The sequence below is a fragment of the Natronoarchaeum rubrum genome (assembly GCF_024494695.1).
This window is the reverse complement of sequence record NZ_JANHDP010000005.1, coordinates 57,672-173,014: the sequence shown is the minus strand read 5'-3', so window position 1 is coordinate 173,014 and position 115,343 is coordinate 57,672. Positions and strand designations below refer to the sequence as shown.

102 protein-coding genes and 5 pseudogenes (2 of these 107 cut by a window edge) are annotated in these 115,343 nt (G+C 62.3%); 56 read left to right on the top strand and 51 right to left on the bottom strand.

What is annotated here, in order from left to right:
- The 3 genes from NO931_RS14390 to NO931_RS14380 all read left to right on the top strand — a co-directional run.
- On the top strand, positions 1-128 hold the end of the coding sequence (locus NO931_RS14390) for a DUF4330 family protein (RefSeq protein ID WP_256393047.1). 1,006 nt of this gene lie to the left of the window's left edge; the window shows 128 of its 1,134 coding nt (coding positions 1,007-1,134); its start codon lies beyond the left edge, outside the window; it ends in the stop codon at positions 126-128.
- 6 nt (positions 129-134) lie between these two features.
- Positions 135-785: a hypothetical protein gene (locus NO931_RS14385; RefSeq protein WP_256393046.1), complete on the top strand. Its 651-nt coding sequence runs from the start codon at positions 135-137 to the stop codon at positions 783-785.
- 102 nt (positions 786-887) lie between these two features.
- A complete protein-coding gene (locus NO931_RS14380) occupies positions 888-1,874 on the top strand; it encodes an SDR family oxidoreductase (RefSeq protein WP_256393045.1) in 987 nt (328 codons plus the stop codon).
- 70 nt (positions 1,875-1,944) lie between these two features.
- Here the strand turns inward: NO931_RS14380 and NO931_RS14375 are convergent, their stop codons facing one another.
- Positions 1,945-2,769 carry an undecaprenyl-diphosphate phosphatase gene (locus NO931_RS14375; protein WP_256393044.1) on the bottom strand — a complete coding sequence of 275 codons (825 nt, stop codon included), beginning with the start codon at positions 2,767-2,769 and terminating at the stop codon, positions 1,945-1,947.
- Positions 2,770-2,878: 109 nt separating this feature from the next.
- Between NO931_RS14375 and NO931_RS14370 the strand changes: the two genes are divergently transcribed.
- Positions 2,879-4,075: a sugar phosphate nucleotidyltransferase gene (locus NO931_RS14370; RefSeq protein ID WP_256393043.1), complete on the top strand. Its 1,197-nt coding sequence runs from the start codon at positions 2,879-2,881 to the stop codon at positions 4,073-4,075.
- Positions 4,075-5,871: a glutamine--fructose-6-phosphate transaminase (isomerizing) gene (glmS, locus tag NO931_RS14365; RefSeq protein ID WP_256393042.1), complete on the top strand. Its 1,797-nt coding sequence runs from the start codon at positions 4,075-4,077 to the stop codon at positions 5,869-5,871. The genes NO931_RS14370 and glmS (NO931_RS14365) overlap by 1 nt, the downstream gene beginning before the upstream one ends.
- Before the next feature lie 14 nt (positions 5,872-5,885).
- On the opposite strand, the gene NO931_RS14360 is transcribed toward glmS (NO931_RS14365), so the two are convergent.
- The 7 genes from NO931_RS14360 to NO931_RS14330 all read right to left on the bottom strand — a co-directional run bounded on the left by NO931_RS14360 (position 5,886) and on the right by NO931_RS14330 (position 14,854).
- On the bottom strand, positions 5,886-7,319 hold the full coding sequence (locus NO931_RS14360) for a DASH family cryptochrome (RefSeq protein ID WP_256393040.1): 1,434 nt from the start codon (positions 7,317-7,319) through the stop codon (positions 5,886-5,888).
- 154 nt (positions 7,320-7,473) lie between these two features.
- The gene (locus NO931_RS14355; protein ID WP_256393039.1) at positions 7,474-8,337 is read right to left on the bottom strand and encodes a coiled-coil domain-containing protein; all 864 of its coding nucleotides are present in this window, start codon (positions 8,335-8,337) and stop codon (positions 7,474-7,476) included.
- Between the two features lie 183 nt (positions 8,338-8,520).
- Positions 8,521-10,515: a VirB4 family type IV secretion system protein gene (locus NO931_RS14350; protein WP_256393038.1), complete on the bottom strand. Its 1,995-nt coding sequence runs from the start codon at positions 10,513-10,515 to the stop codon at positions 8,521-8,523.
- Positions 10,512-11,528, bottom strand: a complete 1,017-nt coding sequence (locus NO931_RS14345) for a TraC-like domain-containing protein (protein ID WP_256393037.1) — start codon at positions 11,526-11,528, stop codon at positions 10,512-10,514. Before NO931_RS14345 ends, NO931_RS14350 begins: the two co-directional genes overlap by 4 nt.
- Position 11,529: 1 nt before the next feature.
- Entirely contained in the window at positions 11,530-12,843 is a 1,314-nt protein-coding gene (locus NO931_RS14340; protein WP_256393036.1) for a TrbL/VirB6 family protein, read from the bottom strand.
- A 3-nt stretch (positions 12,844-12,846) separates the two neighbouring features.
- Entirely contained in the window at positions 12,847-14,538 is a 1,692-nt protein-coding gene (locus tag NO931_RS14335) for a DUF8186 domain-containing protein (RefSeq protein WP_256393035.1), read from the bottom strand.
- A 4-nt stretch (positions 14,539-14,542) separates the two neighbouring features.
- Positions 14,543-14,854: a hypothetical protein gene (locus tag NO931_RS14330; RefSeq protein ID WP_256393034.1), complete on the bottom strand. Its 312-nt coding sequence runs from the start codon at positions 14,852-14,854 to the stop codon at positions 14,543-14,545.
- Between the two features lie 801 nt (positions 14,855-15,655).
- Here NO931_RS14330 and NO931_RS14325 point away from each other — a divergent pair.
- From NO931_RS14325 to NO931_RS14305, 5 genes are all read left to right on the top strand, one after another.
- Positions 15,656-16,324, top strand: a complete 669-nt coding sequence (locus NO931_RS14325; protein WP_256393033.1) for a DUF4129 domain-containing protein — start codon at positions 15,656-15,658, stop codon at positions 16,322-16,324.
- The gene (locus NO931_RS14320; RefSeq protein WP_256393032.1) at positions 16,317-16,934 is read left to right on the top strand and encodes a DUF7269 family protein; all 618 of its coding nucleotides are present in this window, start codon (positions 16,317-16,319) and stop codon (positions 16,932-16,934) included. The genes NO931_RS14325 and NO931_RS14320 overlap by 8 nt, the downstream gene beginning before the upstream one ends.
- Complete coding sequence (locus tag NO931_RS14315) at positions 16,931-18,214, top strand: DUF58 domain-containing protein (RefSeq protein WP_256393031.1); 1,284 nt, start codon at positions 16,931-16,933, stop codon at positions 18,212-18,214. The genes NO931_RS14320 and NO931_RS14315 overlap by 4 nt, the downstream gene beginning before the upstream one ends.
- A gap of 187 nt (positions 18,215-18,401) precedes the next feature.
- Positions 18,402-18,926, top strand: coding sequence for a DUF7519 family protein (locus NO931_RS14310; RefSeq protein WP_256393030.1), 525 nt, complete (start codon positions 18,402-18,404; stop codon positions 18,924-18,926).
- Between the two features lie 174 nt (positions 18,927-19,100).
- Entirely contained in the window at positions 19,101-20,279 is a 1,179-nt protein-coding gene (locus tag NO931_RS14305; protein ID WP_256393029.1) for a sensor histidine kinase, read from the top strand.
- Between the two features lie 89 nt (positions 20,280-20,368).
- Here NO931_RS14305 and NO931_RS14300 read toward each other — a convergent pair whose 3' ends face one another.
- The 4 genes from NO931_RS14300 to NO931_RS14285 all read right to left on the bottom strand — a co-directional run bounded on the left by NO931_RS14300 (position 20,369) and on the right by NO931_RS14285 (position 23,888).
- Positions 20,369-21,304 (bottom strand): transcription initiation factor IIB, encoded by a 936-nt coding sequence (locus NO931_RS14300; protein ID WP_256393028.1) that lies wholly within the window; start codon positions 21,302-21,304, stop codon positions 20,369-20,371.
- Between the two features lie 116 nt (positions 21,305-21,420).
- Positions 21,421-21,924, bottom strand: a complete 504-nt coding sequence (locus tag NO931_RS14295; RefSeq protein ID WP_256393027.1) for a DUF8154 family protein — start codon at positions 21,922-21,924, stop codon at positions 21,421-21,423.
- Entirely contained in the window at positions 21,917-22,609 is a 693-nt protein-coding gene (locus NO931_RS14290; protein ID WP_256393026.1) for a nucleotidyltransferase domain-containing protein, read from the bottom strand. The genes NO931_RS14295 and NO931_RS14290 overlap by 8 nt, the downstream gene beginning before the upstream one ends.
- A gap of 250 nt (positions 22,610-22,859) precedes the next feature.
- Positions 22,860-23,888 carry an alpha/beta hydrolase family protein gene (locus NO931_RS14285; protein ID WP_256393025.1) on the bottom strand — a complete coding sequence of 343 codons (1,029 nt, stop codon included), beginning with the start codon at positions 23,886-23,888 and terminating at the stop codon, positions 22,860-22,862.
- A gap of 570 nt (positions 23,889-24,458) precedes the next feature.
- On the opposite strand from NO931_RS14285, the gene NO931_RS14280 reads away from it, so the two are divergent.
- Entirely contained in the window at positions 24,459-25,454 is a 996-nt protein-coding gene (locus tag NO931_RS14280) for a DUF7351 domain-containing protein (RefSeq protein WP_256393024.1), read from the top strand.
- Between the two features lie 404 nt (positions 25,455-25,858).
- A pseudogene (locus tag NO931_RS20880) lies at positions 25,859-27,135 on the top strand (ATP-binding protein).
- Between the two features lie 31 nt (positions 27,136-27,166).
- On the opposite strand, the gene NO931_RS14260 reads toward NO931_RS20880, so the two are convergent.
- A complete protein-coding gene (locus NO931_RS14260; RefSeq protein ID WP_256393020.1) occupies positions 27,167-27,649 on the bottom strand; it encodes an SWIM zinc finger family protein in 483 nt (160 codons plus the stop codon).
- 796 nt (positions 27,650-28,445) lie between these two features.
- Here NO931_RS14260 and NO931_RS14255 point away from each other — a divergent pair.
- Positions 28,446-29,048, top strand: coding sequence for a nucleotidyltransferase domain-containing protein (locus NO931_RS14255; protein WP_256393019.1), 603 nt, complete (start codon positions 28,446-28,448; stop codon positions 29,046-29,048).
- The gene (locus NO931_RS14250) at positions 29,045-29,524 is read left to right on the top strand and encodes a DUF8154 family protein (protein ID WP_256393018.1); all 480 of its coding nucleotides are present in this window, start codon (positions 29,045-29,047) and stop codon (positions 29,522-29,524) included. Before NO931_RS14255 ends, NO931_RS14250 begins: the two co-directional genes overlap by 4 nt.
- Here the strand turns inward: NO931_RS14250 and NO931_RS14245 are convergent.
- From NO931_RS14245 to NO931_RS20990, 7 genes and pseudogenes are all read right to left on the bottom strand, one after another.
- On the bottom strand, positions 29,521-30,411 hold the full coding sequence (locus NO931_RS14245) for a M48 family metalloprotease (protein WP_256393017.1): 891 nt from the start codon (positions 30,409-30,411) through the stop codon (positions 29,521-29,523). The genes NO931_RS14250 and NO931_RS14245 overlap by 4 nt on opposite strands.
- 4 nt (positions 30,412-30,415) lie before the next feature.
- The gene (locus NO931_RS14240; protein WP_256393016.1) at positions 30,416-31,021 is read right to left on the bottom strand and encodes a hypothetical protein; all 606 of its coding nucleotides are present in this window, start codon (positions 31,019-31,021) and stop codon (positions 30,416-30,418) included.
- On the bottom strand, positions 31,018-31,389 hold the full coding sequence (locus NO931_RS14235) for a hypothetical protein (RefSeq protein ID WP_256393015.1): 372 nt from the start codon (positions 31,387-31,389) through the stop codon (positions 31,018-31,020). The genes NO931_RS14240 and NO931_RS14235 overlap by 4 nt, the downstream gene beginning before the upstream one ends.
- Before the next feature lie 139 nt (positions 31,390-31,528).
- The gene (locus tag NO931_RS14230; protein WP_256393014.1) at positions 31,529-32,422 is read right to left on the bottom strand and encodes a DNA-binding protein; all 894 of its coding nucleotides are present in this window, start codon (positions 32,420-32,422) and stop codon (positions 31,529-31,531) included.
- A gap of 860 nt (positions 32,423-33,282) precedes the next feature.
- Entirely contained in the window at positions 33,283-33,747 is a 465-nt protein-coding gene (locus NO931_RS14225) for a DUF8154 family protein (protein WP_256393013.1), read from the bottom strand.
- Between the two features lie 15 nt (positions 33,748-33,762).
- The gene (locus NO931_RS14220) at positions 33,763-34,350 is read right to left on the bottom strand and encodes a nucleotidyltransferase domain-containing protein (protein ID WP_256393012.1); all 588 of its coding nucleotides are present in this window, start codon (positions 34,348-34,350) and stop codon (positions 33,763-33,765) included.
- Between the two features lie 107 nt (positions 34,351-34,457).
- Positions 34,458-34,574: pseudogene (locus tag NO931_RS20990) on the bottom strand (PIN domain-containing protein); the annotation flags it as partial.
- Between the two features lie 121 nt (positions 34,575-34,695).
- Here NO931_RS20990 and NO931_RS14215 point away from each other — a divergent pair.
- Together NO931_RS14215 and NO931_RS14210 are read left to right on the top strand one after the other, a co-directional pair.
- Positions 34,696-34,995, top strand: a complete 300-nt coding sequence (locus NO931_RS14215; RefSeq protein ID WP_256393011.1) for a PadR family transcriptional regulator — start codon at positions 34,696-34,698, stop codon at positions 34,993-34,995.
- Positions 34,996-35,117: 122 nt separating this feature from the next.
- Positions 35,118-35,987: a universal stress protein gene (locus NO931_RS14210; protein ID WP_256393010.1), complete on the top strand. Its 870-nt coding sequence runs from the start codon at positions 35,118-35,120 to the stop codon at positions 35,985-35,987.
- Between the two features lie 18 nt (positions 35,988-36,005).
- Here the strand turns inward: NO931_RS14210 and NO931_RS14205 are convergent, their stop codons facing one another.
- A complete protein-coding gene (locus tag NO931_RS14205) occupies positions 36,006-37,355 on the bottom strand; it encodes an FAD-dependent oxidoreductase (RefSeq protein WP_256393009.1) in 1,350 nt (449 codons plus the stop codon).
- A 265-nt stretch (positions 37,356-37,620) separates the two neighbouring features.
- Here NO931_RS14205 and NO931_RS14200 point away from each other — a divergent pair.
- A pseudogene (locus NO931_RS14200) lies at positions 37,621-37,860 on the top strand (ribonuclease HI family protein); the annotation flags it as partial.
- Positions 37,861-37,937: 77 nt separating this feature from the next.
- On the opposite strand, the gene NO931_RS14195 reads toward NO931_RS14200, so the two are convergent.
- Together NO931_RS14195 and NO931_RS14190 are read right to left on the bottom strand one after the other, a co-directional pair.
- On the bottom strand, positions 37,938-38,606 hold the full coding sequence (locus NO931_RS14195; RefSeq protein WP_256393007.1) for a DUF998 domain-containing protein: 669 nt from the start codon (positions 38,604-38,606) through the stop codon (positions 37,938-37,940).
- A 185-nt stretch (positions 38,607-38,791) separates the two neighbouring features.
- Positions 38,792-39,676 (bottom strand): type II CAAX endopeptidase family protein, encoded by an 885-nt coding sequence (locus NO931_RS14190; protein ID WP_256393006.1) that lies wholly within the window; start codon positions 39,674-39,676, stop codon positions 38,792-38,794.
- A gap of 252 nt (positions 39,677-39,928) precedes the next feature.
- Here NO931_RS14190 and NO931_RS14185 point away from each other — a divergent pair, with 252 nt between their 5' ends.
- Positions 39,929-41,689 (top strand): hypothetical protein, encoded by a 1,761-nt coding sequence (locus NO931_RS14185; protein WP_256393005.1) that lies wholly within the window; start codon positions 39,929-39,931, stop codon positions 41,687-41,689.
- A 90-nt stretch (positions 41,690-41,779) separates the two neighbouring features.
- Here NO931_RS14185 and NO931_RS14180 read toward each other — a convergent pair whose 3' ends face one another.
- The 6 genes from NO931_RS14180 to NO931_RS14155 all read right to left on the bottom strand — a co-directional run bounded on the left by NO931_RS14180 (position 41,780) and on the right by NO931_RS14155 (position 47,158).
- A complete protein-coding gene (locus NO931_RS14180) occupies positions 41,780-42,652 on the bottom strand; it encodes an ABC transporter permease (RefSeq protein WP_256393004.1) in 873 nt (290 codons plus the stop codon).
- Complete coding sequence (locus NO931_RS14175; protein WP_256393003.1) at positions 42,649-43,569, bottom strand: ABC transporter ATP-binding protein; 921 nt, start codon at positions 43,567-43,569, stop codon at positions 42,649-42,651. The genes NO931_RS14180 and NO931_RS14175 overlap by 4 nt, the downstream gene beginning before the upstream one ends.
- Positions 43,570-43,766: 197 nt before the next feature.
- Positions 43,767-44,678, bottom strand: a complete 912-nt coding sequence (locus tag NO931_RS14170) for a winged helix-turn-helix domain-containing protein (protein WP_256393002.1) — start codon at positions 44,676-44,678, stop codon at positions 43,767-43,769.
- 266 nt (positions 44,679-44,944) lie between these two features.
- The gene (locus NO931_RS14165) at positions 44,945-45,199 is read right to left on the bottom strand and encodes a HalOD1 output domain-containing protein (protein ID WP_256393001.1); all 255 of its coding nucleotides are present in this window, start codon (positions 45,197-45,199) and stop codon (positions 44,945-44,947) included.
- A 666-nt stretch (positions 45,200-45,865) separates the two neighbouring features.
- Positions 45,866-46,657, bottom strand: coding sequence for a 2-oxo acid dehydrogenase subunit E2 (locus NO931_RS14160; RefSeq protein ID WP_256393000.1), 792 nt, complete (start codon positions 46,655-46,657; stop codon positions 45,866-45,868).
- Positions 46,658-46,903: 246 nt separating this feature from the next.
- On the bottom strand, positions 46,904-47,158 hold the full coding sequence (locus tag NO931_RS14155) for a hypothetical protein (RefSeq protein ID WP_256392999.1): 255 nt from the start codon (positions 47,156-47,158) through the stop codon (positions 46,904-46,906).
- Positions 47,159-47,906: 748 nt separating this feature from the next.
- On the opposite strand from NO931_RS14155, the gene NO931_RS14150 reads away from it, so the two are divergent.
- Positions 47,907-51,245, top strand: coding sequence for a hypothetical protein (locus tag NO931_RS14150; RefSeq protein WP_256392998.1), 3,339 nt, complete (start codon positions 47,907-47,909; stop codon positions 51,243-51,245).
- Between the two features lie 197 nt (positions 51,246-51,442).
- A complete protein-coding gene (locus NO931_RS14145) occupies positions 51,443-51,832 on the top strand; it encodes a hypothetical protein (RefSeq protein ID WP_256392997.1) in 390 nt (129 codons plus the stop codon).
- Between the two features lie 119 nt (positions 51,833-51,951).
- On the opposite strand, the gene NO931_RS14140 is transcribed toward NO931_RS14145, so the two are convergent.
- The 3 genes from NO931_RS14140 to NO931_RS14130 all read right to left on the bottom strand — a co-directional run bounded on the left by NO931_RS14140 (position 51,952) and on the right by NO931_RS14130 (position 57,087).
- Positions 51,952-53,235 (bottom strand): phage NrS-1 polymerase family protein, encoded by a 1,284-nt coding sequence (locus NO931_RS14140; protein WP_256392996.1) that lies wholly within the window; start codon positions 53,233-53,235, stop codon positions 51,952-51,954.
- Between the two features lie 922 nt (positions 53,236-54,157).
- The gene (locus NO931_RS14135) at positions 54,158-55,411 is read right to left on the bottom strand and encodes an RNA-guided endonuclease InsQ/TnpB family protein (protein ID WP_256392995.1); all 1,254 of its coding nucleotides are present in this window, start codon (positions 55,409-55,411) and stop codon (positions 54,158-54,160) included.
- A 287-nt stretch (positions 55,412-55,698) separates the two neighbouring features.
- Positions 55,699-57,087: a hypothetical protein gene (locus tag NO931_RS14130; protein ID WP_256392994.1), complete on the bottom strand. Its 1,389-nt coding sequence runs from the start codon at positions 57,085-57,087 to the stop codon at positions 55,699-55,701.
- 196 nt (positions 57,088-57,283) lie between these two features.
- Between NO931_RS14130 and NO931_RS14125 the strand changes: the two genes are divergently transcribed.
- The 10 genes and pseudogenes from NO931_RS14125 to NO931_RS14080 all read left to right on the top strand — a co-directional run bounded on the left by NO931_RS14125 (position 57,284) and on the right by NO931_RS14080 (position 66,905).
- Entirely contained in the window at positions 57,284-58,159 is an 876-nt protein-coding gene (locus NO931_RS14125; protein ID WP_256392993.1) for an ABC transporter ATP-binding protein, read from the top strand.
- 1 nt (position 58,160) lies between these two features.
- A complete protein-coding gene (locus NO931_RS14120; RefSeq protein WP_256392992.1) occupies positions 58,161-59,813 on the top strand; it encodes a hypothetical protein in 1,653 nt (550 codons plus the stop codon).
- Positions 59,814-59,951: 138 nt separating this feature from the next.
- A pseudogene (locus tag NO931_RS14115) lies at positions 59,952-60,432 on the top strand (transposase); the annotation flags it as partial.
- Positions 60,433-60,636: 204 nt separating this feature from the next.
- Positions 60,637-61,074, top strand: a complete 438-nt coding sequence (locus tag NO931_RS14110) for a hypothetical protein (RefSeq protein ID WP_256392990.1) — start codon at positions 60,637-60,639, stop codon at positions 61,072-61,074.
- Positions 61,075-61,278, top strand: coding sequence for a helix-turn-helix transcriptional regulator (locus tag NO931_RS14105; protein ID WP_256392989.1), 204 nt, complete (start codon positions 61,075-61,077; stop codon positions 61,276-61,278).
- 337 nt (positions 61,279-61,615) lie between these two features.
- Positions 61,616-62,656: a lysylphosphatidylglycerol synthase transmembrane domain-containing protein gene (locus NO931_RS14100; RefSeq protein ID WP_256392988.1), complete on the top strand. Its 1,041-nt coding sequence runs from the start codon at positions 61,616-61,618 to the stop codon at positions 62,654-62,656.
- A gap of 174 nt (positions 62,657-62,830) precedes the next feature.
- Positions 62,831-64,099 carry a glycosyltransferase family 2 protein gene (locus NO931_RS14095; RefSeq protein WP_256392987.1) on the top strand — a complete coding sequence of 423 codons (1,269 nt, stop codon included), beginning with the start codon at positions 62,831-62,833 and terminating at the stop codon, positions 64,097-64,099.
- Between the two features lie 160 nt (positions 64,100-64,259).
- Positions 64,260-64,925, top strand: coding sequence for an AIM24 family protein (locus NO931_RS14090; protein WP_256392986.1), 666 nt, complete (start codon positions 64,260-64,262; stop codon positions 64,923-64,925).
- Positions 64,926-65,249: 324 nt separating this feature from the next.
- Positions 65,250-65,465, top strand: a complete 216-nt coding sequence (locus NO931_RS14085) for a hypothetical protein (protein WP_256392985.1) — start codon at positions 65,250-65,252, stop codon at positions 65,463-65,465.
- Positions 65,466-65,654: 189 nt separating this feature from the next.
- On the top strand, positions 65,655-66,905 hold the full coding sequence (locus NO931_RS14080) for a hypothetical protein (RefSeq protein ID WP_256392984.1): 1,251 nt from the start codon (positions 65,655-65,657) through the stop codon (positions 66,903-66,905).
- A 102-nt stretch (positions 66,906-67,007) separates the two neighbouring features.
- Here the strand turns inward: NO931_RS14080 and NO931_RS14075 are convergent.
- Both NO931_RS14075 and NO931_RS14070 read right to left on the bottom strand, forming a co-directional pair.
- Positions 67,008-68,338 (bottom strand): annotated as a pseudogene (locus NO931_RS14075) (RNA-guided endonuclease InsQ/TnpB family protein).
- Positions 68,335-68,490, bottom strand: a complete 156-nt coding sequence (locus NO931_RS14070; RefSeq protein WP_007540613.1) for a DUF2080 family transposase-associated protein — start codon at positions 68,488-68,490, stop codon at positions 68,335-68,337. Before NO931_RS14070 ends, NO931_RS14075 begins: the two are co-directional and overlap by 4 nt.
- A gap of 53 nt (positions 68,491-68,543) precedes the next feature.
- Here NO931_RS14070 and tnpA point away from each other — a divergent pair, with 53 nt between their 5' ends.
- Positions 68,544-68,942: an IS200/IS605 family transposase gene (gene tnpA / locus NO931_RS14065; RefSeq protein ID WP_256392983.1), complete on the top strand. Its 399-nt coding sequence runs from the start codon at positions 68,544-68,546 to the stop codon at positions 68,940-68,942.
- A gap of 110 nt (positions 68,943-69,052) precedes the next feature.
- The gene (locus NO931_RS14060) at positions 69,053-69,412 is read left to right on the top strand and encodes a hypothetical protein (RefSeq protein WP_256392982.1); all 360 of its coding nucleotides are present in this window, start codon (positions 69,053-69,055) and stop codon (positions 69,410-69,412) included.
- A 490-nt stretch (positions 69,413-69,902) separates the two neighbouring features.
- On the opposite strand, the gene NO931_RS14055 is transcribed toward NO931_RS14060, so the two are convergent.
- On the bottom strand, positions 69,903-70,442 hold the full coding sequence (locus tag NO931_RS14055) for a hypothetical protein (RefSeq protein ID WP_256392981.1): 540 nt from the start codon (positions 70,440-70,442) through the stop codon (positions 69,903-69,905).
- Between the two features lie 218 nt (positions 70,443-70,660).
- Positions 70,661-71,359 (bottom strand): hypothetical protein, encoded by a 699-nt coding sequence (locus tag NO931_RS14050; RefSeq protein ID WP_256392980.1) that lies wholly within the window; start codon positions 71,357-71,359, stop codon positions 70,661-70,663.
- A 135-nt stretch (positions 71,360-71,494) separates the two neighbouring features.
- Between NO931_RS14050 and NO931_RS14045 the strand changes: the two genes are divergently transcribed.
- The 3 genes from NO931_RS14045 (at position 71,495) to NO931_RS14035 (ending at position 73,403) form a co-directional block, all read left to right on the top strand.
- Positions 71,495-72,049 (top strand): helix-turn-helix transcriptional regulator, encoded by a 555-nt coding sequence (locus tag NO931_RS14045; protein WP_256392979.1) that lies wholly within the window; start codon positions 71,495-71,497, stop codon positions 72,047-72,049.
- 182 nt (positions 72,050-72,231) lie between these two features.
- Positions 72,232-72,819, top strand: a complete 588-nt coding sequence (locus NO931_RS14040) for a hypothetical protein (RefSeq protein WP_256392978.1) — start codon at positions 72,232-72,234, stop codon at positions 72,817-72,819.
- Between the two features lie 158 nt (positions 72,820-72,977).
- Entirely contained in the window at positions 72,978-73,403 is a 426-nt protein-coding gene (locus NO931_RS14035) for a TRAM domain-containing protein (RefSeq protein ID WP_256392977.1), read from the top strand.
- 52 nt (positions 73,404-73,455) lie between these two features.
- Here the strand turns inward: NO931_RS14035 and NO931_RS14030 are convergent, their stop codons facing one another.
- The gene (locus NO931_RS14030; RefSeq protein WP_256392976.1) at positions 73,456-74,208 is read right to left on the bottom strand and encodes a pirin family protein; all 753 of its coding nucleotides are present in this window, start codon (positions 74,206-74,208) and stop codon (positions 73,456-73,458) included.
- Positions 74,209-74,440: 232 nt separating this feature from the next.
- On the opposite strand from NO931_RS14030, the gene NO931_RS14025 reads away from it, so the two are divergent.
- The 5 genes from NO931_RS14025 (at position 74,441) to NO931_RS14005 (ending at position 81,089) form a co-directional block, all read left to right on the top strand.
- Entirely contained in the window at positions 74,441-75,064 is a 624-nt protein-coding gene (locus NO931_RS14025) for a hypothetical protein (protein WP_256392975.1), read from the top strand.
- Positions 75,065-75,274: 210 nt separating this feature from the next.
- The gene (locus NO931_RS14020; protein ID WP_256392974.1) at positions 75,275-78,157 is read left to right on the top strand and encodes a bacterio-opsin activator domain-containing protein; all 2,883 of its coding nucleotides are present in this window, start codon (positions 75,275-75,277) and stop codon (positions 78,155-78,157) included.
- A 111-nt stretch (positions 78,158-78,268) separates the two neighbouring features.
- Complete coding sequence (locus tag NO931_RS14015; RefSeq protein WP_256392973.1) at positions 78,269-78,412, top strand: rubrerythrin-like domain-containing protein; 144 nt, start codon at positions 78,269-78,271, stop codon at positions 78,410-78,412.
- 2 nt (positions 78,413-78,414) lie between these two features.
- Positions 78,415-79,725, top strand: coding sequence for a glutamate dehydrogenase GdhB (gene gdhB, locus NO931_RS14010; RefSeq protein WP_256392972.1), 1,311 nt, complete (start codon positions 78,415-78,417; stop codon positions 79,723-79,725).
- Positions 79,726-79,949: 224 nt separating this feature from the next.
- Positions 79,950-81,089: an ABC transporter substrate-binding protein gene (locus tag NO931_RS14005; RefSeq protein ID WP_256392971.1), complete on the top strand. Its 1,140-nt coding sequence runs from the start codon at positions 79,950-79,952 to the stop codon at positions 81,087-81,089.
- 108 nt (positions 81,090-81,197) lie between these two features.
- Here the strand turns inward: NO931_RS14005 and NO931_RS14000 are convergent, their stop codons facing one another.
- The 4 genes from NO931_RS14000 to NO931_RS13985 form a co-directional block, all read right to left on the bottom strand.
- The gene (locus tag NO931_RS14000; RefSeq protein WP_256392970.1) at positions 81,198-81,647 is read right to left on the bottom strand and encodes a DUF5518 domain-containing protein; all 450 of its coding nucleotides are present in this window, start codon (positions 81,645-81,647) and stop codon (positions 81,198-81,200) included.
- Between the two features lie 124 nt (positions 81,648-81,771).
- The gene (locus tag NO931_RS13995) at positions 81,772-82,926 is read right to left on the bottom strand and encodes a hypothetical protein (RefSeq protein ID WP_256392969.1); all 1,155 of its coding nucleotides are present in this window, start codon (positions 82,924-82,926) and stop codon (positions 81,772-81,774) included.
- Between the two features lie 76 nt (positions 82,927-83,002).
- On the bottom strand, positions 83,003-83,269 hold the full coding sequence (locus tag NO931_RS13990; RefSeq protein WP_256392968.1) for a hypothetical protein: 267 nt from the start codon (positions 83,267-83,269) through the stop codon (positions 83,003-83,005).
- Between the two features lie 11 nt (positions 83,270-83,280).
- Complete coding sequence (locus NO931_RS13985) at positions 83,281-83,802, bottom strand: hypothetical protein (RefSeq protein WP_256392967.1); 522 nt, start codon at positions 83,800-83,802, stop codon at positions 83,281-83,283.
- Between the two features lie 291 nt (positions 83,803-84,093).
- Between NO931_RS13985 and NO931_RS13980 the strand changes: the two genes are divergently transcribed.
- Positions 84,094-84,354, top strand: a complete 261-nt coding sequence (locus NO931_RS13980) for a hypothetical protein (protein WP_256392966.1) — start codon at positions 84,094-84,096, stop codon at positions 84,352-84,354.
- Between the two features lie 94 nt (positions 84,355-84,448).
- Here the strand turns inward: NO931_RS13980 and NO931_RS13975 are convergent, their stop codons facing one another.
- The 4 genes from NO931_RS13975 to NO931_RS13960 form a co-directional block, all read right to left on the bottom strand.
- The gene (locus tag NO931_RS13975; protein WP_256392965.1) at positions 84,449-86,206 is read right to left on the bottom strand and encodes a sensor histidine kinase; all 1,758 of its coding nucleotides are present in this window, start codon (positions 86,204-86,206) and stop codon (positions 84,449-84,451) included.
- Positions 86,207-86,329: 123 nt separating this feature from the next.
- Complete coding sequence (locus NO931_RS13970; RefSeq protein WP_256392964.1) at positions 86,330-87,142, bottom strand: ABC transporter permease; 813 nt, start codon at positions 87,140-87,142, stop codon at positions 86,330-86,332.
- Entirely contained in the window at positions 87,139-87,948 is an 810-nt protein-coding gene (locus NO931_RS13965; protein WP_256392963.1) for an ABC transporter permease subunit, read from the bottom strand. The genes NO931_RS13970 and NO931_RS13965 overlap by 4 nt, the downstream gene beginning before the upstream one ends.
- The gene (locus tag NO931_RS13960) at positions 87,945-88,859 is read right to left on the bottom strand and encodes an ABC transporter ATP-binding protein (RefSeq protein WP_256392962.1); all 915 of its coding nucleotides are present in this window, start codon (positions 88,857-88,859) and stop codon (positions 87,945-87,947) included. Before NO931_RS13960 ends, NO931_RS13965 begins: the two co-directional genes overlap by 4 nt.
- 322 nt (positions 88,860-89,181) lie before the next feature.
- Between NO931_RS13960 and NO931_RS20760 the strand changes: the two genes are divergently transcribed.
- The gene (locus tag NO931_RS20760; protein WP_310737325.1) at positions 89,182-90,306 is read left to right on the top strand and encodes a sensor histidine kinase; all 1,125 of its coding nucleotides are present in this window, start codon (positions 89,182-89,184) and stop codon (positions 90,304-90,306) included.
- Complete coding sequence (locus NO931_RS13950; protein WP_256392961.1) at positions 90,299-91,957, top strand: bacterio-opsin activator domain-containing protein; 1,659 nt, start codon at positions 90,299-90,301, stop codon at positions 91,955-91,957. Before NO931_RS20760 ends, NO931_RS13950 begins: the two co-directional genes overlap by 8 nt.
- A gap of 8 nt (positions 91,958-91,965) precedes the next feature.
- On the opposite strand, the gene NO931_RS13945 is transcribed toward NO931_RS13950, so the two are convergent.
- A complete protein-coding gene (locus NO931_RS13945) occupies positions 91,966-92,550 on the bottom strand; it encodes a response regulator transcription factor (protein ID WP_375142069.1) in 585 nt (194 codons plus the stop codon).
- Between the two features lie 158 nt (positions 92,551-92,708).
- Between NO931_RS13945 and NO931_RS13940 the strand changes: the two genes are divergently transcribed.
- From NO931_RS13940 to NO931_RS13920, 5 genes are all read left to right on the top strand, one after another.
- A complete protein-coding gene (locus NO931_RS13940) occupies positions 92,709-93,074 on the top strand; it encodes an ArsR/SmtB family transcription factor (protein WP_256392959.1) in 366 nt (121 codons plus the stop codon).
- A gap of 132 nt (positions 93,075-93,206) precedes the next feature.
- A complete protein-coding gene (locus NO931_RS13935; protein ID WP_256392958.1) occupies positions 93,207-93,638 on the top strand; it encodes an ArsR/SmtB family transcription factor in 432 nt (143 codons plus the stop codon).
- A gap of 244 nt (positions 93,639-93,882) precedes the next feature.
- Positions 93,883-95,079, top strand: coding sequence for a sugar phosphate nucleotidyltransferase (locus tag NO931_RS13930; RefSeq protein WP_256392957.1), 1,197 nt, complete (start codon positions 93,883-93,885; stop codon positions 95,077-95,079).
- Positions 95,079-96,878, top strand: coding sequence for a glutamine--fructose-6-phosphate transaminase (isomerizing) (glmS, locus tag NO931_RS13925; protein WP_256392956.1), 1,800 nt, complete (start codon positions 95,079-95,081; stop codon positions 96,876-96,878). The genes NO931_RS13930 and glmS (NO931_RS13925) overlap by 1 nt, the downstream gene beginning before the upstream one ends.
- 97 nt (positions 96,879-96,975) lie before the next feature.
- Positions 96,976-97,713 carry a sporulation protein gene (locus NO931_RS13920; RefSeq protein WP_256392955.1) on the top strand — a complete coding sequence of 246 codons (738 nt, stop codon included), beginning with the start codon at positions 96,976-96,978 and terminating at the stop codon, positions 97,711-97,713.
- Positions 97,714-97,746: 33 nt separating this feature from the next.
- On the opposite strand, the gene NO931_RS13915 is transcribed toward NO931_RS13920, so the two are convergent.
- The gene (locus NO931_RS13915; protein WP_256392954.1) at positions 97,747-98,169 is read right to left on the bottom strand and encodes a VanZ family protein; all 423 of its coding nucleotides are present in this window, start codon (positions 98,167-98,169) and stop codon (positions 97,747-97,749) included.
- Positions 98,170-98,392: 223 nt separating this feature from the next.
- The gene (locus tag NO931_RS13910) at positions 98,393-99,247 is read right to left on the bottom strand and encodes a sulfurtransferase (RefSeq protein WP_256392952.1); all 855 of its coding nucleotides are present in this window, start codon (positions 99,245-99,247) and stop codon (positions 98,393-98,395) included.
- 259 nt (positions 99,248-99,506) lie between these two features.
- Here NO931_RS13910 and NO931_RS13905 point away from each other — a divergent pair, with 259 nt between their 5' ends.
- From NO931_RS13905 to NO931_RS13875, 7 genes are all read left to right on the top strand, one after another.
- Positions 99,507-100,286, top strand: coding sequence for a sulfurtransferase (locus NO931_RS13905; protein ID WP_256392951.1), 780 nt, complete (start codon positions 99,507-99,509; stop codon positions 100,284-100,286).
- Positions 100,287-100,378: 92 nt separating this feature from the next.
- Entirely contained in the window at positions 100,379-100,630 is a 252-nt protein-coding gene (locus NO931_RS13900; RefSeq protein ID WP_256392950.1) for a hypothetical protein, read from the top strand.
- A gap of 127 nt (positions 100,631-100,757) precedes the next feature.
- The gene (locus NO931_RS13895) at positions 100,758-101,828 is read left to right on the top strand and encodes a thiamine ABC transporter substrate-binding protein (protein WP_256392949.1); all 1,071 of its coding nucleotides are present in this window, start codon (positions 100,758-100,760) and stop codon (positions 101,826-101,828) included.
- Between the two features lies 1 nt (position 101,829).
- Positions 101,830-103,686 (top strand): ABC transporter permease, encoded by a 1,857-nt coding sequence (locus tag NO931_RS13890; protein WP_256392948.1) that lies wholly within the window; start codon positions 101,830-101,832, stop codon positions 103,684-103,686.
- Positions 103,683-104,777 (top strand): ABC transporter ATP-binding protein, encoded by a 1,095-nt coding sequence (locus NO931_RS13885; RefSeq protein WP_256392947.1) that lies wholly within the window; start codon positions 103,683-103,685, stop codon positions 104,775-104,777. Before NO931_RS13890 ends, NO931_RS13885 begins: the two co-directional genes overlap by 4 nt.
- Positions 104,778-105,958: 1,181 nt before the next feature.
- Positions 105,959-108,526: a methyl-accepting chemotaxis protein gene (locus NO931_RS13880; RefSeq protein ID WP_256392946.1), complete on the top strand. Its 2,568-nt coding sequence runs from the start codon at positions 105,959-105,961 to the stop codon at positions 108,524-108,526.
- A gap of 282 nt (positions 108,527-108,808) precedes the next feature.
- A complete protein-coding gene (locus NO931_RS13875) occupies positions 108,809-109,981 on the top strand; it encodes a TrmB family transcriptional regulator (RefSeq protein ID WP_256392945.1) in 1,173 nt (390 codons plus the stop codon).
- Between the two features lie 63 nt (positions 109,982-110,044).
- Here NO931_RS13875 and NO931_RS13870 read toward each other — a convergent pair whose 3' ends face one another.
- Positions 110,045-112,402 (bottom strand): glycosyl hydrolase, encoded by a 2,358-nt coding sequence (locus NO931_RS13870; protein WP_256392944.1) that lies wholly within the window; start codon positions 112,400-112,402, stop codon positions 110,045-110,047.
- A 440-nt stretch (positions 112,403-112,842) separates the two neighbouring features.
- Between NO931_RS13870 and NO931_RS13865 the strand changes: the two genes are divergently transcribed.
- Positions 112,843-113,082 (top strand): hypothetical protein, encoded by a 240-nt coding sequence (locus NO931_RS13865; protein WP_256392943.1) that lies wholly within the window; start codon positions 112,843-112,845, stop codon positions 113,080-113,082.
- Between the two features lie 141 nt (positions 113,083-113,223).
- Here NO931_RS13865 and NO931_RS13860 read toward each other — a convergent pair whose 3' ends face one another.
- Positions 113,224-114,309: an oligopeptide/dipeptide ABC transporter ATP-binding protein gene (locus tag NO931_RS13860; RefSeq protein ID WP_256392942.1), complete on the bottom strand. Its 1,086-nt coding sequence runs from the start codon at positions 114,307-114,309 to the stop codon at positions 113,224-113,226.
- Positions 114,306-115,343: the 3' portion of an ABC transporter ATP-binding protein gene (locus tag NO931_RS13855; protein WP_256392941.1), read on the bottom strand. 21 nt of this gene lie beyond the right edge of the window; the window shows 1,038 of its 1,059 coding nt (coding positions 22-1,059); its start codon lies beyond the right edge, outside the window — the gene reads right to left on this strand; the stop codon is at positions 114,306-114,308. The genes NO931_RS13860 and NO931_RS13855 overlap by 4 nt, the downstream gene beginning before the upstream one ends.

Genomic DNA, 115,343 nt, shown 5'->3' with positions numbered 1-115,343 from the left:
TTGACCTGGCGACGCGCCAGACCGACTCCACGCTACGTTTCCACGGCCGCCCGATCCAAGAGGGAGACACCGTCACGCTCGATCTTCCCGACCGAACGTTCGATTCGGAAATCACCGACCTCGAGTAATCAGCCATGACGGACACCGAGCGCACTGAAGAGACCGAACCGTCGAAGCCCGCGACAGGGATAGCGGATCGGGTGACGGAATTCGTGCCCGACGCCGTTGTCGAACGAGCGACGAACGCGCGACGGCGCGTAACCACGACGGTCGAGAACTCCCGACTCACAGCGGTCGCTGCGAAGTGCCGTCGGTACGTCGTATCGTCCTACCTCTATCGCTGGCTCACCAAAGAGCCAGATCCGGACGTGATTGTCATCGACCTGCGCGAGACCAGAACGGTTGGGCCGTTCATCCGACTGCTCGACGCCGTCATCGAATGGCTAATCCCGATTTGGCGGGAATCGCGGGCAAAGGCGCTAATAGAAGACATCAACGTAGCAATCCGGGATGCCCCGCTCCGCGTCGGCGGCGCCGCACTGGCCGCTGCCATACTCACTCATCTTCTGTTCACGCTCGTCGCCCAGTCGTTCTCGATCGCCAGCGCGGTCGTCCACGTTGGGCTACTGGGTGTCGCCGCCATCAGCATCCGATCGTCGGTGACGTTGGAAGAACTACTCGATACTAAAACGGCACAGTTCCTGCTCTCAACATTCGAACCGCCCGATCCGCCGAAAAGAGTCGATCTACCGGACGAAGATCAAAGGGGTGAAAATAATCATTGAGAGGAATCTGAAGAGATCGACGACTCCACCAACGAAAGAATGCGTCAGCCCTGAGTAAGCTCTTCCAACACACTTTTCTCGCCTAAGAGACACTATTCCCCAATGCAAATCCTCGTCACTGGCGGCGCGGGCTTCATCGGCGGCCACCTCGCCGAGGGCTTTGCCGGCACAGGCCACGATGTCACCGTCCTCGACAATCTCGACCCCTACTACGATACTGGGATCAAACAGCACAACGTCGAAGCGGCTCAAGAAGCCGCCGGAAATGCGAACGCAACGTACGAGTTCGTCAATGGCAGCGTCACCGATCAGGACACAGTCACAAATCTCGTCTCCGACGCCGACGTGGTCTACCACCAAGCCGCACAGGCCGGAGTCCGGACGAGCGTCGACAACCCCCGCAAGCCCCACGAGGTCAACGTCGACGGGACGCTCAACGTTCTAGACGCCGCTCGCGACGGAGACGTTGAACGCGTGGTTCTCGCGAGTTCCTCGTCGGTCTACGGCAAGCCGGAGTATCTCCCCTACGACGAGGATCACCCCACGAACCCGGTCAGCCCCTACGGCGTCTCGAAGCTCGCGGCCGAGCAGTATGCCCGAGTCTACAGCGAACTCTACGACCTCGCGACCGTCTCGCTGCGGTACTTCACGGTCTATGGCCCCCGAATGCGCCCAAACATGGCGATGACGAACTTCGTCTCACGATGTCTCAATGGAAAGCCGCCGGTGATCTACGGCGATGGCGAGCAGACGCGGGACTTCACGTACATCGACGACATCGTCCGGGTGAACCAGCAGCTTCTGACTGACAACAGTGCTGACGGGGAGATCATGAACGTCGGCAGCACGGACAACATCGACATCCAGACGCTCGCCGAGGTTGTACGTGACGAACTCGCACCTGATCTGGATCTGGAGTACGACGAGGCCCGCACGGGCGATGCCGAGCACACCCACGCAAACGTCTCGAAAGCCAACGAGCTGCTTGGCTATGAGCCAACCGTCGACATCCGCGAGGGTGTTGCGCAGTTCATCGACTGGTACCAGGACAACCGCGAGTGGTACGAGCCGCTCGTGCTGAATTCCTAAGTGAACTCCACTCTTCCCGTTTCTTTACAGCGCTGACGCAGTTGCCGCCTCAGCGAAGTTAACTGCCGACCTATGCCACGGTTACGAGCCCACCGCCGACGATTGCCAGCCCGCCAATCCCATAACAGATTGCCCAGAAGGGAACCCGTTCGACGATCCGTAACAGCGTGTCAATCGCAAGATACCCGACGACCACACTGGCCAGCAACGCGACCGCAGCAGCATCGGGACTCACACCGGGGAGGCCACCAGCGTCGGCCATCGTCAACGTGGCTGCGCCGAGCCCCGCAGGAATCGACATGAGAAAGGAGAGCCGAAACGCCGAGGGCCCGTCGTGGCCGCGAACCAACAGCCCGCTGGCAGTCGTTCCCGAGCGCGAGACGCCAGGGAGTACCGACAGCCCCTGCAGCGCACCCACCAAGACGGCGTCGATCCAATCCGGCAACTCCCGATCACCGAGCCCGACGGACTCACTGGTCTGCTGGAGGAGGCCGGTGAGCACGAGTAAGAGACCGATCAGTGCGACGAACGCACCGCCAGCGAGTTCGCTCGCGGCATCGAGTAGCGTGACGTACAGCGGGATGCCAACGACGCCGGTCATCGCCGTCGCGAGGACGACGAACGACACCTCGGCGTTCGACGAGGAAAACGCCGTCCGCGGGCGCCAGTTAGGGGCGTCAACGGCCGCCGACGCGATATCGTCACGATAGTAGATCGCCGCAGAGAGCGTCGTTCCGACCTGAAGGAACAGCGAGAGCTGGACCGCAATCTCTGGCGACGTACCCACAGCCGTGAGAAACACGGAGAGATTCCCCTGACTCGAGACAGGTAACCACTCCAAGATGCCCTGGAGCACGCCAGCGAGTAGCGCAACGAGCAATTCGAATAGATCCATCAAACCTCCGTTGGGAAAGGGCATCCAAAACAGATGTGATCCAAGCCGACGCGAAATTTGTTAGGGTAACGCAACGTTAAGGTACCCGTACTCGTAAGAAGCGTTCAATATGACGTCTCCAACGGCCGTCGTTCTGGCCGCGGGCGAGGGGGAGCGCCTGCGCCCACTTACTCGTAATCGGCCGAAACCGCTACTCCCTGCCGGACCAACCCCGATTCTCGAACACGTTCTCGACACGCTAACGGCGGTCGGCATCAAGGAAATTGTCGTCGTCGTCGGCTACAACGGCTCACGCGTACAGAACTACGTCGGGTCGACGCACGACGATGCCGATGTCACGTACGTCTCTCAGGACACCCAGCTCGGGAGCGGCCACGCGCTCTTGCAGGCCGAAGACGCCGTCGACGGTCCGTTCGTCGTCGTCAACGGCGACCAGATCGTTGCCCCGCGAATCGTTCAAGAGGTTCTGGACGCTCACCGCGACGCCAGCGACGCGACGGCGACGCTCGGCGCGCTCGATCGTGACGACGTTCACCGATACGGCGGGGTGGCAATCGAGGACGGCGAAGCGACTGATCTCGCAGAACGCCCCGGTAACGGGAGCGACTATCGCCTCAACGCCGGCATCTACGCCTTCGATCAGTCGATCTTCGGCGCGTTGCACGCCACTGAGTTCGAACAGGGCGATCTCCCGCTGACGAGCGGGCTTCAGACGATGATCGACCGTAGCGAAACAGTCCGTGCCGTCCGTACCGAAGGACTCTGGGCCGACGCGAATTACCCCTGGGACATCCTCACGCTCGCACGAGAGCTGTTCGAGCACGGATTCCTGTCGGGGAGTGACGATCCGGCGACCGGCATCGCTGAGTCAGCGCACGTCCACGAGAGCGCGGTGCTCCAGTCGCCGGTTGTCGTCGCTGACGACGCAGTCGTCGAGGCCGGCGCGGTGCTCGGGCCGAACGTCTGCGTCGGGCAGAACACGACTGTAGGCGCGAACGCGGTGCTCGAGAACGCTGTTCTCGACGCGGACGTGCGCGTCGGTCCGAACGCCACGCTCGAAGACTGCGTGATCAGTCAGGGCGGGTACGTCGGCGCTGGAACGACCGCGACCGGTGGGCCCGCCGATGTTCGCATCGGTGAGCGCGTCCTCACGGAGCAACGACTCGGCGCCGTCGTGGCCGACCGTGCTCGCCTCGAAGGTGACGTCACTATCGAGCCGGGGACACTGATCGGACCCGAAGCGCAGATCCGGGCGGGCGTGACACTCTACGAGAACGTGCCTGCGGGTACGGAGGTGCGTCGCTGATGTGTGGCATCGTCGGGTATATCGGACGCGAGGGCCAGGAGGATGCGCGTGACGTGCTTGTCGGCGGCCTCGAGAACCTGGAGTATCGTGGCTACGACTCCGCCGGCCTTGCGCTCTCGAACGGAGACCTCACTGTCGTCAAGCGCGAGGGGGAAGTCACTGAACTGGTCAGTGCCCTAGAGGAGAACAACCCGGGCGCCGCACCCGTCGGCATCGGCCACACGCGCTGGTCGACCCACGGCGAGCCCTCCGACGCCAACGCGCATCCCCACACCGACTGCTCGGACGACGTCGCCGTCGTCCACAACGGCATCATCGAGAACTACGAGCAACTCAAGGCCGAACTACGCGCCGACGGGCACCAGTTCGAGAGCGAAACCGACACAGAGGTCGTCCCGCACCTGATCGAAGCGGCCCTGAAGCGGGGCGCGGACCGAGAGAGTGCATTTCGTTCCGCGGTCGACCGGCTAGAGGGAAGCTACGCCATCGCAGCGGTATTCGAGGATGCCGACGACGTGTTCGCCGCCCGGCAGGACTCCCCGCTCGTGATCGGCGTCGACGAGGGAGGCTACTACCTCGCCAGCGACGTGCCGGCCTTCATCGATCACACCGATCAGGTGCTCTACCTGGAAGATGGCGAGTTCGCGCGGCTTACACCAGAGACGGTCGGCATCTCGGATGCCGACGGCCGACCGATCGAGAAATCCCTCGCAACTGTGGAGTGGGACGCCGAAGACGCCGGCAAGAGCGGCTACGACCACTACATGCTCAAGGAGATCCACGAGCAACCGCGCGCGCTCCGGAAGTGTCTCCGCGGGCGAGTCGATGGCATCGAGCGCACGGTCGATCTCGATCTTGAACTCGACGACGTCGGCGGCGTCCATCTCGTTGCATGTGGCACCAGCTATCACGCCGCGCTGTACGGCGCACAGACGTTACGGTCGCAGGGAATTCCGGCCCAGACGTTCGTCGCGAGCGAGTACACGCGGAGTTCGCTTGCAGGCCAGAGCCCCCTCGTGATCGGCGTCACCCAGAGCGGCGAGACCGCCGATACTCTGGGGGCGCTCCGGACGGCCCGCGCCGCCGGCGCCCGGACGCTCGCAGTGACGAACACGGTCGGCAGCACGGCCGCTCGTGAGTGCGACCAGGCGCTGTACGTCCGGGCGGGCCCGGAGATCGGCGTCGCCGCCACCAAGACGTTCGCCAGCCAGCAGATCGCGCTCCACGCGTTCGCGCTGTGGCTCGGCGAGGGCATGGTCGACAGCGATCAGATCGACGCCCTTCGCACGCTCCCCGATCACGTCCAGTCCGTGCTCGACGACTCAAACGCCCGTAACGTCGCGCGGGAGTACGTCGACGCCTCGGCCTTTTTCTTCATCGGACGGGGTTACAACCATCCCGTAGCGCTGGAAGGCGCGCTGAAGCTCAAGGAAATCTCCTACGAGCACGCTGAAGGCTTCGCTGCGGGTGAACTGAAACACGGGCCGCTCGCGCTGATGGAAGACGACGCACCCGTGATCGCGGTCGTCACGGGCGACGACGAGCGCGCACGGAAGACGGTCAGTAACGTCAAGGAAGTTCAGGCTCGCGGAGCACCGGTAATCGCCGTTACCGACGGGCGCTCGGACGTCGAGCAGTACGCGAACCACGTCCTGACGGTGCCCGAGACTGAGCCAGTGCTCGCAGCCGTGCTGGCGAACATCCAATTACAGCTCTTTGCCTACTGGATCGCCGCGGAACTCGGTCGTCCGATTGACAAGCCCCGGCATCTCGCCAAAAGCGTCACCGTGGAGTGAGCGAGAGGGAGCGACTAGCGGTTGTCGCGCAGCTCGCCGTAACGCGCCTCGATGTCGAGCATCGGTTGGGGATAGTCGACGCCGAGTTCGACGCCGTAGGTGGCCTGTTCGTCCTCGCTCAGGCGCCAGGGCCTGTGGGCGTACTCCGGCGGAAGCCCCTCCAGTTCCGGCAGCCACGTCCGCACGTACTCTGCCTCCTCGTCGTAGTACTCGGCCTGCGAGAGGACGTCGAAGAACCCGTCCCGGGAGTCGTTGCCGACGCCAGCCTGATACGCCCAGTTCCCCCAGTTGGAGGCAACGTCGTAATCGACGAGTTGGGCCTCGAAGTGGGCAGCGCCCCAGCGCCAGTCGATCCCCAGCGCGTCGGCGAGAAACGACGCTACGTTCTGGCGTCCCCGGTTGGACATGTAGCCCGTCCGTTCGAGTTCGCGCATGTTCGCGTCGACGAAGGGGACGCCCGTCTCGCCAGACACCCACCGCTCGAACGCCGCCCGGTCGTGACGCCACGACTTCTCGACGTCCCGGATGCCGTTCGGCCCGAAGAACGCGGCGCCGTGTTTGCGAAACTGGAACTGGAAGAAATCACGCCACAGCAGTTCGAAGATCAGCCAGTACGTGTCCTCGTTCGCAACGCGCTCTTGCTCGTAGCGGTTCACCTCGGCGTGGACCCGGCGTGGCGAGAGACAGCCGGCGGCCAGCCACGGCGAGAACTTCGAGGAATAGTCGGCTCCCAACAACCCGTTGCGAGTCGACTTGTACTCGCGGAGGCAATCCCGTTCCCAGAGGTACGCATCCAGTCGACGCTTCCCCGCTGACTCGCCGCCCGCGAAGGGCAGAACTGCGCGGTCGTCTCGCGGCGGGGCTTCGATGCCGAGATCCGACAGCGTCGGGATGGTGCCAGGTTCGAGGTCCGGCGTCGGGACTCGTTCCGGCGGATCGAGCGGCTCGCGGACCGTCGCGTCGCTCGCTTCGACGTCCTTTCGCCACGGGGTGAAGGTGTCCTGCATCCGGTCGGGTGGCGTTGGAAGGTCGTCGGGATGGTACAGCGTGTGGGTGACGCGAGTGTGGAACTCAGTGCTGTTCGGAAGCACCTCACGAACTTGCGCTTCGTCGTCCAGTTCCTCGGTCCCGGGCGTGGTCTGGGCGTACACCGCGTCGGCGTCGACATCATTCACGACAGTCGGGACGACCTCGTCGGCACGGCCCGTCCTGACGTGCAGGTCGCCGCCGCGGGTTCGCAACGAGGCCCGCAGGTCGGCCACGCTCTCACGGCGAAATCTGGCCCGGTGACCGCCGAGCTTTTCGGTACCGTACCGCGTCTCTCCCCAGCCACGCGGGTCATAGACGTACAGCGGGACGACCTCGTCGGCGTCGCTGAGAGCATCTACGAGCGTCGGATTGTCGTCGACCCGCAGGTCGTCCCGAAACCAGACGACGGCCGTGTCCATACCGTCGATAAGGGCTACCTTGACAAGTACGTCTGGACAGTCGGTGGTGTTCCAACAGTTCACCAGAACACTAACGTGAATGTCCCGTCCTCAACGAGCGAGCGGGTCTGTAGAGCCCGGGCGAAGTAGGGTAGGGAAGGCTAGGGTAGGTAGTTCACTCGTTCGAAGAACTGCCAAGGGCCTGTGCGAGTTTTCGGTGAGTCTGTTGAATGGATTCGAGTTTCTCTTGCAGTTTTGCTTGCCGGTGTCCGAGGGTTGTGAGCGCCGAGGTCACATCATCTTCGAGCGTATCAACGCGTTCCGTCGTCGCGTCGACGGTCTCGTCAGTAGCCGTGAGGTGTGATTCGAGCGTCTCGATGCGACGCCGAGCATCTGTGAGATCGTCCGATAGCCTGGTGTGCGTTTCGAGCCCCTCCTCGACCGTTGCGATACGGTCGTGCAGTTGGTCGTGGTCGGCGTTGTGCGCGCGCTCGAGATCGTCGAGTCGTGCGTCGATCGACTCGAGTTCGCTCTCGACCGATTCGAGCACCTGTGTGGCCGACCCGCGATCGTCGAGGAATGCTTCGAGCGCGTCGATGTAGGCGGTGAGGTCGCTCACCTGCGTTTGCAGATGCCGAAGGCGAATCTGGACGTTCTGTGGTGAGGTCACTCCCAACTCCTCGCGGAGATTTCCGACCGCCTGGTCGGACGCATCGCCCTCCGCTATTTCGGCGACTAACTGCTCGGTGAGCGAGCCACCGCTGTCGTCCGAACTGGCTTCCGACGACTCACGCCGCTCCGGTCGCTCATGCTCGTCTCCGTCCGAGGTGTCGTCCTCGTGGCTGGTGGTCGTTGCTGACGGACTCTCGTCGAAGAGCTCGTCGAACGCGATGGTATCTTCGGGAAACGCCAACTCGACTTCCTCACTGAACTCTTCGAATTCCACTTCCGCGTGTCGTTCCTCAACCTCTTCGAAGTCGGCTGCGACTGGTTCCCTGTCGTGGGTCCCCTCTTCCTTCCCCATGAGTGTGACTACCATATAAATGTAGTTAAAACCACCTATTCAAATGAAATTTTCTTATAACTTAGTGGTTTGGCCATTGCCAGTAGTATTTTGTAGGATCCAAAAGATCCACGCCACGAGGTGACGACCACAGACATGCCGACGCCGCAGAGACGCTGGGTAGTGTGATTCTTTCGAGCGAACGACCATCCCCAATAATCAACTACCAATCACGTTCGCTTCATGATCACTCGCACGTACCCGTAGTGGAAACCAGCCTTCCTCGTCAAGCCCCAGTAACGCCTCGGAGTACCCATCCTCATCGTTGCCCGCTTTGGACGTCCGAACCCAGTTCACTTCGCGCTCGCTCAGGCCGAACCACTCGGCTAGCTTCTCGGCCTCTTCGTCGACGCGATGCAACAGCGTCATCGAGCAAAGGCTCGCGATCGTCCGCGCTTCCGGCGTCAAGGAGAACTCGCCACCAGTCTGGGTGATGAAGTGCAAGGAGAGGTCGTAGTGGCGTGAGTGACGAACTGCTGTCTCCAGAAACGACAGCGACGTCGCGTCAGCCATCAGATAGTGTGCCTCGTCGATGACGAAGATCACGTTCTTCTCAGTCCCTTTCGCTCGTTCGTAGACGGCGTTGAACAGCACCTGCATCATCAAACTCGTCTCCGATCGCCCACGCGTCCCCTCGTCTTGATGCAGATCGAGGTAGATCACCGGCGAGTCGAGATCGAACGAGGTCTCCTGAGCGAGATTCGAGAGGTCGCCGTTCTCGGAGAACGACGGCCGGAGATCCTTCAACAGGGATTTGGCGTCGTGCTTGACGCTCTCGCGTTCGGCGTCGGTCGCGTAGCCGAACGCCGCGGGATTCTCGAGGAACGTTTCGAGGACGCCGATGACGTCTCGGATCGTCGGCGAGACCTTGCCGTGCGTTGCGGGATCACGCGTGATTCCCTGACGCTCGTAGGAGACCTGCACCGCCCGACGAAGTGTCTGCTTTCGCTCGTCGAGCGGATTCGTCGCGACGTGCGTAAAGAACGTCTCGAAGAACGTGAGCACCCACGAGATCTGTTCGGCCCACGGATCGAGGTCGGACACAGACTGGAGGACGTGCTTGGGCGTCGCCTGTATATCGAGCGGATTGAACCCTCGCGTCCCGCCGACGGTCACGCGTTCACCGCCCAGCGCATCATTCACACCCGCAAAGCCTGCAAGCGGGTCGAGCATGACGATCACGGTATCCGGATCGTACATTGCACGCCTGACGAGCTGGAGCTTCGTCGAGAACGATTTCCCAGCGCCGAGTTTTCCGATAACCATCGTACAGTATCCCGTTTCGCGATTAAATCGATCGAGGATCAGCGGGCTTTCGTTGAGCGCGTAGGTGCCGTACTCGATGCCAGGTTCTGCGAACGTCCCTGCGACGAAGGGGAACATGGCGCCGACAGCGCCGCTCAGCATCGGCGTCTTGGCGTCCAGCGAATGGTTCAATCGGTCGACGCCAACGGGACTCGCAGAGACGAGCGTATCGAGTTGCGTCCAACGGGGTGTCACAGGCGTGAGATTTGCCGGCGAGCTTCGCGCGAGCTGTTCGACCGAGCGCGTATCGACCTCGTCCGGGGAGTCTCCGCGCACCGTGAGATACATCGAGGCGTCGAACGCCCGCGTCGAGGTGTTCCGAAGGACGTCGTAGAGCTCGCGATAATCGTCGAGGTCTTTCCTGACGCCGCGGGCGCCCGCCCGGCGTTTCTCGCTCAGGTAGTCGTAGTCCGCTTCGAGGTCCTCGATTTGGTTCTCCAGAGAGTCGAGCGTGGAATGTGTCTCGCGCGGATCGAGGTGGATCGAGATGTCCGTCGTTCTGGTCTCAGGTGAAGAGTACAGCGTCTCGTAGAGGCCGTCCGTGGGGGCGTCCGGAAACTCCGAGATCCAGAGCGACTTCGTCCAGGTGTCGCCGGTTCGGACAGCGTTTGCACGTTCTTCGATACACGAAGGGGCGACGACCGACTGGTGGGTCGACGAGACGTCCGCGAGCGGGCGCTGGCTGGCTTCGTGCTCGACAGTGGCGTCGACATGCGATGGAGATGGTTCGGTGTGTTCACTCGACGCTCCCGGACCCTCCCCGTCTGTCAGGTCATCCTCTTCGACGACTTCGTCCGGATCATCCGTCGTGCCACTGGATCGAATCGACGATAGCAGCGAGCGGATCATTTGCCGGCACCTCCAACGAGGGGGCGCGTCCGTAGCGCCGACTGAAGATCGGCGTATTCAGTTGACTCACCGGCCCAGAATTCGCTGAGTAGCTGCGTCGCATCCTCGGCATCGATTCGGTGGGCGCCACAGCCGTCCATCTCACGGATACCCGACTCGACGCGCTGGAGCCGACCAGTCAGTGCGGTGAGCATCGCCTCGTGGCGTTCCTCGGCTCGCGGTGCGAACCAGGCTCTGACGAGCAATCCGAGGGCCGGAATGCGGGCCACCTTCTGGGTGAGACTCTCGCGTTCGAACTGCACCTCCTCGGGCGCGACGGAGACGATGATGTAGTGATCGCGGATCGTCATGCGACGCTCTTCGAGGTCTGTCCGATACCACTCGACGTACTCGTCAATCAGCGACTCCAGTTGTGGATTCGCCTGAACGTCCGGATCCGATCGCCGCTCCTCGTAGTGTGTGAGGTACTCCTCGACTGGGAACTCCCGTGTTGTCGAGTAGATCTGGATCGGGAACTCGACGACGGTGTCGAGAAAGTCCGAAAACGCGGCTGCCTGGGCGTGCCACTGCTCGCTCGTCGCAAGGGCCATCGACGGAGGGTCGACCTGAATCAGCCCAAAGAGCGTTCCATCCGTCCGTTCGAGAACGTCGTCGTCGGGGTAGACCCGTTCGAGATAGGAGTACCCCTTCGCTTCCTCGTGGGCATGGCGTTTCTCGCCTCGCTGGAAGCCGATGAACGTCGCGATCCAGTCCATGCTCGTCGTGTAGGTTGGCGTGAGATAGACGAACAGCGCGCCGACACTGATCGCGACGCCGGCGACCGGTAGCGTTAGCGTCTGGATAGAAATCCCCGCGAGGCTAGCTTCGGGCGGCAAGACGACTTGCGTGAAGAGGATCACCACGACGCCGGGGAACAGCCCGACCGCGAGATCGCTCAGCGTGTACTTGCCGAATAGTTTCGTGTCTGTGCCGATGGAGGACGGAATTCGTTTCGTTGGGTCGTTCGTACTCATTTCAATTCTCGTTGCGCTCGCTCGGAGAGCGGTCGGGGTCGTCTCGGTGTGAGGGCGAGTCGTTCAGGCGCTGCTCCCTGTTTCGCAGCGTGTCGAACTGTTCCGAAGAGGGTTCGATGGTGATCGGGGACTGCCCATCGGTTCTAGTGGAAGCGGTGCCCGCCAATGGTGAACCGGGACCCTGCCCCCCAGATCCCTGCCCAGCCTGTTCGGCGGGCGACTCGGCAGCAGTGCTGCCACCACCAACGCCGTCGCTATACGCGTCGTGGAGGTGCGTCCCAGTGGCGTTCAGTCGCGACCCTGCGGCGTGCGCTCGTGACTGGCCGGAGCCGAACGTGGTCTGCCCGTCTGGCGTCTGTGCGGGCTCGTCCCGGAGGCCGCGGGCAAAGTTCTGTCCACCATGAGCTGCCGTTTGGCCGTGGGATTGGGCAGTCTGGACACGCGATGCCGCTGTACTCCGGGATGTCCGGTGGGAGATGCGATCGCCGACGAAAAACAGCGCCCCCGCCTGCCAGAACAGGATGATCGGCGAGAGCAGCGCCGCGAAGGGAATCACGAGTGCGGTCACCCATGCGCCCAGTCCGCCCATCGAGAGGCCGAAGCTCTCCCCGAAGATCGCGCCAAGTCGGAACAACAGTGCGACCGGGACGGTCATGAACAGGAAGGGGACGTAGAACCCCGCGAGTCGCTTCATGAATCCGGACATGAGCGAGAACGGTCCGACGCCGGGAATCCAAAACACGATGAGCAGCGGCGTCAGCAGCACGAAGAGGTACAACACGACGTGGCGCGTGAAGTAGATCAGTGCCAACAGGAGAAACAGCGTCAGATCGACCAGTAGCGTCAGCGATAAGCCAAGAACGCCGAGCGCGCCGAACGACAGCGTCTCGAACAGCGTGATGTTGCTCAGGTCCGGCACCAGGAATCCGGCGAGGCCGCTCATGAACTGCAAGGAGAGCGCGGCAATCCACCACCACGAAAGGATACCCAACAAGCCGGTGACGGCTCGTTTCTTGAGTTTCGAGCGGTGGTAGTTGCTAAAGAGGTAGCTCATCGACTCCAGCAGGATGACGAGCCCGATCATCAGCCCCCACAGGAGCAACGACAGGGGGACGATTGCATCCCAGTAGTACTCGTAGATCCCCGGCCAGACGCCGTTGGTCGGTTCGCCGAACACGGCGTTAGGATGGGGCGTCTCGACGACCACCCGGACGAGGTCGTTCGCGTAGCGTTCGATGAGGCCGGTGATCGGTCCGAAGAGAACACGAAGGAACTCTTCGAGGGCGTTGACGATCGCTTCCGAAAGGGCACCCATCGGTCAGGGCCTCCGGGAGCGCAGGATACGCCAACCGGTCGTTCGTTCGAGCAGGTACACCGCAAAGAGGATCGATACGATCGGGATCGCCATCCGATAGAGCGTCTGCAGCACTGCGAGCGTCCCGCCTTCGACGTAGACGGTGTCCGTATCGCCAATATATGCTTGCGAGGTCCGCCACCACGACCCCGGCTCGTATCGCGCCGTGATTCCACCCGCTGTGCGGGGCAGTGTGAGCGTTGCAGTACCGGTCTCGTCAGTGTCGACCTGCTGGCCGTTGACGACGACAGTATCCACCTCGTCGGTGGTGTTGATCGGGGTACCCGTCGCGGCATCTTCGAGCGAGATGCTGACCGTGACGTGTTCGTCGGTCGTGTTCTCGATTGCGAGCGTGAGCGTGCTTTCGTTGGTCGAGACTTCGTAGAACGACTCGATCTGATAGTCGCCCTCGACGCCGCTGACTAGTCCAGTACTCGTCAGGGTTTCGGGCGTGCGATCAGCAGCGTCGATCCGCGCAACGATACCGTACGTCGCCGTGTAGGGATCGGTGACGACATCGAGTTCCACGTCTTCCGGAAGCCCGGGCGGATCGCGTTCGATGCCGTAGGTATCCAGCAGCGTACTCGTTGCGCGGGGCGTCGCGCTCGGCCCCGTCGCACTCGGGAACGCGCTGACCTGAAGCGGATGGATCGACGAATGACTGCGTTCATCGTCGCCGTCGGTACTGTGTACGAGGGTGTCCCAGGACGGATCACGAGCAGAGTAAAACTGCCAGACGCCCGTGACCGTCGTTGCTCCAACGTCGAAGCCACGCCACGGATCGCTCGTGAAGACGGCGACGCCAAGATCGCCGTTGGGATAGCGCGTCCGGGTGCCTGCAACAGTCGGCTCGTGGACCGCGACTTCAAAATCGGTGCTGACGGTCCGACGGTCGGTCGGGAACGTGACTGCTGTGCGTTCCAGCTCGCAGACGTTCGCATTGTCCCCGTCAGTACACGTTTCGATAGCCCGTCTGAGCGTCACCGAGATATCCGTCTCGACGGTCAGCGTGTGAGTCTGGCCTGGGAGTTCCGAAAGCCCGTCATAGGAAAGCGACGGCGTATGCGTTCCTGACTGTGTCGCTTCGAGCGTTCCGTCGACGTACAGGCGCGTTTCGTCGATCGCATGATCGCTGACCGACCACGTCGTTCGCGTCTCGTTGTCGAGACGCGTCGCCGGCGTCTCGACTCGGTAGTCGGTCGTTCCGAGTACCTGCCCTTCCGGAGCGACGTACAGCGGCATCTCATCAGGCGAGAGTCTCGCACGAGTCGAGGGCGAAACTGCGAAGACCTCGACGTAGGCGTCTTTCACGAATACGCCGTTCTCTAGGTTAGCATGTTCGGGATGGATGGAGGTCTCGCGTGACGTCTCGGGGAACGCCGCGTGTTCACCGCGATTCCACCGGTCGATGGCTTCGGGCGGGTCGGCGAATGGGATGTCCGTGTACGTCGCCAGTTCACCGTACGCGGAGGTACTTGTGCCACCACTGGTCGGTGTGCCAGTAGCGTTATCGACATCACCTGACCAGAGCAACGGGAAGGTGGTCTCGTTGATGCCGTGGCCGGGGTCGACGGGTGGGTGGGCGCTAGCGAGCGGAAACCCTCCGAGAGCCGCGAGCGTCCAGACGACGACACAGGCCGTGACGGCGCGTGCCATCCGCTCAGAACCCACAGCTCGTCGCGCCGACGACGACGTTGTTGAGCATGAACTGAACGATCGCCGTGCCCAGCGGGGCGACGATGATACCCCAGATGACGGCCTGGTTGCGCGCTTCTTTCATTTCCTTTTTCAGATCGGCGCGACGGACGGTCGTCATCGCGACCGTCGTCCCGAGCGCGACGACGCCGCCGATCAGCGGGCCGCCGAACTGGATGATCGAGAAGACGTTCTTGATCGTCAGCGCCATGTCCGTCTCGCAGAACGCTTCGCCGCTGGTCTGGGCGAGCACGGGATCGACAGCAAGGATACTCAAGAGGATTCCTGCACCGAGGAGCGAGCGCGTATTGAGGATGCCCCGAGAGTGAGGACAGTCTCGATCGTTGCTGTCGGAACTGGATCGGTTCAACTGCGGTTGTGGTGAGGTCGGAGCAGACATGTGAGTGAGAGAGCAGCCGCAAAATCTCGATAGGCGTCACAAAGACAACCGTGATCGGAGTGTACGACAGCGCTCGTACGAAACTTTGAGCAGCATCAAATAAGCGTTAATATTCTAATATCTATCCATAAATAGTAGTATACAGCATGGTTTCTAAAACTAGGTAGAAATTCAGGTTGACTATGGTAATTGCCAATGAGAGAACGCCGTGTATCACTTTGACCGCGTCATCGGGGTCATTTTAGCTGGAAATAGGCGCTAAGCCCCCTTCCTCAGCGAGCGGCGAAGCCGCGAGCAGTGAAGAGACAGCGTTCACAAGAGCGGAGTTCTTGTGCGCGAACGAGACTATCCGGTCTTGCTGGTATCGGGGGAACGGATCACTGAGTGACGGCGCGTATCCACGGCTTGAAGACCGAGGTTTTGCGCCTCTTCATCGCATAAAACTCTTGGTTCCAGTAAGGCCGAACCATTCAAATGTAACCGTGTTGATGATGCTACTAACTCACGACAACAATACGACATAGCCCTCTCACCCCTGCCCTCCACTCGCCAGTCGTCAGCCGATTCAGGGGTCGTCGCCACAACCGGTCCCATCCCATCTCGCCGCGCTCACGAATGAGACAAAGACTCGCCGGCGTTCATGGCCGTTTGCTGTCAGCGTTCGCTATCGGCCTCTGTATGCTACTGATCGCTGTCGTCGCAGCCACGCTCGAACCCTCTATTTCGGCAACCGCTACGCCGGACCCGCCGACATCCACGCCGACCACAGGCGTTTCGTTGATTGCGCTCTTCTACGGGCTCATCAACGCGGTTCTCGCCATTTTCGGTCTCTCTATTGACCCACCGTCTGGACAGATCTCCGGCGGCTCCGCTCTTGGGGTCATATTCCGGCTTCTCCAATCCATCTACCAGTACCGCCTCGCGATTATCGCGAGTGTTGTCCTCCTTACGGTCTGTGGGCTGCTCTACCAGTATCGCCACCGGCTTGCCGTCCCTCGCGTCCTCCAATCGTCAAGTGAGACGACTAACGCGAGCACTACACTCTCAACAACAGAACCCGCAGGCGCTGGCTGGCAGCCCACTCCAGACCCAGACTCAGTTCAGGAAGCCTGGGTTGCGATGATTCGTCGCATCGACGGCGAGGTCAGGACGCCGTCGTCACGAACACCAGCCGAGTGGCAAGAAATCGCAATTGCGAGTGGCCTCCCCGCTGACGCTGTCAAGACAATCACTTCGACATTCTGTGCCATCCAGTACGGAACGGCCACCGAAACAGCTGCACACCGTGAACGCGTCCGAACTGCGCTCGATGCGCTTGATGCTCACCAGGAGGCCGTCGATGAATAAGCACTCTCGGACACAAATCCGTCGCTGGGCCACGCTGATTGCACTCCTCCTCATCGCCACGGCAATCCTCATCACTGGGCTCGCTACCATCGAACCAGCACTTCTTGATGGACTCTCCCATCCCCGTGATGACGTCTTCGTCATTACTGGTTTTCTCATCGTCACTGTACTCGGCAGTACACTCTTCGCCCCGACGTACCTCGAGCCGAAAGACGACGACACGAACGACTACGAGCCCGAGGAGACACCCGACATCCCGTATGCAGGAACAGACATCGAGCCTCTCGCCAAGCACCCGTTCGTCGGGTATCACACGTCGACTAGCGAGCAAGATGCAATTCGTGATCGGCTTCGGAACACCACAATCACCATGATTCACCGGCAGACAGGGATCAGTACTGACGAGGCCAGCGACCGCGTCCGGCATGGTGACTGGACGGAGAACGCGACTGCTGCGTGGTTCCTCGGTGAAACACCACCGTCACGGTCAGTCCAGTTGTACGCACGTCTCTCCGAGAGACTCGCTTTCCGGCACGGCGCTCGCGAGGCGATCGCCGCAATCGTCGCCTACGAACAGCGCCACAACGACACGGAGGCCGACGCGCCATGACGTCGGTCGAACAGACACACCGTTGGCGTGTCGCCATCGCGTTCGTTCTGTTCACAACGACGGCCGGCCTGTACTTCGAGGCACCCGCAGTCTTCCTCGCATCAGTGCTTGGCATCGCGTACGCAGGCTATCCACTCCTCGTCAGCCCTCCTCCCCTCGAAGTCGAGTTATCGCGGACGGTGACGGATGCGACGCCCGACCACGGTGACCCAGTCACGGTCACGGTGACGGTCACGAACACCGGGCCGCGAACGCTTCCTGACCTCCGGATCATCGACGGCGTCCCAGCGCTTTTGACGGTCATCGAAAAAACGCCCCGGCAGACGGCCACGCTGCGACCGGGAGCGTCGACAACGTTCCAATATACTGTCACAGCGAAACACGGCAGTCACCAATTTACTCCAGCTACCGTCATTGCTCACGATATCAGCGGGGGGACACGAATCGAGACGGAAGTCGCAGCGGGCGAGCAGACGACCGTTTGTGAAGAACTGGACTGTACGGTCGACCTTCGGGAGTTCCAGTTGCGCCAGGAGGCCCGGCAGTACCCTGGGCAGACACCCGCGGATGCAAGTGGGGCGGGACTGGAGTTCCAGCAGACGCGTGCCTACCAATGGAGTGATCCGAGGAATCGGATTAACTGGAAGCGGTACGCTCGGACGGGTGACCTCACGACAGTCGAGTTCCGTGAGGAACACCGGACAGCGGTCGTACTCTGTCTCGACGTCCGACCGGCTGCAGTTCGTGCTGCCTCGTCGACAGACCCGCACGCGGTCGCATACTGCATTGCTGCCGCCCAAGAAGTCCTCGGGGCGCTCGAACAGCAGCACGAGCAAGTTGGTGTCGCCATCTTTGGAACCGACTTCGACTGGCGCGCACCACGCGCAAGCCAGCAGCAATACACCGAGATCGACCAACTTCTACGCGCCCACGAGTATGACCAGCCGACTCCCATCGACGAGACGACGACGTCCCCAACAGTGGATGTCCAGCAGTTGGTCGCACAGACGCAGGGAACGCTCGAGGTAGTGGTATTCTCACCGCTCATCGACGAATTCGGTGAGACGGCAGCACAGCAGTTAGACGCACGCGGACACGCCGTCACGGTTGTCAGCCCAGATGTAACGACGGGCCGAAGCGTCGGTGGGGAATTCGTCCGGGTCGAACGTGCGAACCGCGTCCAGATGCTACGGGAACGGGATATCTTGGTTGCAGATTGGTCACCGGAGGACCCGCTGGTCTGGCCGGTACGCACGCACGGGGGCGGTTCTGATGGATAAGTTGGCGGTTGTGCAGCAGCCAGCGTACGCTGGAAGTGCGCTTGCCGTCGTCGCAGCGGCGTGCGTCACGGGTGTGCTAGCGAGTCAGCCAGTCCAGCTGTCGATTGCTGGTGTCGAAGCAGTCGGCGCGCTCTTATTGCTGGGGAGTGGGTTAGTTCGCCGCCGTGGGCATCCGTGGGTCGGTGGTGTGCTCGTCGTCATCGGCTGTGGAGGAGTCTGTCTCGCACTCGTGATGGGACTTCTCGCGCCGAGTGGGTTATTCGAGCGGATTGCGTTTCTCGGTGGAACCCTCGCGACAGCGTTCGTGACACTTGGCGTATTTCCGCTTCGACAGTCGTGGGCGCGTGGATTCAACGGGTTCGCGGCCGTACTATTCAGTTGTAGTCTCGCCCTCCTGGCGTGGGTTTCGAATCCAAGTGATCTTCAGGTGCTGCTGGGGGTCGGGTTCACGATTATGGCGTGGGATATGGCCGAGTACGCGATTACGCTGGGGGAAGACGTCGGGCGGAGCGCGCGAACGTATCCAGTGACGGGTGTGCATTTTGCTGGGAGTCTCGGGGTTGGCCTTGCGGCCAGCATCGTCGCTCTGGTGGGGGGCAACATAGCGTTGCCAGCAATTCCGATTGCGACGCTGACGCTACTGTTAAGTGCTATCGTGGTCTTGTTGCTGGTTCTCTTTCTCGGGGACAGTGAGTGGTTGTCCAAGTCGTAGTAGGAGACTGGGGTCCCAGGCAGTTGCATCCCTCACGGGGAGTTGGCAAGTGTACTACTAGCGCCCAAATCCAGACACACGACCACCGAACGAGCTTCCTCGTAGTGATCGGTCACCACAAGAAGGCGGATCTCCGCACGAACAGACTCCGGTTTGTACAGATGTTCAAGTGCGGTGAATCCGAGACTGGAGGCCGTCCCGACAGTCAGCAGTCACACAGTGCCGACGCAGAGGAGCGACATAATACCGTCCCGCAAACACCCTAACTACTTTGGGGCTATAATTAACCAAATTCAGCACAACAATTGGGGCGTGATCAGTACCCGTGAGTCAGTGCTCCCGCCGATGTTCGAGGATCTGGATATCGGAATCGCCGTTCACGATCCCGAAACGGGTGCGATCGTCGACGTCAACGACTCGTTAGAGCAGTTGTACGGGTACTCGGCTGCCGAACTCCGGGAAATGGAGGTAGGCGAGTATACTGCCCCTTCACGCGACTTTTCCCACAAAGAGGCAGTTCGACGGATCCAGGCTGTTGCCGATGGAACTCCCCAGGAGTTCGACTGGCAGATCGAGCGTGCGAACGGCGATCTCCAGTGGGTCAGCGTGACGCTCAAGGCGACAACCATCCACGGACAGAACTACGTAATCGCCGAGGTCGACGAGGGCGCGGGGTATCAGGATCGACAACAGCGCATCCAGTTACTGCATCGAATCGTCCGCCACAATCTCCGGAACAAAATCAACGTCATCCAGGGCCATGCCGAACTGCTCGAAGCAGTCGTCGAGGACGACGCTTCGGTGGAAAGTGTCGAGGCGATTCTAGAGGCCGCCATGGACGTTCAAGGCATCAGCGATTCCGTCACGACGCTGGAAGAAATCGGTCGCACCGGTCCGACCCAACACACGATCATGGATCTCCCTCGGATCACCAGGTCGGTCCTCGACGAGATACGAGGGGGATATCCGGATGCCGACATCGACGTCGTCGTCGAGTCGGACGTTCGGGTCATTGCCGATTCCAGCGTCCGCTACGCGCTCGCTCACGCCGTCGAAAATGCGATCGAACACGACAACGAGGACCAGCCCTCTGTGACCGTTACCGTCACGACCGATCACGAGACCGATCAGGGCGTCGTCCGAGTCGTTGACGAGGGGCCGCCGATTCCGGATATCGAAATCGATGTCCTCAATGAGGACTTCGAACCGAGCAGCACGCGACACGGTAGCGGCGTCGGCCTCCCGCTCATGCAAGCGTGCGTGTCAACTCTCGGAGGGGAGCTCAGCTTCGCCGAAAACGACCCTCGCGGCAACGTCGTTTCGATCGCGCTCCCGCGGCCCGAACCCGTTTAAACCATCCGCCACCTAGCTCTCGTATGAGCGGGCGCGATACACACAGAGTGTCTGAGGGCACCTATAAAATCTCCATTATGGCTCAAAGACTAGTCGTCAAGTTCGTCCTGTAACGCCGTGTATCGCTTCCGGAGGGTCACCGGACTCGTCCCCGCAACCGACGCGATATCAGCTTGTGGGATAGAACGTTCGGCTTCGCTGCTCGCAAGGTATAGACACGCAGCAGCGACGCCGGAGGGCTGACAGCCGTTCGCGATACCGGACTCCGTAGCAATCTCTGCAAGTTCGGTTGCTCGATACTGCACGTCATTCGGGACATCGAACTCGGCGATGAGTCGGGGGAGAAGCGTCTTCGGCGTCGGCACGAGCGCTTTCAGGCTGAGTTCTTTGTTCAGTACGCGATATCCGTTTTTCATCGCTTCCTCTCCGCAGTTTGCCACGCCTGCGATTTCTTCGATCGTTCGCGTGTAGCCGCCACAGCGACACGACGCGTACACGCACCCGGCGACGATCGCTTCGATCGAACGTCCCTGAATCAGGTCTTCTGAGCTCGCGTCTCTGTAGAGTTGGCTCGCGCGTTCTCGGACCGAGTACGGCAACTCAAGCGCGCTCGTGAGTCGTGCGATCTCGAGACAGGCGGTCGCGAGGTTTCGCTTCTTCTTGCTCGACCAGCGTGCCCTGCCGTGTTCTCTCCGAAAACGGCTCATCTGCCGGCGCTTCTTCGAGGACAGCGCGTTCCCGTTCGCATCTCTGTATCGACCGATCTCGCTCGAAAGGCCGCGATCGTGTCTCGCCGGAGTGATCGGCGCACCCGTCTGCTCGCGTTTGGATTCCTCGCCTTCGAACGTCCGCGGCGTCGCTCCGTGATCGATACGACAGTCCGCTACAATCAATCCGCACTCGGTACACGCCGTTTCACCGCCTTCGGTTCTGAGGGAACCACCGCATTCGAGACAGTGCGTCTGGTTGATCGTCTTTCCATCGTCGTCGTCGAAACCACTTTCGTAGATATCTCTCAGCGACATGTGAGTCACTCCTCGCAGGACATTCTTCAGAACGCCCCGCACCCGTCAGGGGGCGATAAAAATTGGTATGCGAGTAATGAATTACACCGGAAATCGATGCCCCGCTCACCCGGCAACTAGTCGCAGTTACAGATGCCGCCTTCGCGAACCTGGTCGGTGACGTGTCGGTGGATTTCGCGGGCCAACCGATGTATCGTTTCGGCCTGCCGTTTCGTCGGATGACGTCCGCCGTAGTAGCTGTCCGTCCGATTGTCGCTATACAGATCTTTGAGTTCGTGCGTCAGCTCCCGCGTGAAAAGACCGAATCGCACTGCTCGATCGTAGCACCGTTCGTGGGAATCCGTCTGGAAGTCGCGCAACGAATCACCCCCTTCAGCGATAGCGAACGCCTCCAGCGAGCGCTCGATGATGCCGAAGCACAGTTCGACGACAGCAGTATAGTAGCTACTTCCCTCGATCTCATCGACGATGGCGAGAAGCCGACACCCTTTGGTGAGTTGTGTCTTCCAGTCAGTGTCCGTGTCGATATCCGGTTCTCGCGTCGGGATGCCGTGACCCTCCTGGTTGAACGCGTCGGCGGCTGCGTCAAGTGCCTCCCTGATGATGGTTGGGTCACTCATCGACATCACCGTGCAGAACCATATTGCAGACGGTATCGAACTCGTGCGTTTGGTGGACGGCGATGCTATCGCGAAGTATTTCTCGCAGTTCGTCCACGTAGTTTGGAACGGCTTGCAGGCCCTCGACGTCGATCTCAAAGGCGTAGCGATTACCATCGAACGTGTCCTCTTCGAGAGACTGTCTGACACGGTTTGCCCGCCGCTGGTTGCCCACTCTATCCTCTCGTACCAACACCCACAGGTCGATGTCGCTACGGCGGTCGGCCTCGCCACGGGCGACGCTCCCGTAGAGAACGACGGCAAGAACACCGTCAAGTTCGTCCAGGATCTCCTCTGTCGCACCTTTTACTGGAGCGTAGAACTCTGATTGCGGAATTTCGAGGAAGGGATCATCTGGTCGAATTAATCGGTCCCGGTTGATCTGCACGAGCCGGCGCGACCCGTCGCGTTCCTCGACGACGAGGTCGTTGTTGGAGAGAATATCGACCGTCTTGGTAATTGTGGGTCGCGTATAGTCGACTGCCTGGGCGAGATCCGTCATCGAAAACGCCTCATCGTAGTGGCGGGTTAAAAAGAGAAGTACACCATCTGTGGCTTCCCTCTTGAATAAGCGGCTGTCTCCGAGTGGTATATCGACTGATATCCGCGTTCCATCACTAGAATTACCGTTCGAGTTCGTTTCCATTGTAAAGTAATCGTTTGCATTTCTACTTAAAACTTATTTTAGTAGTGGAGACCGACTTATATGAGTAGTGCAGTAGAATTTTCTATCACGCCCCGCACCCGTCAGGGGGCGATAAAATTGGCGTGCGGGTAGCAAGGGTGATCACCGGGAAGTATCGCGGCTCACCCCGTTGGAGGGGGTCCAAAGAAGGGAACTCATTCCAGACTGAGCAAATACTATCAATGATCCTGGATTGAGGTTGATAGACCAACTACACGTTGCGGCCGAGATCCTCGCGTATCGACTCGATATCGTCTCCGGCAAGCGACCGCTCGTGGAACTCCACAATATCGTCAAGAGCCGGTTCGGGTGTGTGGCCGACATCGTCGTAGACCCGAAAGACGGCATTCACGTCAGCCTCCTCGTAGACGTCCTTGCAGTGAGGAAACCGCTCCTCGTGGATGTCCTCGCCGTAGGTGAGCACCGCGATCCCCCGGAGTTCCGGATCGGTCCACGCGTCCGGATACAGGAGCGCGTCCTTATCGTCCTCGCTGCCCATGTAAATAAACTGGTCGAGGTCGCGGAACGCTTCCCGGTCGAACGGTTCGCCGGTCAGCGCTTCGATGTTTGCGACGCCGACCGGGTAGTTCATGGGTCGTTCGCCGAACGCGCGTACGTCCGCTGTCTCCCGCGGCAGGATAGCCAGCCCGTTGATACCGCCAGCTGACACCGAACAGACCCGGTCGGGGTGTAGGGCGGCGAACCGGTTGACGAACGCCGCCTGTGAGGAGAACCCGTTGAGGATGACCTCCTCGGGAACCGAAATACCGTGTTCGGCGAGGCGTTCCTGGGCGTCCTCGATCATCGCCAGTAGTTGCTGGTCGACTCGTTCGAGCGGGCCCTCGTCGATCCGCATCGTCCGGGCACAGAGCATGTGGATCATGTGCGTCCAGTCGACCGGCTCCTCAAGGGGGCGCGGGAACACCGGAATCAGAATCGGGGCGCCGAGTTCGTCGGCGACGTATCGACCGGACTTCGTTTGGATACGCTTTCTTGCCAGTTCGAGGTGGCGGTCGAACTCTTCGACGGACTCGCCGACGTTGTGCGGTTCGACCAGTATCGGTCGTCTGTCGACGTCGCTCGACGCCGCATGCTCGTCGTCGAGTCCATCGGAAACCGCGAGATAGTACGGGTAGTTGAACCCGCGCTCGGGGTCGGCCTCGACCAGCGTCGGCCCGTCCGACGTGAGTGGCTGATCGCTCGCGTTGGCGCTCGTCACTGCATCTCTGTTGTCGGGCATCGCCATGTGATCCGAGGAGCGACAGCCGCATAAGTGTAATTTGAAATATATTTCTGTAAGACGAGAGATTGAAACGCGGTTCAATAGGTTGTCTGATAATTTTGGCCTCAATCGTCCGGTCCAGCATATTGACATCCTCCTCCGTGTAAACGCGGAGGAATCCCGAGCGGTGGGAGTTTCAGGTTCGCAGTCCAACCGGCAGACTACCAGCCCTTTTGGGCACGGGTAGTCCCACACCATCGGACTGGTGGACTGCTGGCGGTGCCAAGCCGCCGTTACCCCTATCCTCAACCGTGGGGGCGTCCCGGTGTTGTTGTTGTTGCCACAGGGACGCCGGCAAGCGTCAGCGGACTCGGGGGTATCGTCTGGGTCGCTTTGAGCAGTCGGCACGTCGGCACACCCTTCAAGGATGTGGCGTTAACCGACTGCCCTTTCGGATACTGCCTCGTTACGTGGGCGGCCAGGCCGCCTCCGCAGGACGGTTCGGAATCCGCTCCGTTCCGACCGATTCCTACCCCACGGTAGAGCGGCCTGTCACTTAAACATCAACGTGGGAAACTCGGAGAGGCGGTGGAACGGTGGTCTGTTGCCAGAAGTGACGGTGCGTATCCACGGTGTGAACGCCGTGGTATTGCGCCTGTTCAGCGTATAATAAAAGGTCGTGTCACCGAAAGAGAGTATATGATAGACGATGATTCGGCGGACGGCCTCGAAGCGACGTTCAGCCTCGTCGCGAACGACATCAGGTTAGACATTCTGCGGGCCCTCTGGGACATCTACACGGACGACCCGACCCCGGAGCCCGACCCCGTTCCATTCTCGACGCTCAAAGACCGGGTAGGGATCAGAGACTCGGGACGGTTTCACTACCACCTGGACGAGCTGGTTCCGCAGTTCGTCACCCACCACGAAGACGGGTACACGCTGACCTACGCCGGCGCACAAATTATCGGGGCCGGCTTCTCGGGGGAGTACACGAACACGGACGCGACGCTCGATGCGCAGCCGATCGACGCGTGCTCGAACTGCGATGGTACACTCGAAGTACGATACGAACGGGGCCACGCAATCGTCGACTGCGATAGCTGTGACGCGACACGTATCATGTCCGTACCGCCGATTCTCGTCGAAGCACACGACGCGGAGGCGAACCCGGGACTGCTCGGGACGTTCACGATGTCACAGCTCCAGCAGACGATCCGTGGCTTTTGTTATCTCTGTAGCGGCCCGGTCGAAGGAACGGTCGCTGATACATCGCTCGACAGCGAGACGGACACCGGCGAGGACGTCACGGTGGCCTACGAGTGTACGGAGTGCGGGGCACCGTTCTACACTACCGCCACGACGGCGGTGTTGGACCATCCGGCCGTCGTGTCGCTGTTACACGACGCCGGTATCGACTATCGCGAGATTCCGTCGTGGGGGATATCTCGGACACTCAATTCCGAGGAGCGCGTCCGCGACGTCGATCCCCTTCGCGTAGAGGTGACTGTGGCCGACGACGACGAGGAGCTGACGCTCGTACTCGACGAGAACCTCGACATAATCAAGTACAGTAGCGAGTAGTCCGCTGGCTGGGATCGACCGTAGATTTCACCGTTCAGGATCATGTCGTAGACAGTATCGAGCACGCCCGTTCGATGGACGGCGATGCTGTCACGAAGATTTTCTCGGTTCGTCCGCGTCGTTCGGAATGGCTTACACCCCTCGAGGTCGAAGAGATAGCGTCGCCGTCGAAGGTGTCTTTTTTGATGGATTGCCTGACTCGGTTCGCGTGGCGCTGGTTGCCAACCCTGTCCTCCCGCACCAACACCGAAGGTCGATCTCACTAGGGGTTGTCCTCGTCCCGGGCGATGCGCCCGTTGGGAACGGACGGCAAAACAGGGGTTGCCAAAGAAGATACTCTAGAGTATCATACTTTGAAGTACGATTATCGGGAGTATTGTTTCATGACCGACGGTATAGCAGATATGCCCGAGTTCGTGAACCGAGCGGAGGACTCACTCATCTCCACGACCTCTACGACTGAGCAGACGCCAAACTCGCGGTAATATTTGGCTGCCGTCACCTCGGAAAACTGTGCTGTCCGGGAATCGCTCAAAGAATATGACGACGCCGTCGTGTACCAGGCAAAGCAAAAAACGAGCGCTCTTCAGCTTCAGCAGTTCATCGATGCGGCCGCAGAGTCCTACCCCGGAGTGATGCGGATCCGGGAAACCTGGGATGAGGTTCTCGGGTATCTCGCAGAACAAGACGCAATCATCGTTCTCGACGAGTTCCCGTATCTCGTCGAACAAGACGAGAGTCTCCCGTCCGTGTTGCAGGCGATGTTCGACCACGAACTCGACGATTCAGCCGCGACCGTCGTGCTCGTGTATCAGTACGCCTACACCGCAGATGAGCAAGTGCTCACGTGGGGTATCTTCGGCGGCGTTCCGTACTACCTCAAAGAGGTCTCTTCCGATGCAACCCTCGCAGAGAACGTTCAGCGGACGATTCTCTGCCGACACGGCACGCTCCACGACGAACCCGACTACGTGCTTCGGATGGAACTTACGGAACCAACCCGGTATTTCTCGATTCTGGAAGCCATCGCCGGAGGGAACACGAGCCGCAACGAAATCGCCGGGGCGACCGGGATCGACTACAACCAGCTCTCGAAATACCTCAACCGACTGTCCCGACCGCGACTTGTGGACCAGCACGTGCCAATCACCGAGCAGAAAGAGCGGAGCAAGCGTAGCCGGTATCGCATCCGGGACCTCTTTGTCCGGTTCTGGTTCCACTTCGTCTACGGGACACGGGCGAACAGTACGACGAAGTTGGTGAGGACTCCTACGATGCGCTGATAGAACCAGATTTGGCCGACTTCGTGAGCCGGGCATTCGAGGAGCTTTGCTGTTCCGCACTCCGAACGCTCTACCCAACGTATACAATCACAGAAACCGGTCAATGGTGGTACGGCGAACACGAGATCGACGTCGTTGGTCTCACATCTGGACAGACGCTACTCGGTGGCGAGTGCAAATTCTAGCAGTCCTCTCTCGGGTACGACGCGCTCTCGAACCTCGAGAAACACGTCGACGAACTTCGGTGGTCTCCCCCGACCGGGAGCGATCGAATGGAGGAGTACGCACTCTTTTCGCGGAACGGCTTCAACTCATCCGTAGAAGAGGCCGCAGAAGAGAGGGAGGATCTGCATCTGTTCACGGTCGGTGACGCTGTGGAAGCACTCACGCGTGAGTGAGAGTGCTCTGGCCGATCATCGACCCATTGTCTCAAAACGTTTGACGACCAGTCCTGACACACTCCCAGCAGGGAAACCCCTCTGGGAGTCCAGCGCACTCACAGGAGTCCGCGTTGGTCTCAGTATCTTCGGGATTATCAGATGATGCTCCTGCTCCTGAGGAGCCTCTTGATGACGGATCGTCGAGAGTATCCGAGTCCTCTTCGTCTGTCGAAACAGGGGTTCCACCATCGGCGACAATCTGTCGATCGATAGCTGCATCGAGGATTGGCTTCCTGATCGCAACGGCAACGCGGTGTTTGCATGCGCCGTCGTAGTTCGCGTCGGCCGGACATTCGCACGCCGATGGAAGCCCATTCGTGATGGTCACCACGTACTCGTGGTCTTCTGGGTTCGCGTGACTGGCATTTCTGACGCGAACGCCGGTCGCTTCGATCGTGAACTCGAAGGCCTCGTACTGAGCGCGCTTGATGACTCTATTCGTCGTCTGTAACTGTGTTAATGGGGTACTCATGATTGGGTGGTGGAAACTGCATTGGGTTGGTTATCCGCCGGCAGAAAACGGGAAAGAGAACAGGAGATCAGGCAGGGACGTCAGGAGACCTCGTAGACAAGGATCTCTGTCTGATCGCAGTAAGGACACGTCGAGTGTTCATCGAGAACTGTCGTTCCACACTTCCGACACTCATAGACGTACGAATGGTGGCGATGCAGCCTCGAAGCGGGTCGTTGCAGAAACGAACTCGTCATTGTTCTCGCTCTCGTCTGCGGAATTGCTCGCCCTGATCGTCCGGGCCCCACGAACGCGGCACGTAGCCGATATGCTCGATCGTATCCGCGTACGTTCGAAGCACCTCCATGAGGGCGAGCTCTGGAACGCCCGCTTCGGCGTGGCTGCAGAGCCACCACTCGAGGGCTTGCTGTGCATCTCGTAGCTGACCGTTGGAAGTCGTCTTCACTGAATTCTCACGCAGGTACTCTGATGAGCGCCTGCACCCGTGCAGGCGCCAAGAAAATCTAACGGAAACTAAGCATGATTGATAGAAATAAGACAGCACTCTGATGAGTGCTACTACGTCTGTCAGGGCAACTGCACGGCTACTCTCGGACGGATCACGGCGCACGGATGCTCAAAAACAATCACACCCCTCGGTACGGAAACGCAAGCGACTCTGGTCGTTCGCTGTAGACCTCAACCGCGGATCAGCATAACGGTTATATCTGGTGTAAACCATTATATGTAGTGTAACAAAATGCGCGTCGAGATGCGATTACCCCTTCCGGACGATCAAATTTTCCGGTACGAGGCGATGGACGACATCCTCGAGATAGCCGCGCAGAACCCAACAGAAGAGTTCTCGAACCGCGATCTCCAGGATCTTACCGGCTTCGGGGGCCCGAGCGTCTCGAAGGCGCTTTCGTTGCTCGAAGCGCTCGGTCTGGTCGTTCGTCGTGATGTCGGCCGGAAGACGCTGTACCGGATCGACGAAACGCGGCTCACCGACGCCGACGATCCGCTTCTCGAGATACCCCAAGAAGAGTTCCGGATGCCACTTGGAGCGTTCGTCGAACGGGTCACTAACGAGGTACCCGGCGTCGCTGGGATACTCTGTTTCGGAAGCGTAGCGCGAGGCGAGGCCGACCGCGCAAGCGATATCGACGTGTTCGTACTCGTCGACGAGGACGACAAGTTGGTGAGCGCTCGTCGCACGATATCGGACATCAAGCGAGACCTCGAAGAGCAAACATTCGACGGACATCGGTACGAGTTCGAACCGTTCGTCGAGTCACCCGAGAGCGCACGGAGGCGCGGTGAGGATCTACAGCCCATCTTTCGCGAAGGAATTGTCCTGCACGCCACAGAAGCGTTCGACGAGACGAAACGCGAGGTGTTCAGAGGGAAGACGGAATGACATCGAAGAACTTCGAGGCGGCGCTTGGCGACGCAGAAGACGCGTTCCAGCGTACGCCCGATAACCCGGAGGTCGGGTTGGAACACATCGAAGACGCAGCGATCCTCCAGCTACGGAAAGCGTGTCGCCTTCTGGATGCCGCAGAGTTTCTGCTGGAGCGCAACGGTCACTTCACGGTGATTATAGAGGCATCGTTCGTGGCGATCGAGCGCTCGATCCAGTTCTATGTCGAGGAGAAGAACTACCACGTTCCCGGCCAACGGCACACCGAAGTCTACGAGTTGGGCGTCCGATCGGGGCTTTTCTCGCAGGATATCGCCGACCGACTCGAGGAACTCTGGCTCGAGAATCGATCAAAGTCGTACTACCGGACGGGAATCGCTGGGGAGTACCGCACCAGTACGGTGCACCGACTCGCCACCACGCTCCACAAGGAGATCGTAGAGGAGACCAGAACAAGAGACTGCATCTGCTAAACCAGAGGATCGTGTTCGTTTCGATCATACTCGATTGCGTCGACGATTTCCGTCGCCGTTCGCGAAATCCGACCGAGACGCTCTAGAAGCGCGTCCGTCTCATCATCCTGCCACGCCGCAAGGTAGAACGCGGAGCCAGTCGTATCAAGCCCGAACTGACGTCCGACGAGATATGCGACCGCTTCAGCTTCGACTTCACGTTTCGTCCGCTCGATCTGGTCATCGACGCCGGCGTGGAGCAACGCGTGTGCGTACTCGTGAACGAGCACGCCAGCAAGTGCAGCCGGATCATCCTGATCGAGAAGTTCGATCGTCGGCTGATCGTCGACCGGACGCTGTCGACAGATCCCATTTGCATCGCCGTAGGACCACCCAGTGGGATCGACGACGCTGACCGAGACATTGAGTTCCGACGCCGCCTCACGGAGTGCAGGAAAGAGAAACGCTGCATCCCCCTCCGCAGCGGTGTTGAGTTCCGGTAGTTCCTCGCCCTCAGTCTGAGAGACGTCGAAGACGGGCGCTGGACGGAAGCCGACGAGTCCCTTCGACCACTCCGCTGGTGGCGTCTCATCATACTCGCAGTCGCTCTGCTCGTGATACGACGACGAATTTTCGCATTCCGGACACTGCTTCGCGATGATCGGCGCCCAGATCCAGATCGTCTGCTCACCATCTGTAACGTGGCGATCGAACTCGGTCTGCCACGTTCGATACCCTGCGACACGCGTTGCCTCCGGACATTGGCGTTTGATCAGGAGCGTATTCCGATGAGAGTAGTCGTGGAACCGACTCTGGACGTCGAGCCACTCCTGGAACTTCTGGCTGACCGCCGCCTCGTCGACGAGGTTCTGGAGCTCCTCGAGCCACGCTTCGATCGTGCTGTGCATCTCCTCACGTCGGGTCTCGTTCTCGTCGAACGACAACAACTGATTCGTCGAGGCGCTGGAGCAATTGCGTGACGTAGGGACTATTCTCCCAACTACGATGTGGGCTGATCGTCGTGATCAGCCTTCGAGCCGCCTCGTGGCTCATATGTTCATTCCGAACGTAATCCACGATGAGCCGCGGCGTTGGGACGATACGCGGCCCCTGCAGCACGGCGTGAATCAGCGGGAAGTTCGTTCCACCGAACTCGTCGGTGAGAAAGCCGTCGACAGCGAGCGCGTTCGCAAGGACGATGCCATCGGTTTCGCCGTCGTCGAGGCCGAACGTCGGCCGCGAGTCTGGAGTGTCATCACGCTCGTAGGGGTCCTCGACTGTGTAGTGCCTGCGGGCCGCGAGAACGTTGCTCGCAGCTGCGGCATGAATATCTTGATACTGCGTGATGTCGCGGAGTTCTGCGACTACCTCCGGTGGTACGAACACGTCACACGAGGTGAGTAGGTACTCCAGCGGATCTGGAACGTCAGTCCCGATCGCTGCATCCGCACGGGGCACCGCGAGACTGACGAGGGCGCTCGTATCAGCGACGACTGTTTCCAGTCGTGGCCCGCTCATCGATCGCCGTCCTCGGCCGCAGTATCGACCGTCGTCACATCCCCATCATAGATGTCGACGTCGTCAGGGGCAGCGAGATCGAGTGGTTCGTCTTCGAGGTCGGCTTTGAGGAGGCGGAGTCGCTGGGCCGTTTCGGCGCCGACCAGTTGCTTCACCGTCTCGAACTCGAGTTGGTCCTCGTAGTACTTCGTCGCGACGAGTTCTTGGAACGTTTCGCTGTCGGCGGTGTCTTCGATGTACTTGCGGATGGCCTCGACGAGGAGATCGGTTCGATCCTTGTCGAAGAGGTCGGCGATCGCATCGAGCCGATCGACGAGGTACTCCGGCGACTGGAAGTGAACCCGTCGCGGATCGTCGCTTGCACCCATTCTATGTGCACGTTTTGCACATAGAGACATAACGGTTTCGGCGCATGCACAAAGCTTGCACATCAACGCCTGTGGGACAGGAGCCACTCACGCCGATCTCAGCGTGATCAACTTTATTACGGCAAAAAGACGTTCTTGGCTACTCCGACGCCTCGTCCTGTCTTATCCGTTCCACGCATGACCACCCAGTCAGTGCGACCGACACACGTCCTTGGTACCAGTTCTTCGCGACCGACCGGAATCGAACCGTTTCGCCCTCACGAACCATTTTCACGTTACTCGCCGCCCAAATCGTAAACTTCGTTTTCCCGCTCTCGTCCTCGATCAGCCCCACCTGTTGTATCTTGGAACTGTTGGGTTCCCACAACTGGGTTATCGTCCCCTCGATGCACACCTCACCTCTATCGACTTCTTCGACAGCCGCAATCGGAATCACCGTCCCAGCCGCCTGCTCTAGCTCCTCGAACACGCCCACGACAGCACCCAGAACTCCACAGCCATCGACGACGCGCTCGGCCAACCGCCGACTGATCGCCGCTCTCGACCAGCCCTCGAGTTTCGCCTCCAACCGCTTCGCCTGTTCGTTTACCATCGCCAACTCCTCCCTGTTCAACTGTGCTCTGGGATCGGGTGCATCCGGATCACACCGCGGATCCACGCTCGCCGCACGCCGCTCGAACCCCCGGCGTCGGTTCTCGCTCCCTGCACCCACCATGATTCGCGTCTGTTCTTCCCGCATCGAATACCGGCCCCGATCCCGCCGTTCGTGCGTCCGCTCGACTTCCCACTCTCTCGCTTCCAGTCGTTCCTGGGCTGCCAGTGTCTGCCCGAACAGCCGCCCCTCGATCTCCCGATCATCCGCGTAATCGACTTTTGCCTGTGCGTCCTGCTTGACGCTCGCCCGCAGCTCCACTTCTTCCTCAACCGCCCACTCATCCGCTGTTTCGCTTGCCCACTCGTCAACCGTCGTCTGGTACTCGCCCGTCTGTTCATCAACCGAAGCTTCATCTACCGTAGTGTAGTTAATACTCATTGGAGTTGACCTACTCCGAAGGCGCCCACACAGCGTCTTTTTCCAACACTACAACTCACCAGTCGTAGCTCTCATCGTCGACGACACATCCGCGCGCGCTGCTCGCGCCTTCGCGAGCGCCCCTGGGCGCGAGCAGCGCGCGCTATCGAGACCACCCACCCAGCACCGCGCGCCGTCTCGCCCGACGCGAGCGTCCAGCTTTAAGCCGGTTTCCGGACCGAGCCCGCGAGGACCGAAAGCGCGCTTAATGCTGGCGTCGAAGCCATACGCCCGGTACGCCGAGCGTGCTCGGCGCACCCGGAATGGTCAGCCGCGAGCGACGCGAGGCGTGACCGGAGGGAACGCCTCGATGCGAACGGGGAGTACGCGACCCGTGAGCAAGCGTCGGGCGAACGCGGCGAGCGGGGCGGGCCGCACTACAACAGCTCACACAACCGCCGCGGGTGGGACTAGAAGGGGCTGGCGTCTGTGTGAGCGAAGCGAGCACAGGATCGAAAGAGTGTGCTCTTTCGATGGATCGGCCCTCCAGGGCGACGTAAGCACCGACGCGAAGCGAGGCGCATGGTTCGAAAGACGCCTTTGGCGTCTTTCGTCATCCCGAAATCAGAGATTTTCGGAGACAGCGAGCCTCGGAGCGGTCGATCGCGCCAGGGGCTTTTGGAGTGGTCGACCTCGGATTCAAGCGCCAAGCAACTCCCGTAACTTGACGAAAGAATTGACGACATACCCACCGTTTCCGCTGCCCCACCAACACGAGAACGCTGCAAAGGCCAGCCCGAAGTGCCATCCTCTCCAGACTGTGGGATGTGAACTCCTCTGGCCGAGAGGTAGTCCCTACGTATTCGTCGAGGAGTTTCCAGTCATTCCCAACAGAGACACTCGTGTGACATCCGGCTCATCTCGACGAGGTGCCGATGGATGTCGTCGGCGAGCCGGTACATCGCCTCGGCCTGTTCCTTCGTCGCGATGCCGAGCCGGTAATAGGTCTTTGTTCGGTTTCGATTCCACAGCTCGGCGAGGTCGTCTCCGAACGCGTCGTCGTAGAGGCCGATCTCGGCCCCGCGTTGGTAGAGTCGTCGGTGGCTACTGATGACTTCCTCGGGGGACATCGCACCATCGTGGATCAACCGGAACTGGATGGTCCGTTCGATGGCGACAAAGGCCGACTCGATCACGACAGTGTAGTACCCCTGGTTGAGGAGGTTCGCGCCGACCTCTAATAGCCGGCAAGCACGGCGAAGTTGGACCAACTCCGCATCGTCAACATTCAATCCCTCTTCGATCGTTCCGGGGCTGCCCTCGAACGTTCGCTCGGCCTCCGCCAATTGGTCCGGATCTCGTTATTCATCAGCGTACACCTCGGTCCGGAGTTCAGAGAGTTGGTCGGAGCTGACCAACGTAATCCCATCCTCGAACTGCGGCCGGAGTTGATCGCCAATTCGCCGGACGCTGTCCGTCGATTCGACAAGCGACTGGAACGTGTATCTATTCCCCTCGAACCGTCGGTCTTCGAGATCACTGACGACCGACTGGACGGTCCGCCGGGTAGCCGCTTTGTCTTCGTCGACGATCACCAATAGATCGATGTCGCTGGCCCTATCCGCCTCTCCCCGCGCGACGCTTCCGAACAGGACGACCCCGACCAACCCGTCTATCTCGTCTTGGATTCGTTCCAGAAATACTCGTGCAGGTAGGTGAAACTCGCTTTGGGGGATAGAGAGAATCGGGTCCGGTTTCGTGAGCCGTTCACGATTGATCTGCACCTGGTGAGTCCGCCCATCTTGCTCGGTTTCGACGATACCGAGCTCGGAGAGCAGCCCGACTGCCTTCGAGATCGTTCCCGTATTTGCCTCGGTGAGGGTTGCGAGTTCGCTCACCGAGTACGCCGCGTACGGTTGGTCGATGAGAACGTCGAGGACGTCCTGCATTGCCTGGTATCGGAACACCCGCTCGTCCGGAAACGGATACTGCAATTCTATCGAGATTGACTCTTTCCTATTAGGCATACGATTCCTATTAGGAAACTGTGTGAAAACTATGACGGTGAACTGGTCAAATTCGGCTGTTGGTAGTCCGACTCATCAGCGACCCGGACCCAACCGGCGTCAATGGCGCTGTTAATCGGCGTCTGTCCCGGCGTACTTCGGTGACAGCGAACCCCGGAGCGGTCGACCACACTAGGGGCTTTTGAGTTGTCAAAAACAACCGAGCCACCTTGAATACGACCGTTTAGGACCTGGATAGTTTTAATTGAATAACTCTACCAATACGTCATGGAAGATCTGACTGGCTTCCAGCGCGACTGTCTGTACGTGGTCGCCGGCCTTGATGAGCCACATGGGTTAGGAATAAAAGACCAACTCGAAGCGTACTACGGGCGAGAGATCCACGCTGGTCGGCTCTATCCCAACCTAGACGAACTCGTAGAGAAGGGCCTCATCAACAAGGGACAAGCAGATCGCCGGACAAACGTCTACGAACTCACTGCCCGCAGTCGGCGTGAACTCGAGGCTCGACGAGAGTGGGAAGACCAATACATAGACGCTGCTCAGAAAGCGACATCCGCAGGCTGAGTGAACGGATCCATCGCGTGGTCGAGATTCTTCTTCCGGTATTTCAACCCGTGCTCCGCTCTCGATACCGTGCGGACGCAAAACCATTAGCAAGGTCATGTCATAGTCTCCGGTACTGAACGATGTACAAGGAGATTCTCCTCCCATTTGATGGGAGTGACGGCGCCGCAGCCGCCCTGCATCACGCTGCCGAAATCGCTCACTGGGGTGATGCCACGATTCATGTCCTTTTCGTCGCGGATACCACACGCGATTCAGTAACCGTCATCGAGGGGAAACCGATCGACGCGCTCGTCAACCACGGTGAGGACGTCGTCGAGCAGGCCGAAAAGACGCTACGGTCGCTCGGTGTCGACTACGAGACGGATGTCGTTCAGGGCAATCCGGCGCCGACGATAGCTGAGTACGCCGGGCAATACGGGTACGATCTAATCGTGATGCCAACACACGGCCGTGGGGGAACCTCTCGCTACCTCATCGGCAGTGTCACCGAGAAAGTCATCCGTCTTTCTTCGGTTCCAGTCCTGACGGTCCGGATGCAATCTGACGAGCGGTTGTCATTCAAATACGAGAAGATCCTCATTCCCACGGATGGAAGTGCTGGTGCGGTACACGCGGCCGAGCACGGCCTCGCGCTCGCCACAGCAGTTGATGCGACCGTTCACGTACTGTCAGTTGTGGACGATGCTCCACTCGGCTTGGACGTCCGCTCAGCAGCCGCTCAATCGGATGGTGATCAGGCCGCAACCGACGCTGTTGCTGACATTGTATCAGAGGCTGACCGAGATGGTGTTCAGGACACCGTTACGCAGACTGAACGCGGCAAGCCTGCAGAGAAAATCCTCGAGTATGTCGATGCAAATGACATCGACGCCGTCGTGATGGGTGCCACTGGCAGACGGGGAACGGAACGGATCCTACTCGGCAGCGTCGCGGGGAAGACAGCACGGTCTGCACCAGTTCCCGTCATTACGGTTTCTGACGAATCGTGACTCTCGGGGAGTGCGGATTCATCTGGTCGGTTTGAGCACGCGCCAGAGATACCCCGGACGCAGTAACGTGGACGGTGGTTGTTCCATCGTTAGTACCCGAAAGAACGCGCTCGACAGCGTGCTATCGGTGTGCGCTTTCCGCGTTAACCGGGAGAGATACCATCTACTGATGTCAGTGCCGCGTGGTTTTGGACCCGTCGTTTGCGAAAACGCGAAGTCAGCACCTGTCGCTAACATCCATGCCGTATCGATCACCGCTTCGGCGTCGTTGAAAAATCGAAGCGCGAGCCCCTCACGACCGCCCGTAGACAGCGTGTGATGAAGCATGAGTGCTTCGAGAGCCGCCACAGACATGCCCTGTCCGTAGATCGGGTTGAAGCTCGCAATCGCGTCGCCGATGACGACCAATCCCTCAGGGAACCGTTCAAGATATCCGTAGTGGTACCGTCTGTTGGTCGGGAACGGGTACTGCTCGATGTCCGCAGAGACCGGTTGATAGTCCTCGAGGAGGTGCTTTACCTCAGGGGCCAGAAGGCTCGCTGCGAATTCGACGAAGCCAGCAGAGTCCGTTGGTGGGTGGTCACCGTGGACGCCATGGACGCTCACCACCCAGCGATCCCCTTCGACTGGCGCAGCCATACCACCGCGTGTGTGCGGTGCAGATGGTGGAATAAGAAACGTGCGTAGGTCGTCGGCAGGTCGCTCGATAAAGGTCGTGCTGTAGGCCACGTCGATGTGTACCTCCTCGACCTCCGGTGGCGCGTAGCCGTGGCTTTCGAGCCACGCCGGCGTTCGACTCGTCCGCCCGGTCGCATCCACGACCAGATCGGCGGTGAGCTCCATATGCCCTTCACCGTCACGGAGTACGAGGCCTTCCACGGCCGTCGCGGTGTCGTCCAGGAGGTAGTCCGTGACTTGGCAGCCTGAGTGGATGTGGACGCCATCGAGATCGGAAACACGTTCTCTGACGACCTGCTCGATCAACGGCCGAGTTGCGGAGTACGTCTCCATCGGAGTCAGGCCGTGGGCGAGGAAGTCGCCCTCACCGTAGAAATTCACATCGCTGGCGAAATCGACGACAACGCCGCCTGCCGAGATGAGATCCTCGCCGAATCTGGGGAACAGGTCCTCCAACGTTGCCCGTCCGGCTTCGAGGAGTGCGTGGGGATGTGCGCCTTGTGGTACTCCCCGGCGAACGACTGGCTCGGTTGGCAGTTGGTCCCGTTCGATGATCGTCACGTCGGCAAATCTATCAGACAAAACGCGAGCTGCAAGCAGGCCGGCCATACTCGCTCCAGTCACTACTGCGGTCCCGCGTTTCTCGGCCGGTGGATTCGGGTTGTACCGTGGAACGGTTGCTAACGTCATACGCCTGTTCGCCTACTAGTTGCACTTCGCGGCAAGATGTGTTAACTGTTGCCACGCCTCGTGAGTGGTGCGTCTGCACTTGAAATACGCAGTTCGTTCGACTCGCTGTGGTGACGGGCCGCCGTAGCAGTCGCTGAGGCTCCCACGGCCCGACTGATTCAGAACGGCCCACCTGAAGAGATTATCCCGCTTGACCACCGAGGACCTGTATGCAGTGGTGTGACCAGCCAACGAGCCCATCCCGGAGCGAGGGTATGAGGGCCCGATGTCGAAGCTCGAAGGTGAAAGTGGCACGGGCGACGACCCACTTCCGGCAGAACACCTCTCGTCGCTCGCCACGCTCGTCGACGAGGTATTCGCGGACGTCGGCGACGAGATGACGACCGCCACCGACGACATCAATGACGCCGTCCCCGGCTACGGCGGCCTCTTCGACCCCGCAACCACCCAGGACGAGCTGCGTCGTGCGCTCGAATACCTGCTGAAGTCGGGGCTCGCCCGCCCTTCCAATTCGATATCTCGGCTCCGTCGATATTCTCAGATACTACTAGAAACCACGCTCGAATACAAGGCGCGTATCGTTCACTGAGTAGAACGACGCAGGGTTGTATCAGCGGTTCCCAACAGGTAGCCACCAAAGGCGAGGATCCAAAGAACGAGTGGATAGACGACCCAGCGCTCGATTCCCCCGCTACCAAGAAACGCCAGCGGATGCGGGCCACGGATAACGAGCCCATAGAAGAAGACGCTCACGAGGACGAGAAGGGAGATTCCACCAAAGAGGCCACAAAGAACGGAGAATGGTCTGGAGACAACCCGCGAAGAGAGGATCGCTGTGATCCCGCCAGTAAAGAAGGTGAGAAGTGCGAACAACCCGTGCCACGGCGTCACGTTGCCCGGGAACACGCCGACGCCGAAAATGCTGGCTCCAAAAATAGCGAGTGCGACGGGGAAGCCACGCCGATCCACGGTGCGATAGACGAAATAGGCTGCAACCAGCACAAGCGCCCCCGTCAACAGCATCGTACTATTGAAGATCGTTGCGGAAGGCTCGTGGATGATCGGATCTGGTGGTCGCGTCGAGCCGAGGTCACTGATGTCCTGTCTCGTCGAATAGTTCGGGTAGAGGACTTCTGCCGTGATGATCCCCATGAACGCAACGAATCCGGACAACACCATACTGAATCCCGCGATCGACAATCCTGAAGACCCGGGTCGTGCCGGAGTGTCGCTAGGGGGAGAATCACTCATGGACAATTAGACGTACTGCTGGTCTGGAGATAAGACTATGCGGGGGTGAGATGAGTGCATCTCTGCTGACGGTGCCTTGTATTCGATAGACCTGTCGGAAACCAAGCCGTAGCGTCGTCGGTGGGAGTGTGGGCTATTGTCTGCTTGCCCCTGCCTAAAGACGGGAGATTGCGCTCGTATCTGTATCAGGTGGCCGGGTGCGGTGGGTGAGGCACCTCGTCAGCAGCCGTCATGGTCGTTGCTCCCCAGATTGCGACGATCGCTCCAGCGAGTACGAACCAGAGGGCATAGTACACGAGGTCCGGCACGACGATGATTTCAGCAGTGAAATTCACCCACCCGTGTAGGATGATGATGCCGAGGATGCTGCGGTTCGTACTGTTGTAGATCCACGTGAACGCGACAGAGAGCGCTACGATGCCGGCCATAAACAGCCAGAATCCTGTGGTCCCAAATCCGACCGCGTCGTGTTGATACGACCCCTGAATAAAGAACAAGGGGAGATGCCAGAGTGCCCAGACGACGCCCAGAATCACGCTCGCACTCAACGCCGACCACTGCAGTTGCAGCCGGTCCAGTGCATACCCTCGCCATCCTAACTCTTCGAGAATCGGTGGTAGAGTCGCAAAGAACAACGTGGGGAGTACGGCGAGAGGGTTTGTACCGAATTGGGTCACAGCTTCCCCCCACGATGGCCCGGTTCCACCGAGGAGTAGATCCACGACGCCGGCGAAAACGCCGATTCCCAGGGGCACCAACAGAATCACGGTAAGCCAACGGAGTCCAAACCGTCGCGGCTGGGTGACGCGATTCCAGAAGTCAGTCCGCCCGGGGTCGTCATAATAGAGGTATACGAAACCGATACCGGACACGCCAGGGATGGCGAGCCCGACGAGGAGCAACCCGAGTCCCACGGCGCTGTCGAACCGTACGCCGAGAACAACCGCTGGAAGCCAGAAAACCCACGTCCCCGCTACCGCGACGGCAAGGTACACCCACCAGCGTCCGAGAACGTCAGAGGTGTCGTTTGCTCGCTTTTTCGCACCTCTTTGTGGATCCACTCCAGTCATAGTACCAGTACGCCGGATGCGAGCGTGAATTGGTAGGGTGCTTCTCGGGGGACGAGAACAGAGACGGACGTCAACCAGTACGACACCCCCTCCAAATGTTCCGATCGCTGGACACGTTTTCCGTACTCAGCAGGCCATATCGGGTAAAGTACTCTTCTAACTTATATATGTGCGTGACGTATAATTTTACTAATGGATAAAAAACGTCATACGAATATTGAAGCTGCGGATGACACCGGCAGTACCCCTCTGATGACGCGCCGAGCGGTCCTCGCAGGGGGTAGCGCTCTTGCACTCGGGAGCCTCGCTGGCTGTACTGCACTCGATGGACTGGTAGCCCGCGCCAGCGACGAGGCCGTCGGGACCACGGAGGCATCGCCAGCCGCCTTCTACGCCGGTTCCTCCTCATCCCTCACCAGTCGTGACGCTGGTGAGATGATCAATCTTTACCGAAGCGACCCCGACGACGTCCGATACGTCCCTCCAACCATCCGGGCCGCCTCACGAGACATCGAGATCGACGGCTGGAGTACCAGCACGCCCACGAAAGCACAGGACTACAACTCCTCACGCTCGAACAAACCAAGCTCTATCTGGGTGCCCGATCCCCACGACGAGGATTCTGACGACGACGGTATCGGGACGCTCGTGACGGTCCTCGATATCGAGCGGGCGCTATTGGTCTACGCCGACGCTGCCCTCGAAGCAGTTGACAGCCGGTCGAACGACGATGCGAAGGTGTCTCTTGATGCGTTCATCAACGCGACTACGAAGGTTCGGAGTGAACTCGAAGGCTGTCCCTCCGAGACTTGCACCACAGTCTACGAGAACGCCGACGGACGGAAGGGACTCGCTCAGGATGCGATCGATGCCGTGGACGCAGGCGAGTGGGACAGCGCGAGGAAGTCCATCCAGCAGGCCCGCCGCATCGTCCAGGGCGATATCGACCGCATCTTCGACGACCTCGACAGCGACGACGATGGACTCGTAGACGGAACGGAGCCCCTCTATGAGTACCTCGCTGGGGAGCCCACGATCGGCGAACGCTTCGTCGTCAGCCTCCCCGACGCCCGCGTGCGGGGCGACGGCCCCGCACTGGCCGACAAACTCACGCCCCAGCGGGTCCTGGAGTACGTCACCGGCGAGCGCGACGCCGAGGGATGTGCCGACAGCGACGGTACCGTCGCCGTCCATCGAGACCTCTCGTGTCGAGACCTCCTCTCGGCGACGCTCAGAGCGCAGTCCGCCGACGGTCGTGGTATCGACAAAAAAGACATACGACGGGGTGTCGTCGCGTTCGAGACGTCGGGCGGCGTCGTCGTTACAGGGGCGTCACCCGACGCCGACGGAGCGGAGCCGTCCCTGTTCGTCTCGGAGAACGGATCCGCAACGGCACCGGAGCGACTCGACTCGTGGGGCGACGAACGGAGTACCGGCGAGGCGACTATCTCGTCGACGCTCGTCTGTCCCGTGGCAGCGCAGCCGCCCGAGTGCCCGTCTCCGATGCCCGCGTTGTTGTACGTGCGGCGGATTCTCCACGACGACCAGCTCCTGTACGCCGGCGGGTGGCTGATCGACGATGGCGCACTGTACGAGGACACTGCGACGCTCCTCGTCGGCGACGGTCCGAACGTCGTCTCGAGAGTCACACGCTCGGATGTCGAGGAGGGAGGTGTCGATCTGAAGTCACGGGTCACGGGGCGGAGAAAGCCTGGGCGGACCACGTACGGGACTATGACACTCAGGACACCGTACGACGCGAACGCGGACTACCTTCCTCCCGGTGCCCATCCAGTGTGCAGAGACGATGGAGACATCTACTGCTGGGGGGTTCAATCGCGAGAAGCACTCGCCACGCATACTGGCGATTGCGACGATGATGATCGTACTGAGTCTCCGTCGTGCGTCGTCACAGCATTGGATGCACCGGTCCTCCATCTCGCAGGAGCTGCCGACGCATCGAATGACGTGAAGTTCAAAGCAGGCGCGGAGCTGTCGAAATCGGTTAATTAGATAAGGAGCAGTGAACCGCCTTGACCTGTTCCACCGGTAGTGCTCTAGATGAGCGTGTTTTGAAATAGAGGGAGATCAGCTACCGACAGATCACATATCAGATTTGTTGAATCGGTAGTACCCGACGGCGAACGGAATGATGAGCCAGAGGCCGAGTATTAGAATGCCGACCTCGGGGGACAGATAAAACGGGTCGGCTGCAACGGACGATGCACCAACGTCCGCGCCGGCCTGTGCGGGCTCAGCGTTCGCAGCGTCTGCCAGATCGGGCAACAGAGCGACAATCGCCGAAAAATACGCGGCAGATGGGGGCACCTGGGTAACGAGAAATATCCAGTCGGGGAGCTCGGTTGGAAGGGTAAATCCCTCGACAACGTAGAGAATCCCCATCGGTACGACATCCCAGAACAGTTCGAAGATAACGAAGAAGCCAAGCGCCAGTGTCGTCGCCCGTGACGTAGACCCAGTTGTAGCCGAGAGACCCACCATGATCCCGGCGTAAATGGCTGCGAAGGCCATTGTCACGAGAACGAAGATCAGCACCGATAGTACATCAACCGCGCCAAGCAGCACGGACCCGACTCCGAGTCCAATCAAGAGCCCGACGCCCAGACCGAACGCGAGTACTGCCGCTCGTCCGACGACCTTCCCAACGTAGACGTTCAACCGAGTCGTCGGTAACGAGAGCAACAGCTTGATACTACCCAGTTCACGCTCCCCGGCGAGGGATTTATAACAGACCACGATGGCCGCGAGCGGGACGAATAGTCCAGTAACGCCAACGAGGAAAAAGATCAGCCCGCCAAACGTTGCCCCTGCTGGAGCGCCAAACATCTCGGGAACTTCAACGTATGCGTACGCGGAGATCACGGAGAACAAGACGAACACAGTAACAAGCGCCCACAACGCCCGTGACTGGACGGCGTCTCGGAAGTCCTTCTTCGCAACGGTAAACCAGGTCATGCTCGCACCTCCTGTTCGTCAGTGGTATATCGGACGAACAGATCCTCAAGAGAGGATTCGACGACCGAGAAGTCCTGAATGGAAACGACGTCAGCGTCGATCGCGTGCAACACGGCGAACTTCGAAACGCCATCGACGGTGACACGGAGTCGACCATCGTGGACTGAGGCGTTCCCGACCCCGTCAATTTCAGACACTCGTCCGACAATCTCGTCGTTGAGGTTGGTGACGTAGATATAGAGGGTTTCCCCCGTCTCCGTTGCGTTGCGGAGTCCGTCAATTGTATCCACGGCAACGAGTTTCCCCTGGTCGATAATTGCCACCCGATCGCAAACCGCTTCGACTTGTTCCATGACGTGACTCGAAAAGAACACCGTCGTTCCACGAGCGTTCTCCTCTCGAATTATTTCACGCATTTCTCGCGCTCCGTTAGGATCCAATCCGGTCGACGGTTCGTCAAGGACCAGTAGATCGGGGTCTCCGACCAGAGCCATCGCGAGGACGAGTCGCTGGCGCATCCCCTTCGAGTAGCCCCCTGCTTTTCGATCTGCGGCGTCAGCGATGCGGACTCGCTCGAGAAGTGCCATCGGATCTTGATTAACTTCCTTCATCTCCAAGACAAATTCGAGATGTTGGCGGCCAGTGAGTCGATCGTAGACGTGATATGCGTCTGGAAGTACACCCATGCGTCGTCGGACCGTTTCTCCCTCACTCTGCGCATCGTGGCCGAGGACGGTCACAGTACCTTCGGTCGGTCGGATAAAGTCCAACAGAATATCGATCGTTGTCGATTTCCCCGCGCCATTCGGTCCGAGAAACCCGAATATTTCTCCCTCCTTGACCTCAAGATCGAGGTCATCGACGGCCACGACATCGTCGAACCGTTTTGTCAGCCCCTTGATTTTAATTGCAGCCACTTTGCCACCTCGAACCGCGAGCAGTTGTGTACAGGTCCAGTCTGGAGTGAGTCATAGAGGCACGTATACATCGGGGGGAGATAAGTATTGTTGTATATTCGACATATTGGCAAGTATGTAACTCAAATAAGTTTGAGGGCGCCCAGCAGATCTCAAAAGGTGGTCAAAGGGAGATCACACCAGAAGGGGAGAGACAACTACTGAGTAGATTGGACGTTGCTACACTGTATCGGCGTGACTGTCCTGGTGTCATCCATCGAGAAACAACGTGTCGTATCATCCAGTGTGATCTCGAAGTGGGCTTCAAACGGATCCTCGGAGACGATAGTGGTCGTAATCGTATCTGAAGTCATGTACTCGAATAGCTCCCACAAGGGAGTATCCGGTACCGAAATATCGTGTTCCCAGAATAGATGGAGGGCCTCCGGGTGAAACAGAATCGCTACTTCAATCGGGATGCTGATAATGTGCTGACACTCACGGCAGGAGCTAACGTGAAGGTGGATTGCTTTCCCGTCGTGTTGATACAGGTCAACAACCGTATCGACGCGGCCAAAACACTCCGGACAGACGTTCCCCCGTAGCTGTATATACATACTCCAGATGCGGTAGCCAAAGCTTTGGATGACTTCTGCAGAGGTCCGCTCGCGCGTTTGGCTCTGTGGAAAGAAATCGGTTATGAGGATCGCATCACACGAGGTGCAGCGAATGCGGAATTGTTCGGCATCAAGCGTCGCCAGAAGAGACGGTTCTGCACAGAAGAGACAGACCCCAGAGACCTCGCTGTCCTCAAACGTTGACGTGCTATCGTAGACGTCAGAGATGATCACACGAGCGATTTTTGAACCACTATACGTGAGTCTGTATCCATCAGAGGTCTCGCTGACGAACTGTCCGACGAGCTTATCGAGGTGATAGGAAAACTGGGAGGAGCTGTCGATATCTACTGCATCGTAGAGCTCAGTAAAAGACATCGTGTGCCACGGTTTCTGATGCTCTTGGTCCACCTCATCTAACGCGAGTAGTATTTGCAGTCGTTGGGAGTTTCCGAGCGAACTGATCGCGTCAACCACTTCCTGATCAATCTGACCATTTTGATCCGCTACCATGGGTAGTCCACTACCGTCCATCTGGAGCCCTACCAAGATAAGAATCATCGAGTCAGCGCCTCTCTGTTCGAGCTGAAAATAGTGCTGAACGCACCGCGCGAATCTCACGATGGCTGGTTGTTTGGTCACCAACTCGGCGTAGTTCTTCGCTTCTACCCATGTCGGTGAGATGACTCACCGAGAAAGAGGCGTTGGACAAGCGCCGACCCGAACAATTGCCGAGCGAGCGCGATCACAAGGGCTACGAAACGCTTGGACGTCCTGAGTTACTCGACGACCGGTTCGACCGTGATCTGTTTATCGTCGATATGTGCCAGACAGCCCGCGTACTCGAACACTGCAGTGATCCCGCTCCCGCCTCGAACGATGACGTCCAGCGCCTCCGAGTCCACGGTGTCATTGAGCGCCGGTAACTCCAACACGGGTCGCCCGGTCACCTGAGCGACTAGCTCAAGAACCTGAACGTCGATCGCTATGTCGAGATCGATCTCCACCGTCTCGGCGTCGTGAGAAACGTCCATGGCGGAGATACGCGTGCTATCGTCATCACCTGTGCGTTGATTCTCCCGTTCAGGGAGCCATCGTCGGAAAAGAGGTCTCGTTCACGAAGACCAGTGGCATCGATGCCGAATGGGTCGACGGCAACTCCGTTGGACGACGCCATCGACCAGCGTACGAAACTGCCTTGGAGATCATCGACGACGAGTACGACAGAGACATCGACGCGTCCCTCCAGGGTACGATAGACGCAGACGGATCGGTGCGAGCGACAGTCCGGCCGAGCGGAACGGCGAGTGGACGGACGGAGCGCACACAAGGGACGTACACGACCGACAGTAGCCCACCCTCTCCACGGGGTAGGATCGAAAGGGGCCGGCGTCTGTGCGAGCGTCGCGATCACAGGCTCGAAAGAGCGTGCTCTTTCGGCGCGCTCGGCCCGGTGTAACGACGTCTTCGCGAACACAGTGAGCGAAAGCCGGCGAGACGCGTTGCGGCTCGTCTGGTAAGCACCGAAGCGAACGGAGCGAGCGAGGCGCACAGCGAGTTGCAACCGGTCGAGAGGGACGGGGGTTTTCAAGCTGTTCGAGGGCTCAGCAGTGATTTCAAGTACACAACAGCGCCGTGTTTCGACGCCGACTGCACTTGTACAACTCCAGTATCCTCGGCCCGTTTCAGGACCTCTTGGCTCACTCGGAGGCGACAGCATCGAGACCGGCACCTGCTTCTATGTGTGCGCCGAGGCGCTGGACGAACCGCGTGGCCGGGGCACCGTCCACGACGTCATGATCGAAGGAGACGGTGAGGCTCAGGAACTCACGGGACTGGAGTTCACCATCGATCAGACGAGGTTTGGTTCCGATGCCGCCGACAGTGAGCTGAAGAGTGTAGTTCGTGGGAGTGATGGCCCATCCATTTCCGGTACCGAACATGCCGACGGAGGTGACAGCGACGGTGCCAGCGAACTCTTTCCACCGTGATGGGAACCACTGCGGGAGGCGCCAGATTTGTCTGCGGAGGAATCCGGGCAGGCGACGAGCGAGTCCGGCGGTTCCGGTCTCGGGAGTGGTCGAGGTGTTTGACTGGACGCGTCGAATTTCGTCGTGAATGGACCGGACTGTCCGCCGATTCGCTGTCCGGATGATGTGGGGAACACCGATTCGCTCGCCCTCTCCCTCCTGTTCGACAAGAATGTTCACATCCACGTCCTCGAACTCGTGGATTCGTCCCCGCCAGTCGTGGTATCGGTGGACCTGTGGCTGTTCTTCCAGAGTAGTTGCCAAACAGAAGACGATGAACGCTGTAAACGAGAGGTTCGTTCCGGTTTCTTCCTTGATCGTCCGGAGTTGCTCTCTGGCCTCGGTGACGTCGATCTCGACGAGTCCGTGGACGGTACTCCGATGTCCCGCCATCCGCATATACTCCCCCGTCAACTGCTGTTGTGAAGACACGTGCTCGCGTTCAGGGCCCTGATTGCCCATAGACTCATATACACGGCACGAACCAAATCCGTATGCACCGACCCACGGTGGCCCCCCGTCGATACGCGATTGGAAGACAACCGCGGAGGGTGTCATAGAACTCTTGCCAGGAGGATTATTTCAGTGGAGATATAGATAGAAGCATTCGTTAGTCAGGTGTGTGAACTGAACACTGGAGCGTTTGCCGGATGATACTGTTTGTCAGGGCAGGTGGCAGAAGAACCGCCCCGTACGCGAACTTGCACGCTATTCGTCGCCTTCGTCGACGGTGTACAGGTATTTCATGGAGTACGCCAGCAACATGAGCGCAGCACCGACCAGGGGAATGTGGTCTATTGCATAGCCGTGGGTTTCGACGGCCAGTATCCAGAACAGGACCATCAGGCCGCCCACGAATCCGAGGAGTCCCTGCGCGACGAAAATGCCCGTAACGATGCTGTCCTCAAACCTCCCTGTGGGAAACGCCGATATGCGTCTTGCACCGGCTTGATCTTCGGGCATAGTAATCGAGAATGACCAGGTAATGATAAACGTTGTCACGCCGCTATCGAACTTCGTCACTGTATGTGAAGCACGGTACTGTCTCGTTGATTTTCCCTAAGAGCGGTTTACAGGCTGGTGTACGCTTGCTTGGCTCGTAGTATCAGCGGACGGTAATAGTCGTCAAACAGTATATACCTCGACGATTTAGTTGCAATTTATTAGCCATTCGGTCAAGGATAGCCTGCTCAATACCGGGTCGCGACGACGAATACTGCCAAATCCACGATCCGACGATAGCCACTCTCTCATGCCTACGACAGATAATACGAATTCGAGGTCCGAGACACCATTTTCGGACACAGACGCGCCTGATTCGCCGACCAAAGAGGGCCCCACAGATTACCTCGAACACACTGGTTCAGAAGAATCGAGCGAGGATCCCGAACAACTCACAACTGACGCTCCTCGGGAGTACATCCAGGTCACACCCACCGACACAGCACTGCAACCACACTCCGCGCCGGCGCAGTTCAAGCGTCTGCACAGACTCACCACAGAGGATGATGACCACGGCTTGCTGGGGCGGCTCCGCACACTATCCGCTTCAAAGCCAGCACCGACGGTCGAGTGTCTCCTTCTCGCCGATGGGTCCGACAAGCGCCCGCTTACGTACTGGTTTGGCGTCGACGAGCCATCGGCAACGTCGGCGCTCGAAGATATCCTCCGAGGCGTCTTTCCCGATAGCTACGAACTCGAGCGCGTCGAGATGGAGGCAGGACGCCTCGAATCGATCATCAGGGGCGAGCCGTTGCACGAGGAGAGTGAATCAAAAGAGGCCAGTGATGAAGCCACACTGACAGCCATCGAGTTCCTGGGCGAGCCAGTGCGGCCGAGGGACTGGCAGACACAACTCACACCGTTCGACCACTTCCAGACCGACGACCACGCGCGAATCCCGCTGGCGTCGGTCGTCGAGACGATGACGGCCCATCCGGGACCGATCGCCTACCAAGCGCTCTTGGCGCCAAAGCCCGACTGGAGCACCGAAGCGGAGGAACGAGTCCTCGATATCGAGGCCCACAGCGACACGATGGGCGATCAAGTGGTGAATACGCTGTTCGGGCCGCCCGATCCGGAGACGGACGTCTCGCTTCCGGCAAGCGATGAAGCCCGTCTCGAAGAACTGCGAGCCAAGGACACGCGTCACTCGTTCGTCGTGAACGCTCGAATCGTCGCCAGTACACCAGCAAACGACCCGGATGCAGACACGACGGTTCGTACTCTCGAGACGGCGTTGTCACAGCTGAATCGAACGACCTACGAAATCGAGGGGCGCTGCGGGAACGACACCAGAGCGGAGGTCTGCTTGAATGACCTACTCGAACGACGAGTGTATCAACCGGATCACGGCACGCTCCGGGCACGGCTTCCGTGGCATTCGAGGGCGAGTCGTGGGATCGTCGCCGACGTACACGAGGCGCCGAGTTTCTGTCTCGTTGATGGACCCGCACTCACCGCCGCAGGATCGCGCGCACTCGCACAGACGCCAGGAGAGCGTAGCGCGCTGCCCAGACCGCCAGCCGAACAACTCGCACAGTATCAGGGTGATGGCTTTGCACTCGGTCACCCGCTCACGCAGGATGGAACTGCTGATGACAGCCCACTTGCGCTGCCACCGAGCCTGCAGCCATTACACGTCGCCGTGTTCGGCAAGACTGGCTCCGGCAAATCATCGGTGATAAACACGGGAATTCTCGAAAATCACGCGGCGACCGACGGCGCCGATATTCTCATCGACCGAAAGGGAGATGGCATGGGACTCGAGTATCTCCGGGCCCACTATGCGACCTACGGCACGCTGAAGAACGTCTACTATTTCGACTGCGCCGAGACGCTACCTGCACTGTCGTTTTTCGATATCACCGACCAACTCGATGCCGGAATCAGCCGAACTGCGGCGGTCGAGGATATCGTTGATCACTACATCGAGATTCTGGAGGGGATCATGGGTCGTGACCGCTTCGAGCAGGCGGTCAGATCGCCGGACATCATCCGCTACCTGCTGAAAGCGCAGTTCGATCCGGTTCACGGTCAGGACGCGTTCTCACACGGAACGTTTCAGGAGGCGGCCGCCCACATGCGAAGCAGCCAGGACGCCCCGCCGGTGAGCGACCCGGAGCTACAGGCGATGCTCGGCGGCGTCGTCACGAACTCCCAGCGATCGTTCGACAAGCTGATGCAGGGGGTCGCGAATCGGATCGAGAAAATCCCGATCGACGATCGCCTCGGACAGTTGTTCAATCACGTGTCGACGGATGAATCCGATGCCGGAGATGCTCCCGGCGAGACCAGGCAGTTCGACTTCCGAGAGATCATCGACGAAGACGCCGTCGTCATTTTCGATCTCGGCGGCCTCCGCTCGGAGAGCCAACGAGCGCTATCGCTCGTGCTGCTTTCACAGTTGTGGACGGCACTTCGCCGACGAACGCTCGAGGAGACGGGCGAGTCCATTCGTGCTCGGTCCCACGCTGAGCGATCGACGAGCAGTTCTGATGATCCTGTTGCGGACACGACACACGATTCGGGTGGCGAGACTGCTCTCCCGTTGGTCAATCTCTACATCGAGGAGGCAGCGAGCGTCGCGTCCTCGTCGCTCCTCTCGGAGTTGCTGGCCCAATCACGCGCGTTCGGGCTGTCGGTCACGCTCGCGATGCAGTTTCCCGCACAACTGCGGAGTGCAACGGGCGACGCCTACGCGGAAATTCTCAATAACATCTCGACGATCGTCACGGGTAACGTCGCCGTCGATCGAGATCTCGCGACGCGTATCGCGACGACCGATATGGACCCAGCGACAGTCGGCGCGAGACTCCGGGCGATCCAGCGCGGCCAGTGGCTGGTGAGTCTCCCCGCGCAGTTCAACGCGCCGGAGCCGCGACCGTTCATGATCGAGTCGATGCCGTTGCCTGCTGGTCATCCAGAAGGTCCCGATCCATTGTCTGGAAGTACTGCGGTGGCGTTCGAGGGTGCTGTCGACGTGTGTCTCGATCGGACGCGACTCACCAGCGGGCTCGACGTCTCGACGCCGCCGACGCACTCAACCGAGCGATCGTCGGACACCTCAACGACCGAGGCGACGGCGTCGAGAATCGATTCTGCGCTCCCGCTTACCAGCCGGTTCCCGTCGGTCATCGAGTACGACGAGCACGCGAACGCGGTCATCTGTGGGGCGTGTGATGCACGCTACGAGCCGACGGCCGTCGGTGTTCGACACGCGATCGGGTGTTGTCATACCCTCGATGATGTCGATCGAAACGATGTCCCGGTCGCCGACGTTCACTTGATGCTCTCACAAGCAGAGCGCCAGCGGTCTTCGTATACAGATCGCCAACTCGCGTTTCTGCAGATCTGTTATAATGCCCACCAGCAACAGTACGACCCCGATCTCGAGTACGACATCAGGAGAGACAGCATGGTTCGACTCCAAGAGTACGCCGGTGTCGACACGGAAGCGGTCGAACAGTTGCTCGACGATGGGCTTCTCAGAGAGGACTGTACGCACCCACACAAGCTCCTGACGGTCGCTTCGGAGGGCCGAAGCGAGCTCCAGATCGGCCATAAGGAGGGAGTCGCACACGGACACGGCAAGGGCGACTTGAGCGAATCGAGTCTCCACGTCGCGATGGTCATACTCGGGCGAGACTATATCGAAGCGGCCTTTGTTCAGAATCCTGCGTCCGAGGCCACGGAAGCAGTCGTGTATCACGAAGTCGACGGGCACCGCCTCGACGCCGCTGGACTCGACGAGAACGGCGAGGTCGTCGTCACGCTCGAAGCGGAGCGGCTCAACAACGACCGTCACACTGCCGTTCCGAGTGACTTCGACAAAATGGCGGCGCTCGATCCCGAGGAATCGATCTGGATCGTCCCGACGCGGGACGATGCCCACGACATCCTCGAGATACTCAACGACCCGCTGGAGGGTGAGCCACGCGTCGAAAAGACCTACAGTCGGAACTCTCCCCCGCAAGCGTTTACGATCGACGAGCCAGGATTGAGCGAGATCTACACGCTGCGGTACGTCCGCGATTCGTTGCTTGGGTAGGGACACCTCGTGTTCAACCGTCCCCCGGACGTGCGATTGGTCGTCTCGGAAGAAGTCCGCGTAGGCGGTGTCGGCTCTATTGAGACCCTCAATGGCTAATAGATTCTAGCGTAGATTAGTAAATACAGGTGAAATCCTTCACAGATAGACACCTGGGATTGGGAAAACATTTGACGGTTCATAATTGAATAGAACCCATGAATCGCCGTTCTCTTCTCCAGTATTGTGGGGCCAGCACGCTCTTTTTGGGAAGCGGCTGCTTCGATTTATCAAAGAAGTCAGTACGAATCTGCGAGATATTCGCATGGACTACATACGAAACAAGCCATGAGATACAGCTACGACTCTCTGACGCGGAAGAGATAGTCTACGAAGAGACGTATGAAATCGGGCCTCAAGGAGGATTTGAAATTAAAGGGTCTGACCTTCCAGAGCGCGAAGGTCGGTTTACCATTCAGGTGAAGATAGACGGATACGATTGGAAAGAATGGTTCCTTCCAGAATACGCTGAGGAGTCTATCTCTGTGGAGCTTCGATTTTTAGAGAGTTCACCTACTGTTGGTCTGGGATACTCCACAAATTGTTAGATACGCACACCTATCTAACGGCTATTTCACCGAGAAGTATATCTGACTAATTAGGTTTGAATAGAGTCAGAGTGTCACGAACTCTTGCGAACACATGCCACTCACGTATTCTGGTTGATTCAACTGAAATAGCGCTTGAAACGCCTCCAGAGCGAGTGCTGCCCAGTCGATTCATCGTCGCGTTGGCGTTCAAGCCGGCGTCGCTGCGCTTGCTCCTCGGCGATTTGGGCTTCAAGGCGTTCGGTTTGTGCGGTGAGCTCCGTGACTTCGGTTTCTAAGCGTTCGATCGTCCGCAATCGCACTCGCTCACGTGCTTCGATCCGCTGCAGTCGTTCGTCCGTGAGAACGATCTGATTGTCGGCGTCGTCGAGAGGTGTGGTGGTATCTGTGGAGTGTTCTGTCCCTCTGGGAGTATAGTACTCCGTCGTTCCGGCGATGGCACGCTCGACCGTCTTTTCGCCGTAGGTGGCGCCGTCGCGGAAGTGGACCTCGTCCCACTTCGTCCGGATCAATCCTGATCGTCGAACGAGTCGGTCCACCTGTGCCTGATCACCACCGCTCCAGAAGGCAAGCATCGAACACAGTGCGAAGTCCGCTTCCGAGTGGCTCTCGTACCCACTCGTCTCGCCACGAAACAGGCGATCGAACTTCTCGCCGTTCGCAGCGGCCCGTGCCTTCTCAAGGAGTTCTGCATCACTGAGCGGAGACGATCCGCCCGTTGGAGTAGCAGCTGAATCGTCGGTGGTCGACGGTATGCTCTCAGATTGTGGACCGGTGTCTGACTCCGACGTTGCGTCCCCGTCTCTCACACTGGAGTCGTCCTCGATAGCACTGTTATCTCCGGGTTCTGCCGTCGTGTCACTGGAAAGATGCTCGCGATACACGACGTCTAGCCCGTGGGAACGCGGGTGTACGTCGGGCGGCGTCGACGCGACCCGGTCGCCAGTGACGGTGAAAAAGCGCGCCGTTTCGTACACTTCGAGATCACCGCGTCGGTTCCTGTCGCCTGGAAGTGTTCCTTCGATGAGAACGTGGAGTCCGGTTCCGGACGGGCTCACTTCGGTGTACGATTCGAGGATCTCGACGACCGTTTCGGCCCACGCGTCGAGCGCGTCGGTGTCTGGGTCACGACAGTCATCGAGGTCGACGCCGACGAGTGGATCATCATCGGTGAAGACGAAGCCAATCCCGGCCAGTTCGCCGTCGAGAGCGGCATCACGGGCGTTCTCGAATGAGGTCCACGTCGAGGGATCGGTGGCCGAGGCGAACTGCCCAGTCGCTGGAGTGACCGGGATTTTCGTCTGTTTGCCGCCGCGTTCTTGGGTACGCCAGCAGACCCACTGCTCGCGCTCTGTGAGCGCCGTTGGGAGTGCCGAGCGGTCGGGAAGGGTATCAGTAGCCATTACGAGAGAGTTGCCTGAGAGGCGCCTGAATCCCGCATAGCTATTTCGCTTTGGTCAGGGCGTGAGCTCGCCCGAAGCGACGCCTGTCAGCGGCAATATTGAGACCTACACCGCATTTTGCCCGTGAATTCCGCAGAATCCCCGGTTTCGAACTCGTTTGTTGACAGCTATGCGGGACGTACAGGGCGTGACCTACCCGGAAGAATGGCTGTCTATGTGGTGCTGTAGCGGTTGTGGTGGCTGGGGTGGCTTTCGGAAGTCTTTCTATTTGGTGGTCAGTTCGTCATTCGTCGTTCTCAGGCCTCTCTCGGCTGATTTCTCTCAGAGTTACTAACAGCCAGCTGTCTCGTTTGGACAACAGTAGTTATCCCAAAACCGAAGTACTGCGGCGGGATGTACGTCACAGCAGGAGGGACATGACGGTAGACGGTTTGTGTGTCAGTATGACCGTTTTGCTGTCGAGAGTGGCGAATATGAACCTCTCAGACGACAGGACGCGGAGATGGCGATATAATAACTGGAGGGTAGACCGCGATCGAGAACGGCAGAAACCGGATAGAGCGCCGCTCTGTGTGGGAGTGTATCCGAATGCGGGTGTCATCCCGATTGCTCGGGCCGAATAGGCGTCTTTCCGAAAAGCTGCCAGGAGTTGTATAGTGATTGTTCTGGACCGGGAGGTCCTCTATAGCCCATTCAGCCGTATATCGTGTTCGATAGTAATCGGTGGGGTCGTCAGCAATGTGACTCAGAGTGAGCAATAGCCTACGCAGTAGTGGTTTTCAATATATTTTCCGGACGGCCAAAGAGATGTATCAGTGCGCGAAATCCAAGATCTGCATCCGGGGTTCCACAGACGAGAGTGTGACGCCGCTGTTAGTCGGTTACCCTAGTCGCGGAGTCGGCTAGGGTCAACTACCCCACCCTACGCGCCTTCGGCGCTTTGAGGGTGGGGCTTGTCCGTGAACTCGGCCTCGAACCCATCAGGGTAGGCGGTAAATCCGCGCTTTGGCTTCACCGTTCCAGACTTTAGGGCGAGCTGACTGTCGCCCGTCCGCCGAGACGACTGTTGGCCTCGACGGACGTACCGCATACCGATGTTCTTCGCTGCGTTGTAATCCGCGTTCGCTTCCGACTCGCACTTCACACATCGGAAGTCAGTGCGAGTCGGGCGATTCTCGTCTGCCGTGAATCCACACTCGGCACACCGCTTCGACGTGTACGCCGACCCGACTTGCGTCACCGAGATTCCGACCGATTCGGCCTTGTACTCGACGTATTCGTAGAGCGTTCGGAACGCCCACGTGTGCCCCCACGACGCGCCGGTATGGTCGCGGATGTGGGTTAAGTTCTCGAACGCAATTACGTCACAGTCGTAGCGGAGTGCTTCGTCTATCAGCGTGTTCGACGCCCGGTGGAGAACGTCGCGGACGTAGCGAAGTTCCCGACCACTCGACTGAACGAGGGTCCGATGGGCGCTTCGCGTCCCGGTCTGTTGGAGTCCAGCGCGTACCGTCTCGAATTCGCGGAGGTCGTGGGTTAACTCCCGCCCGCTGACAAAGGAGGCGGTGCTGGTGACGGCGAGGTTTTCGATGCCACGGTCAACCCCGAGAACCGTTCCGTCCTCGGCGGTGTTCCGCTCGGTATCGTTCTTGTGTCGGCGGAAACCGATATGTAAGAAGAACTCGCCATCTCGGGCGGTGAGCGTACTTTCCGTAACGCTCCATTCGTCCGAGTCGAGATATTGACGCTGATAGCCATCATTGGCGTCGGGAAGGTCGAGCGGACACCGGACCCGACTCTCCGTTGTAGAGAGGGAGACGGTGCCGTCATCGAACACCGTCATCGTCCGCGTATCGTATTTCACGGTCGGTGCGGTGAACGTGGGCTTGCTGACCTTGTTGCCCTTCGACCGGCGTTCGATACAGCCGGTGATGGCTTGCGCGGCTTGGTGGGTGGCGAGAATCGCGTGCTGGCTCCCGAGGTCGGTGTCTTCGCGCACAGAATTGTAAGCGAGAGGTTGCACGTCACTCTTGGTGTTGCAATGCCCCCACGCGAGGTCTGTGGCGATTTGGCACCCCCGTTTCCACTCGGTGATGGTGTCTTCGAGCAAGTCGCGTTGCTCGCCATCTACCGAGAGGTGGGTGATTGCCGTCCGACGCACGTAGTCGTCTGCCACATGTTCAATGTAGCTCCGTGGCTATTTATAGATGGCAGAAATGCCCAGCTATACGAACGCGCTCCTCCCCTCCCTACCGCTCGCTTCGCTCGCGCTTGAGGAAGGGGACTCCGCGCTACCGCATCAGCTGAAACAGAACCGCGAGTCGAGAAGACGTACGCAGAGACAACAACTCTCGAAGCCTCGTTTCGAGTGCATCTGGGATTCGCCAAAGGATGCCGACCGGTCCGCGATTACGCTGCTTGGATGAGGCGGCATCTGGCTGCGCCCATTCGTGACGGTGCCCGTCAGACGTCAGCGCCTCTAGCGCCTACCGCCCTGCCACTACGCCGGAGTCGGTCAGCAACGCGTTCGGGCGTCTGGACGTACGCGAGCGTCTGCCGGTACCATCCGTAGGGCGACGGTTCGACGCCCGAATCGGTCCGGTCGAACGTGACTGTCGCCGCGCCCGTGCCGGGCGGTCCCGTCCAGACGGTTCGTTCGACGGAGACGTTTCGGATCGCGTTCGATGGGACGCGCCACTGAACGGCGTCGAGTCGCGCGTCGTATGCGACCAACTCGTCGTCGTACAGGCGGTACTCCATCGCTCCGAACGCCAACTCGAAGTGAACGATCCCCGCGAGCCCGAAGCTGATCGCGACGACGACGAGTGCGATGCCGGTCGCGACGACTGACGCCGCCAGTCCAGCGGTGTAGGCCACGACGAATCCTCCGACGGATAGCAGAGAAAGGGCTGCGAATCGAGAAAAGACGTTGAGCACGTCCAGCTCGATCCGAGGAAGGATTCCGTCGATCATCCCCGCGATCCAAACCGCACGCCGGTCGGGCCGAAACCGTTCGATCGGTCGTCCCGCCGGCTCCGGAAGTACGACCGAGTCCGCGCCAGTCGGCGTCGCATTCCGGCGTATGCCGTACGCGATCCGTCCCACGACGAGCGCGATCGCCACCGCCGAAAAGCCGGTCGAGGGGTCGAAGTCGGCGCCGGCATGAACGGCGTCGACAGCGACGACCGGAAGCGCCATCAGAAACGTTATAGGCCATCGTACGCCCGGGAGGACCCGCTTGGCTGGCGGGCGGTCCGAACGGACAAACCGCCGAAAGAGCCAGCCGTGTTTCACGACGACCGCAAGACAGCCGGCAGCCACTATCGCGATCGTCGGCTGCGACCGAATCGTGAACGGCGGATCGAGGAGAGTTGTCGTCAGACCGACGACGAGGCCGGTCAGAGACACGGCGGCGACGCCAATCACGCCCGGTTTGAGATTGTGCACCGCGACCGGCGGCAGCCAACGAACCGGCTGGACGGTCCCGAGCTTGGGGGTCAAAAATCGCAACGGGTTCGGGTCGCCGTTCGGGAACATTGCCGGTGGTTCCGTCGGCGAGTACTCCTCGCGCGGAGCCGCAACGACCGTCTGACAGAAGCGCCGAACCGTCCCGCCGATCAGATCACCCCAGTAGAGCACTAAGACGACGTACAGCGGAAACGGGGCGACCAGAGCCGCCACGAGCGCAACGAGGTCGACAGCCAACGTGATAGGTCGGAGAGAAATGTCGGTGATCCTACCACACATCGTATAGAATCTGCTTTCAGGATTGTAAAAATCTACTGTAACGATCCGGGCGTCGTCGGCCCGAGAGAGTACAGTCGATAGCGACCGCATCAGGTTCTCAACCACCGCACACCGGCTGAAGAGGTCCGGAACTGGGCCGTGATTTCGAAAGTATTATTTAATTGTTTTATTTCAATCCGTTTATGATGGCCCTCCAACATCAACTCGCGGGACGAGACAGGCGCTGTTCTGGAAGCGCTCTCGACGAGCACTTCTACGACCAGCTCAGCAGTAAAAGACTGTCTCGCCCAGATGATCGCTTATGAAGCTCAGTGTCGAAAACATCGGAAAGCAGTACGGCGAAGGGACGTGGGGAATCCGTGACGTTTCGCTCGACTTCGAGGACGGAATCCACGGTCTGCTCGGGCCGAACGGAGCGGGAAAATCGACGTTGATGGGCATTCTCTCGACAGTCGTGACGCCGACGACGGGAACGGCGTACTGGAACGGAACCGACATCGTCGAGTCGCCCGAAGTCGTCCGGTCCGTGCTCGGATATCTCCCACAGGAGTTCGGCGTCTACCCGGATCTGACGCTCGAAGAATTTCTGGAGTACGTCGCCGCCCTGCGAGGTCTCGACAGCGAGACCGCAAGCGCCCGTATCGACGAGATGATCACGCTAACGAACCTCGTCGACGTCCGCAAGCGGAAACTCAAGACGTTCTCCGGCGGGATGAAACAACGGGTCGGAATCGCTCAGGCGCTGCTCAATGATCCAGACCTGCTCATCGTCGACGAGCCGACGGTTGGTCTAGATCCAGAAGAGCGCGTCCGCTTGCGGAGTGCGCTTTCGAACACCGCGACCGACCGGATCGTGCTCCTCTCGACGCACATCGTTCCGGACGTCGAAGCGACCGCGAACAAGCTCGCGATCCTTGAGGACGGACGGTTGGTGACACACTCAGCGGTCGAACAACTCATCGAGCGAGTGTCCGGGAGAGTTTACGAGTGTCTCGTTTCACAGTCGGAGGTCACCGACCTCAGGGAGCACTATCAGGTGTGTAGCACCGTCCAGCGTTCGGACGGCGTCAAGGTCCGGTTGATCGGCGAGACACCGCCGACAGACGCGGCCGAGTGCGTCCCCGCTACGCTCGAGGATGCGTATCTCGACGCCGTCGATCATCCGACAGAGGTGTGACATGCGTCGAGTGTATCACGTCGCCCGGGCAGATTTCCTTCAGCGGGTACGGTCACGCCGGCTCGTCGTCGTTCTCGCGATCGTCGCGTTCTTCGGATATCTCGTCAACGTCGGGCAGATCGAACTCGCGTACCAGATCGAGAACGGCGACGCCCTGACGAACGTCCGCGGCGCGAACACGGCAGCGTTCGTCGGCCTGAAGGCGGGGATGACCGGGTCGATGGTGCTGCTGTTCGGCGGCTTCTACTTGATGAAAGGAGCGGTCGGTCGGGACCGAACGTACAACGTCGCTCGGTTGGTCGCGAGTACGACGGTGTCCGACCGGACGTATCTCCTCGGGAAGTGGGTGAGTAATATCGGTCTCGGCGTCGTCGTTCTGGTCACGCTCGCGATCGCGACGGTCGTCAATCACGTCGTCCACGGCGTCGGACCGACGAAGCTGGTGGCACTGGTGGGACCGATCTTCGTGCTCGCGCTGCCCCTGAGTGCGCTGGTCGGGGCGGTCGCGGTGCTGTTCGAGTCGGTCGATCGGTTGAGCGGCACGCTCGGAAACATCGGGTACTTTTTCCTCGCGACGTTCGCACTCGCCGGGCTGCAGTCTGCGGCGGGGCAGCTCCCGAGCGAGATGCCACTGTGGGTCAAGTCGGTCGATCTTATGGGTCACCTCAGCGTCTACGCGCTGACCGCAGATGCACTGCTCACGGCGGTCCCGGATGCAGGTGGCGTGCTACCGTCGTTCGGAACGCTCACCGGCGACGGACCGACGTTCCGCTACGAGGGGCGATCGTGGCCGCTGTGGGTGTACGCGCAGCGGGCTGGACTCGTGCTGCCCGCCATCGGGACGATCCTCGTGGCGACGCTACCGTTTGAACGACGACCGTCCGAGGCCGATTCCAGAACGGGAGGCTGGCGATCCCGGCTCGCAACGCTGGTGCCGACAGTCGACCGTGGTGGCGACGCGACGACGGAGGCGTCCGATCCACCGGCGGTCGAGTCGATGTCGTTGACGCGGGTCGAAACCCGAACGGCCTGGAGCTTCTGGCGACTCGTCGCAGCGGAGACCCGCCTCGCAGTTCGCGGACGACGGTGGTGGTGGTACGTCGGCACTGGGGCTCTCATCGTCGCGCCAGTCGCCGTCCTCGCGACAGCAGCGTCCGGCGACTCGATCGACCTCGCCCGACGGGTGCTGGTACCGCTCGCGTTCATCTGGCCGATTTTCGTCTGGTCCGAGTTGGGCGTACGAGTGACAAATCACCGTATGACCGATCTCGTACTGTCGTCGAATCATCCGATCGGACAACTCCTCGCGGAGTGGGTCGCCGGCGTCGTCGTGGCTGTCGGGGTGAGTAGCGGGCTGCTCGCGTTGTTCGTCGCTACCGGCCAGATCGGCGCGCTGGTGGGAATCGCAAGCGCTGCGTTGTTCGCGCCGTCGCTCGCGGTCGCGGCGGGCGTCTGGAGCCGTTCGTCGTGGCTGTTCGAGATGTCGTATCTGTTGGTGTGGTACGTCGGGCCGCTCAACGGCGCCGAACCCGTAGATTTCGTCGGAACCACCGCCGCGAGCGTCGGTACGGGCGTACCGTTCGTCTTCATGGGTCTGAGCGTCGTGCTGGTCGGGACTGCGCTGGCGCACCGGAAGATGCTGCTCCGGCGTTGAGGAGCACAGCTTCGCGAGTTGTCGACGCGCGCTGCGATCAGGGGCGTCGATCACGAGAGCAAGTCTTCGCCGGTATCAAACAGAGCGGCTCTGTTGAAATCCTCAGAGAGGTACAGATTCGTCCGGTAGTCCGACCGAATGCAAGTCCTCCCAAAATCGCGGTTGCTCCAGTTCGTTGAGCAGGCATTTCACTTGACTCGTCGAGCTGTCGCTCGCTACTCTTCGAAGTTCTCGAAACGGCGGTACACACTTCACCAGCACATCGTCCTGCTTTGTCTCAAGGTGCGGAAGAAGACGACGTACCGAACCCTGCTTGACGAACTCATCGAGATGCCTCGGATTCGGAGCGCCATCGATCTCGAGGAACTCCTGTCGCCCTCGACGTTGTGTAAACGTTCAACCGACTCGGTATGGCGGTTTGGCGTGTCCTGCTCAACCTCTCAGTCACGCTTCTCCCGACCAACGGTGTCGCCGGGATTGATGCCTCCGGATTGACCGCAATCACGTCTCAAAACACTACACAAAGCGTTCAAAGTTGACGATTCAGCAGTTGAAAGTCACACTTCTCGTGGAGACGAGAGCGAATGCTACTCTTGATATTCACATGACGACCAGAAGGTTTGCACGTTAGCCCGTGATGTGGGTGTTCGTCCGCTCCCGACACTGGTGGAAGCAATTCCGAGAACGTACCATCGTATCCCTCACACCCAACTTAGACCGGAGTCCTTGATTGATTCTTGAGCCGAACGGTACCGGATTACAGAGTTCACAGTGGACTACAGACCAGTAAAGTTATACCGACAAAGAGTAAAGGTACATTTACATGGTCCTCTCAGACAATGGAACAGATGACACAGTCGGTGTCCTCCGTCTCGGCTTCGTTGCCCTTCTTGCACCCGCGGGGCTGTTCGGTGGAACCGCACTTGTGTGGTTTGGAGAGACTCTCCTTGGGGTCGGAGCAATCGTCATCGGTCTCATAATGATCGGCGGAGGCTATCGACTCTACCGTGCGATCGAGCGACCAGATGTCGTCCGCGACGAACGCCAGAAGGAGGCGCAGTACCGCGCAGGATTTAACGCATTCTGGTCAATGGTACTTATACCGTCACTGTATGTCGCGTTCGCCATGTTCCTCCCCGAAGTCATCACCGATCAAATTACACAATGGGGAGGATTCGAGCTTGCGTGGCCAGTGAGCCTCACCTGCGGTTTCGTAGTTTATTTCGGATCAGTAGCGTATTATCAATTCTCTGGGTTGTAGATGTCAGTCAAAAACGATCTGAAGGTCTACCGTGCGAAGCACGATCTCACGCAAGAGGAGCTAGCAATTGAGATGGACGTTTCCCGTCAGACAATTAACGCTATTGAGACAGGTAAGTATAATCCGAGTTTAGAGTTGGCCCTGAAAATCGCTGATCACTTTGGTGTCCAAATTGAAGAGATATTTTGGCTGACCGACCGCTGAGAACGCGCAGCTGTAGGGCGGCTGATTTGATGACCCACACCGAATGTTGTCGCTCAAATAGTATTTCAACAGAGCCAACAGAGCAGGTACAGTCACGACGTTCGATGCCTGTTTCGCCGTCTGAGACACGAGGTCGGACTTGAATACGAGCCGGCACGACCGGCCGAGCATGAACCACCTCACCTCCCGATGCGCCGATATCCAAACAGACCCCGCTCACGTTGCACAGCAGTTGCGAGAAGAACGGGCTGTGAGCACCCGATACCAGTGAGCGGTGTCGAGAAATCGCTGGCAAACGCCACACTGTACGTCGAGTGGATCCGGCTGAGACACGTCGATGGCAGCTGAAACGCGCCTCGATCGGCGGTCGATCCTCGTCGGGTTCGTCGGCGCCGGACTCGTCCTCTCCGCGCTGCTCTGGCTCGTCGGTATCGACGGGATCGTCGCACAGTTACGCCGGGCGCGGCCCGCCGTCATCGCGATCCTGCTTGGACTCATCCCGCTCTGGCTCGTCGCCTGGGGGCTCTGTCTGCACACCGTTCTGCGCGCGATGGGGACGCCGACCTCCCGACGACGGTCGGTCGTCGTGTTCACCGCCGCGACCTTCGCGAATCAGGTAACCCCGTTCGGACAGGCCGGGGGCGAACCGATCAGCGCGTTCCTGATCTCCGAGGCTGCCGACACGGAGTACGAGAACGGATTGGCTGCCATCGCGAGCGTCGATACTCTGCACTTTTTCCCCTCGATCGGGATGGGGGTCGTCGGGATCGGGCTGTTCGTCCTGCGCGGGCTCGACTTCGGCCGGAACCTACTCCTCGCGAGCGTCACCGTGGCGGCGCTCCTCGCCGGATTCGTCCTCGCGTTGACGCTCGGATGGCGGTTCCGCGACCGGGTCGAAGCGACCGTTCTCTCGGTGCTGCCGCCGATCATCCGTCGGGTTGGACGGACGGTGCCCCGCGTCAGCGCGCCGACGCGCGAGGAAATCAAACATCGCGTGGACGGCTTTTTCGCTTCGATCGCACGCATCGCCAGCAACCGTCGACTTCTGATCGTTGCCGGCCTGTTCTCGTGTGCCGGGTGGCTCACACTGGCGATCTGCCTCTGGATCTCTCTCGCGTCGATCGGCGTTACGGTCCCCTTCGTGGCGGTGCTCGTCGTGCTCCCCGTCGCGAGCACCGCGGGAATCTTCCCGCTCCCGGGCGGGATGGGCGGCGTCGAAGGGGCGTTTATCGTACTGGTCGTCGCCACGACGGGAGTTGCGACGACTGCTGCGACGGCCGCCGTCGTCATCTATCGAGGGGCGACCTACTGGCTGCCGATGCTGGTCGGCGGCGGCATCGCCGCCGTCATCGTGGACAACCTGTATCGCGGTCAGTGATCGCTGCGAGTCCTCAGCGACCCCGACAGTCGTCGTACTGGACTCCGCTTTGGTAGCGTGGAGCGCCGACGGCTGGGGAGAGCTGTGACGCTAGTCGTGCTGGTCTGTACGGCGTGTTTCTGGCCGTGCGACACTGGGTCCGGGGTTATACGATCATCGTGACAACCCGGGTGTATGCCCTCACTGCACCGATATCTTCTGACCGCCGGCATCGTCGCCTTTGCGCTCGCCGTCGCTGCGATGATGCTGCTAGACGATGTCCTGGGATTCGGGGCGCTGCTCTCGGTTCTCGGTACGATCTTCGACACGCGCGTGTGGCTCGTGATCGGCGTCGCGGTCTTCGCAGCCTCGTTGCTGTTGTACGTGTGGTCGCTGTTTCGAGAGGACCCCGATGCGCTGGTCCGTTCGGGCCGGTCTGTCGAGGCGCTGGTCCCCGTCTACGGCGAACCGGAGATCCTGCACCGCTCGGTCGAGCACCTGGCAGCCTCGTCCTACGAGGACCTGACGATCACGATCATCTGCGAACCGGATGACCAGCCCTCGATCGACCGGGCGGCCGAGTTAGCGGCCGACAACGAGCGCGTCCAACGTATCGTCAACCGTCGTCCGGGATCGAAGGCAGGTGCGCTCAACGACGCCATCGAACGCAGCGACGCCGACGTGATCGCGATGTTCGACGCCGATCAGGAGCCCCACCCGGAGCTGATCGCCCACGGGATGGCCGCGTTAGAAGCGGACGACATCGCGCGGATCCGGAGCCTTCCTCGGCCTACGGGCCTCCTGGAATCGATGGCGTACTACGAGTATCTACTGCTCTTTTTCCTGCCACAGAAGCTCGCTCGCTCTCTGCTCGGACTCGGCGTCGTTGGCACCCGCAGTGTCCTGATCGAGCGGTCGGTCTTCGACGAGGTGGGGCAGTTCGACGAGGGCGCCCTGACCGAAGATATGGACTTCACCCATCGGTGTCACCAGGCCGATCTCTCGATTCGAGAGCTGTCGTACTACCCCTGTTTCGAGGAGGCGGCCCACACCCTGCGGGACTGGTGGGGCCAGCGAGTTCGCTGGATAACCGGCCACGTCTCCGTTTGCCATCGTCACATCCGCGACTGGCGCAACCTACGCGACCCGGCGTACCTGAGTTCGCTACTAACACTCGTGGGGACGTTTGTCGTCGGGGTCGCTCTCTCGATGACGGTCCCGAAGCTCGTGCTCGCGGCCATCGCTCATCCCGCATTCGTGGCCGCGGGTCTGGGCGGCATCTACGGCAGTACACTCGCAACGCGGGCACTCGACAACTACGCCGCCGGCACTGATGGGCTCGATATCGGGTGGGTTCTCATCCCGGCCGCGCTGACGCTGTTCGGACTCGTCGTCGTACGAGTCATCGCCAGCTACGCCGTCGGTCGGAACACCACCTGGTATCAGGTCGACAAACACGCCTGACGGACCGCTAACACGGTTCAAGCGACGGATGCCGCTTCACCCGCAGAGTCCGCCCACCACGCCGTCGACGCCGCTCGGCGAAGTAGAAGCCGACGTTTGAAATCATATCTAAAGTATCATTAAACTTAAGTGATTGGAGGGAGATCATTTTGATTGGATCATGGACTTACAAGAGTTCACGGAGTCCAACGCCCCCGATGACGGCGGCGATGGATTCCAGAAGGAGAACAACCGGCTGCTGGACATCCCGCTCGACGGCACGGTGATGGTCAAAGCGGGGTCGATGGTCGCCTACACCGGCGACATGACCTTCACGGGGAAATCCTCGGCAGAGGGCGGTCTCACCGGGATTGTCAAGGAGGCCGTCAGCGGCGAGGGAACGCCGATCATGGAAGCGGAGGGACACGGCCATCTGTATATCGCCGAGCAGAGCAAGAAGGTGCAAGTGCTCAGCCTCGACGAGGGAGAGTCGATATCAGTCAACGGAAACGACGTTCTCGCGTTCGAATCGAGCGTCGAGTACGAGATCAACACCGTCAGTAGCATCTCGGGGATGGCAGCCGGCGGGTTGACGAACGTGTATCTCTCCGGTCCCGGAGAAGTCGCGATCTCGACCCACGGCGATCCGCTCGTGATCACGCCCCCGGTCTACACGGATCCCGACGCCACGGTCGCGTGGAGCGCCAACCTCTCGCCGTCGTTCGAGATGAACAAGAAACTGGAGATCGGGCAGACCTCGGGCGAATCAATCCAGATGGAGTTCACCGGCTCGGAAGGGTTCGTCGTCGTCCAGCCGAACGAGGAAGGGTCGGTTACCCAGGCCTGATCGAGTCGAAGCACGGACGTGCGTGCGCAGAACTGCTCGATGCTACTGGAGATCGGCATCGGCCACCACTCCGAATCGCGACCCGGCGGGTTCGAGACAGCACTGCCCATCTTACCGGGACATCACCCATTATTCTGATATGTTTCACGTCTCTCGCCGAGATGGCGAAGGACACACAGTCACCGGAGGTAAAGCGGTTGGTGGTGTTGAAATTCCAGTAGTACAACGCCGTCACCACTGAAACAGCTGTTAGGTGAGTATGCGAGTGTATCATCTACCACGTTAATCCCCAATATTATACGCCGAACCGACCAATGGGACTGTATGTCAGATGACGGGACAGGGTCTCGCGGCGGTGTCTATACCCGACTGCCATGGAGTGTACACCTCGGTCTCACACTGCTTGGTTTCGTGTATATGGTGGCGATACTGACAGACACCATCAAAGACCCGATTCCGGGCGATGTCTGGGCAGTCGTGTATTTTGCAGTGGCTGCCGGCCTGCTCGTGCGCGCAGTACGTCTACACCGACAGGCGTGAGAGATACACTTCCTGTACCTACCACATTTCTTGACTTCTTCCAGTGGTTGTGTGATTCAGAATACGGAACAGTAGATCGGCGTGTGTAATGTTAGCTAACTCACTCCGGACCAATCAGTCTCCCGTGACTGAGGTCTTATCTGCATCAAATACGTTTTATTAGTAAATACTCAATCGGCATCCACCGAGATGACTGGGAAACGGCTCCGACTCTTCGCCGTCGTCCTCCTCTCGAACCTTGTTCTCTTCCTTGGAGCACTCCTCTCTCAAAGCCAGTACGTACTCGCTGTTCTCATCGCTGTCGACGCAGTATTCGGGATTGTTCGCATACTCTTCGAACGACTGGCGGCCGGTCGCCCGCGCGGTGACGTCGTACCGGCCATGACACCATATCGATTGCTAGAACCCCTCTACGAGAAGGTACTGGACAAACGAGGATGGTTTCGGATCTCCGAGCACCTGCCGCCGCTGTACCCACGGAACCTCCCATTCGTAATTGACCAGTGGGTCGTATTCTTCTGGTTGCTCCCGATAGTTGTATTGACGGGAGTCGGGTTCAACCCGCTGGAGAGAGGTCTCTCCCTCTCGATGTTGCCTGCGCTCTGTCTGTTTGCTACCAAGCACTACCTCATTGTAGACACGTGGGAGTCGCTGGGAGTCTACGAGGACGCCACAGCACGGACAATCCGCCGTAGTCGAGATCTCTTCTTCACCGGGCTCTTAGCGTGCGTCGCTGTCTGGATGCTCTCCAGAGCGACCCCAACTGCCGCATATGTCACCGCCACAACACTGATAATCCTCATCCCGAAGTTTCTTTTTGACTGCCGCGAGGCCGGTATCGGTCCGTGGCCACTTACGTTCGACCCCAGCAGCGATACCGTCGCGCAGTCGTTGGTGACGCCGGACGACGAGCCTCACCACGTCTTCAAGAATGACGGACGGGTGGTCCGTAATTGGGGGATCCACGACGGTATTTCGTACACCGTTATCCTAGGGATCTATCTTGGCGGGTTTCTTGCGCTGATTGGCGCGTGGGTATACGTGTCCGCGATGATGATGTTCCTCGGCGTCGCCGTTGCCGTCATTGTAGCACCGCTGATCGCCGTCCCGACGACGCTCGCCGTCTTCTGGCTGGGACGCGCCAACATCGAGTACCGGATCTACGATGACGCACTCGTTGCGTACGACGCCCATCTCGATGCACCACAGTGGGTCGTTCCCTTCGCAGATGTTCGGTCCATCTCGATCGAAGACAATACACTTGGCTGGACAGTTCTGGGTGTGTGCAACTCGATCCATTGTGAGAAGTACCCGGTCAAGATCGAGTGTGCGGAGAGTGAGGATCTTCGACTGAGGTGTCTCGAGGACCCTGAAAGATTTGTACGAGTCTTCCAGGAAGTAGATCAGACGCATCGGGAGCGAAGGGCTACTAGCGCGTAACGTTTGAACTGGATGGCTCTGTTGAAATCCGTAGTGAGTTACAGATTCAATCGAAAGTTTGGGTGAACCGCCTCGGGGTCAAGCCCCGAGGCTTCCCGTGGATTAGTCGGACACTCCCATCCGACCATCGGCCTGATAGCCTCGGGCGGTCGGGTGGGTCACGGTCGGGGCGTCCACGGCCCCCGATGCCTGCCGTCGTCGTCCGAAACAGCAAAGCCGTTTCGTGATCACGAGAGACTCCGTCTCTCGGTTGACACCTTCCGAACTTGGGGAAGGCTGTTGAGAGCAGGCACATTCCAATCGAGTTTCTTCATACATTTCACGGCGATATTGACGCTTGCACCACGGTCGCTGTGGTCTTGATGCCCACAGTCTCGACACTTGAACCGCTTCTTATTGCGGTTCGCACGCTCCGTGTGCCCGCACATCGGACACCGTTGACTCGTGTACTCGGGGTTAATCCACGCGGTCGGAATCCCCTCGAACGACGCCTTGTACGACGTATAGAACTGAAGGGAGCGGAACGGCAGGTGGTGCAAGCGTCGGTTCATCCGCGTGCCGTAGTCGATACTGTCGCGCATCTCTTTGAGGTCTTCAAAGACGATACACGGCTTCTCGAACTGACGGCTCCACTCCACGATGTGTCGGGACACCTTGTGGAGTCGGTCACGGACAAACCGTTCCTCACGCCCTTCCAGCGTATCGTGCATACTCAACTTCCCCGCGTTCTGCACGCGCTTCCGCATCGTGAAGTAGCGGTGACGCTCGAACTTGATTTCGGGAAAGTCGATAACGAGCGTGTCTTCGACGCCATCCTCGGAGAGCGCGGTGAGAGCCACGTTGTCCTCGTTCACGTCCACACCGACGACCGTCCGTGAGTCCTGCTTGTCTCGAACGGTCTGTTCGGTGTTGGTGACGTTGACGTGCAACTCGGCGTTATCGTTGTGGAATAGGGCTTCTGCCGTCCCAATCTCCCACTCGTCGCTTTCGAGAGCGGTCTTGAGAACGTCGAGGTGGGCGTCGTCGCCTTCGAGAACGCCCTTGACGTGCTTGTAGGGCTTCGCGCTGATACGGAATGCCACGTTACCGTCGTCGGTGAGCGACAGGTTGTACCCCTCTTCGTAGTTCGCACGAAGCGGGTACGCGCCGTCTTTAGTGTGGCTCGGTTGACCGAAGTCGTCGTACTCGTAGTAGTTCTCCATCGCTCCGAGTGCTTTAGCGACGACGCGCTGAGTCGTGTTCTTCACGAGGTTAGCGTCGTCAGCCACACGGTCAGGAATCGCGTCCCAGTCCACGCCCTGCTTGGCGAGACGGATTGTTTCGTTGTACGCCCACCGAGATTCGAGCGTGGCGTCTTTCAACAGACCCTCGTTGTCACTCTGGATGTCAAGTTGGAAGTCCAGAGTTTTGACGAGAGTCTGTGAGTCGGTCATTCTTCGTCCTGTTCGGTGGGTTCTGAGGTTCGGACGACTTTCACGTCGGCTCCACGCCAGCGTTTGGGGACGGTGACGTGGGCACTGTTCCCGAACGGTTTGACTTCGCCGTCGAGAACTTCCTCGCCGTCGATTTCAAAGCGATTCGCCATACCTGAGTATATCCTTTGGATATACTTAATTGTGTTGGTGGAGTTTGTTCGATATGGGTGAGAAGCGGTCGAACCACACGGTGTACAACGTCAACTGCCACTTCGTGTGGTATCCGAAGTATCGCCACGCGATTCTCGAACCAATCGAGGACTCGCTGGAAGCAAGTTTCCGCGACGTGTGCGACGAGTATGATTACGAGATACTGTCGCTCCACATCTCGCCTGACCACGTACACCTGTTCCTGTCATCCCATCCGAAGCACGCACCGAGCGAGATTGTACGGACAGTCAAGAGCATCACGGCACGGGAGATGTGGGAACAGCACGAGTCGTACTTGGAGGGGTATCTATGGGGCGGTGGATTCTGGGAACGGTCGTACTACATCGGGACTGCGGGAACCGTCTCAACGGAGACGATTGAGCGGTATATCGAACGTACAGAACACGTTTGAGTGTCGGCTTCACCCTCGGGGTCAAGCCCCGAGGCACTCGCCTTGTTCATCTGTAGACACAGCGAATTCTTTGGTCAGGTTTATTCGACTTTCTCGAAATGGTACTTCTTATGAGTGAGTCCTCAGAAACGGACCCTCCTGAATCTGGTGTGCTGATGCTCCCCTCAGTTATCTCACGCGATCTGATCGGAATCGTTCTGAGTGTCGTTGGCGCATATGGTACCTTGGTACTCCCCGGTCACTTCTGGGTGATTCCAGCCGTGATAAATGGGGGTAGTGCGATCCTGATCTTCACCTCAGATGCGACAAACTCAACAAATGCTGCGGGCTATTTCGTTGTCCTTGCATCTTGGTCATTATTGGCATTCAGTGGGCTGACAACTCGCGTTGCAATTCCAACAATGCTCACTGGTTTCTGGTTCGGATTCGAAGCAGAGCGAAAAATTTACGCGGAGCGACTCAACTCGTGAGATTCGAGTCACCCATTAGTAAATAAACACGTGAATTGAATGATGTAGATCACCCGACTTCTTTGTCGGAATAGCGAACTGGCCGCTGATCCAGCCGATAGTAGTTGTATGGATGACAAGTCATTTATAAAGATCCCCTCAATAGAGACTCATGGATACTGCTCAAGGGGAGACACACATTGCTGTGAATCATGCCGTTTCGATAGTCATTTTTGCGAGTGCTATCGGAGGATCAGTTGGATATCTCTTTACTGTTCATCTCCTCGAGTCGGTCGCATCAGAGCTCGAGGCAGTGTGGCTGACTACTGTTTTGTTCGCTGCGGTTGGGTTGTATCTCTGGGGCTATCTTCGATCGTGATCTGCTGATCCACGGGAGAAACTCTGTCGCGGAGGTCCTCACTCCTCGATTCCGCTGGCAATCCTAAGAACGCTGTCACTCATCTAATACTCGGATACCATTCGCTAGCTGTAAGTACGTCACCTGTATCGTTCACTCCTCTACGACAGCATCAACTGCATCGGGGCGGGCGATCATTACCACACCGAGCACTCCCAACAGAACGCCCGAAATATATATGTCGGCTTCAGAACCGCTTTCGACACGAAACACGAGCCACTCGAGGACAACGAAACTACTGCCGACAAGAATAGCTACCACGCCCATCGCTCTTGTCGAAAGGTCGATGTACGGCGACACGAGGAGTGCACTCGCATAGAGAAGAAGTACCCCAAACGTAGCGAGCAATTTGTTCGAAAACGGAGATTCGACAAGCACGATAAGTATCCCCGCAGTAACTGCGCCGACGAAGATGAGTAACGCACCGCTCTCCGGATTTTGAAGGTTCGGACTCACGATCCTGTAGCCAAAGAGCAGACACAGAACCACTATCCCGCCGACTGCTCGGAGCATCTCGGTGAACGAGGTGGCGTCGATAAGCGTCCTAAGGAACATCCCCGTGATAATGACTAAGATCAGTACGCCAGCCACACGTTGTGACGTGTCAAGCGGTTCCCAGGGCGGCCATTCCACTGTACCGGACAGGTAGCAAACAGCTGCTAAAAATAGTTGTGACTCCACCAACCGATGAGTTGAGTAGTGAACAGAGAGCGTCCAAACTTCACTGGTGCGTCGATGATCTGTGCTCACCGAGACCCATCAGGAGCTGTTCGCCGGTGAGGATTTCAACAGAGCCAAGCAGTTTATATCCCGATAGTCGAAGAGTATCGCCCCTCACGACGGGACAGAGGTCACCAATCGCCAGTCTCCGAATCAAAGTCGATCGTCGGTTCCTCCCCGGTCTCCTCCGTGATATCGGTGACCGTTCCGGCCGCCAGATCGACCGAAACGGAGTATTTCAGATCGGTCGGCGCGTCGCCGTTCGAGTGACGAACTCTGACGATCGCCTCGTCATCGACGTAGGTGGGGTCGCGATCGACGACGACGGCGTCGTCACGCTCGGTGAGACTATCATCCGAGAGGTTGATCTTGAAGATGCCCTCGGATTCGTTCACGGTCGAAACGTCACCGCTAATCTGCGTGGTGCTGAGCTCGTCGATTTTGTGGATCGGCTCGACGGCGAGTTCGTACTCACCCATGGCGTCGAGCGCTCGGCGAACGGTGTCGTTGCCTCGCGCGATCGCTTTGGCACGCTCGCGTTCGGCGTCCGTCAGGGGTCGGTCGCGCTCAGTGGAGACCGTGAACCGACCGTCGGTCGACTCCTCGATCTCGATCGTCGTCACGTTCGACAGATTCCGGACGACGGTATCCTCCTGACTCTGCGTGGAGAAGGTGACGTTCTGGTCGGAGACGACGAACTCCCCGCTGGGATCGTCGGCCGCGATGGGAGCGGTCACGCCGAACGCCGTCCCGATCCCGGCCAGCGCGATGCCGAGGACAGCGAGGCCGAGCAGGAAGACGAGGCGGGAGCGAACTGCCCTGATGCTCATGGACTACTGTTGGTCGAAAGACCTCATCAACACTGCGATGAAAGACGTTGGGAAGGAGTTGGAAACGCGTTTCACAGGCGTTTCACGCCGTGAGAACGGTAACTGTTAAAGTAGAGTAACAGATACAATCGCGGTATGGATCGAGGCGCCCTCCACGGAAAACAACTTCTCGCTGCGGTCGTCTTCGTCGGCGCGATTCTCGTCCTCGCGGTACAGTTGATCAACCCCTCGCCGGTGATGGTGTCGATCGGAGAGAACAGCGCCGAGGCGAATCAGGTCGGGGAGTATTTCACCTACGGCGACGTTGCGACGATCGTCGTCAGTTCGGCGCTCGGGAGCGCGAGCGGGACGTATTTACTACTCGGAGATTTCGCCCCGTCCGCCCCGCCCTCGACGACCACCGCGCCCGCCGCACCGACGAACGAACCGAACGGGGGTGCCCTATCGAGTACGGAGAGCACGGGGAGAGAACGCGAACAGCAGGATGAGCCGAACGTCCCGCTGAAAGACAACGAGGAAACGATCTATTCGCTGCTCACCGACGCCGACGGCGAGCTCCCGCAGCGCGAGATCGTCGAGGAGACCGCGCTCTCGAAAGCGACCGTCAGCCGGACGCTCGACGCGCTCGAACACAAGGACCTCGTCGAGCGAAAGCGACGCGGGATGGGAAACGTCGTCCGATTACAGTAGTTTCAAATCGTCAGAACGCGTTCCGAACGCGTTTTCAAAGGATTCCTAACTGTTACCAATAAACACCTTTCAGTTCTTTCAAACAACGACACGACGAGGCGCTTCGGGCGCCGGGACGGCGCCGCTGGATACGCAGATGCGCCGTCTCCGTGCGCTCCGAGTCGCCTCGGATAGCAGAAACTATGCGCTACAAAGCAATCGCACTCGCGGCTGCGGTGATGCTCGCTTTCGGAGCGAGCGGCGCCGTCGCCACGTCGATGACGAACGGTCCGACGGCAGAAACGCTCCTGTCGTCGGACGACGCACAGCCCGCTGACTACACCGGCGACGTCGTCGATCCCGACGACAAGCTCAGTTCGCAGGACGCCGAAGACGCCCGGGAGATCGCGTGGGCGAACGATGACGTCAGAGATCGACTCGACGACATCGAGTCGCCGTATCTCGAAGTTCTGGCGCCCTCGGACGGTGAAGAGCACGTATCCGTCCGGATCGCCGAAAACGAGACCGCACCGACGCAGGTCGTCGTCGACGTCGACCTCGAATCGGGGACCGTCGAGTCGATCGACGAAGTGGAGACGATCACGGCCGATAAGTCCCAGAGCATCGACTTCGACTCGGAGGACGTCGAGGTCGTCCCCAACGGGGCGGAGATTGACTTCGAGGACGGAGACGACGAGCCGGTGATCGAGATCCCCAGCGAAGAGATGGAGGTCGAGAACCTGAACGGGTCCGAGTACACGGTCGTAGAGGAGGGGGAAATCGAGTTCTAGGGGACGCCGCTGCAATCGATCACACGTCTCGTCGCCCCTTGATACCCGATTTTATTTTTTACCAACACGCTCGGCCGTGTTGTACGTGTAGCAACGGTCACTCCAGACAGGAGGATTCATTTATGATCATTCCGAACCCGCAAAGAGAGGCTCAACGAATGAAGATTTCCGAACAGTTGCTCTGTCTGTTTTCCGGTAATATCGAGGAACAGGACGGTAGATACGTCGTCGAGATCCCCGAACGGGAGATCGAGCTGGGCGAGGTCCGAAACGGCGAGAACTATCGAGTCGCGTTGCTCCCGCAGACGGGACAGTCGAACGAAAACGAGGAGCAACAAACGACGACTCCGGAACCGACTCGCGAACACGATCCGTCGGGCCCGCCCGTCGAGGAAGGGGAGGTCCGTGACGTGGAGATCGAGGACATCGGCGAGCAGGGCGACGGCATCGCGCGCGTCGAGCGCGGGTACGTCGTCATCGTCCCCGACACGGATACCGGCGAGCGGGTCAGCGTCGAGATGGAAACCGTTCGGGAGAACGTCGCGTTCGGCGAGGTCGTCGAACGACTGAGCTACTACGAGTAGCGCCGATCGAAGCGAAACCGCCGCACTGAGCGGCGACGATACCGAGTCATTTTCAGCGGCCGATGGTCCCCTGACGAGTGACCGGCGCGTCGGGATCGACGAGGAAGGCGACGAGCACCGAGTCCTCTCGCGCAGTGATCGTCACGTCGTCCTCGCCGACGAGCAGTCCGCTTTCGGTCCGGTCGAACGAGACGTCGTTCGCCTCGACGGCGCCGTCGAAGACGTAAAAATAGGCGTCCCGGCCCTCGATCTCGGGGAGTGCGACGCTCGCACCCGCTTCGAGGCGAGCGTCGTAGAAGTTGACGTCGTTGCGCACGTAGAACGGCGCGTCCGATCCCTCGGGGCCGAAGAGGTGGCGCCACTCGTTGGCGACCGGATCCTCGATCGAGCCGTGCTGGATGTCCGGCTGGAGATCGAGGCTGTGCGGGCGGACGAAGATCTGTAGCATCCGCAGCGGCGGATCGTCCGCGAGCGTTCGTTCCTCGTGCCAGAAGCCGCTGCCCGCGTTCATCACCAGCAGATGCTCGGAGTCGGTGACCAGCTCGTTGCCCTGCCGGTCGTCGTGACGCATCACGCCGCCGGGCACCCAGGAGATGATCTCCTCGTTCTGGTGGGGGTGCATCGAGATCAGCGTATCCGGATCCATGAACGACTCGACGACGGCCGCGAGCGGCCCGTAGCCGTGGTCGTCGTGATCCGGATGGTTCCGGCCGGGGTGGTTGAAGTGGATCCTGAACTTCCCCTGATTCTGCGAGAGCTCCGTGCGGGGCGCGTGGTACAGTCCCGCCGTAGAAGCCGAGTTCACGATACGTATACGTCGCCGCAGGAGGTTAAAGCTCGCCCGGACGTGCGTCGCCGGTGCATCGCGGGCTGGAGAGGCGTCGACAACGCATTGGGGCCGGGCAGGCGTCGACAGCACATCGCGAACTGGACAGGCGTCGACGACGCGTCGCCGGGGTCGCAACGCCTCCGGGGGATGATCGCAATCGAACGGAAACCGAAGTGTCCATAGTACGGACACGAATAGCGCTGCACAGATGATCGAGAACGTCGCGGGCGTGTACTCGGAGGCGTTCACTCCGGAGTACTTCGTCCTTCTCTGCACGGTCGGCGTCCTCACCTACGAGTTTCGGGCAGCGAGTGAAACCGAGCTCCGGCGGCTCGCCCCGCGTTTCGGCGTCGTCGCGCTCGGCTGGGGCGTCGCGTTCGCGATCTACGAGGGCGTCCCGTCGCTCGTCGGGACCGTGCCGTCGTGGGGCCTGGACTTCGCGGGGAGCCTCGGACTCGGTGCCGGCATCCTCTTCATCTGGGGGCTCTGGCGCCGGCAGCAGTGGGGCCGGCGTATGCCCGAGTTGTCGCTCCTGCTGATCGCGGCGACGGTTCCGCATCTCCTCATCACGCCGTTCTGGGACGTTTCGAGTCACGTCCTGTACGCCGCGGTGCCCGCGGGCTATCTAGCGTTTGTTGACCGCCGGTTCGTCCCGGTGCTCGTGGTTCCGATCGGGATGGTGTTCGCGCGGCCGCTGGCGGGCGCCCACACGTGGCCCGAGTCGATCGGCGGGTTCGTTTTAGGAGGGCTCGTTCTCGCCGGGGTCGGATACCTCCGGGACCGCGGACAGGAAGGCGCGGGACGGGAGACGACGGACGTCGAGCGGCTCTGATCGACGCAACGGGGCGTCACAGCTCTGCGGTCGGGAGCCGCAGTCTCGATTCGAGCGACCGACCGCGGAACGACCACAGCTACATGTACCGCGAGGGTTGGATTATGAACCATCCATGTTCCCACCGGCTGCGACGCGGGCGTCCCGGCGTCGAGGACGCCGACGCGGTACCGTGAACGAGCGCGCCCACTCGCGAAGCCGATCGCTCCGATGACTGCTTCGACGTCCATCCTGCAGTCGTCCCGGCTCCTGCTCGTCGGGCAGTTCGAGTGGCTCGACCGATTCGCGGACCGGCTATCGTCGGACGTCGACGCGACCGTAGAGACGGCTCGAACGGCGACGGAAGCGCTCGCCACCGTTCGCCGGGGAACGATCGACGGCGTCGTGAGCGAGCACGCGCTCGCGGGGACCACGGGCGTCGAGTTGATCGAACAGATTCGCGCAGAGACCGAGACGCTGCCGGTCGTTCTCGGTGCAGCGTCGGGCGACGATACCGTCGCCAGCGCAGCGATGGGCGCCGGCGCCACCGATTACGTCGCCGTGGACGATCCGAGCGAGGAGACCGTGACCGAACTGCTCCGCCGGACCGAACGCGCGGTCCGGTCAGCGCGTCGAACCGCGACCCGACGCGACCGCGCCAGGCAGTTCGAGGCGATGTTTCAGGACGATCGGACGGCGACGTGGGTGCTCGACGCTGACGGATCGCTCGTACGCGCGAACGGTCGAGCGCGTGAGATGGTCGACGAGGAGATCGCGGCCCTCGCGGGCGAGCCGTTCTGGACGCTGCCGTGGTGGGGAGGAACCGGCGCGATCCGCGACGACGTCCGGCAAATCGTCGAGACGGCGCTCGACGGCACGTTCGGCAACGCAGTCGTCTCGCAGCCTCGCGACGGCGACGATCCCGCTGTGATCGACCTGTCCGTACGACCGGTCGAGAACGAGCGAGGCGAGCTCACCTCGATCATCGTCGAAGGCGTCGACATCGGTGATCGTGTGGGCCTCGAACGCGAGCTCCGGCGCTCCGAGGAGCTCCATCGCGTCACGCTCAACAACATGACCGACACCGTCCTGATCACCGACGGGGACGGTGAGTACACGTACGTCTGTCCGAACGTGCACTTCATCTTCGGCTACACCGCCGAGGAGATCCGCGAGCGCGGAACGATCGACGACCTGCTGGGCGGCGATCTATTCGATCGCGAAGAACTCGCCGAGGAAGGCGTCCTCAAAAATATCGAGTGTACCGCGACGGACAAGGCCGGGCGCGAGCACACGCTGCTGGTCAACGTCCGCGAGGTCTCGATCCAGGGCGGCCGGCTCCTCTACAGCTGTCGGGACATCACCAAGCGCAAGCAGCGCGAGGACGCGCTCGCGACGCTACAAGAGACCGCCCGGGAGTTCCTCTACGCGGGGACCGACCAGGAGATCGCACAGCACGTCGTCGACAGCACGCCGGAAGTCGCCGACGTCGACGCGAGCGCGGTCTACCTGTTCGACGGCGAGGAAAACGATCTCCGACCCGCCGCGCACTCGCCGGCGATGGCGGAGCTGAACGGCCCGCTCCCGACGGTCCACGTCGACGGCACCGCGCTCCCGAGCTACAGCTTCGTGGAGGACGAAGCACTGTTCTTCGAGGACGTCCACGAGGCCGACCGACTCGAAAATCGGGCCACGGACCTCCGCAGCACGGCGTACATCCCGCTGGGCGATCACGGCGTGTTCGTCGCGGGTTCGTCGACGGTCGACGCGTTCAGCCGGGTGACCAGGGAACTGGTCGACCTGCTCGCCGCGACCGCGGAGGCGGCGCTGGATCGGGTCGCGAGGGAGTCCCGGCTGCGCGAACAGGAGCGAACGCTTCAGGAGCAAAACGAACAGCTCACCGCGCTGAATCGCACGAACGAGACGATCCGCGAGATCGATCACGCGATCGTCCAGGCCGAGACGCGCGAGGAGATCGACCACACGGTCTGCGAGCTGCTGGCCGACGACGACCGGTTCAGCTTCGCGTGGATCGGCGCGGTCGACCAGGCGAGCGAGACGGTCGAGCCGCGGGCGTGGGCCGGCGAGGGCCAGGGCTACCTGGACAGCCGGTCGTTCGACGTGACGCCGTCGGCAACCGAGCCCGCGGCCCGCACCGCGGCGACGGGCGACGCCACGATGGTGCCCAACGTCGCTGCCGATCTCCGCGAGGAGCCGTGGCGCAAGGAGGCGCTCGTCCGGGACTACCTCTCCGCGCTGAGCATCCCGCTGCGCTACAACGAGATCACCCACGGCGTCCTGACGGTGTACGCCGAAACCCGGGACGCGTTCGACGACACGGCCCGGGCGGTCCTGGTCGAGCTCGGCGAGACGATCGCGTCCGCACTCAGCGCCATCGAGCGCAAGAACGCGCTCCTGACGACGTCGATGACGCGCGTCGAGCTGGCGGTCGACGATCCCTCGTTCGTCCTGTCGCGGCTCGCGCGGGACGCCGAGTGTACGCTCTCGTATCACGGCGGCGTCCAGCAGACCGCCGAGGGCAGTTACGTGTTCGTCACCGTCGACGACGGCTCGGTCGAGGCCGTCGCGGCGGCCGCCGACGAACTGGTGGCCGTCGAGGAGATCCGGACGATCAGCGCCGACGGGACGGGTGGCGTCCTCAGGCTCGGACTCGCGGAGCCGTTCCTCGCGCTGGAACTGGCCGACCACGGCGCCGTCGTTCGCGAAGTGACGGCGGACCCGGCCGCGACGACGCTCGCCATCGATGTGCCGGGAAGCATCGACGTTCGGACGGTCACTCAGATCGTCCGCGGAACGTTTTCGGACGTGGAACTGCGGGCCAAGCACTCGATCGATCGGGCGTCCGAGCGCACCCTCTACGCCCGGTTCGTCGACGAGTTGACCGACCGCCAGCTCGAAGTCGTCCAGACGGCCTACTACAGCGGGTACTTCGAGTCGCCGCGTGACAGCACTGGAGAAGATGTCGCCGCGATGCTCGACATTTCGCCGCCCGCGTTCTACCAGCACGTCCGCGCCGCCCAGCGGAAGCTGTTCGCCGCGCTGTTCGAAGGGAGCCACCGACCGGTCGCCGCTGCCTCCGGCGAGGTTCAATAACGAACCATCAAGATATCCGAAGGTTCGGTAACAAACAGCCGAATATTCCCTTATACAATGATTATTCTCTGTAGAGCGACCGGGGACGAACGCCGGCGCTCGTGAACAACAATGAGAGACGTGAAAGTCGATCCGGACGAGCAGAGCCCCTACGAATGCTTCGAGTGCGGCAACATCGTCCGGTCAGCGGACAACCCGGACCACTGCCCCGACTGCGGCGGCGAGATGCGAAATCGTCGGACACCGATCGAGTGACTATGGCCGCCGACTCGGGAACTGGCGACGACGGAGCGACGGGATCGTCGACCCAGACATCGGCGTCGAACGAGCCGGAGTCAGCCGTCGAGACGGCCCGTCGGCAGCTCGGGCGCGCCGCCGACCGCCTCGACATCGATCCGAACGTGGTCGAACGGCTCAGACACCCGACGAAGGTCCACGAGGTCACGGTGCCGATCGAGCGCGACGACGGGACCGTCGAGGTGTTCACCGGCTACCGTGCCCAGCACGACAGCGTCCGCGGCCCCTACAAGGGCGGGCTCAGATACCACCCCGAGGTCTCCCGCGACGAGTGCGTCGGTCTCGGGATGTGGATGACCTGGAAGTGTGCGGTGATGGATCTACCCTTCGGCGGCGCGAAGGGCGGCATCGCCGTCGATCCGAAATCCCTCAGCGCCGAGGAAAAGGAGCGACTCACGCGGCGGTTCGCCGAGGAGATCCGGGAGGTCATCGGACCCACGATCGACATTCCGGCGCCGGACATGGGGACCGACCAGCAGACGATGGCGTGGCTGATGGACGCCTACTCGATGCAACAGGGCGAGACGATCCCCGGCGTCGTGACGGGCAAGCCCCCGGTGATCGGCGGGAGCGAGGGGCGACAAGAAGCGCCGGGCCGTAGCGTCGCGATCGTTACCGAACGCATCTGCGATCACTACGACCGACCGCTGGAGGAGACGACGGTCGCCGTACAGGGGTACGGAAGCGTCGGCGCGAACGCCGCTCGCCTGCTCGACGAGTGGGGCGCCACGATCGTCGCGGTGAGCGACGTGAACGGGGCGATGTACGATCCGACCGGCATCGACACGCAATCGGTGCCGTCCCACGACGAGGAGCCGGAAGCCGTCACCGAGCACGCCGACACGGTGATCCCCAACGACGAACTGCTGACGCTCGACGTCGACGTGCTCATCCCGGCGGCGCTGGGCAACGTCATCACCGAGGCGAACGCCGACGCGATCGCCGCGGACATCGTCGTCGAGGGGGCGAACGGCCCGACGACCTCGACGGCGGACGCGATCCTGGCCGACCGGGGCGTCCACGTCGTCCCCGACATCCTCGCGAACGCCGGCGGCGTGACGGTGAGCTACTTCGAGTGGCTGCAGGACATCAATCGACGCTCGTGGTCGCTCGAACGCGTCAACGACGAACTGGAGACGGAGATGCGCGCCGCGTGGCGCGCGGTTCGCGACGAGTACGAAAAGCGGGACGTCACCTGGCGCGAGGCGGCGTACGTGGTCGCGCTCTCGCGGATCGCGGAGGCACACGACACCAGAGGGCTCTGGCCGTAAGCCGATCGGTTGCGGCGAGCTGACCGGGCGCTCCGAGATTCAGTGCCCGGCTGCAGGCGGACGACTGCGGCCGCCGGCGCCGGCGAGCCAGCCGCCGACGCGCGCGACGACGACGCCGAGCGGCTCTGAAACGCCTCCGGACAGACGCACGTACCGAACACTCGGCGTTTTTGGGCAGCCTAAATTCCAAAGCTGTTTTATGTTCTTAGGCAGGCCTAAACCATATGGCAGACGACGCCAACGACCGCGAGGTACTGACTCGACGCGACTACGTGAAGTACGGCGGGGCGCTTGTCAGCAGCGGGCTGGTCGCTGGTTGCACCGGTGGGGGCGCCCCCGATTCTACCCCGACAACGGGAGAGAACTCGTACTCCGTGACGATAGAGCCGGTCGGCGAAGTGAACTTCGAGTCCGTGCCCGAAACGTGGGTCGCGGAGAACGCCAGTTGGGGCGACATGGGCGTCGCGCTCGGACTGGAAAAGCCGAGCGCGGTCGTCCTCACGGGCGAGTACCGGACGTGGCCCTATGAGGATATTCCGGGGCTCTCCACCAACACGGAAGACATGGTCTCACTCTGGCAGGACGGAATCTCCAAGGAAACCCTTCTGGAGATCGACGCCGACGTCCACTTCATCGACCCGAACTACATGATCAACCTCATCCCAGACTGGGAGCGTTCAGACGTTATGGAGATGTCCGAACGGATTGCTCCCTTCTGTGGCAACACGAGCTTCTCCACCTATCCGTGGCACGAAGACTACCCCTACTACTCGCTGTACGAGGCCACCGAGAAGGTCGCACGGGTATTCCAGCGGATGGATCGTTTCGAGGCGTTACAGACACTCCACGACGAGACCATATCGGGAATACGGGAGCGACTGCCGCCCGAAAGCGAGCGCCCGTCCATCGGACTTCTCTCTCCGGCGTCAACCGAACCGGAGAAGTACTACCCCTACCGGCTCGGCGACACGACCGCGTACAAGCACTGGCACGACCTCGGCGTGACTGACGCGTTTGAGGGCTCGGACATCCAGAGTTTCACGTCCGACCGTGGTACCATCGACTACGAGACGCTCTTGGAGATCGATCCCGAGGTCATGATGTTCTACACCGACAAGTACTGGACGCCTTCGGAGTTCCGCGAGACGTATCTCGAGTTCCTCCGAGACCACGGCACAGCAAGTCAACTGAGCGCGGTCCAAGCGGGCGAGGTATACCCGGCAGGCGGAATGTATCAGGGACCGATCAGCAATCTCGCGAAAACGGAGCGCGCCGCAAAACAGTTGTTCTCCGATATCTTCGACCGAGACGAGCAACTATACAGCCGGCAGCGCATCGCGGACATCCGGAACGGAGACATCTGATCGGGAGACAGGGGTGCCGGATGTGAACTACCCTACTCGCTCATCGAGGACACGTTAGCTCCGGTCGAAACTGTACTTCTCGGGGGAGTTGAACGGTGCCGCCTCACCTCATCCGCTGGCCGCGGGCGGACGACTGCGGCCGCCGTCGCCGGCGAGCCAGCCGCCGACGCGCGCGCCGACGGCGCCGACGAACGCGGAGAGGGCGAACGCGAGCACGCCGAAGACGGCAGCGGCCCCGATCACGAGGACGAGTCCGCTCGCGACGAACCACGAGGGGCCGGACAGGCCGGACGACGCCGCCAGCAGGTCGACGAGCATCAAGATCACCGGCAGCCCGCCGACGAGGCCGGTCCGGACGCCGACGCCGCGTCTCGTTCCGGTCTTGCGCTGGGCGAGGAAGCCGGCGAGAATCGCGCCGAAGAACACCGGCGCGATCGACATTTCGGAGCCCGTTTGCCAGTAGCCGAAGGCCGTGAACGGGATCGATGCCAGTCCGCCGAGGAGGGCGTACCGCCACGCCTCGCTCAGTTTGTCAGGGAGGAGGTCATTCAGGACCATATGAACAAATTATGTTTTGCTAACGTATAGCTGTTGGTCGGCAGCGTCCCGGACAACGATTGGTGATACTGCAGCACCGGGTGGAATCCCGAGCGAGACGCCGACGGTCGGCCGCTCGGGGCGACTACGCATGGTATCGTTCGCGGTGGATCTCTTCTGTCTCGCCGCCGTCGGTCAGCGTCACGACGACCTCGTCGCCCGCGGGATCGATGCCGACGGTGAGGTGCGTCACGGTGTCGGCCGGTTCGACCGACGTTTCGTCGCCCCGAACCGTCGAGGCGACGGCGAGTCGGTCGCCCGTCTGGCCGCCGCTGAACTCGACCCGGGCGACGGCATCGAGGAGGGCATCGTCGCGGTCCGTGTCGAACGTCACGTCGTCGACGGCCCGATCGGACGGCGGGTACTGCTCGCGGTGGACCGGACGCGTCTCGCCGTCGATCGTCGCGGTCACGAGCACCTCGTCGCCCGCGGGATCGAGCGAGAGGTCGAAGTAGGTGATCGCCTCGGGCGTGCTCGACGACCGGGAGGAGTAGGCGGTCTCCGCCGCGGCGGTTACGCTGTCGGCCACCGGCGAGTCGACGAAGTGGACGCGTGCGCGATCCTCGTCGGGGTAGAACGTGACCTCGTCGACGACGCGCGCGTCGAACGGCGACGGGTCGGCCGGCTCGTCGCTCGGGTCGCTGGCGTCGTCGCTCGCTCCGAGCGCCCGCGCGAGAATCGTCCACTCGCCGTCTGCCGTGACAGTCGCGGCGCTGAACTCGGTCGTCACGCCGCTCTCGTCGGTCACCGTTACGTCGACGACCGCCGTCCGCTCGCCCTCGAGCGCGTCCGCGATCGCGTCGCGTTCGACGCCCGAGGCCTGCAGGACCGGCGCCGAGAGGACGGCTTCGAGCGTCACGTCCCGGTCGACGGTCTCGGTCTCGATCTCCGCGACCGAGTCGTCGTTCAGCAGCCACTCCTCTGCGTTGTCGGCGTCGAGATTGTCCGGGTGGAAGGGGTGGACGGGGTGGAAGTACGCGCCGACCGCGGCCGGATCGTCGGCCTCCGCACTGGCTTCGACGTACTGTCGAAGCGTCGCCGCGGGCGACCCGGACGCGTCGTCGGCGTCGTCGTCTGACGAGTCTTGCTCGCCATCGCCGGACTCGTTGCTCGGCGCGTCGCCGCCGTCGGCGTCGGGGTCGTCGTTTTCTACGGCGTCGCCGAGACAGCCTCCGAGGGAGGCGCTGGCCGCGATCGCTAGTCCGCTGAGGTACCGTCGTCGCGTCGTACGGGGAGCCATTTCAGTTCGGGATTGCGGTCCTACGGGTATCAAACGGGACGCGGAGTTTCCGGGCCAGAAACACCGGGAGCGCTCGCTACGATGCCGAGAGACGCCCGAGGTGGTTACAGAGCGCCGAGAGCGCGAACACGAGCGCAAAGGTGGTGCAGAAAATGATGCCCAGCCGAAACGGAAGGCTGTCGGTCAGCGACGCTGCGAGGATCGCTCCCGAAAGCGCGGAGAGCCCGCCGATGGCACCTCGCAACCAGGGCGACTCGACGTAGACGGCCGAGTACAGTCGGCGGTACCGTTCGATCGCGGAGACGATCACGTTCGGGAGCGGTGAGTCGGGAGTGTCGGTCACGAGTCGTTTCCTCAGTCCGCGAAGTCCGAGAGGCTCTCGCCGACGCGGAAGTCGATCGGGTCGTCCATCTCGGCGGACCCGAGCGCGACGGCGAGCATCTCCTCGTCGGGAGCGTTGATCGTCACCGTCTCGCTTGCCTGGGATTGACCGTCGATCTCGGTACCGTCTAGCTCGACGGACACCTCGTACGATCCCGAGCCCGTCCACACGTCGTCGTACACAGCGATCCCTTGGCCGTCTTCCCCGGAGTTCGACCCGTTGTCGCCGCCTGAACCACTATCGTCGTCGTCGGAAGGGGCGATATCGAACGTCTCGTCGAGCACGGTCTCGCCGTCGGGATCGGTCACGACGATCGAACCGGCGACCGGTCGATTGATCTCGTTGAACACGTTGACCTCTTCAAGCAGGCGGTCGCCGATGAAGTCCACAACGGCCGTACAGCCGGCCGTCGCCGCCAGTACCGCCGTTCCGCTCGCTGCGATGAACGATCGTCTGGAGGGTCGAGCGCGGTCGTCGGGTGTCTTGGCAGTCATGAATCGCTTGACAGACACTCGATCCGGGACGGCAGTAAACGGGCGGGGCGGTTCTCCGGACGGGAAACACCGCGGGGCCGGTACGCGATCGTTCCCTCGGGCGCGACCTCTCGCGCTCTGAAACGAGGGGCTGTTTCTGACGCTGAGACCCTGCCTCGGGGGCTATGTGCCCATCGATCCAGCATCCCGACATGGAGGTGAGCAAGACGAGGATTGCGAGCATCGTTGCGGTCACGACCGCTCTCGGATACGCGCTGTATCGGCGCCGTTCCGTCCATCCCTCTGACACCCATGGCGACGAATAGTGCCCCTGCTGACGATACCGGACGCGACGCACAGGTGATCGCGGACAAATCAGTGCCCGTGGCGATCCTGCTGGCGCTCGTGCTCTCGCCGGTCGCGTACTACTACGTCGGCCGGACGAAGCTGGCAGTGATCAACCTCCTCACGCTCAACTACCTGATGTTGGGCATCGTGGCCGTCCCGGTTCACGTGTACAAGATCATCAGCGACGCCCGAAACGAACGAGGAGGTGGGACCGAAGACTGGTAACGAACGCGCTCTACCCGTTCCGCGCGTCGCCGCGACGCGGAACTGAACCCCCCAGTTGACATGGACTCAGTCGCGGCACCCCTTTTTCGACGATTCACGCGTCGTACTCGGCGTCGTACAGACGGACAGTCACGACACTGCCCGCAGGATCGTTCTCGCGGAAGGAGAGTTCGCCGCCCAGTTGCGTGACGGCCCAGGAGACGAACCAGAGCCCGATGCCGCTGCCGTGTTCGTGCTGGGTCTCGGGGCCGGCGTCCAGAATCCGCTGCTCCCGGTCGGGGATCCCCGGCCCGTCGTCGGCGACGACGAGGTCGGCGCCGCCGTCGGGGCCGGCCCGAACGGTCACCTCGACGCGGGGCGAGTCGGCGTGTTCGATCGCGTTGTCGACGAGTTCCGACAGCACCTGCCGGACGACGGAGCGGTGCGAGGAGACGACCAGTTTGTCCGGGCAGGAGAGCGCAATTTCGGCGTCGGCGTCCGCGGCGCGGTGCTGCTCGACCACGTCGGCCGCGATGGCCGCGAGGTCGACCGGCTCGGGCGAGCCCGCGCTGGCGGTCATCACGTCCTCGGCCTCCCGGGCCTTGTCGCTGAGATCGACGAGATCGGTCGCGCTCTCGCGGATCCCGTCCCGAACGGCCTCGTCGTCGATGCGATCGGCGTACGCGAGGACGACGTCGAGTTCGTTCCGGACGTTGTGCCGGAGGACGCGGTTGAGCACCGAGAGACGCTGTTCGCGCGTCTGCCGGTCGGTCACGTCGCGCAACAGCACGGTCCGGGCGACGGGGTCGGTCCCGCTCTCAGCGTCCACAGCGGGTCCGGCGTCGGCGTCCGCATCGGTTTCAGCGTCGGCGTCCGGGGCGGCGTCGGCATCGCCCCCGACAGCGGCGGCGGCGTCGGCATCCTCACCGGCGTCGTCGTCGACCGCCGAGACGCTGAACTGGAACCGTCGGCGCCCCTTCGTCGTCTGGAGGGTGACCGTTCCCGTCGCGCCCGCCGAGAGGTCGGTTCCCTCCAGCCCGTCGACGATCGAGTGGATCGGTTCGCCGATCATCGACGCCGGAGCGCGGTCGAACAGCTCGCCGGTCGTCGCGTTGGCGTCGAGCACGTGATCCTCCCAGTCGAGCACGACGACGGCTTCGCGGAGCGCCTCGACGACTCGCGTCCGGGCGACGTAGTCTGCCTTGGGGAACCCGGTCATCACCGGGTAGCGATCCACGGCGACGGCGAACAGGACGCCGGAGACCAGCAAGCCGACGGTCACGCCGTCCGCGATGGGCTCGCTGGTCCCCTCGCCGCCGAAGAAGTACGGCGCCGTGACGGCCGCGAGCACGACCGCGATCTGGAGCTTCGAGATCCGCGCGTGGTTCCAGCCGTGTCCGATCAGAAGATAGGTTCCGTACACGTACAGGCCGAACAGAAACATGATCTCCGTGCCGAGAAGCCACGCGAGCATCGGTTCCATGACGGACCTGGGAAGCGGGGCGGCGATGACGGCGGCGCTCAGGACGATCGGCACCGCGATCCCCAGAAACATGGCGACGCGGGGCCGCGTCAGCCCGGTCCCCCGACCGGTGTAACTGAGCGCGTACACGACCCACACTGCCGGAACGATCAGCCCGACACCGAACTGGCCGAAGTCGACGATCGACGGTAGAAACGGCACTGCCGACGTACCCGGAAGCTCCGCGAGCACCGAAAAGACACCGAGAACCGTCAGCAGGGCGAGTATCGCGACGAACGGTGGCGCGCTGGGACGATCCCGAGACTGGACGGCGCGCCAGGTGACCCAGCCCAGCAGCGCGACCGCTACGGCGTCGAGGCCGACAGACAGGACCGTCCCGAGGAACGACATCGTTCTAGCTCTCCCGCAGTATTGACAGTCGTCTGTAATGAACGCGGCGGTCTCCGGTCGCCGAAGCGTCGATCGGGGCGTCCAACCACGACGTCGGCGAGGGCTGGTGACCGACCGTGTCGATCACAGGTCCCCGCTCCCGAACCGCCGGTAGCCGATCGCCAGCGGCACCGCGATCCAGAGGGCGAGCACGGCGAGCGCGGCCCACCAGTCGACGAACGGCGGCGTTCCCTCGCCCACGTAGCGGCCCGCGCGCCCGATGTCGAATCCGACGCGCAGGAGACGGGCGTACGCCTGTCCGGGCTCGACGAGCTGGAGCAACAGCGCCCAGTCGGGCATACCGAGACTGGCGTTGAAACGGTGGAGGACGGCGACGACGAACGAGACGAGCGTCCCCCACAGAACCACCAGCAGGAGGTACGCGCCGACGGCGCCGTAAGTGATCCGCCGATCGACGGTCGTCGACGCCGACAGCCCGACGCCGACGGCGACGAACGACGCGCCGTAGAGGACGGTCGCGAGCAGGAACAGCGGGTACGCGAGCGCCCCCTCGGTCCCGTACTGCAGGGCCGCGTAGATCCCGGCGATCGACAGCCCGAGCAGCGTCGGCACCAGCAGCACGATCGACCGTCCCAGCGCGGTCCCGACCAGCAGGTCTCTGCGGGACTGCGGGAGCGACAGCGAGAGCAACAGGCTCCCGTCGGCCCGATCGTCGGAGATCGACCGGTAGCCCAGCACGATCCCGAGGATCGGAACGGCGCCGTCGACGAGCCCGACGACGCCGCCGACGAATCCGACGAACGACCCGTCGCCGACGTAGGAGTACGCGGCGGCGTAGCCCACGAACAGGATCGACAGGAATCCAAAGAGCGCCCAGAGCGTCCGCGATCGCCCGGCGTCGCGGACGTCCTTGTACGCGACGGTGCGCCAGCTCACGACAGATCACTCCCCGCGAAGCGACGGTAGGTCAGCGCCAGCGGTCCGACCAGCCAGACGAGAAAGACGGCGAGCGCGACCCACTCGCCGAGATACCAGGGGCCGTCGACGGCCGCGCTCGGGTCGAAAAAGCCCGCGGTCACTCGCTGAAAGGCGGAACCGGGTTCGAGATCGAAGACGAACTGGACGGGGCCGGGCAGGGCGCCGTCGACGATGCCGGCCCGGTTCAGCCCGAACTGGAGGCCGCGCGCGATGCCGTCCCAGGCCAGCACGAACAGCGCGAACAGCCCGAACGCCAGCGCGAACGCGCGCTGCTTGGTCGCGGTCGCGAGTGACGCCGCGATGCCGAGGTTGGTCCAGAGCGCCCCGAACGCGACGGTCGCGACGACGAACCCGCAAAACGGCGCCGCGGCGAGACTGCCGAACGGGTAGACGACCAGTCCGGCGCCGACGACCATCGCGGCGAGGACGGCGCCGCTCAGCAGTCCGACCCGGCTGGCGACCTTTCCGAGGACGAAGTCGTCCCTGCCGTGGGGCAGCGACAGCGAGAGCAACAGGGCGCCGGACTCGCGCTCGCTGACGACCGCATCGTAGCCGAGCAAGACGCCGGCGAGCGGGACGACGGTCGCGAGCCAGCCGTCGACGAACCCGGTGAAGCGGGCGGTCGTGATCGGGTCGGCGCCCAGTATCGGGTAGAGGTACGCGGCGACGAGGATCGTCGCGGCCGGCAGCCCGAGCAGCAGGTGGGTCGACCGGGGTTCGGCGGCCAGCGCGCCGTCGGTCCGCGCGATGACCCGCCAACTCATTCTCGACCGCCCCCGGTGTACGCGACGAACATGTCTTCGAGCGACGCCTCCTCGGTCCGGAAGTTCACGACATCGGCGCCGAGGCCTTGGAGTTCGACCATGACGTCCATCTTCGCGTCGTTCGTGCAGGTCACTTCGAGCGTCGACCCGTCGCGGACCGTCACCGTCTCGACGCCGTCGACGCCGCGGACCGCTGCGGTCGTCGCGTCGTTCAGTTCGTCGACGTCGATCAGGAGCTTGGTGCCGCCGCCGATCGATTGCCGGAGCCCCTCGATCGTGTCGACGGCGACGAGTTCGCCGCCCTGCAGAATGGCGACGCGGTCGCAGATCGCCTCGACCTGTTCGAGGATGTGGCTCGAAAAGAAGATCGCCGCGCCGCGGTCCCGTTCCTCGCGAAGGATCGACCGGATCTCGGCGGCGCCGTTGGGATCGAGCCCGCTGGTCGGCTCGTCGAGGATCAGCAGATCGGGCTGGCCGACCAGCGCCATGCCCAGCACGAGGCGCTGTTTCATCCCCTTGGAGTAGCCGCTGGCCGGGCGGTCGGCCGCGTCCAGGATGCCGACGCGGTCGAGGATCTCGACAGGGTCATCTTCGGCATCCTTCGACCGGACGGCGTACTCGACGTGCTGGCGGCCGGTGAGCCGGTCGAACACCGAGTACCCCTCGGGCAGCACGCCGACGCGATCGCGGGCCGCGACGCCCTCGCGCTGGCAGTCGTTGCCGAACAGCGCCGCCGATCCGTCGGTCGGTCGCGCGAAGTCGAGCAAGACGTTGATGAACGTCGACTTCCCGGCGCCGTTCGGACCGAGAAAGCCGAAGATTTCGCCCTCTTCGACGGAGAGGCTGACCCGGTCCAGCGCCGTAACCGTCGCGTACCGTTTCGACACCTCGTCGGCGGAGATAGCCGTCATAGCCGCGGCTTCGGAGACAGGTGGGAAAAAACCAGCCCCGGATTGCACGCCGAGAAACACCGTCGGCCGGACGCCGCCGACGACCGAGGCCACGCGGGAAGATCGGCGTCGTGTCGAACAGTCGAAACACGTTTCAGATCGGTTTTCGGTATTACTAGGGTGTGGGGCTATGCATGCGGGGCCACAACCATGACAGCATGACCTCGACAGCAGTCCGCCGGCCCGCAACTCGGACGGCCGACGCGACCCGGGCGGCCGGCACGGCGCGTCGTACGGGTCGATCCAATCGCGTCGCCGTCTCGCGGGGGAACCGGTGATCGCCGTGACGGAGCAGGACGACCGAACGGACGACCGGGCGGACGCCGCCGACGCGGTCGGGATCGACGCGGTGCCGGCGCCGGTCGTCGGCTACGCCGTCGCGGACGGGACCCCGAAGATCGCGGCGACGAACGACGCGTTCGCGGCGACGTTCGACGCGGCGTCGAGCGGAACGAGCCTGCGCGAGTGGCTACTGCGGAGCGGCGCCGTCGACGAGACGGCCGTCGCGGACGCCTGTACCGCGCTCGCCGACGGGAGCGCTATCGACGCCGAGATCGGCGTTCGACCGGACGACGGCGCCGAACGCCGGCCGATCCGGGTTCGGAGCTTCGACGGATCGAGCCGCGGCGCGGCCGGCGAATCGAGTCCCGACGCCGTCGACGGGTACGTGCTGGCGACGGAACTGGCGCCGACCCGCGACGACGGCGTCGGTCACGACAGCGTGACGAGCGTGATTACCCACGACTTGCGGAACCCGCTCGACGTGGCGAACGCGCATCTCCGGGCGGCCCGCGAAACCGGCGAGGACGGCCACTTCGACCAAGTGAAAGAGTCCCACGATCGAATGGCGCGGATCATCCAGGACGCGCTCACGCTGGCCCGCGGCGAACGCGCGATCGACGTGCGCGAAGGTGTTGAGATCGACGCCGTGGCGTCGGACGCCTGGGCGAACGTCGACACGGGCGCCGCGTCGCTCGACGCGGGCGGCGAGTTGCCGACGATCGACGCCGATCCCGATCGGCTACAGCGGCTGTTCGAGAACCTGTTCCGGAACGCCGTGGAACACGGTTCCACGAGCCCGGACTCGCACGCTCGTCAGGACGCGATCGAGCACGGGTCGACCGGAAATCGGGGGGCGACCGACCCGACCCCCGAGGAAGCGGTTCGCGTCCGAGTCGGCAGCGTCGACGGCGGGTTCTTCGTCGCCGACGACGGGCCGGGGATCCCGGCCGACGACCGCGATCGGGTGTTCGAGGCCGGCTACTCGTCGACCGAGACGGGCGGCGGAACCGGTCTCGGGCTGACGATCGTCGAACGGATCGCCCGCGCGCACGACTGGACCGTCTTGCTCACCGAGGGATCGCTCGGCGGCGCCAGATTCGAGTTTCGACCGATCCAGAATGACTGACCGAGCAGACGACGCCGACGTTGAATCGGGCGTCGACGCGGAAACGGCTGTCGACGGCGCCGACGCGGAGCCGGCTGTCGGCGACGCGATGGACGACCGACTGCGAGCGGCCCCGATCGGAGTCGTCGAGACGACGAGCGACGGCGTCGTCGTCGACGCCAACGACGCCGCGGCGACGCTGCTGGAGACCGATCGTGCCGCGCTGCGCGGGACGGCCATCGAGGAGAGCTTCCCGAAGTCGGCCGCCGGAACGCTGCGCGAGGCCTTCGAGGGCGCGTCCCCGGACCCCGCGTCGTTCGAGGAGTACTACCCGCTGATCGAGCGGTGGCTCGCGGTCGACGTGCGCGTCGGGGACGGCGCGCTCGTGTACGTCCGGGACCGCACGCCGCGCAAGGACGTCGAGCAGACCACCGACCGGCTCGACCAGCAACTCGACAGGGTCCAGCGGATCAACGCGCTCGTCGCAACCGTACTCCAGCAGGTCATCGGCGCGTCGGACCGCTCGGACGTCGCTCGAACGGTCTGCGAGCGCCTCGGCGGGACCGACCTCTACCGGTTCGCGTGGGTCGGCGACCGCGAGTTCCCGCGGGAGCGCCTCCGGTTGCTCGCCGCGGCGGGCGAGGCCGACGACCTGCGCGAGCGGATCGAGGAGAGCCTGGGCGGCGAGAAGCGCCTGCCCGGCCAGACGGCCGTGGCGTCGGGCGAGACGCGACTCGTCGAGGCGATCGCCGAGGACGATACCGTTCCTCGCGGCGTCCGGCGCTCGGCGTTCGGCGGCGGGCTCCAGTCGTGTCTGGCGGTCCCGCTCGCGTATCAGGGAACGATCTACGGCGTCGTGACGGTGTACTCCGCGCGGGAGGACGGCTTTAGCGAACAGGAGCGGGTCGGCCTCGAGACGCTGGGCAGCGTCGCCGGATTCGCGATCAAGGCCGGGCGACAGGAGGACCTGCTGGTCGCCGACACCGTCACCGAGGTCACCGTCGAGGCCCGCGACGAGACGCTCCCGTTCGTCGCCGCGGCGCGGGAGGCCGACCGCACGCTGTCGCTGGACGGCGCGGTCCCCCGCGGCGACGGCGCCGTCGTCTGCTATCTCGCCGCCGACGGGCCGGTCGGGGAGTTCGACGAGGCACTGGCGGACCACGAGGCCGTCGCCGACGTTCGACAGATCCGGTCCGACGAAGAATCGCTCGTACAGGCGACCGTCGTCGGGGAGACGCCGGTGACCGCGCTGGCCGCCTGGGGCGCGACGGTCAGGGGCGGCGAGTACGGTTCCGAGTTGGCCCGACTCGTCGCCGAAGTCCCGGCCGATGGCGACGTTCGGCGGGCGGTCGAAGCCGTCGACGCCGCCGTCGAGGAGACACGGCTCGTCGCCAAGGAGGAGGCGACCCGGACGCCCGAACCGGCCGAGGCGTTTCGGGACGGCCTCGGCGAGCGCCTGACCGACAGGCAGCGAACGGTGCTGCGGACCGCCCACCTGTCTGACTACTTCGCGTCGCCGCGGGGGAGCACCTCCGCGGAGGTCGCCGAGACGCTCGACATCGCCGGGTCGACGATGCTGTACCACCTCCGGCGGGCCGAACAGAAACTCGTCGAGGCGTTTTTCGAGACCGACGCGACGTCAAAGGCGACGGATTCGTCAGACGAGTCGTAGCAACGGCGTCAGTGCCGCCCGCGGTCGATGCCGGAGAACTCCGACAACAGTTCCTCGGCCTCGGGGAGCAGTCCCAGAACACGCTCCTCGATGGCTGAACGGCGGTCCTCGATCTCGGCGAGCCGATCGTCGGCGTCGAGTTCCTCGGCGGGGACTTCGGCGTCGACGACCGCCCGCGTCGACTCCAGGCGAAAGTACTCGCCCAGCAGTTCGTACGCGAGCACCCGGCACTGCTGGTCGACGGCGGCGTGGAGGTCCTCGCGCTCGACCGGCTTCGAGAGGTAGTCGTCGAACGGCATGTCGACGATGTCCAGCCCGGGATCGATCGCGGTCACCATGACGACCCGCGTCGTGACGTCACGCTCGCGGATGCGATCGAGCACCTCGTCGCCCGAGAGGCCGGGCATGTGTCGGTCGAGCAGGACGACGTCGGGCGCCGGCCCCTCGTCGACGGTCGCGAGCGCCTCCTCGCCGCCGTAGGCGACGGTCACGTCGGCGACGCCGTCGAGGCGCAGCGCGTACGCGTCGGCTACCTTCTTCTCGTCGTCGACCATCAGGACCCGGGGATCCTCTACGCGCATCGCGTCACCCATGGATACCGGCCGGTAGGCCGTCGCCGTACTAATATCCCGGCACGAGCGGGACGCCGCGGTGGCGGCCACGCGTGCCGATAGCTAGAGTGGGGCGACGACGCGGTTGGGCATAGTAGCACCACGGTACAGGGAGGCCCCGACCGAACCGACAGGTACAGATGTCGAAATCAGAGCCGTCCCGCTCGGGCGTTCGACCGACCGGGCGACGCGGGGGTCCGTTCGAGAGCGACGAGACGACGATCGACTCCGAGGAAGCGATCAGACTACTAAGCGACGACCACGCCCGGCGCGTGCTGGACGAACTCAACGAGGCGCCGCTGCCCGCGAGCGAACTGGTCGAGCGTCTGAACAGTTCCCGCGCAACCGTGTATCGGCGTCTGGACAGCCTCGAATCGGCGGGGCTCGTCCAGAGTTCGATCAGCGTTCGGACGGACGGCCACCACAGACAGCAGTACAGCGTCGCCGTCGATCGCGTGCGACTCGGCGTCGGACGCGATGGCGTCACGATCGAGGCGAGCGATTGAGCCGCCCGCGGCCGCGGATCGCCGACGCCGAAACTCTCTGACTCTGCATAGCTAGAGTGGGGTGCCGGACGGGCCTGCGAATAGTAGCATCACACTACACGGACGTCCGGGCGGTACAGGTGAGTACAGACGATGTCCGACAACACCTGCGCGGTCCGATCCGGTAGCGCATCCGAGAACACCTCGACCGACACGACGCCGACGTTCGATATCGACGAACTGCTGGCGGTACTGGCCGAGGAGTACACCGAGAAGATCCTCGCGGCGCTGTGCGAAGGATCGGCGCCCGCCCGCGAGATCGCGGAGAAAACGGGCGCTTCCCGGCCGACGGCGTACCGGCGCCTCAATCGACTCGAAGCGATCGGCGCCGTCGAGATGGCGATGGTTCCCTCGCCCGGCGGGCAGCTCCGGAAGGAGTTCCGGCTCGTTCTCGACGAGGTCGAATTTTCCGTCGTGCGCGACGACGCCGCCGGGTCCCGTTCGGCGGACGCCGACGACGCCAGTGTACGATCGCTCGCGTCGGAGGACGCTGCGGCGCGACAACCCGCACGCGCGTCGCGATAGATCGCGTACGGCGCCGGACTGCGTTCGGCTCGATATCGATACCAGCGGTCGATCGGACTCAGATGACCGTCACCAGTGCGCCGCCGGCGATCGCGATCCCGCCAGCAAGCAGAGCGACAAGTAGTTCGTGACGATCTATGGCTGACCGTCGTCTCATACGATGTAAAAGGGAGCTAATCCACCGAGAAGCGCAAAAGTGGTGGACGAAACCATACCGTCGCGTTAGTTGAAAGCTGAAACCAGCATGACAACACCCGCGGCCGTGATACTGGCCGCCGGCGAAGGGAAGCGGCTCCGACCACTCACCCGTAATCGCCCAAAACCGTTGCTCCCAGCGGGCCCGACACCGATTCTCGATCACGTTCTCGACACGCTGACCGCCGTCGGCGTCGACGAGGTCGTGATCGTCGTCGGGTACAAGAAATCGCGCGTTCAGGGTCACGTCGGCTCGACGCACGGCGGCGCCGACATCACCTACGTTTCTCAGGACACCCAGCTTGGCAGCGGTCACGCGTTGCTTCAGGCCGAGTCGGCCGTCGGTGGGTCGGCTGTGGTCGTGAACGGCGACCAGATCGTCGCGCCGCGGATCGTCCGCGAGGTGCTCGACGCCCACCGCGACGCTCCGGACGCCTCCGCGACGCTGGCGGCGCTCGACCGGGGCAACGTCCACCGATACGGCGGCGTCGCGATCGAGGACGGCCGCGCGGTCGACTTCTCCGAACGGCCGGACGACGAGGGGAGGTTCCGGCTCAACGCCGGCGTCTACGCGTTCGAGCAGACGATCTTCGACGCGCTGCGCTCGATCGAACCGGAGAAAGGAACTATCCAACTCCCGAGCGGCCTGCAGGCGGCCGTCGACCGCGGCGAGACGGTTCGGGCCGTCCGAACCGAGGGGCTCTGGGCGGACGCCAACTACCCCTGGGACATCCTCACGCTCGCGCGGGAGTTGTTCGAGCACGACGTGGTGCCGGGGAGCGACGAGCCGGCGACCGGCATCGCGGCGTCGGCGCGGGTCCACGAGAGCGCGGTGCTCCAGTCGCCGGTCGTCGTCGCCGACGACGCCGTCGTCGAAGCCGGTGCGGTACTCGGGCCGAACGTCGCCGTCGGCCGGAACGCGACCGTCGGCGCGAACGCCGTCCTCGAGAACACGGTGCTCGACAGCGACGCCCGCGTCGGGGCGAACGCGACGCTGGTCGACTGCGTGCTCGGCCAGGGCGCCCGCATCGGGCCAGGAACGACTGCGATGGGCGGGCCGGCGGACGTCCGGATCGAGGATCGAGTGCTCGAAGACCAACGACTCGGCGCCGTGGTCGCGGATCGCGCCCGACTCGGCGGCGGCGTCACCGTCGCGCCGGGGACGCTGGTCGGGCCGGAGGCCGAGGTCCACTCGGGGGCGACGCTCGACGCCAACGTCTCGGCGGGCGCGGAGGTGCGCCGCTGATGTGTGGCATCGTCGGCTACGTCGGCCGCGACCGTCAGAACGACGCCCGCGACGTGCTCGTCGGCGGGCTGGAGAACCTGGAGTATCGGGGGTACGACTCGGCGGGCATCGCGCTCTCGAACGGCGCCGTCACCGTCGTCAAGCGCGAGGGCGAGGTCTCCGAACTCGTCGCCGCGCTTGAGAGCCAGGAGACGCTCGCCGCACCCGTCGGCATCGGCCACACGCGCTGGTCGACCCACGGCGAGCCCTCCGACGCCAACGCGCATCCACACACCGACTGCACGGGCAATCTCGCAGTCGTCCACAACGGGATCATCGAGAACTACGAACAGCTCAAGGCCGAGCTCCGGAGCGAGGGCCACGAGTTCGAGAGCGAGACCGACACCGAGGTCGTCCCACACCTGATCGAAGCGGCGATCGAGCGGGGAGAGAGTCGCGAAGCCGCCTTTCGCTCCGCGATCGAGCGGCTGGAAGGCAGCTACGCGATCGCCGCCGTGTTCGATGACGCCGACGACGTGTTCGCCGCCCGGCAGGACTCCCCGCTCGTGATCGGCGTCGGCGACGACGGCTACTACCTCGCCAGCGACGTGCCGGCCTTCATCGATCACACCGATCAAGTGCTCTACCTGGAGGACAGGGAGTTCGCGAGACTCACGCCCGAGACGGTCAGCATCACGGACGGCGACGGTCGACCGGTCGAAAAATCCCTCTCGACTGTGGAGTGGGACGCCGAGGACGCCGGTAAGAGCGGCTACGACCACTACATGCTCAAGGAGATTCACGAACAGCCCCGGGCGCTCCGGAAGTGTCTCCGGGAGCGGGTCGACGGGATCGAACATACCGTCGAACTCGACCTCGGCGATCTGGACGACGTTTCGTCGCTCCACCTCGTCGCCTGCGGCACCAGCTACCACGCGGCGCTGTACGGCGCGCGGCTACTCCGGGAACGCGGAATTCCCGCCCAGACGTTCGTCGCCAGCGAGTACGACCGGGCGACGCTGGCGGGCGAGACGCCGCTGGTCGTCGGCGTCACCCAGAGCGGCGAGACCGCCGACACGCTGGGGGCGCTTCGGACGGCCCGCGCAGCTGGCGCTCGGACGCTCGCGGTGACGAACACCGTCGGCAGCACGGCCGCCAGGGAGTGCGAGCAGGCGCTGTACGTCCGCGCCGGGCCGGAGATCGGCGTCGCCGCGACCAAGACGTTCGCCAGCCAGCAGATCGCGCTCCACGCGTTCGCGCTGTGGCTCTCCGAGGAGCCGATCGCACCCGACCGGATCGACGCGCTCCGGGCGCTGCCCGACCAGGTCCAGGCCGTGCTCGACGACTCGAACGCCCGACCGGTCGCTGCGGCGTACGCCGACTCCTCGGCCTTCTTTTTCGTCGGGCGGAAGCACCACCAGCCGGTCGCGCTCGAAGGCGCGCTGAAGCTCAAGGAGATCTCCTACGAACACGCCGAGGGGTTCGCGGCGGGCGAACTGAAACACGGTCCGCTCGCGCTGATCGAGGACGACACGCCCCTGATCGCGGTCGTGACGGGCGACGACGAGATCGCCCGGAAGACCGTGAGCAACGTCAAGGAGGTTCAGGCCCGCGGCGCACCCGTGATCGCCGTCACCGACGGCCGATCGGACGTCGAACAGTACGCGAACCACGTGCTGGAGATCCCCGAGACCGACCCGACGCTCGCGCCGGTGCTGGCGAACGTCCAGTTGCAGTTGCTGTCCTACTGGATCGCCGCGGAACTGGGCCGGCCGATCGACAAGCCGCGGCATCTGGCCAAGAGCGTCACGGTCGAGTAGCCGCGGATCGGACAGCCGCCGGGGCGAGTCTTCTTTCCCGCGTCGCCTCACGCACCAAACATATATCCACCTTCTGAACAAAGTCGGGGGCGACGCCATGAAAAACGTCCTCGCCAGCATCGGTATCGGCAACGCCAGCGTAGACACCGTCCTCCCCTCCGAGACCGTTCGACCCGGCGAAACGGTCGACGCCGACGTCAACATCACGGGTGGTAACGTCGAACAGGAAGTCGGGACGATCCGGTTCGAGGTCGAGACGCGCTACCGCACCGACGACGGCTATCGAGAGGTCGACGTCGACCGGTTCACGCTCGCGGACGGGCTCACGATCGAGCCCGATCAGGAGGAGACGCGACAGGTATCGATCGACATTCCCTACGGGACGCCGGTGACGGTCGGCGGCATCGACGTCTGGATCGAGACGGAACTGGACATCGACCTCGCGGTCGATCCCGAAGACAAGGACTACCTCGACGTGCAGCCGACGCCGCGGCTCCAGACTGTGTTCGACGCGATGGACGAGCTGGGCTTTTCGTTCTGGACCGCTGAGTGCGAGGCCGACCCCTACGGACGATACACAGCCGGTCGCTCGTTCATCCAGGAGTTCGAGTTCCGCGTCCAGTCCGGCCCGTTCCGCGACGCGCTCGACGAGGTCGAACTCGTCGCCCAGCCCGGCCCCGACCAGCTCGATCTGTTCCTCGAAATCGACCGCCGCGGCGGCCTCCTCAGCGAGATGGCCGACACCGACGAGAGCAAGACCCGCCTGTCGGTCCAGTCGACCGACGTCGCGCAGGTGCGCGACGACCTGAAACGGGAGCTCGAACGCCACAGTTGAGACCCGCGAGACATCGCTGCCGGTCGCCGAACGCTATCGGTCGCCGGTGATCGCCACCGGCCGGATCGTCGACAGACGGTCGACGGCGGCGTACAGCGCGCACGCCGCGGCGCCGCCGACCGCGTTCGCCAGCGCGTCGATCGGATCGAGCGCGCGCTCGGGGACGAACCCCTGTGCGACTTCGACGCCGACGCCGTAGACCACCGGCACCGCGAAGACGACGGCGAGTCGCACAGGGAAGGGCCGCTCGGCGTCGAGAACGGCGTACGCGACCGCCAGCCCGAAGCCGAAGTAACCGCCGGCGTGGTAGAACTTGTCGACCCCGATCGGCCCCGTCTCCGGACCGGCGGGTGGCGACGCCAGCACCGACGCGTAGAAGATCACCGCGGCGGCGACGGCGACGAGCGTCCAGCGCGCCCACGTCGGCAAGAGCGGAACCGAAACCTCTCGTTGCATCTGCTCGGAGACGAGCCATCGCAGTCGCAAAAAACTCCCGCGTTCGGGGTGGCGTCGATCGACAATCCCACACCGTGACGACGGCTCGATCCACCGGCACGGGCGGGGCTGAAAAGGGGCTGGCTTTCGGGCTGTCAGTGTCGACGCTACTCGCGGTGAACGCACGAGAGACTCACAGGTCGATCGGTACGCTATCGCAAAAAACTGCGGAGTCTAAGCGACGTTATTCTCCCTTCTCGATCGGCACGCCCACGAGGTTGCCCCACTCGGTCCACGAGCCGTCGTAGTTGACGGCGTCGTCGTAGCCGAGCAGTTCGTGGAGCGCGAACCAGGCGACCGAGGAGCGCTCGCCGATACGGCAGTAGGCGACGGTCGTCTCGTCGCCGTCGATGTCGTACTCGCCGTAGATCTCTTCGAGTTCCTCGGGGGTCTTGAACGTCCCGTCGTCGTTGGTGACGGCAGCCCACGAGATGTTCTCGGCGCCGGGAATGTGGCCGCCGCGCTGGGCGGTCTCCTGCAGTCCTGGGGGCGCAAGAACCTCGCCGGAGTACTCCTCGGGCGAGCGGACGTCGACGAGCGGCAGGCCCTTGTCGATCGCGTTCTCGACGTCGTCGCGGTACGCGCGGATGGACTCGCGCGGGCCGGACGCATCGTAGTCGACCGCGGAGAAGTCGGGCGCCTCGTCGGTCGTCTCGTAGTCGTTCTCGAGCCAGTACTCGCGGCCGCCGTCGAGCAGCTTCACGTCGTCGTGGCCGTAGTACTTGAACTGCCAGTAGGTGTAGGCGGCGAACCAGTTGGAGTTGTCGCCGTACAGGACGACCGTCGAGTCCTCGGAGATGCCGTGGCTACCCAGCAGATCCTCGAACTCGTCCTTGTCGAGGATGTCGCGCGTGGTCTGGTCCTGAAGCTGTGTCTCCCAGTTGAAGCCGATGGCGCCGGGGGCGTGCTCCTCGTCGTACGCCTCCGTGTCCACGTCGACCTCTACCAGTCGATACTCGGGATCGTCGCTCTGGAACTCGTCCAGATGCTCGCTGACCCAGTCGGCCGAGACGAGCACGTCCTTTGCGTAATCAGTCATACAGTGCCTTCGTTCGCACCCCACCAATAAAGTACCTTCAGCATCGGCAGTAACGGCCTTTCGTGGCGATTGCCGACAAATGTTGCCACTGGTTCCGAGAACGCCCGCGCGCCGACGCTCAACGGGGAGACTCTCCCCACCGTTCCGTCCCTGACGCCCGGGGCGCGAGCGAGATCGGCGCAAGTATGTCCGGTATCGGCGAGTCGGTCGTCGAGCCCGTATCAGCGCGTTCATACAGGTTCGACCACAACGGCCGCCAATGATCGAACTCGTGTCGCCGGCGTGGCTCGACGCCAACGCCGACGAGGTGCGGATCGTCGACGTGCGCGACGCCTGGGAGTACGACGGGATCGGCCACGTACCGCACGCCGTAAACATCCCCTTCGACTCGTTCCGGAGCGCGGACGACGACGACGCCGGCATGTTGCCCGGCGCCGATCGGTTCGCCGAGTTGCTGAGCGAGGCCGGCATCACCCCCGAGGACCCGATCGTCGCCTACGACGACACCCACGGCGTGTTCGCCGCGCGCTTTCTCGTGACGGCGCTGTGTTACGGCCACGAGGAGCTGTACCTGCTCGACGGCGACTACAGCGCCTGGAATCGCGAGTACGAAACCACGGGCGAGGCGCCCGAGATCGAGCCGACGACGTACGAAGTGAGCGAGCCGTCGTCGACGCCGCTGGTCGACATGGCGACCGTCGAGGCCGCGATGGACGATCCCGAGGCCGTGATCGTCGACACGCGCCGCGCCGAGGAGTTCGCCGAGGGCCACATCCCCGGCGCCGTCCGGCTGGACTGGAAGGAACTCGTCGACGACGAGACGCGCGGGCTCAAACCCGAAGACGAAATCCGTTCGATCCTCGAAGACCGCGGCGTCACGACCGACCGCCGGATCGTGCTGTACTGCAACACCGCCCGGCGGATCAGTCACACCTACGCCGTGCTCTCGCATCTCGGCTACGAAACGGTCGAGTTCTACGAGGGGAGTTTTACTGAATGGACCGACGCCGGCGGGACGGTCGAGACGGGAGAAAAGTAGGCAGCCGAGGAGTAGCGAGTTGCTGGGACAGTAGAGTGAGTTCGGCGGATCGGTCCAGAATTTTAAATAATCGCCGCGCAAATACGTCGCGCATGGCCACGACATCGGGACTGTCACACGGGTTCTCGGCATTCGGAACGCTGATCGTCGGAACGTTACTGTCGAAATTCATCTGGGATGTCGTCCCGCCGATCGGCGAACTGTCGCTACTGACGATCGAGACGATCCGATCGACGACGGGTGCGGACCTGCCCGCGAACGAGCAGTTCGCCGGGACGATCGTCGTGATGGTCGGGCTGTCGTTCCTCTGGGGAATCATCTACCACGTCGGTCGCCACTCCTGATCCGCGCCGTCGGATCGACATCCGACCGGCCCACAACCCCTCGGTCGAGGCGGCGCCGTCGAGCTCCGGCGTCAAGACGCCGCTGCGTATCACTCTCCTTATCACCACTCGGCGAAAACACCCGGTGATGAAACGGCGCCAGTATCTCGCGGCGGTCGGCGGCGCGGCGGGGCTCGGGCTGTCGGGCTGTATCGCCAGCCCCGGGAGTTCCGGCTCCGACGACGGAACGCTCACGGTCGCCACCTACGACTCGTTCCTTGAGCCGCAGGGCGAACTCGACGCGCCCGGCGCGTGGATCAAAGACCGATTCGAGAGCGACCACAACGACGTTGAGATCGAGTGGAAAACCCCCGATAGCGGGCTGAACCACTACGTCCAGCGCTACCAGCAGGGCGTCGAGTTCGACGCCGACGTCTACCTCGGCGTGAACGTCGACGACCTCATCCGGGCCGACGAGACGCTGGACGACTCGCTGTTTCAGGATCTCGACCGCGGTAGCGTCGGGAACGCCGACAGCGTCAAGTCGGAGCTAGAGTTCGATCCCCAAGGTCGCTTGCTGCCCTACGACACCGGCTACATCAGCATGGTGTACGACGAGGGCGCGATCGACGAGCCGACGACGTTCGACCAGTTGACCGAGCCGGCCTACGAGGGGACGCTGCTGGCCCAGAACGCCCAGCAGAGCGACCCCGGGCAAGCGTTCTTGCTGTGGACGATCGACCAGTACGGCGAGGACGGCTACCTCGACTACTGGCGAGCCCTGCAGGACAACGACGTGCAGATCCTCGGGACGTGGTCGGACAGTTACAGCGCCTACCTCGAGGGCGAGCGGCCGCTGATTGCCTCCTACTCGACCGATCAGGTGTTCGCCAACCGCGACGGCCTAGACATGTCGCGCCACCAGCTCGGCTTCCTCGAAGATCAAGGCTATGCCAACCCCGAGGGGATGGGCGTGTTCGCCGACTCCGAGCAGTCCGAGCTGGCGCAGGACTTTTTCGACTTCGTGCTCTCGCCGGAAGCACAGGGCCAGATCGCGACGCTGAACGTCCAGTTCCCCGCGACCACGGACGCCGATCTGAACGAGGAGTTCGACCAGTACGCCCACGAACCGCCGGAAACCGTCTTCTACGGCTACGAGGACCTGCAGGGGAACCTCGACGGCTGGGTCGAGGACTGGGCGCGAGAGATCGCGGGATAGCATGGCGAGCGGAGGGGACGACGCCGAAGCGAGTGCGGGGACGCAGGACGCGCTGTCGGCTGCAGTTCGACGAACGCGACAGTGGCTGGAACGGCGCACGCTCGGACTGGCCACCGGCGTCGCGGTCGCCGTGCTCGCGGTCGTGTTCGTCGTCCCAGCCGCGGTCGTGTTCGCCGAGGCGGTACTCGTCGACGGCGCCCTCTCCGCGGCGCCGATCCGCGGCGTCCTGACCGACCCGTTCTACGTCGGCGCCCTCGCGGAGGTGTTCGCCCGCCCGCTCGCGGTCGGCGAGCACCTGCGCGGGCTCGCGGGCTGGGCCGAGCGGGGCTTTCCCGTCCCGACGTTCGGGCTGATCGGGTTCACCGCCTACCAGGCGCTGCTCTCGACGGTCGCCAGCGTCGCGCTCGGGCTGCCGGGCGCGTACGTGCTCGCGCGCTTCGAGTTCCCCGGTCGCGACTTGCTGCGCTCGCTGACGATCCTGCCCTTCGTGCTCCCCGGAATCATGGTCGCGGTCGGCTTCTTCGCGATGTTCAGCGCCGACGGGCCGTTCAACCAGCTGCTGGGACTCGTCGGACTCGGCCCGGTCGACATCCTGTTCTCGCTGGAAGTGATCGTGCTCGCCCACGCGTTCTACAACGCGCCGCTAGTCGCCCGACTCGCGACGGCGGCCTGGGAGAGCGTCGACACCCGGACCGTCGAGACCGCCCGAAGCCTCGGCGCGAGCCGGCGCCGTGCGTTCCTCGACGTGATCGTACCCCAGATCGCGCCGGCGGTGCTGGCCGGCGCCGTGCTGACGTTCGTGTTCACGTTCCGGACCTTTCCGATCGTGCTCGCGCTCGGCGGGCTGGACCTGGCGACCGTCGAGGTGTGGATCTACAGCCGGATCCGCCAGCTCGATCTGGCGGGCGCCGCGGCGCTGGCCGTCGTCGAGACGGCGCTGTCGGTCGCGGTGCTGGCGATCTACCTGCGGTTCGAGTCGCGTCGCTACGGCACCGGTCGGACGCCGGACCCGAGCGAGCGGACGCCGCTGGTTCCCTCGCTGCGCGCGCTCGCACGACCGAGCAGGCTCGCGATTCTCGCGTACGGCCTCGTCGTCGCCGTCGTGTTCGTCGGGCCGATCGCGAGCATGGTCATCGAGAGCGTCACCGGCGCGAACGGGCTGACGCTGCGCCACTACGCGTTTCTGCTCGACCGGCAGGCCGAGGGGGCCTCGTTCCAGGTGAAGCCGTGGCCCGCGGTGCGCAACTCGCTGCTCTTCGCGGGCGCGACGCTCGCGGTCGCCGTGCCGACCGGCGTCGTCGTCGCGGTGCGGCGCGTCCGCGGCGGGCGCGGCGGCCTCGTGCTCGACGCGCTGGCGACGGCGCCGCTGGCGGTCAGCGGCATCGTGCTCGGCGTCGGCCTGTTACGAGGGCTCGTCTTCGGCGTCCCGCTGCCCGGCGGGTTTCGGCTGCGGGTCACCGGCGTCGTCGCGATCGTCGCCGCCCACGCCGCCGCGGCGTACCCCTTCGTCGTGCGCAACGCCGCGCCGGCGATCGGCGGCGTCGACCGATCGCTCGTCGAGTCCGCCCGCTCGCTCGGCGCCTCGCGAGCGCGGGCGCTGCTCGACGTGGAACTCCCGCTCGCGATCACGGGCGTCGTCGCCGGCGCCGCCTTCGCCGCGGCGATCAGCATCGGCGAGTTCAACTCGACGGTGATCCTCGCTGAGGGCGGCGACTCCTACACGATGCCGGTCGCCGTCGAGCGCTATCTGGGCGACCGGACGCTCGGCCCCGCGACCGCGATGGGCACGGTGCTGCTCGCGGTGACCAGCGCCAGCTTCGTGGTGATCGAGCGCGTCGGCGGAGGCGGGTACCGATGAGCGACCTCGAACTGCGCGGCGTGACGAAAGCCTACGGCGGGGCGACGGCGCTCGACGGCGTCGATCTCCGGATCGAGGACGGCGAGTTCTTCACGCTCGTCGGCCCTTCGGGCTGTGGCAAGACGACGACGCTGCGAACGATCGCCGGCTTCGAGGCGCCCGACGAGGGCGACGTGTTGATCGACGGCGAGTCGACCGCCGACGTCCGGCCGGAGGACCGCGACGTCGGTATCGTCTTCCAGAACTACGCGCTGTTTCCCCACATGAGCGTCGCCGAGAACGTCGCCTACGGGCTGCGCTTCCGAGATCCGCCGAGCGGCGAGACGACGGACGAACGCGTCGCCGACCTGCTCTCGCTGGTCGATCTGGAGGGATTCGCGGACCGCGATCCCGACGAGCTCTCGGGCGGCCAGCGCCAGCGCGTCGCGCTGGCCCGCGCGCTGGCGCCCGGCCCCGACTTGCTCCTGCTCGACGAGCCGATGAGCGCACTGGACGCTCAACTACGCAAGCGACTGCGCCGCCAGATCCAGGAGATCCAATCGAATCTCGGCGTCACGACCGTCTACGTCACCCACGACCAGTCGGAGGCGCTGGCGATCAGCGACCGGCTGGCGGTGATGAACCGCGGACGCGTCGAGCAGGTCGGGACGCCGCGCGACGTGTACCGGCGTCCGGCGACGCGGTTCGTCGCGGAGTTTCTCGGCGACAACAACGTGTTCGCGGGGCCGGTGAGTGTGGTCGAAAACGGACGCTCGACGCTCGACGTCGACGGCGTCGACCTCCGGATCCCTCGCGTCGACGCCGAGCGCGCGACGGTTTGCGTTCGACCGGAGGCCGTCCGGCTGCTCGACGACAGGGACGGCGAGAGCGGCGCCGACTACGCGGACGTAGCGGCGAACCGGTTGCGGGCCGACGTCGTCACCACGGAGTTTCTCGGCGGCGCCGTCCGCGCCGGGCTACGGTGGCGCGGTCGGGAACTGGTCGCCCGCTTCGAGGACGTGCCCGACGCCGAAACGGTAACCGTCACGTTCGACCGGACCGACGTGCACGTGGTCTCGACCGACGGAGCGACCGAGAAAGTCGAGTCGTAGTATCGGTTCGATCTCCAGTTGAAACGAAGGGGTTAGAACTGCGGGGCGTTCGATCGGCCGTTGCCCTACAGTGGTGTATTGATCGATATAATGTCGTCGGTTTCCGTCCCGATTACGCCACTGTTCGTCACCGCAGATACGGACTACACGAAATGGAACGTATAATAGAAACTAGTAGTTTGTGAAACTATAAAACCCATATCATATAACTAACTATCGAAATAGCCCATCAGAAAACGTTATTTGACTGTTTGAAGCATTCTATCGACAAAATATCGAGTCTATCCCATATCAGGTAGATAGAGCCACGAGATAAAAATATAGGACAATATTATTGCCATTCTCAGTACAAAAAGAGCGTGTTTCTAACTGTCTGTTCGTGCTTTTTCCAGAAATCGTGGAAATAAACTATATTGTTATATTCTGCTATTCGGTGATTGTCATTGAGACATACATAATTTTCACAATACCCATAGACGAGCGTTCTGTTAGAGAATGAGAGTTTAATTACACACATACCTCTGTAATTCCCTGCGGGTGCGGCGTTCCCTACGACCGGGCCTGAGTCGGCAACTACTGGCGTGGCGATCGCGCCGAGTTACCCAACGGGACACCGACGTCTACAGAAGCAGACCCGAGATAGAACGAAAGTGAACGATATCGAGAGCGTCACAGACCACTGGCCAGTGTAGATAAGATATCTGTCTGTTAGAGCACTACATGAGAGTATTTTGGTGATTCGGAAGCCTCCACGTCGTCTCATTTATAAATACCACGGCAGAAATTATGAACGTACAACTTTCTTATCTATCACCGTCGGTGCCGCCCTGCGGGCGACCGACGGATGACCGTTCCCGAAGACTGTCGGAAACGGGGCGCACGACCGACGAGGGGGAACCGCAGAGAAGTTCGACGGACCGCAGTCGGCCGTTCGGGCGTGGAAGCGATCGGTACGGTGGACGAGAGTCGATAGGTGCCGAAGATTTTATCAGGCCGACATTTGAAGAGGAATTGCTTCAGCAGATCGACGCTGGCGTACGGCCCAGTGCCCAGACGGCCAGCGAGACAGCCCGCGGCCCGTGCGTCGGCGTTCGAGCGTCGAGGCGGGATCGCCAACCAGACAGACGAATGCGAGCAACGAGAAAGATGCCGATCACACGAAAACCGGAGGGAAAGAACCGATGACGCGCACAGATGGCGATGACGACGGACAGCGTTCGACCGGCAGCTTTGCGGCGATACGACGGCGACTTGCGGCGATCGTCGTGCCGGACGTGATCAAACGACGGTACGCGGCGAAGTTCGTCGTTTCGATACTGGCGGTCGTTCTGGTGATCGCCGCCGTCGGCGCCGTCGGCTACGTGCAGGCCGGCGAGATCGTCGAGCGCGACGCACAGAACTCGCTGAATTCGTCCGCGACGATGCAAGCCGACGCGCTCGGCGAATGGGCCGAGGGAATGCGCGTACAGACGCTATCGGTCGCTCGATCGGAGTCGGTGAGCGGCGACGGCGGGGAGCGGTTGAACAGTCAGCTGGTGACGGAGCGCCAGCGGTTGTCGACGGACGTACGAGCGATTCACTACGTCGGCCTCGAATCCGAGACGGTGCTCGCGAGCACGTACGCTCCTCTCAACGGCAGTTCCCTCGACGACGTCGACGAGCCCTGGGCGGAGACGGCGGCCGTTCAGGGTATCCGCGGCGACGAGATCCGCACGTCGGACGCGTATCAGCCGTCTAATCTGGAGGACAAAGTGATGGCGTTCACTGCGGCAGTGCCCGGCGAGGACGCCGTCATCGTACTCGTCGGGACGATCGAGTACAGGGTGAGTTCGCTGCACCAGCCGGAGGCCGGGCATTCGACGATCATCCTCGATACGGGCGGGAACGTCGTGCTCGGCGACGAGAAAGGCGCCGTCAAATCGTTCGGCGACCGGCGGGAACGAGAACTGCTGGCCGCTGTCGGCGAGACGGGAGCGGTCGAGCAGGAACGGCGCGACGGGCTCGTGCTGTCGTACGCTCCCGTCGAAGGGACCGATTGGGTGGCCGTGACCGCTGCCTCGACCGAGCAGGCGTTCGCGGTGCGCGACGCGATCGGTCGCTACGTCGCGGCGATCGCCATCGTCAGTCTCGTCGCGCTCGGCGCCGTCGCGATCGTGCTCGGGCGACAGACGGTGCCGCCGCTGGCGCGGTTGCGCGAGCAAGCCGAACGGATGGAAGACGGCGATCTGGCGGTGAACCTGGAGACGCATCGGGAGGACGAGATCGGCCGACTCTTCGTCGCGTTCGCGAACATGCGCGACGCCTTGCGCGAACAGATCAGCGAAGCCCAGCAGGCCCGTGAGGCGGCCGAAGCCGCTCGCGCCGAGACCGAGCGGATGAACGAACACCTCGAGGCCAAGGCGGCCGAGTACCGAACTGTCATGGACGAGGCCGCCGAGGGGGATCTAACAGTCCGTATGGATCCCGAAAGCGAGAACGAGGCGATGAGCCGGATCGGCCGCACGTTCAACGAGATGCTCGGCGAGTTGGAGGTGACGACCGATCGGCTGAAAACGTTCGCCGGCGAGGTCGCGACGGCGTCCGAGCAGGTGACCGCCTCCAGCGAGGAGGTCCGCTCGGCCAGCGAACAGGTGACCGAGTCGATTCAAGAGATTTCCGACGGCGCCGAGCGCCAGAACGACTCGCTCCAAGCCGTCTCCGACGAAATGGACGGCCTCTCGACGACGACCGAACAGATCGCCGCCTCCTCGAACGAGGTCGCCGACATCGCCCAGCGGACCGCCCGGACGGGTCGGGACGGCCGCGAGGCCGCCCAGCGGGCGATCGAGGGAATGAACTCGATCGAGGCCGAAAGCGAGGAGGCCGTCGCAGAGATCGAACAGCTTCAGGAGGAGGTCGCCCAGATCGACGAGCTACTGGAGTTCATCACCGAAGTCGCCGAGCAGACCAACATGCTCGCGCTCAACGCCAACATCGAAGCCTCCCGCTCGAACAGCGGCGACTCGGGCGACGGGTTCGCCGTCGTCGCCGAGGAGGTCAAGGAGCTGGCCGCCGACACCAAAGACGCCGCCGAAGACATCGAAGACAGGCTCGAGGGCGTCAAGAACCAGACTGACGCCGCGGCCCAAGAGGTTCGCAAAACGTCGACCGAGATCGCGACCCAGACCGACGCGGTACGTGAGTCCGCCGACGCGCTCGAAGAGATCGCGGGCTACGCAGACGAGACCAACACCGGCGTTCAGGAGATCAGCGCGGCCACCCAGCAACAGGCCGCCTCGACTCAGGAGGTCGTCGCGATGGTCGACGAGGCCGCCACGATCAGCGAGGAGACCACCGCCGAAGCCGAGAACGTCGCCGCCGCCGCCGAGGAACAGACCACCGCACTCACCGAGGTCTCCCGGTCGGCCTCGGACTTGGCCACTCAGGCGTCCCAGCTCTCTGAGGCGCTCGACCGCTTCGACACCGACGCGTCGAGCGGGCGCAGCAGCGAACGTCCGCCCGCCGAGTCGATCCCGGCGAGCGATGCGGACGAGAGCGACGCAGCACGGACGCCGCCCTCCGGCGACGAGAGCGACGCCGATCGCGGCTTCGACGACGGGGACGACTCGGCGTCCGAAGTCGAACCGACGGTCGACGACGCGGCGGACGGGACGGGCGCCGAAGGCGCACCGGTCGACGACGGCTCGGGGGACGAGATGTTCAGGTTCGTCGGATCGGAAGCGGGATCGGACGCCACGGAGGACGAGTAGATCGACCGGCGGTCAACTCCGGACGGGTATCGCCGCCGAGTTCGCGGCGGATGCGGATCGACGATATCGGAAGACGTATGTTAAATATGGGTAACAGTGCGCACGTCGGGCGAGAGCGACCGATCTCGGTGGGGCCATCGTCGAAGAGGATCGAGCTAACCCACCGACGGCGCCGTGCCGATCGGTCCGATCGTCCGGCCCGAAGACGGACGCGACGGCTTCGGAGGCGTTCCGTACCTCACTTTGCAAAAGACTGATTAGTTGTTGTTCCAGTTGTGAGGCATGGACAGGGACCCACTCGGGAGCGCGCTACAGGACGCCGGGTTGACGTCGTATCAGGCCGACGCGTACATCACGCTACTCGAACAGGGGATGACGCCGGCGGTAGATATCGCAAAGCAGTGTTCCGTTCCAGTCTCCCAGATCTACGACGTGCTCCGCGCTCTCGAGCGAATGGATTACATCGAAACGGTCGACCAGGACAAGCTTCACGCTCGGCCCAAAGAGCCGATCAGCGTCCTCAGAGAACTGCGCTCCCGGGGAGAGCGAATGAACGAGGCCGCGGACGCGATCGAGAATCGCTGGCAGCGACCGGCGGTGAGCGACCACAAAGTCAGCGTCGTCAAACACGAGGAGACGGTCGTCGATCGGGCGCGGGACCTGATACGAGACGCGGAGAGCTTCATCGAACTGTCCGCGACCGTCGACCAGTTCCGGAGCCTGACGAACGCCCTGGAGGACGCGCACGAGCGCGGCGTCGTGACGAAGGTCGCGGTGTTCGGGGGCGATCTGGACGAACGGCTGGCCGATATCGATCTCGAAGGGACGGTGACGGAGATTCGCGCCTGCCGGATCCCCGGGCCGTTCCTGCTCATCGCCGACCGCACCCGGACGTGTTTCACGCCGAACGACTGGGCGAACAGGCCGTTCGGCGTCCTGATAGACGACTACATCCTCTCGTTTATTTTTCACTGGTACTTCCAGACGGGCGTCTGGGCGCTCTGGGAAACGGTGTACGAGGACGACGAACCGCCGTACGTGTACATGACCCTCGAGGAGTTCGTCCGGGACGTCGCGCCCCTGTGGAAGGACGGTGCGACCGTTCTGGTAACGATCGACGGGTCGTGGGTCAGCACGAACGAACCCTGCGAGATCACCGGAGCCGTCACGCAGATCGACTATCCGAGCGTCTACCGGTCCGAGGGACGCCCGTCGTTCGAGGAACTGGCCGGATTCCTCCAGTTGGAGATCGCAGCCGGCGGAGAGCTGTACGCCGTCGGCGGGTGGGGTGCGGTGTACGAGGATATCGAAGCCGTCCGGATCGTCCTCGAAGACATCCGGTTCGAGGACCCGACGAGTGCGGGCGGCGTCGACGCCGACGCTCGGGACGGCGCCAGCGGTTCGAACGTCGACGACGAACCGTCGGAGATGAGCGGTGCGTCGAAACACGATTGACCGTCGGTGGATCTCGTCCTCGGGTCGTTCCCGCGAGAGATCGAGAACCGGTAGCGCCGTCGCTCACCTGGTCGCCATCGCACCCGGATCCACGACCAGTTCCGTCCCGTCGGAGAACGTCACCGTGCGGCGTTCGTCGCCGGTGTTGTACGCGACGTAGGTCAGTTCACCCTCGTTTTCGAAGGCGGCCGCGAGCGCGTGATCGGCGGTGATCGACTGCTCCGGGCTGCCGAGGGCACGCAGTGTGCTGATCCAGTGGTACGTGTGAGCGCGCGAATCGCCGAACTCGACCTGATACTCCTCGCCGCGCGCCTCGAAGCGAGCCGCTGCGTCCGCCGGATCGGAAAACGCCCGGTACTTCCAGATCTGGTCGGGCCAGTACGAGAACGCCGCTCCCTCGCCGGCGTCCGCCAGCCGCCCGAACGTTCGGTCGGCGTACGCCTCGTCGTGGCCGAGGTAGAGCGAATGGCCGCCGATCGGCAGCCAGTTGATCCCGTAGATCGCCTCCGGATTATCGGTCCACCACGTGGTGAAGTGATAGCCGTTCCCCCACACCATCGGTGCGTACTCGTGGGACCAGCCTTCGAGTTCCGGGAGGTTCTCGTCGTCGACGTCGAACCAGTACTCGCGGGCGGCGATCACTTCCTGGGTGTACAGGAACGCCCCCAGATCGCGTAGTTCGTCGTCGTCGGTGTACTCACCCCACTCCAGGAGGGCAGCGTACGCGTTGATCGCTTCGGAGCTCGACTCCTGGTTGTTGCCGGCTGCGAAGCCGCCGGAATCGCCGCCGGCCCACGAGTGCCCCTCGTAGGGGTCGAAGGTTCGGAGGAACGGGAACATGTCGTCGTCTCGATCCGGGCAGGCAAAGTCCCGGACGAGCAGGTCGACCATCCCGCCCCAGGCGGATTCCGCAGCCCAATTCGGATCGTTCCGCGCGATCGTCGCGGCCGCACCGACGAAGTAGCCGTAGTGGAAGTGGTGATCGTTCAGGTTCTCGGTCGCGCCGAAGCCGGCCGGATAGCCGATCACCGTCCCCCAGGTGTCGTTGTAGTAGAACACCCGGGCGTTTGCCGGAGTTCCGCTTCCGTCTTCAGCGCTGAACCACGCCTCAAGGTCCGACCGCAGCGCGTCGAGGAACTCGTCGGCCGCGTCGGCTGCGCCGGCGTGACGAGCGAGGGGAACGAGTTCGGCGGCCCGATTGTAGTTTTTGCCCCGCCAGTAGACGCCGTTCCCCTCGGGGTGGGCGCGGACGATCTGCTTGTCGGCCTCCGCCCGAACGTACGACCGGAGGCGGTCCCGGTCGAACCCGCCGACGTCGGGGAGGTACGGCAAAAGCCCGGGGAACGGCTGCGCGATCGAAACGGAGTCGGCGACGATCGTCTCCATCCGGCCTCGCGGCGACGGGTACGCGTGTCCGAGACGATCCGCGTCGGTGTACTTGTGCTGGTGCGGGTACAGTCCGGCGACTGTCTTCGAAACGTCGCCCTCCCTGGATTCGGTGTCGAACGAATACGTCGTCCTGACCTCGCCCGCCGAGCGGTCGTACTCCCAGTCGACCGTCGTGTCGACGACGTGAGCGTGGGCGTGCTCGGCGAACGTCTCGAGCGCAGACTCCCATGACGCCGAGGGCGGGAGAGCGGCGACGGAGAGATAGCCGCCGTCACCGAGATCGTTCGTGAGCGTGTCGGTGCCGACGCCCGACCAGCTCGCCCCGGACGGAGCGAACAGCCCGTAGCGTGTCCCGTCGACCGTCACGCCGAGTGTCGCCCCGTGGTCGGCCCAGACGTCGGGTGCAGTGTCGAACGATAGCGTCGCTGGACCGCCGTCCACCTCCGCGAAGACGTACGGCGACCCCTTGACGAGCGTGACGTCGGCCGTCACGCTCTCGTCTCGCAGGGCGAACGACACCGACCAGTCGCCCCAGTCGGTCACGAGGGTCTCGTCGAACTGCGCGCCTTCGACGCCGAGAGTCATCTCGAAGGCGGGTGGGAAGCGAGCGAATTCCGGGCCCGCGGGCCCCTCGTCGGTCAGTTCCCACTCGTCCGGTCGACCGATTCGCAACCCGGCCGGTTCCGGGTCGGTGACGATCGGATGGCTCCACAGCGTCTCGCCGAACTGCGACCAGACGAGCGTGCTCCACCAGTCGTTCGTCGGGATCGGATCGTCGCTGCGCTCGTTCGCGACGTACACCTCCGAGGGCGGTTCTTGCTTCGATTTCGGTCTCGTCGTCCGATAGCTTCCCTCGCCGACCGCGACGACATCGTCGGCTCCCGAACCTGCTGGAGATTCGTCGTTCTCTCCGGGCGATGTCTCGTTCTCGTCGGGCGACTCGTCACTGTCGGACGAACAACCGGCGAGCGCAATACTCGAAGCGACCGTACTCGACGCCAGAAGCTGGCGGCGACTCCACTGTCGGTTCACAATTATTCCGATCCGTCACGGATTGATAATTCTTCGGGTCGTGATATCGACACGGCTCGGCCGGCAGATCCGGACCCGCGAAACGCGGACGAATCCTCTCCGCCGTCGTCGAGGAGCGCCGGAGAGGAGACGCACGGAAGATTTATCATGACAAAGTGCCACGTTACGCGTGGATTGCCGAGCAGCAGCGACTCGAGAGCCGTCACCGGTTCGTTGCGATCTATTGGCAATCCTCTCATGATCGTAGTACGCGGCGTCACGCCGCGGGCGGGTGGGAACCCGCCGTTCGTCTCGACGCCGGGGGCGCTCGCCCGAATTCCGATAGCGGTTCCGAGAGCGGCTCCGGCGGACCTGCGAGCGCCGCAAACGTGCGTTACCGGCGTCCGCGTCGATCCGTCTGACCGGTACATCTAAGTACCAGTATACGATCAATTCGCTCGATGACCAACACGTACTCGGATCGCTTCTGGAACACGATCTGTGAGTACCGCTCCGCCGTCGTCCTGCTCCTGGGAATCGAAGCCGTATTGCTGGTGCTCCTGTTGCTCGCGCTGTGGCTGCAGCCCGACGAAGCCGGGACGAGAACCGTCCTCGTCGCCGATTTCGTCCTCGTCGGCGGCGGCTTTCTCGGCGCGGCGTACGCGCTGCATCGCTGTCAACGGCGCCGCGGCTCCGCGTGATCGATCGCGCGAGGTCGACGGCGGCTCGTGACGGCATCGCGGTACCGGAGATCGACACCGAGAACCTGCGGCTGATCGGGTCGGTCGAGAAGCCGTGACGAACGACGAACTGGCGGGAGGCCCGCCGAGAAGCTGTCGCGCTTACCGCTCGTCGGCGTCCAGGCTGGCGCCCTCGAGCGGATCGCTGCGCCAGTAGTCGCTGCCATCGTCGAGGCGGAAGCAAGACGCCTGGTGAGCGGCCGCGCCGATCGAGTGCTGTTCGGGCGTCGCTTCCTTGCAGTGCTCCGTCGCGTACGGGCACCGCGTGTGGAACCGGCAGCCCGAGGGCGGATCGACCGGATCGGGAATGTCGATCTCTCGGACCGGCGGCTCCGCCGCGCCCTCGTCCGGGCTGAGCGACGGCGTCGCCCACTTCAGCACCTTCGTGTAGGGGTGCTGCGGATTGCGGAGGACCTCCTCCGCGTCGCCGAGTTCGACGAGCTCGCCGAGGTACATCACGCCGAGTCGACCGTCGGCGTGCTCGGCCAGGTACCGAGCGTTCGAGAGGTCGTGCGAGATGAACAGGAACGACGTGTCGAACTGCTCCTGCAGGTCCAGCATCAGATCCATCACCTCGACGCGCAGCGAGACGTCCAGCGCGCTGACGGCCTCGTCGGCGAGGATCAGATCCGGATTCATCAGTAGCGCCCGGATCAGCGCGACGCGCTGTTTCTCGCCGCCGCTCAGCTGGTGGGGATACCGCTGCGCGTAGTCGTGCGGCGGCGTCATCCCGACGCGCTCCAGCATCGCAAGAATGCGCGCCTCGCGGTCCTCCGGCCCCAGTTCCGACTCGTACTTCTTCAGCGGCGCGGCGAGCGACGCCTCGACGGTCTGGTGAGGGTTCAGCGAACTCCCGGGATCCTGGTGGATGATCTGGAGCGACCGCCGAATCTCCGAGTAGGGGATCGACGGGTTCGAGAATCGCTTCTTCGCCGTCCAGATGTCCTGCCCGCGGAAGCTGACGGTGCCTCCGGTGGGCTGCTGGAGGCCGACGGCGGCCTTGCCGAGCGTCGTCTTCCCGCTTCCCGACTCGCCGACGATCGCGACCACGTCGTTCTCGGGGATGTCGAGGTCGACGCCGTCGACGGCCCGCACCGTTTCCGGATCGGCGAAGGGGTTGACGCCGCCGTCGTCCTGGAAGTGGACGTCGATATCCCGCATCGAAACGACCGGATCGTCGGCGCTCATCGATCCACCTCCGTGGTCAGATCGATCTCGTCGTCGACGCGCTCCCAGTGGTGGCAGGCGACGTCGTGGGTCGCGCTGGCCGCCTCCATGTCGGGCTTGATCGTCGCGCAGTCCTCCGTCGCCATGGGACAGCGCTCGTGGTACGGACAGCCCGACGGGACGTTGACCGGATCGGGCGCCGCCCCTTCGATCGGGCGCATCTCCTCGAGCGGCGAGTCGATGTCGGGCGTCGAGTTGAGCAGCGCCCGCGTGTAGGGGTGTTTCGGATCGCTGAGGATCTCCTCGGTACTGCCGACCTCCGCGAGCTCGAACGCGTACAGAACGCCGATGCGGTCGGCGAGTTTCGTCACGAGCGGCAGGTCGTGGGTGATGAACACCATCGTCAGGTCGTACTTGTCCCGGAGGTCCGAGAGCAGGCTGACGATCGACCGTTGCATCAGGAGGTCGAGCGCGGCGGTCGGCTCGTCCATCACGAGCACCTCCGGTTCGAGGACGAGCGAGAGCGCGATCAGCGCGCGCTGTTTCATCCCGCCGGAGAGTTCGTGCGGGTAGCTGTCGAGCACGCGGTCGGGATCGAGGTAGAGATCAGAGAGCAGTTCCCGCGTTCGCTCCAGCCCGGCCTCGACGTCGTAGTCGTGGGCTTCGAGCGTCTCGACGAAGTGGCCGCGGAGCTTCAGCGTCGGGTTGAACGACGAGAGCGCGCCCTGGAACACCATCGATATCTCCTCCCAGCGCAGCTGCCGGAGTCGATCGTCCGAGAGGTCGAGGACGTCGACCGACTCGCCCTCCGACGGTCGGTAGGTGATCTCACCCGAGGTGACGCCCGGCTCGACGACGGCGTCGAGCAACGCGGACGCGAACATCGATTTTCCGGAGCCGGATTCGCCGACGACACCGATGATCTCGTTGCGCTCGATGTCGATATCAAGTCCGTTGAGGACCCGCGAGGTGCCGCGATCCATCCGGAACTCGACGGAGAGATCCCGACAGCTGAGGACGACCTCGGACTCGGTGTCGGTCTTCGGGACGGTGGC

Excerpts from the sequence above, each read along its gene's own strand:
- NO931_RS14385 (WP_256393046.1), top strand. The coding sequence starts at position 135 with ATGACGGACACCGAGCGCACTGAAGAGACCGAACCGTCGAAGCCCGCG.
- NO931_RS14380 (WP_256393045.1), top strand. The coding sequence starts at position 888 with ATGCAAATCCTCGTCACTGGCGGCGCGGGCTTCATCGGCGGCCACCTC.
- NO931_RS14375 (WP_256393044.1), bottom strand. The coding sequence starts at position 2,769 with ATGGATCTATTCGAATTGCTCGTTGCGCTACTCGCTGGCGTGCTCCAG.
- NO931_RS14370 (WP_256393043.1), top strand. The coding sequence starts at position 2,879 with ATGACGTCTCCAACGGCCGTCGTTCTGGCCGCGGGCGAGGGGGAGCGC.
- glmS (WP_256393042.1), top strand. The coding sequence starts at position 4,075 with ATGTGTGGCATCGTCGGGTATATCGGACGCGAGGGCCAGGAGGATGCG.
- NO931_RS14360 (WP_256393040.1), bottom strand. The coding sequence starts at position 7,319 with ATGGACACGGCCGTCGTCTGGTTTCGGGACGACCTGCGGGTCGACGAC.
- NO931_RS14355 (WP_256393039.1), bottom strand. The coding sequence starts at position 8,337 with ATGGTAGTCACACTCATGGGGAAGGAAGAGGGGACCCACGACAGGGAA.
- NO931_RS14350 (WP_256393038.1), bottom strand. The coding sequence starts at position 10,515 with ATGATCCGCTCGCTGCTATCGTCGATTCGATCCAGTGGCACGACGGAT.
- NO931_RS14345 (WP_256393037.1), bottom strand. The coding sequence starts at position 11,528 with ATGAGTACGAACGACCCAACGAAACGAATTCCGTCCTCCATCGGCACA.
- NO931_RS14340 (WP_256393036.1), bottom strand. The coding sequence starts at position 12,843 with ATGGGTGCCCTTTCGGAAGCGATCGTCAACGCCCTCGAAGAGTTCCTT.
- NO931_RS14335 (WP_256393035.1), bottom strand. The coding sequence starts at position 14,538 with ATGGCACGCGCCGTCACGGCCTGTGTCGTCGTCTGGACGCTCGCGGCT.
- NO931_RS14325 (WP_256393033.1), top strand. The coding sequence starts at position 15,656 with ATGCTACTGATCGCTGTCGTCGCAGCCACGCTCGAACCCTCTATTTCG.
- NO931_RS14320 (WP_256393032.1), top strand. The coding sequence starts at position 16,317 with ATGAATAAGCACTCTCGGACACAAATCCGTCGCTGGGCCACGCTGATT.
- NO931_RS14315 (WP_256393031.1), top strand. The coding sequence starts at position 16,931 with ATGACGTCGGTCGAACAGACACACCGTTGGCGTGTCGCCATCGCGTTC.
- NO931_RS14300 (WP_256393028.1), bottom strand. The coding sequence starts at position 21,304 with ATGTCGCTGAGAGATATCTACGAAAGTGGTTTCGACGACGACGATGGA.
- NO931_RS14295 (WP_256393027.1), bottom strand. The coding sequence starts at position 21,924 with ATGAGTGACCCAACCATCATCAGGGAGGCACTTGACGCAGCCGCCGAC.
- NO931_RS14290 (WP_256393026.1), bottom strand. The coding sequence starts at position 22,609 with ATGGAAACGAACTCGAACGGTAATTCTAGTGATGGAACGCGGATATCA.
- NO931_RS14285 (WP_256393025.1), bottom strand. The coding sequence starts at position 23,888 with ATGCCCGACAACAGAGATGCAGTGACGAGCGCCAACGCGAGCGATCAG.
- NO931_RS14260 (WP_256393020.1), bottom strand. The coding sequence starts at position 27,649 with ATGAGTACCCCATTAACACAGTTACAGACGACGAATAGAGTCATCAAG.
- NO931_RS14255 (WP_256393019.1), top strand. The coding sequence starts at position 28,446 with ATGGACGACATCCTCGAGATAGCCGCGCAGAACCCAACAGAAGAGTTC.
- NO931_RS14250 (WP_256393018.1), top strand. The coding sequence starts at position 29,045 with ATGACATCGAAGAACTTCGAGGCGGCGCTTGGCGACGCAGAAGACGCG.
- NO931_RS14245 (WP_256393017.1), bottom strand. The coding sequence starts at position 30,411 with ATGCACAGCACGATCGAAGCGTGGCTCGAGGAGCTCCAGAACCTCGTC.
- NO931_RS14240 (WP_256393016.1), bottom strand. The coding sequence starts at position 31,021 with ATGAGCGGGCCACGACTGGAAACAGTCGTCGCTGATACGAGCGCCCTC.
- NO931_RS14235 (WP_256393015.1), bottom strand. The coding sequence starts at position 31,389 with ATGGGTGCAAGCGACGATCCGCGACGGGTTCACTTCCAGTCGCCGGAG.
- NO931_RS14230 (WP_256393014.1), bottom strand. The coding sequence starts at position 32,422 with ATGAGTATTAACTACACTACGGTAGATGAAGCTTCGGTTGATGAACAG.
- NO931_RS14220 (WP_256393012.1), bottom strand. The coding sequence starts at position 34,350 with ATGCAGGACGTCCTCGACGTTCTCATCGACCAACCGTACGCGGCGTAC.
- NO931_RS14215 (WP_256393011.1), top strand. The coding sequence starts at position 34,696 with ATGGAAGATCTGACTGGCTTCCAGCGCGACTGTCTGTACGTGGTCGCC.
- NO931_RS14210 (WP_256393010.1), top strand. The coding sequence starts at position 35,118 with ATGTACAAGGAGATTCTCCTCCCATTTGATGGGAGTGACGGCGCCGCA.
- NO931_RS14205 (WP_256393009.1), bottom strand. The coding sequence starts at position 37,355 with ATGACGTTAGCAACCGTTCCACGGTACAACCCGAATCCACCGGCCGAG.
- NO931_RS14195 (WP_256393007.1), bottom strand. The coding sequence starts at position 38,606 with ATGAGTGATTCTCCCCCTAGCGACACTCCGGCACGACCCGGGTCTTCA.
- NO931_RS14190 (WP_256393006.1), bottom strand. The coding sequence starts at position 39,676 with ATGACTGGAGTGGATCCACAAAGAGGTGCGAAAAAGCGAGCAAACGAC.
- NO931_RS14185 (WP_256393005.1), top strand. The coding sequence starts at position 39,929 with ATGACGCGCCGAGCGGTCCTCGCAGGGGGTAGCGCTCTTGCACTCGGG.
- NO931_RS14180 (WP_256393004.1), bottom strand. The coding sequence starts at position 42,652 with ATGACCTGGTTTACCGTTGCGAAGAAGGACTTCCGAGACGCCGTCCAG.
- NO931_RS14170 (WP_256393002.1), bottom strand. The coding sequence starts at position 44,678 with ATGGTAGCGGATCAAAATGGTCAGATTGATCAGGAAGTGGTTGACGCG.
- NO931_RS14165 (WP_256393001.1), bottom strand. The coding sequence starts at position 45,199 with ATGGACGTTTCTCACGACGCCGAGACGGTGGAGATCGATCTCGACATA.
- NO931_RS14160 (WP_256393000.1), bottom strand. The coding sequence starts at position 46,657 with ATGGGCAATCAGGGCCCTGAACGCGAGCACGTGTCTTCACAACAGCAG.
- NO931_RS14155 (WP_256392999.1), bottom strand. The coding sequence starts at position 47,158 with ATGCCCGAAGATCAAGCCGGTGCAAGACGCATATCGGCGTTTCCCACA.
- NO931_RS14150 (WP_256392998.1), top strand. The coding sequence starts at position 47,907 with ATGGAGGCAGGACGCCTCGAATCGATCATCAGGGGCGAGCCGTTGCAC.
- NO931_RS14145 (WP_256392997.1), top strand. The coding sequence starts at position 51,443 with ATGAATCGCCGTTCTCTTCTCCAGTATTGTGGGGCCAGCACGCTCTTT.
- NO931_RS14140 (WP_256392996.1), bottom strand. The coding sequence starts at position 53,235 with ATGGCTACTGATACCCTTCCCGACCGCTCGGCACTCCCAACGGCGCTC.
- NO931_RS14125 (WP_256392993.1), top strand. The coding sequence starts at position 57,284 with ATGAAGCTCAGTGTCGAAAACATCGGAAAGCAGTACGGCGAAGGGACG.
- NO931_RS14120 (WP_256392992.1), top strand. The coding sequence starts at position 58,161 with ATGCGTCGAGTGTATCACGTCGCCCGGGCAGATTTCCTTCAGCGGGTA.
- NO931_RS14110 (WP_256392990.1), top strand. The coding sequence starts at position 60,637 with ATGGTCCTCTCAGACAATGGAACAGATGACACAGTCGGTGTCCTCCGT.
- NO931_RS14105 (WP_256392989.1), top strand. The coding sequence starts at position 61,075 with ATGTCAGTCAAAAACGATCTGAAGGTCTACCGTGCGAAGCACGATCTC.
- NO931_RS14100 (WP_256392988.1), top strand. The coding sequence starts at position 61,616 with ATGGCAGCTGAAACGCGCCTCGATCGGCGGTCGATCCTCGTCGGGTTC.
- NO931_RS14095 (WP_256392987.1), top strand. The coding sequence starts at position 62,831 with ATGCCCTCACTGCACCGATATCTTCTGACCGCCGGCATCGTCGCCTTT.
- NO931_RS14090 (WP_256392986.1), top strand. The coding sequence starts at position 64,260 with ATGGACTTACAAGAGTTCACGGAGTCCAACGCCCCCGATGACGGCGGC.
- NO931_RS14085 (WP_256392985.1), top strand. The coding sequence starts at position 65,250 with ATGTCAGATGACGGGACAGGGTCTCGCGGCGGTGTCTATACCCGACTG.
- NO931_RS14080 (WP_256392984.1), top strand. The coding sequence starts at position 65,655 with ATGACTGGGAAACGGCTCCGACTCTTCGCCGTCGTCCTCCTCTCGAAC.
- NO931_RS14070 (WP_007540613.1), bottom strand. The coding sequence starts at position 68,490 with ATGGCGAATCGCTTTGAAATCGACGGCGAGGAAGTTCTCGACGGCGAA.
- tnpA (WP_256392983.1), top strand. The coding sequence starts at position 68,544 with ATGGGTGAGAAGCGGTCGAACCACACGGTGTACAACGTCAACTGCCAC.
- NO931_RS14060 (WP_256392982.1), top strand. The coding sequence starts at position 69,053 with ATGAGTGAGTCCTCAGAAACGGACCCTCCTGAATCTGGTGTGCTGATG.
- NO931_RS14050 (WP_256392980.1), bottom strand. The coding sequence starts at position 71,359 with ATGAGCATCAGGGCAGTTCGCTCCCGCCTCGTCTTCCTGCTCGGCCTC.
- NO931_RS14045 (WP_256392979.1), top strand. The coding sequence starts at position 71,495 with ATGGATCGAGGCGCCCTCCACGGAAAACAACTTCTCGCTGCGGTCGTC.
- NO931_RS14040 (WP_256392978.1), top strand. The coding sequence starts at position 72,232 with ATGCGCTACAAAGCAATCGCACTCGCGGCTGCGGTGATGCTCGCTTTC.
- NO931_RS14035 (WP_256392977.1), top strand. The coding sequence starts at position 72,978 with ATGAAGATTTCCGAACAGTTGCTCTGTCTGTTTTCCGGTAATATCGAG.
- NO931_RS14025 (WP_256392975.1), top strand. The coding sequence starts at position 74,441 with ATGATCGAGAACGTCGCGGGCGTGTACTCGGAGGCGTTCACTCCGGAG.
- NO931_RS14020 (WP_256392974.1), top strand. The coding sequence starts at position 75,275 with ATGACTGCTTCGACGTCCATCCTGCAGTCGTCCCGGCTCCTGCTCGTC.
- NO931_RS14015 (WP_256392973.1), top strand. The coding sequence starts at position 78,269 with ATGAGAGACGTGAAAGTCGATCCGGACGAGCAGAGCCCCTACGAATGC.
- gdhB (WP_256392972.1), top strand. The coding sequence starts at position 78,415 with ATGGCCGCCGACTCGGGAACTGGCGACGACGGAGCGACGGGATCGTCG.
- NO931_RS14005 (WP_256392971.1), top strand. The coding sequence starts at position 79,950 with ATGGCAGACGACGCCAACGACCGCGAGGTACTGACTCGACGCGACTAC.
- NO931_RS14000 (WP_256392970.1), bottom strand. The coding sequence starts at position 81,647 with ATGGTCCTGAATGACCTCCTCCCTGACAAACTGAGCGAGGCGTGGCGG.
- NO931_RS13995 (WP_256392969.1), bottom strand. The coding sequence starts at position 82,926 with ATGGCTCCCCGTACGACGCGACGACGGTACCTCAGCGGACTAGCGATC.
- NO931_RS13985 (WP_256392967.1), bottom strand. The coding sequence starts at position 83,802 with ATGACTGCCAAGACACCCGACGACCGCGCTCGACCCTCCAGACGATCG.
- NO931_RS13980 (WP_256392966.1), top strand. The coding sequence starts at position 84,094 with ATGGCGACGAATAGTGCCCCTGCTGACGATACCGGACGCGACGCACAG.
- NO931_RS13975 (WP_256392965.1), bottom strand. The coding sequence starts at position 86,206 with ATGTCGTTCCTCGGGACGGTCCTGTCTGTCGGCCTCGACGCCGTAGCG.
- NO931_RS13965 (WP_256392963.1), bottom strand. The coding sequence starts at position 87,948 with ATGAGTTGGCGGGTCATCGCGCGGACCGACGGCGCGCTGGCCGCCGAA.
- NO931_RS13960 (WP_256392962.1), bottom strand. The coding sequence starts at position 88,859 with ATGACGGCTATCTCCGCCGACGAGGTGTCGAAACGGTACGCGACGGTT.
- NO931_RS13950 (WP_256392961.1), top strand. The coding sequence starts at position 90,299 with ATGACTGACCGAGCAGACGACGCCGACGTTGAATCGGGCGTCGACGCG.
- NO931_RS13945 (WP_375142069.1), bottom strand. The coding sequence starts at position 92,550 with ATGGGTGACGCGATGCGCGTAGAGGATCCCCGGGTCCTGATGGTCGAC.
- NO931_RS13940 (WP_256392959.1), top strand. The coding sequence starts at position 92,709 with ATGTCGAAATCAGAGCCGTCCCGCTCGGGCGTTCGACCGACCGGGCGA.
- NO931_RS13935 (WP_256392958.1), top strand. The coding sequence starts at position 93,207 with ATGTCCGACAACACCTGCGCGGTCCGATCCGGTAGCGCATCCGAGAAC.
- NO931_RS13930 (WP_256392957.1), top strand. The coding sequence starts at position 93,883 with ATGACAACACCCGCGGCCGTGATACTGGCCGCCGGCGAAGGGAAGCGG.
- glmS (WP_256392956.1), top strand. The coding sequence starts at position 95,079 with ATGTGTGGCATCGTCGGCTACGTCGGCCGCGACCGTCAGAACGACGCC.
- NO931_RS13920 (WP_256392955.1), top strand. The coding sequence starts at position 96,976 with ATGAAAAACGTCCTCGCCAGCATCGGTATCGGCAACGCCAGCGTAGAC.
- NO931_RS13915 (WP_256392954.1), bottom strand. The coding sequence starts at position 98,169 with ATGCAACGAGAGGTTTCGGTTCCGCTCTTGCCGACGTGGGCGCGCTGG.
- NO931_RS13910 (WP_256392952.1), bottom strand. The coding sequence starts at position 99,247 with ATGACTGATTACGCAAAGGACGTGCTCGTCTCGGCCGACTGGGTCAGC.
- NO931_RS13905 (WP_256392951.1), top strand. The coding sequence starts at position 99,507 with ATGATCGAACTCGTGTCGCCGGCGTGGCTCGACGCCAACGCCGACGAG.
- NO931_RS13900 (WP_256392950.1), top strand. The coding sequence starts at position 100,379 with ATGGCCACGACATCGGGACTGTCACACGGGTTCTCGGCATTCGGAACG.
- NO931_RS13895 (WP_256392949.1), top strand. The coding sequence starts at position 100,758 with ATGAAACGGCGCCAGTATCTCGCGGCGGTCGGCGGCGCGGCGGGGCTC.
- NO931_RS13890 (WP_256392948.1), top strand. The coding sequence starts at position 101,830 with ATGGCGAGCGGAGGGGACGACGCCGAAGCGAGTGCGGGGACGCAGGAC.
- NO931_RS13885 (WP_256392947.1), top strand. The coding sequence starts at position 103,683 with ATGAGCGACCTCGAACTGCGCGGCGTGACGAAAGCCTACGGCGGGGCG.
- NO931_RS13880 (WP_256392946.1), top strand. The coding sequence starts at position 105,959 with ATGACGCGCACAGATGGCGATGACGACGGACAGCGTTCGACCGGCAGC.
- NO931_RS13875 (WP_256392945.1), top strand. The coding sequence starts at position 108,809 with ATGGACAGGGACCCACTCGGGAGCGCGCTACAGGACGCCGGGTTGACG.
- NO931_RS13865 (WP_256392943.1), top strand. The coding sequence starts at position 112,843 with ATGACCAACACGTACTCGGATCGCTTCTGGAACACGATCTGTGAGTAC.
- NO931_RS13860 (WP_256392942.1), bottom strand. The coding sequence starts at position 114,309 with ATGAGCGCCGACGATCCGGTCGTTTCGATGCGGGATATCGACGTCCAC.